Raw genomic sequence first — 114,201 nt, 5'->3', positions numbered from 1 at the left:
GAAACCATCATCCGCTCGGCCCTGCGCCGCCTGCTTGAGCGCAACCAGTACCAGGTCAGCGAAGCGGGCTCGGTGCAGGAGGCTCAGGAACGCTTCAGTATCCCCTCGTTCGACCTCATCGTCAGCGACCTGCGCCTGCCCGGCGCACCCGGCACCGAGCTGATCCGCCTCGGTGAAGGCAAGCCGGTGCTGATCATGACCAGCTACGCCAGCCTGCGCTCGGCGGTCGATTCCATGAAGATGGGTGCGGTGGACTACATCGCCAAGCCCTTCGACCACGATGAAATGCTCCAGGCCGTGGCCCGCATCCTGCGCGACCGCCAGACCACCCATGGCCAGGCACAAGCGCCGGCCGGCGAACGCGCTGCCAACGGCAAGGCCGGCGGCGCGCCCGACAAGCCTGCCGCCGGCAACGCCAACGGCGAAATCGGCATCATCGGCTCCTGCCCGCCCATGCAGGACCTGTACGGCAAGATCCGCAAGGTCGCGCCCACCGACTCCAACGTCCTGGTACAGGGCGAGTCCGGCACCGGCAAGGAACTGGTCGCCCGTGCCCTGCACAACCTGTCGCGCCGGGCCAAGGCACCGATGATTTCGGTCAACTGCGCGGCCATCCCTGAAAGCCTGATCGAGTCGGAACTGTTCGGCCATGAAAAAGGCGCCTTCACCGGCGCCAGCGCCGGACGCGCCGGGCTGGTCGAGGCCGCTGACGGCGGCACGCTGTTTCTCGACGAGATCGGCGAACTGCCGCTCGAAGCCCAGGCACGGCTATTGCGCGTACTGCAAGAAGGCGAAATTCGCCGGGTGGGCTCGGTGCAGTCGCAAAAGGTCGATGTGCGCCTGATCGCCGCGACCCACCGTGACCTCAAGACCCTGGCCAAGAACGGCGAATTTCGCGAAGACCTGTACTACCGCCTGCACGTGATCGCCCTCAAGCTGCCGGCCTTGCGCGAGCGTGGCAACGATGTGCTTGAAATCGCCCGTGCGTTCCTGGCGCGCCAGAGCGTCAAGGCCGGCCGCCCCGATATGAAGTTCGGCGCCGACGCCGAACAGGCCATTCGTCAGTACAACTGGCCCGGCAACGTACGCGAACTGGAAAACGCCGTGGAGCGCTCGGTGATCCTGAGCGAAAGTGCCGAGATCTCTGTCGACTACCTGGGTATCGACATCGAGCTGGCCCTGCTGGACGACGAGGAATTCGTCGGCCTGTCGCCACTGACCAGCAGCGTCAATGGCACCAACCATGAGCCGACCGAAGACCTGTCGCTGGAAGATTACTTCCAGCACTTCGTCCTCGAACATCAGGACCACATGACCGAGACCGAGCTGGCCCGCAAGCTGGGCGTGAGCCGCAAATGCCTGTGGGAACGTCGCCAGCGCCTGGGCATTCCACGCCGCAAAGGGGTCGCGAACGAGACGTGACCGTTTTTTCGGTAACAGTTCCCTCAGGGGAGCAAAAAACGTTACCGATGCTTTGCCAGTCGTAACAAAAGCCGGGGTTTACGGTAACGCAGCCCCGGCTTTTTTTCGCCCATTGCAGGAGCCACGCGCAGCAAACCCCCTGTTTACGGGCATTTGCAAAAGTTGGCACAGGTCCTGCTATATGCTTAGTACAAGAAAAATAAAAACCCGATGCACCCACACAATAAAAACAAGACGAAACGACTCACGCATAACAAGAACAACACGGCGGAGGCGCAGCTAACTGATTCTTTTGGAGAGGTGTTGTATTTGGGGCTTGCCCCGCAACCAGGCCGAGAACAACAAAAACTACCCCAAGGTAGCGCCTGAACTGGTTGGATCGATTGATCATTGCACTACAGCGGCCAAAGCAATCCGTTTGCTCTTTACTCTCGGTTTGAGAGGTTTCACAGGAAAAACGCCTGTGAATGGGCACCCAACAAAAACAAGAGCCCGCACTCATAATAAAAATAAAGAGCACGCACTTTGGGGGAGCTTCGGCTCCCCTGGTAGCTTCTGGAGTCCGGAAGCCAGCCTTCCCTTCTCGAAAATCCCCCTCCAGATTGCCCCCGCGACGACGCTTCCTACACCATTGCACGATCAAATGCTAGAATCCCCGCCCATCATGCGGTCATTCCCTGTTTTGGCCGAATATTCCTTCAAACAGTGCATCCCATGCTGAAGAAGTTGTTCCAGTCATTCCGCTCCCCGCTGCGTACGCCGCAGCAACACATACGTTCCACGCCGATCGTGCTCAATAGCAACCAGCACTCGCTGCAACGTGCCCAGTTCAGCCGTCATGCGGTCAACATCGTCGAGCGCCTGCAAACCGCAGGCTACCAGGCCTACCTGGTCGGCGGTTGCGTACGCGACCTGCTGCTGCAGATCAATCCCAAGGATTTCGACGTCGCCACCAGCGCCACGCCCGAGCAGATCCGTGCCGAGTTTCGCAACGCACGCATCATCGGCCGGCGCTTCAAGCTGGTTCACATCCATTTCGGCCGTGAAATCATTGAAGTCGCGACCTTTCGTGCCAACCATCCGCACGAAGACGACGAAGAAGACACCAATCAGTCTTCACGCAACTCCAGCGGCCGGATCCTGCGCGACAACGTCTATGGCACGCTGGAAGACGACGCACAGCGCCGCGATTTCACCATCAACGCGCTGTATTACGATCCGGTCACCGAGCGCATTCTCGACTACGCCAACGGCGTACACGACATTCGCAACCGGCTGATCCGCCTGATCGGCGATCCGCAACAGCGCTACAAGGAAGACCCGGTGCGCATGCTGCGTGCGGTGCGTTTCGCAGCCAAGCTCAATTTCGGCATTGAAAAGCACAGCACCCTGCCGATTCGCCCGCTGGCGCCGATGCTGCGCGATATTCCGGCAGCCCGCCTGTTCGAAGAAACCCTCAAGCTGTTCCTGTCCGGGCACGGCGAGATGACCTTCGAGATGCTGGTTGACCTTGAACTGTTCGACTCGCTGTTCCCGGCCACCGCCAAGGCGCTGGAATACAACCCGACCTACACCCATACGCTGATCAGTCAGGCCCTGGCCAACACCGACCTGCGCGTGCGCCAGGAAAAGCCGGTGACCCCGGCCTTCATGTTCGCTGCCCTGCTCTGGCCGGCCTTGCCGGCCAAGGTCCTGCGCCTGCAGGAGCGCGGTGCGCCACCGCTGGCGGCCATGAACGAAGCCTCGCACGACCTGATCGTCGAGCAGTGCCGCAGCATCGCGATTCCCAAGCGCTTCACCCTGCCGATCCGCGAGATCTGGGACATGCAGGAACGCTTGCCACGCCGTGCCGGCAAACGCGCCGACCTGCTGCTGGACCACCCGCGCTTTCGCGCCGCCTATGACTTCCTGCTGCTGCGCGAAAGCGCCGGCGAGCAGACCGACGGCCTGGGCGACTGGTGGACCCGGTATCAGGATTGCAACGAGAGCCAGCGCCGCGACATGATCCGCGACCTGGGCAGCAAGGAAGAAGCCGGCACCGGCCCGCGCAAGCGTCGGCGCAGCAACTCCAAGCGCAAGACCGATGGCGACGGCGCAGGCGTGTTCGATGAGTGAACGCGCCTACATCGGCCTGGGCAGTAACCTCGCCGAGCCGGCCGCGCAATTGCGCCATGCCCTTGAAGCGCTGCAGCGGCTGCCCGGCAGCCATCTGGCCGGCGCCTCGTCGTTCTATGTCAGCGACTCGCTGCTGCCCGGCCAGCCGCGCTACACCAACGCGGTGGCCGCGCTGGACACCGAACTGGCGCCACTGGCACTGCTCGACGCCCTGCAAGCGATCGAGCAGGACCAGGGCCGCGAGCGCCTGGAACGCTGGGGCCCGCGCACCCTGGACCTGGATATCCTGCTGTTCGGCGATCACCTGATCGACGTGCCGCGCCTGCAAGTGCCGCACTACCACATGCACGCCCGCGCCTTTGTGCTGTACCCACTGGCCGAGCTGGCACCCGACCTGCATCTGCCCGACGGGCGCATTCTGAGCCAGCTGCTGGCCGAGTGCCCGTTTACCGGGCTGGAGCGGATGCCCGTTCCGTCTGGTCCGGATTCCTTGTAACCGTCGTGTGTCACCCGTTACCTTGCCAGCCGGTCGGGGTAACAACCGCAATTGACTTCATGCCCCTCCCTCACGAATATAGGCCTCCCGCCGCCAACCCCGTTGGCGCATGGGCGCGAAACAGGCCATTGCGAAACACCGCGCTACGACGGTGTGCCTGCTTTCAGGCGTGCTCGACTGTTCAAGCGCCTGGTGATGGAGGAAATTAAATGCCGGTTACAACCGTTACGTCGCTGCAGGCCCTCAAGCTCAAGGGTGAAAAGATCACCATGCTGACCTGCTATGACGCAACTTTCGCCCATACGGCCAGCACGGCGGGCGTCGAGGTGCTGCTGGTCGGCGACTCGCTGGGCATGGTCCTGCAAGGGCATGACAGCACCCTGCCGGTGAGCACCGCCGACATGGCCTACCATGTGGCCTGCGTCAAACGCGGTAACCAGGGCGCGCTGATCGTCGCCGACCTGCCCTTCATGGCCAACGCCACCGTCGAACACACCCTGCTCAACAGCGCGACGCTGATGCAGGCCGGCGCGCACATGGTCAAGGTCGAAGGCGCCGCCTGGCTGGCCGACTCCATTCGTCACCTCACCGACCGCGGCATCCCGGTGTGTGCCCACATGGGCCTGACCCCACAGACCGTCAACGTAATGGGCGGCTACAAGGTCCAGGGCCGGCTCGAAGCCCAGGCCCGGCAGATGCGCGCCGATGCCATCACCCTGGAGCAGGCCGGTGCCGCCATGATCCTGCTCGAGTGCGTGCCGGCCGAACTGGCCGAGGAAATCACCCATGCCGTGAAGATTCCGGTGATCGGTATCGGTGCCGGCAACGCCACCGACGGCCAGGTACTGGTATTGCACGACATGCTCGGCCTGTCGATCAGTGGCCGGGTGCCCAAGTTCGTCAGGAACTTCATGATCGGCCAGCCTGATATCCAGTCGGCCATCCAGGCGTATGTCAGTGCCGTCAAGGACACCAGCTTTCCCGCCCCTGAACACGGATTCTCGGCATGAACACAGTACACAGCGTCCAGGACCTGCGCGCCGCCGTGGCGCAGGCCCGCCAGGCCGGCAAGCGCATCGCTCTGGTGCCGACCATGGGCAACCTGCACAGTGGCCACACCACGCTGGTCAGCCGCGCCGGTGAACAGGCCGATTTCGTCGTCGCGAGCATCTTCGTCAACCCGCTGCAGTTCGGGCCCAACGAAGACCTGGCCACTTACCCGCGCACCCTGACCGCCGACCAGGAAAAGCTCCAGCAAGCCGGCTGCCACCTGCTGTTCACACCGGGCGTGGCCGACATGTACCCCAACGGCATGGACGACCAGACCCGGGTCAGCGTCCCGCACCTGTCCGAGGGCCTGTGCGGCGCCAGCCGGCCAGGGCACTTCGAGGGCGTGGCCACGGTGGTCAGCAAGCTGTTCAACATGGTCCAGCCCGACGTGGCAGTGTTCGGTGAAAAGGACTTCCAGCAACTGGCTGTGATCCGTGCGCTGGTGCGCGACCTGAACATGCCCATCCGCATCATCGGCGAGCCCACCGTGCGCGCCGCCGACGGGCTGGCCCTGTCGTCGCGCAACGGTTACCTGAGCGACGAACAGCGCGCCGTTGCGCCCGTGTTGTATCAGGTGATCACCCGGATCGGCGAGCAACTGCGCCAGGGCAGCACCGACATTGCGCGCCCGCTCGATGAAGGCAAACAGACACTTGAAAGCGCAGGCTTTCGCGTCGATTATCTAGAGGTCCGCGAGGCGTCCAGCCTGCGCCCGGCCAGCCCTGAAGACCACGACCTGGTGGTCATTGCCGCCGCATACCTGGGCAAGACCCGGCTGATCGACAACCTGCACCTGAATAGCGTTTCCTGACGCTCAAATTGCGGGCACGGCAGTGAACCAACGCCCTGCCCGCGCTGCCTTATCGAGACAAACCGTCGGCACACACCGGCGGACCATGGAGTGACAAGCCCGGACATCGATGTGTTACTGAATGTCGAGCCCAGAACCTGCCGCGCATCACGCGGCTTTGAAATGTCCACAGGCCGTTCAAGTTAAAGGAATCCCCCAGCGATGGCGTACTACCGCAATCCTTCCGATGTGACCGCTCTGCCCGCTTGGCAGGCGTTGAGCCAACACCGCCAGGCCATGCAGGACTTCAGCATGCGCGAGGCATTCGCCGCTGACCCGCAGCGCTTCAGCCAGTTCACCCTCAGCAGTTGCGGCCTGTTTCTCGACTACTCCAAGAACCTGATCACCCACGAAACCCGCGACCTGCTGGTCACGCTGGCCAACGACGTGGGCCTGAAAGAAGCCATCAAGGCGCAATTCGAAGGCGAGCTGGTCAACTCCTCCGAAGGCCGCCCGGCCCTGCACACGGCCCTGCGCCGTCCGGTGGGCGACAAGTTGCTGGTCAACGGCACCAACATCATGCCCGACGTGCACAAAGTGCTGAGCCAGATGACCGAGCTGGTCGGGCGCATCCACGATGGCCTCTGGCGCGGCTACACCGAAAAACCGATCACCGACGTGGTCAACATCGGCATCGGCGGCTCGTTCCTGGGCCCCGAGCTGGTCTCCGAAGCGCTGCTGGCCTACACCCACAAGGGCGTGCGCTGCCATTACCTGGCCAATATCGACGGCAGCGAATTCCACGAGCTGTCGCAGAGCATCCGTGCCGAAACCACACTGTTCATCGTGTCGTCGAAGTCCTTCAATACGCTGGAAACCCTGAAGAACGCCCAGGCCGCCCGCGCCTGGTACCTGGCCCAGGGTGGCTCGGAAGCCGAGCTGCATCGCCACTTCATCGCGGTGTCGAGCAACAACGCGGCGGCCGTGGCATTCGGTATCCGTGAAGAAAACATCTTCCCGATGTGGGACTGGGTCGGCGGGCGCTACTCGCTGTGGTCGGCCATCGGCCTGCCCATCGCCCTGGCCATCGGCATGTCCAACTTCAAGGAGCTGCTGTCGGGCGCCTACACCATGGACCAGCACTTCCTCAACGCACCGTTCGAGCAGAACATGCCGGTGCTGCTGGGCCTGCTGGGCGTGTGGTATGGCAATTTCTGGGGCGCGCAGAGCCACGCGATCCTGCCGTACGACCACTACCTGCGCAACATCACCAAGCACCTGCAACAGCTGGACATGGAATCCAACGGCAAGAGCGTGCGCCAGGACGGCACACCGGTCGCCACCGACACCGGTCCCGTGATCTGGGGCGGCGTCGGCTGCAACGGTCAGCATGCCTACCACCAGTTGCTGCACCAGGGCAGCCAGTTGATCCCGGCCGACTTCATCGTGCCGATCGTCAGCTTCAACCCGGTGGCCGACCATCACCAGTGGCTGTACGCCAACTGCCTGTCGCAGAGCCAGGCACTGATGCTGGGCAAGACCCGCAGCGAAGCCGAAGCCGAGTTGCGCGCCAATGGCGTGGCCGAAGAGCAGGTGCAGAAACTGGCGCCGCACAAGGTCATCCCGGGCAACCGTCCGAGCAACACCCTGGTGGTCGAACGCATCAGCCCGCGCCGCCTGGGCGCACTGGTCGCCATGTACGAGCACAAAGTCTTCGTGCAGAGCGTGATCTGGGGCATCAACGCCTTCGACCAGTGGGGCGTCGAGCTGGGCAAGGAACTGGGCAAGGGCGTCTACCAGCGCCTGACCGGCGGCGATGAAGCGCCGGCCGAAGATGCCTCCACCCAGGGCCTGATCAACTACTTCCGCGGCCGCCACCGCGGCTAAAGCGAACCGCTCCTACGCTGTAAACACCGTAGGAGCGCGCTTGCCCGCGACCGGCTGCGTTAGCAGTCGTAAATTTGTGGCCTTTCATAGATCCCTGATGGGTTTGCAGTCGTAAATTTGTGGCGTTTCGCAGATTTTGCGAGCGCTGCGTACTCGGTCGCGGGCAAGCGCGCTCCTACTGGGCTCCGGGTCGTTCGGCCGGGCGTCGTTGAACCCTCCTCCAGTGACATGACTCCTATTCTTGTAGGCCCCTCAAGAACAAGGAAAACGTCATGTTCGATATCAGCGAATTCCCCAAAGCCGATGCCGTGCGCCGTGCCGCGCGCCTGAGCCCTGAGGATTACCAGCGCCTGTACCGCCAGTCGGTCGAGCAGCCCGAGCGCTTCTGGGCCGAACAAGCCACCGCCTTGCTCGACTGGAGCGCGCCCTGGACCGACGTCTGCCAGAGCGACCTGCGCACCGGCCAGGCCCAGTGGTTCAAGGGTGGCCAGCTAAACGTCAGCCACAACTGCATCGACCGTCACCTGGCCACACGCGGCGATCAGGTCGCGATCATTTGGGAAGGCGACAACCCCACCGAATCGGCCGAAATCACCTACAAAAAGCTGCATCACCATGTGGCGCGCCTGGCCAATGTGCTCAAGCAGCGCGGGGTGAAGAAAGGCGACCGGGTGTGCATCTACATGCCGATGATTCCCGAGGCCGCCTACGCCATGCTCGCCTGCGCGCGCATCGGCGCCGTGCATTCAGTGGTGTTCGGCGGTTTCTCCCCCGAAGCCCTGCGCGACCGCATTCTGGATGCCGATTGCCGCACCGTGATCACCGCCGACGAAGGTGTGCGCGGCGGCAAGTACATTCCCTTGAAGGCCAATGTCGACAAGGCCCTGCAAAGCTGCCCCGACGTCAGCACCGTGCTGGTGGTCGAGCGCACCCAGGGCGAGATCGACTGGGTCAAGGACCGCGACCTCTGGTACCACGAAGCCCTGCGCGGCGTCAGCGATGACTGCCCGCCCGAACCGATGGACGCCGAAGATCCGCTGTTCATCCTCTACACCTCCGGCAGCACCGGCAAACCCAAGGGCGTGATGCACACCACCGGCGGCTACCTGCTGCAAGCGGCCCTGACCCACCGGCATGTCTTCGATTACCAGGACGGCGAAGTCTACTGGTGCACCGCCGACGTCGGCTGGATCACCGGGCACAGCTACATCGTCTACGGCCCGCTGGCCAACGGCGCGACCACGCTGATGTTCGAAGGCGTGCCCAACTACCCGGACAGCTCACGCTTCTGGCAGGTGATCGACAAACACCAGGTCGCCATCTTCTACACCGCGCCCACCGCCCTGCGCGCCCTGATGCGTGAAGGCCCAGGCCCCTTGCAAAGCACCTCGCGCGCCAGCCTGCGCGTGCTGGGCAGCGTCGGCGAGCCGATCAACCCGGAAGCCTGGGAATGGTATTTCCATCAGGTCGGCCAACAGCGCTGCCCGATCGTCGACACCTGGTGGCAGACCGAAACCGGCGGCATCATGCTCAGCCCGCGGGTGGGCGACAGCCGCATCAAGCCCGGCTGCGCCACCCGGCCGCTGTTTGGCGTGCAACCGGTGCTGCTCGACGAGCACGGCAAGGAAATCGAAGGCGCCGGCAGCGGCCTGCTGGCGATCAAGGCCAGTTGGCCGGGGCAGATCCGCAGCGTGTACGGCGACCCGCAACGGATGATCGACACCTACTTCAAGCCGTATGCCGGCTACTACTTCACCGGTGACGGCGCCCGCCGCGATGCAGACGGCGACTACTGGATCACCGGCCGGGTCGACGACGTGATCAACGTTTCCGGGCATCGCATCGGCACCGCCGAAGTCGAAAGCGCGCTGGTGCTGCACGACAACATCGCCGAGGCCGCCGTGGTCGGTTACCCGCATGACGTCAAAGGCATGGGCATCTATGCCTTTGTCACGCCCATCAACGGCGTCGAACCCAGCGATGACTTGAAAAAGGAACTGCTGGCGCACGTCAGCGCCGAGATTGGCAGCTTCGCCAAGCCCGAGCTGATCCAGTGGGCCCCGGCGCTGCCCAAGACCCGCTCGGGCAAGATCATGCGCCGCATCCTGCGCAAGATCGCCTGCAACGAACTGGACAGCCTGGGCGACACCTCGACCCTGGCGGACCCGGCCGTGGTGGACGACCTGATCGACAACCGCCTCAACCGCTGACACCCCCCGGCTTACACCCCCCCGTAGGAGCCCGCTTGCCGGCGACCGGCTGCGCAGCAGTCGTAAATTTGTGGCGTTTCACAAATCTCTACGAGCGCTCCGCACTCGATCACGGTGGTCCGGCATTCCGGCAAGCGCGCTCCTACCCGGGCCGATGTGTGCTGCGCGACAGCGTGCCGCCTTGGCGGCGGGTGATCGCCTAAGGAAAAGACCAATGGCCGCCCCCGCGCCCCTGCAACGGTATACTCCAGGCCTGTATCGATTCTGATAAGAGCCCATGGAATTCATTCGTCGTCGTATCGAAACGCAGGTCCTGAGCCTCACCGGCCTGGCCCTGGGGCAACTGGACCTGGAAAACCCCAAGGGCGACCCCGGCCTGTTCGGCCCGCAATCGGTGTGCTGGCGGGTCAACAGCGACTTCACCAGCATGCTGATCGGCGGCATAGGTGCCTTGATGCTGCAAACCCTGCACCCGCTGGCCCTTGCCGGGGTCTGGGACCACTCCAGCTTTCGCCAGGACATGCTTGGCCGCCTGCGGCGCACCGGGCAGTTCATCTCGGGCACCACCTTCGGCTCGACGCACGACGCGCAATGGCTGATCGACAAGGTGCGCACCATTCACCTGCGCGTCACCGGCACCGCCCCTGACGGGCGTCCTTACGCCGCCAGCGACCCGGCCCTGCTGACCTGGGTGCATGTCGCCGAAGTCAGCAGCTTCATGGCCGCGCACCTGCGCTACGTCAACCCGCACCTGTCGATTGCCGAGCAGGACGCCTACTTCACCGAAACCGCCCATGTGGCCGAACAACTGGGCGCGCGTGACGTGCCGCATTCGGCGCAGGCCATTGCCGACTATTTGCAGGCCATCCGCAGCGAACTGGTGTGCACCGAGCGCAGCCATGAAGTGATCCGCCTGCTGCTCGAAGAGCCAGCGCCCAACCGCCTGGTCAAGCCGTTCGGCGCGCTGATGATGCAGGCCGGCATCGACCTGCTGCCCGACTGGGCCAGCCAGATGCTGGCCATCGAACAAGGCCCGACCAAACGCACGCTGGTCCGTGCCGGCGTACGCCGGGTCGCCCCGGTGCTGCGCTGGGCGGTGCGCAACGGCTCGGCCAACCGGGCGCGGCGGCGCATGGGGGTCGAATGAGCCAGGCTGCACAAATCTTCTAGATTCGCTCCTGAGTACGCAGGCCATACTGCACAACGGGCGGATAGCGCGCCCGCGCAATGTTCATCGACAGGCAAGCCCGCATGGCCACAGACCACTGGATCACCCTGAAACTGGACGCCGAGACCGGTATCGAGACGATCCGTGCGCACTTCACCGGACACGCCTACGACCCGCACTGGCACGACAGCTACCTGATCGGCATCACCGAACAGGGCGTGCAGCAGTTCAACTGCCGCCGACAATTGCACAACAGCCTTCCGGGCCAGGCCTTCATGCTGGAACCTGGCGAAGTGCACGACGGTAACGCCCCGGCGCCGGACGGTTTTACCTATTCGATGCTGTACCTGCAACCGCACTGGCTCGACGCTCAGATGCGCGCCCTGTTCGAAGACGCCCCGGCTCATTGCCTGCCCGGCTTCAGCCATACGCTGGCCTGCGAGCCGGCCCTGGTGCAGCACATCGCCCGCGCCTTTGCCGCGCTGCATCACCAGGACCTGCGCATTGTGCGCCACGCCGCGCTGGACGACCTGCTCGAAACCCTGAGCCGCACCCTGCACTGGCGGGCGCCCGGCCCCGAGCCGCTGCGCCTGCCCAGCGTGGCGATCAAGGCCCGTGAATACCTGCATGCGCATGTCGAGCAAGACATCGGCCTGGACGACCTGGCTGGCGCCACCGGCGTCGACCGCTTTCGTTTGTCGCGTGCCTTCAAGGCGGCCTACGGCCTGGCGCCGCATGCGTACCTGGTGCAACTGCGCCTGAGCCTGGCGCGCAAGCTGCTGCGCCAGGGCCTGACCCCGGCCGATGTCGCCGCCGCCCTGGGCTTTGCCGACCAGAGCCACCTGGGCCGCTGGTTCCGCCGCGCCTATGGCCTGAGCCCGGCCCGCTACCGCAGCCACTGCACAAACCTTCCAGACCGCTGAGCCTGGGGCCGCGACAATCGCCGCCTGCCTTAGTGGAGCCTGCCGATGACCCAATACCTGCCCTTCATTGCCTTTGCCTTCGTCGCCTCGATCACCCCGGGCCCGACCAATATCCTGGTGCTCAGCCACAGCGCCCTGCACGGCCTGCTGGCCGCCTTGCGCATCACCCTCGGCGCCTGCGCGGGTGCCGCGCTGATCGTGCTGCTGGTCGGCCTGGGCCTGGGGGAAATCCTGCAAAGCCTGCCTGGGCTGCAGACCGCCATGACCTGGGCCGGCGTGGCCTGGATCAGCCGCCTGGCCTGGCAACTGTGGCGCAGCGCACCCGCGTCCCTGACGCCAGACACCGCCAGCCAGCCCCTCGGCGCCTGGAGCGGCGCCAGCCTGCAAGCGATCAACCCCAAGACCTGGCTCATGGCCCTGGCGGTGATCAGCGTATTCGCCGGCACCGACGCCCGCGCCCACGAATACGGCCTGCATGCCGCCATCTTCTTCCTGGTGGCCCTGCCGTGCCTGACAGCCTGGGCGCTGGTGGGCCAGGGCGCGGCCCGCCTGCTGACCCACCCCCGCGCCCAGCAACGCTTCAACCGCGCCATGGCTCTGCTGTTACTGGTGTCGGCCTGGGCCAGCGTCATCCCGGTTTCACAGGTGATTGCGCTCTATCACTGACACACACCGTTGCTCAGCAGAACAAGACTTGAGGCAGAGACCGACCGGTGCTCCGGTTGCCGGCGATGACGGCGAAACAGACACAGCAGATTCGTCGACCGCCACACACCCTTACGGCAAACCAGGACCCCAGTAGGAGCGCGCTTGCCCGCGACCGGCTGCGTTAGCAGTCGTAAAATTGTGGCGTTTCATGGATCCCTGATGGGTTTGCAGTCGTAAATTTGTGGCGTTTCGCAGATTTTGCGAGCGCTCCGCACTCGGTCGCGGGCAAGCGCGCTCCTACAAGGCTGGATCAAAATCCAGCAAGATGAGTACGACCCATCAAGCCCCTTCCGCCACCCCTCCCGGCTCATCCCGCCGCCCATGCCGGCGTGCCATGACAATCCCGAGCAGCGAGATCACCAGCGCCAGGCCGATGGTCGAGGTGATCTCGGCGCGGTGTTCCGGGGTGATCATCATCACGATCAACGCCGCACTGATGAAAATGATCACCGCATAGGTCAGCCACGGAAACAGCCACATCGGCAGGGCAATCTCGGCGTTCTGCCGGACCAGCATGCGCCGCATGCGCAGCTGCGAAACCGCGATCACCAGGTACACCAGCAAGGCAATGGCACCGGAGCTGGCCAGCAGGAAATCAAACAGCCCCGAAGGCGCGAAGTAACTGACCACCGTGATCACCGCACCCAGAATCGTGCTGGCAAACACCGCCGTGCGCGGCACACCCACTTTCGAGGTCACGCGCACGGCCGCCGGCGCTTCACCGCGCTTGCCCAGCGAATACAGCATGCGTGAAGAAATGTAGATCGAGGAATTCATGCAGCTGCCGACCGCAACCAGCACCACCACGTCGACCAGGAACTTGGCGAACGGAATGTCCATGAGTTCCAGCGCCCGCTGATAAGACCCCACCACCGCCAGTTGCGGGTCGTTCCACGGCACCACGGAAATGATCACGAACACCGACAGGATATAAAACACGCCGATCCGCCAGATCACCGAGCGCGTGGCGCGGGCAATATTCCTGGCCGGATGGCTGGACTCGGCCGCGGCAATGGTCACGGCCTCAGTGCCGATAAAACTGAACATCACCGTGATGAACGCGCCCACCACAGCGGAATAACCATTGGGCGCAAAGCCGCCATGGTTCTCCATCAATGTGCTCAGGCCACTGACTTCGCGCCCTGGCAACCAGCCCATCAGCACGGCAAAGCCCAGGCTGATAAAGCCGATAATGGCCGCGACCTTGAACAACGCGAACCAGAACTCGAATTCGCCGTACTTGGCGACACTGAACAGGTTGGTCGCCGCCAGCAGAATGATCGACAGCAAGGCAAACAGCCAGGCATCGACCTGCGGAAACCACTGGTTGAGCACATGCCCCGCCGCCAGTGCCTCGATGGGAATCACCAGGACCCAGAACCACCAGTACAACCAACCAATGGTAAACCCCGCCCACGGGCCGATGGCCTGGTCGGCGTAGGTCGAAAACGAACCGGTATCGGGATTGGCCACCGCCATCTCACCGAGCATGCGCATCACCAGCACCACCAGCAAACCGGCACAGGCGTAAGAAAGGATGGTGGCCGGGCCGGCGGCGGCAATGGCATGGCCGGAGCCGACAAACAGACCGGCGCCGATAATGCCGGCAATGGATAACATTGTGACGTGACGCGGCTTGAAACCTTGCGCCAGTTGACCGCTGGAGTCGGGGCTGATCATGGGTCTTGTTCTTCTCTTTCTGACGGTGAGTGCTGTCGAAGCGGCGCACCTTACACGCTGTCGCACGGCTAACACACGCCAGCGAACGCCAATGAAAACGCCCCGCCACCTTACCCCCGGGCCACACCGGACAAATTATCCGAGTGCGGCACAGACAGAAACCAATCACGACACCCACCCGCCCACGAAATGCCACACCCACGTCACTGACACAACGCTACCGCACAACCACACGGACCGCTGTAGGAGCGCGCTCTGCCGGAATGCCGGACCACCGCGACCGGCTGCGCAGCAGTCGTAAATTTTCAGCGTTTCATAAAACTCTATGAACGCTGAGCGCTCAATCGCAGGCAGCAGTCGTAAATTTTCAGCCTCTAATCAATATCCCCAAGCCAACCCCGCCCCCCTCAACAAAAACCAACCCCAAAAAAAATGGCCACAGCTTGCGCCGCGACCAAAAAGGTGAGGAGAAAAGAACAGCTGAAATCAAAACCTGTCAGGCAAACACGAAATACTTGCGCACCGTCTCGACCACTTCCCAAGTGCCTTTCATACCCACTTCAACGATGAACTTGTCACCGGCCTTCAAGTGAATCGGCTCCTGGCCATCCGGGGTGATGATGCAATAGCCTTCCTGGAAATCGCAGTACTCCCACTTCACGTACTCCACGCGCCATTTGCCAGGCGTGCAGATCCACGTGCCCATGATCTTCGAGCCGTCTTCGGAGGTGTAGGCATTGAGGTTGACCGTATGCGGCTCGCCTTCGATGCGCTCCCATTTGCAGGCGTCGACGACGGGTAATGGGGTGGTGTCGCGCAGGACGGTGATGGGTTTTTGAGACATGGGAAGAGTGCCTGGATGAGTGGGGAATGTCATCGCAGGGTATGGGGTTGCGGGATGCGGGGGATGTCTGGGGTCGACGTCGGGTTGCCTGTTAGCGCACGATATGCGGTTACTAAAAAGCCTGCACGTATGCAGGCTTAATAAACGAGAGCAGTAACATATGGAAAGGGAGCAATAACGATCTATCCATGCCCCCAAACATGCAGCTAACTTAGAATGCCGCAGTACAAAGTATCGGTGCAGGAGCATGGGCAGCCAAGCAACCACTGTTTGTCCGGGCCCATGTCAATGCTCCACCGGCAGATGTAGGAGTCAAAATGAGAGTAGATGAAGCACTCGTTGTATCAGTAGGGGTTACTGTGATAACTCCATCTGTAACACCTACACTGGCAACGTTAGTAGTCGCGATTGTATCAGGAATACCATTCGCGTTAAGATCACAGGCAGTGAGAACGCCACCGAAGGTTTGAGCACAAAGGGCCACTGCCGTTTGGTAAGTACTCGCAACAGATATAACTTCAGAGAAGCGAGCCTTCATTGTATAGTTTTGATATTGCGGAATTGCCACCGCCGCCAAAATGCCGACAATCGCCACAACGATCATCAGTTCGATCAAGGTGAAGCCTTTTTGTACGTTCATATATCCATCTCCAAGGCGTCAAATTCAGGGGCCTTAGTAAAGTGTTAGCACAGGTCATGCCAATTCAAAAAGCTTGTCTTTAAGGGGCATAAAATTTTTCTGCTCGCCTCTGAACGTACTGTCTTTCACCAAAACTGCCCTTTTTTGTCACATCCTAAATCCTCATTTGGCAGCACCGCCCGACTACGCTATAACCGACCCACTGTCTGTGTCTGGTGGTTCTATGTCTGATGTCGTCCTTAGCGGCCTTGCCAAGCAATTGGTCGAAGCCGAGCTGTTAACCGAAAAAGCGGCCCAGCAGGCCTATCAACAGGCACGCCGCGACAAGGTCTCGCTGGTCAGCTACCTGGTTCAGAGTCGCCAGGTCAAAAGCCTGACGCTGGCCGAGGTGGCCTCTGATCAGTTCGGTGTCCCTTTTTTCGACCTGAGCAGCCTCGACAAGGAAAGTCAGCCCAAAGGGCTGGTCAGCGAAAAGCTGGTGCGCCAGCACCATGCCCTGCCTTTATGGCGACGTGGCAACAAACTGTTTATCGGTGTTTCGGACCCCACCAATCATCAAGCGGTCACCGACATCCAGTTCAGTACCGGCCTGAATACCGAAGCCATTCTGGTTGAAGATGACAAGCTGAGCGACGCCATCGATAAGTTCTTCGATACCGGCAGCGGAATGGGGGATCTTGCCGATGTCGATCTGGGCCTGGATATCGAGCCGGTCGACAGTGCCAAGGAAACCAGCCTTAGTTCAAAAGGCGATGCCGATGACGCCCCAGTCGTACGTTTCGTCAACAAAATGCTACTTGACGCCATTCGCATGGGCTCTTCGGACTTGCACTTTGAACCCTACGAAAAAGTCTTTCGGGTGCGCTTTCGTACCGATGGCATCCTGCACGAGGCCGCCAAACCGCCGATTCATCTGGCCGGACGCATCGCCGCCCGCCTGAAGGTCATGGCCAGCCTGGATATCTCCGAACGACGCAAGCCACAGGACGGTCGCGTCAAACTGAGAGTCTCGACCAATAAAGCCATCGATTTTCGTATGAATACCTTGCCCACGCTGTGGGGCGAGAAAATCGTGATGCGGATTCTCGACCCGAGCAGTGCGCAGATGGGCATTGATGCCTTGGGTTATGAGCCGGAGCAGAAAGCGCTGTACCTGGAAGCCTTGAAGCAGCCGCAAGGCATGATTCTGGTCACCGGCCCTACCGGCTCAGGCAAGACCGTGTCGCTGTACACCGGCCTGAATATTCTCAATACGGTAGACATCAATATCTCCACCGCCGAAGACCCGGTGGAGATCAACCTGGAAGGCATCAATCAGGTCAACGTCAATCCACGTCAGGGCATGGACTTCACCCAGGCCCTGCGCGCGTTTCTGCGTCAGGACCCTGATGTCATCATGGTCGGTGAGATTCGTGACCTGGAAACAGCCGAGATTGCAATCAAGGCCTCGCAGACCGGCCACTTGGTGTTGTCGACTTTGCACACCAATAGCGCGGCAGAAACCCTGACTCGACTGCACCATATGGGCGTGGCGGCGTTCAATATCGCGACAGCCATCAACCTAATCATTGCCCAGCGCCTGGCACGCAAGCTGTGTCCACATTGCAAGAAGGAAGTCGAAATCCCCAACGAGACCTTGCTCAAGGAAGGCTTTCCCGAAGCGCGTCTTGGCACCTTCAAGCTCTATGCCCCGGTTGGCTGCGATAATTGTAACGGCGGCTACAGAGGCCGCGTCGGTATTTATGAAGTCGTGAAGAAAACACCGCAACTGGAGCGAATCATCATGGAAGAAGGTAACTCCCTGGATATTTCCGAGCAGATGCGCAAGGACGGTTTCAATGACCTGCGCACCTCTGGCTTGATCAAGGCCATGCAAGGCATTACCAGCCTGGAAGAAATCAACCGGGTGACCAAGGATTAAGCATGGCCAACAAGGCAGTCAAAGTCAGTACGTTTACCTGGGAAGGTATTGATCGCAAAGGCACCAAGGTCAGCGGCGAGCTGAATGGCCACAATCCGGCCCTGATCAAGGCACAGCTGCGCAAGCAAGGCATCAACCCGACCAAAGTACGCAAGAAAGCCGTGTCGATTTTCAGCCGGGGCCAGAAAATCAAGCCGCTGGACATTGCCTTCTTTTCCCGGCAAATGGCAACCATGATGAAAGCCGGCGTGCCGTTGCTGCAGTCCTTCGACATCATCAGCGAAGGCGCGGAAAAACCGGCCATGCGCAGCCTGGTCAATGGCCTGAAGCAGGAGGTCGCCGCCGGCAACAGTTTTGCCACCGCCCTGCGCGGCAAGCCTGAATATTTTGATGACCTGTTCTGCAACCTTGTCGACGCCGGCGAACAGGCGGGTGCGCTGGAAAGCTTGCTGGACCGCGTGGCGACTTATAAGGAAAAGACCGAAGCCCTCAAGGCCAAGATCAAGAAGGCCATGACTTATCCCATTGCCGTCATGATCGTGGCGCTTATCGTTTCGTTGATTCTGCTAATCAAGGTGGTGCCGCAGTTCCAGTCTGTATTCGCCGGTTTTGGTGCAGAGCTGCCTGCATTTACGTTGATGGTCATCGGCTTGTCCGAGATCGTTCAGCAATGGTGGCTCGCCATTCTGGGAGCGGGTTTTGCCGGTGCGTTTCTATTCAAACGCTCCTACAGGCAATCGCAGAAATTCCGCGACACGGTTGATCGCTTTCTTTTAAAGGTGCCACTCGTTGGGCCGTTGATTTTCAAATCTTCAGTGGCTCGCTACGCCCGAACGCTGGCCACAACGTTCGCTGCCGGTGTGCCGTTGGTCGAAGCCTTGGACTCAGTCGCCGGAGCGACCGGCAACGTGGTGTTCAAAAACGCAGTCCACAAGGTTAAACAGGACGTCGCTACCGGCATGCAACTGAACTTCTCCATGCGCTCGACGGGCGTCTTTCCGACGCTGGCCATACAGATGACAGCCATTGGCGAGGAATCGGGTGCACTGGACACCATGCTCGATAAAGTTGCGACTTATTACGAGGATGAAGTCGACAATATGGTCAGCAGCCTGACAACCCTGATGGAGCCCATGATCATGGCTGTATTGGGGGTAATTGTCGGCGGCCTGGTCATTGCCATGTACCTGCCGATCTTCAAACTCGGCGGTGCTGTCTGATATGCAATTTCTGGATTTTCTCGCAGCTTCGCCAATCGCCCTGATCACCACTACCCTGATCCTAGGCCTCTTGATAGGCAGCTTCCTCAACGTCGTCATCCACCGCCTGCCCAAGATGATGCTCCTGGACTGGCAAGCGCAGTCCCGCGAAGTCCTCGAACTCCCGGCTATCCCCAAGCCCGAGCGCTATAACCTGCTGCTCCCCCACTCCCACTGCCCGCAGTGCAACCACACGATCCGCGCCTGGGAAAACCTCCCGGTGGTCAGTTGGCTCCTCCTCAAAGGCCGCTGCTCCGCCTGCCAGACGCCAATCAGCAAACGCTACCCGCTGATCGAACTCACCTGCGGCCTGTTGTCAGCCTTCATCGCCTGGCATTTCGGCTTCGGCTGGCAAACCGCGACGATGCTGGTCCTGACCTGGGGCCTGTTGGCGATGAGCATGATCGATGTCGATCACCAGTTGCTACCGGACTCTCTGGTCCTGCCGCTGTTATGGCTGGGGCTGATCGTCAACAGTTTCGGCCTGTTCGCCTCCTTGAGCGATGCGCTGTGGGGCGCGGTGGCGGGTTATCTGTCGTTGTGGTCGGTGTTCTGGCTGTTCAAGCTGGTGACCGGCAAGGAGGGCATGGGTTATGGCGATTTCAAGTTGCTGGCCATGCTCGGGGCCTGGGGCGGCTGGCAGGTGTTACCGCTGACCATTCTGCTGTCATCGGTGGTCGGGGCGGTGCTGGGGGTGATTTTGTTGCGGTTGCGCCGGCTTGAAGGCGGTGCGCCGATGCCTTTTGGTCCGTATCTGGCGATTGCGGGGTGGATCGCTTTGCTGTGGGGTGGTCAAATAACCGACTCTTATTTGCAGTTTGCCGGTTTCAAATGACTCATCCTGTTGAAAAACCCTGGATCCTTGGCCTGACCGGCGGCATTGGCAGCGGCAAGAGCGCCGCTGCGCAGTGCTTCATGGACCTTGGCGTGCATGCCGTGGATGCCGATCATGCCGCGCGCTGGGTGGTCGAGCCGGGCCGTCCGGCGCTGGCGCAGATTGCCGGGCATTTTGGGCCGGGCGTGCTGCAGGCCGATGGCACGCTGGACCGCGCCGCCCTGCGCGCCTCGATCTTTGCCGACCCTGATCAGCGACGCTGGCTGGAAGCCTTGTTGCATCCGCTGATCCGCGGAGAAATTGCCACCCACCTGGCGCAGGCGACCTCGCCCTACGCGATCCTGGTGTCGCCGCTGTTGATCGAGTCGGGGCAGTACAAGCTCGCCCGACGCGTGCTGGTGATCGATGTGCCGCCGGAGGTGCAACTGGCCCGTACGGTTGCACGCGACGGGGTCAGCCAGGCGCAGGTCGAGGCCATTCTCAAGGTGCAGGCGCCGCGTGAAGAACGCCTGCGCCATGCCGACGATGTGCTGGTCAACGACCGCGATCCGGCCTGGCTGCAACAGGAAGTCGAGCGGCTGCACCACTTTTATCTGTCTTTACCTGGAGGCCCGTCATGAGCCAACCTTTGATCGTTCAATGCCCGACCTGCGACGCCCCGGTGGAATGGAGCGCTGCCAGCCCGAACCGGCCCTTCTGCTCGGACCGCTGCAAGCTGATCGACCTGGGCGCCTGGGCGTCGGAAGAACATGCCATTCCGGTGAGCCCGGATGCCGAAGACGACCTGTTTACCGAAGACCTCGAAAGGCCGTACCGCGAGCATTGATGGCCTGACACCGGAGCGAAGGCTGCTGCAGGTGGGAGGGGCCGGTCGGCGCCCCGGTCTGCTTGCGATAAGAGTCAGTCGTCTCGAACATGCTCAGCGTCTGTGATACCGCCATCGCCAGCAGAGCTGCCTCCCACCGTCTGATGCCAGGCACAAAATCCGGGGTGCTCATCAAACCTGTGGGAAGCTGCTCTGCTGCGGGCGGCGATCCGGCGATGAGGCCGGCAAGGCCCATGCACCTGCTGCGCCTGTTCCATCGCCATCGCCGGCAAGGCCGATCTATCTGATGCGTCTGTTCCATCGCCATCGCCGGCAAGCCGCCTCCCACAGTCTGGTGCCAGGCACGAGATTCAGGGTCACATCAACCTGTGGTGGGCTGCTTTGCTGCGAGACCTTGGGCGACATCAATCTGTGGGAGGCGGCTTGCCGGCGATGAGGCCGGCAAGGCCCATACACCTGCTGCGCCTGTCACACAGCCATCGCCAGCAGTTGCCTCCATAGATCAACGCAATGCTTGACTGGCCGGCTTGCCGCAGGACCGGCTTTAGCCGGGAAACAGGCGCTGCTGTCCTTTCGCGGCTGAAGCCGCTCCTACCTGGCGGTTCGCCGCCCGGCCGGTCCTACCTCTGCGGCTTTTCCAGCGCGCTGCGCAGCGCCTGGGCGTCGCCGAACTGCTGTTGGTCGACCACCTTGCCGTCACGCAATTGCAGCCACAGGACCTTATCCTCGTCGCCGGGATACTGCGGCACCACGCGTGATTCGCGGTCCAGGAGCACGCGGTAGCTGTAGTCGCGCATTTTCGGGATGGCGAACATCGTGGCGATGATCGACGGCATCTTCTGAATGTCGGCGACAAACACGGTGTGGCGGGCCTCCAGAAAGCCCTTGGGCTTGTCTTCCAGCGCGCTCTTGAGCAGTTTGGCGGCGTCCATGCTGCGGGCCACCAGCAGGGTCTGCGCCTGCTCGTTCAAAGTGTAGGGCTGGTCGTACTGGTCCAGCAGGGTCCAGGGGGTCAGGCGATCACCGCGCTCTAACGCCTGGGCGCTCAGGGGCAGCAGTGCCAGCAACAGGATAGGCAGCAATTTCAAGGCGTTGTCCTCGCGTTGAGTCATTGGGGTCGCGCAGACGGCGATTGTGCGCCTCTGTGCCGCGTGGCAGGCTACAGCCCTGACACACCGCCTGAACAGGGCATTTTCATTTTCAGTCACTGCGATGCGACGGCCCATGGATGATCCAGATTACCTGCGCCTGCTGACCAATCAGGCCGAACAAGCCAATGCCTTTCTTTCCAATGCGCGAAAGTGGGAGCGTGAACGCTGGGTGTGCGAGCGCCTGTTGCAAGGCTTGAACATCCCGCACCGTCACGAGGACTTTCTGCCGGCCAATAAAGAGCCGCCGGACGTGCTGTTTCATGACGCGCGCTTCGAGGTGTTTTTCGTGATCGACGAAGGCCGGCGCCTGAACGATGAATGGCGCGAAGAGCTGGCCCGCCGGCGCAGTGCCTATTCGCTCAGCCAACTGGTGCGCCGCGAGGCCAAGCCCAAGCGGGTGCCGGCCCCGGCGCTGCTGCGGCGCCTGGCGCCGACCTTGAGCAAGAAGGCCAGCAACTACCGCGAGCGCGGCCTGGACCTGGGCGAACTGGACATCATCGCCTTTGCCAGCCTCAAGCGTGAAGCGCTGGACCTCAACAGCCATTTTCCGCCGCCCACCGAATACCTGCGCCAGGGCTGGCGCTCGTTGTCGCTGGTGGGCTCCAACTTTGCCCGGGTGCTGTTTGCGCACCCGGGTGCGCCGGATTTCCTGCGCACCAACCTGGGCCGTACCGTGGTGTTCGATGTGGGAATAAGCCTGTGATGAGTCCGCTGCAGCAACTGATTGCCGATGTACCGCAACAGGGCCAGGTGCGCTGGATTGGCGTGCGCCCGCAATCGCGGGCGGCGATGATCGAACTGGAGGCGGTCGAGGCGCGCCGCGAAGCTGGCCTGACCGGCGACCATGCCCGCCCCGGCCCACGCAATGCCCGGCAGGTGACGCTGATCCAGTGGGAACATCTGGCGGTCATCAGCTCATTGCTGGGGCGTCCGGCCGAGCAACCGGTGCTGGCGCAGGACCTGCGGCGCAATCTGGTGATCAGCGGCATCAACCTGTTCAGCCTCAAGAACCGGCGCTTTCGCATCGGCCAGGCGATTCTGGAAACCACCGGCTGGTGCCAGCCTTGCGCGCGCCTGGAACAGAATCTGGGCCTGGGCACCTTTCAGGCGGTACGCGGGCATGGCGGAATCACCGCCCGAGTGATACAAAGCGGAATCATTCGCTTGTGCGACACGCTGCAGGTCGAACCACTCGACCTGCAAACCTTGTAGCGTATTGGCGGTCTATTGCGTCTATACCCTATCGAACATGAGCCCTGCGTTGTGCCCAGTCCTTTTCTGAGCGTCCTGCATCCGGTCGAGCGCCTGCCCTGTATGGCCAGGATCGCTCCCGTGCACGGCGCATCGATGGCGCAACCCTCCCCTTTTTCAGCCCGATCTGCCGCTATGAGCTGCCTTGCGCTCGCGCAGACCGTGCCTGCCGGTTTCCTTAACCTTACGAGTAATCCTTATGACTCATCGCATTGTCATCGTTGGCGGCGGCGCCGGCGGTCTCGAGCTGGCCACCCGCCTGGGCAAGACCCTGGGCAAGAAAGGCACCGCCAGTGTCACGCTGGTCGACGCCAACCTGACCCACATCTGGAAACCACTGCTGCATGAAGTGGCCGCCGGCTCGCTCAACTCCTATGAGGACGAGCTGAACTATGTGGCCCAGGCCAAGTGGAATCACTTTCAGTTCCAGCTCGGGCGCATGACCGGTCTGGACCGTGCCAGCCGCAAGATTCACCTGGCCGCCACCCAGGACGAGAATGGCAACGAACTGGTGCCCGCCCGCAGCCTGGACTACGACAGCCTGGTGATCGCGGTGGGCAGCACCACCAATGATTTCGGCACGCTGGGCGCGGCCGAGCACTGCCTGTTTCTCGACACCCGCAAGCAGGCCGAGCGTTTTCACCAGCAGTTGCTCAACCACTACCTGCGGGCGCACGCCGGGCAAGACAACAGCACCCAGGAGATCAGCGTGGCCATCGTTGGCGCCGGTGCCACCGGCGTCGAGCTGGCCGCCGAGCTGCACAACGCCGCACACGAACTGGCCGCCTACGGGCTGGGGCGCATCAAGCCGGAAAACCTGCGCATCACGGTGATCGAGGCCGGCCCGCGTGTGCTGCCGGCCCTGCCCGAGCGCATCGGCGGCCCGGTGCACAAGACCCTGGAAAAACTGGGGGTCACGGTGCTGACCAATGCGGCGGTCAGTGAAGTGACGGCCGATAACCTGGTGACCAGCAGCGGCCAGGTGATTCCGGCGCAGCTCAAGGTCTGGGCGGCGGGCATTCGTGCACCGGGCTTCCTGCAGGACCTGGACGGGCTGGAGAGCAACCGCATCAACCAGTTGCAGGTGCTGCCGACCCTGCAGACCACCCGCGACGAAAACATCTTTGCCTTTGGCGATTGCGCGGCTTGCCCGCAAAAAGGTACGGACCGCAATGTGCCACCGCGCGCCCAGGCCGCCCACCAGCAGGCTTCGCTCTTGGCCAAGTCGCTGCGCTTGCGCATCGAGGGCAAGGCGCTGCCGGAATACAGCTACAAGGACTATGGTTCGCTGATTTCGCTGTCGCGCTTCTCGGCGGTCGGCAACCTGATGGGCAACCTCACCGGCAGCGTCATGCTGGAAGGCTGGCTGGCGCGGATGTTCTATGTCTCGCTGTACCGCATGCACCAGACAGCGTTGTACGGGGCGTTTCGCACGCTGATGCTGATGCTGGGCAGCCGGATCGGCAAGGGCACCGAGCCGCGCATGAAGCTGCATTGACGGGTTTGGTGGCTGAAGCGGGTTACCGCTTCGGCCACGAGGGCTTGCCAGCCGGTATGACGAGCCACGGATAAAAATCACGCACAACAAAAAAGGCGTCCCGAAGGACGCCTTTTCTGTTCGATTCACAGCGGTTGGCTGCGAATCCGTATTTTCGCCCTGGCAAAGCCAAGTGAAAATGGTCGGGGTAAGGGGATTCGAACTCCTGACATCCTGCTCCCAAAGCAGGCGCGCTACCGGACTGCGCTATACCCCGTTACTGCTTAAACACACCCCGTGAGGGGTGTTTTAACAAGAATGATGCAAGTGGCATCATTTCCCTAAGATTCGGCCCAATGTTGCAAGACCAAAAATGGTGGGTCGTGTGGGATTCGAACCTACGACCAATTGGTTAAAAGCCAACTGCTCTACCAACTGAGCTAACGACCCAAAGAATGGTCGGGGTAAGGGGATTCGAACTCCTGACATCCTGCTCCCAAAGCAGGCGCGCTACCGGACTGCGCTATACCCCGACACGTACAACCTTTTACAACCAGAACCTGAATCTGGCTCCACGACCTGGACTCGAACCAGGGACCCAGTGATTAACAGTCACTTGCTCTACCAACTGAGCTATCGCGGAACGTCTTCAGATCCAATCTCATCGACCTTTGCGCTTCGCATTTCGCGTTACGTTCACGTCTCTGAGGCGCGCCATTCTACAAGATTCAAAACACCTGTCAACACCCTAAATTGCTTTTACTACAATGATTTGCGATTTTTTTTCAGAAGGCCTTTTTCATAGGGTCAAAGGCCTTGTTACGGTCCGCCGTGCAGGGAAGGTGCCCTCTCTATAGAAGGTGGCACCCTTCCCGGCTGAGCGGATCGTCGCCCGGCCGGTCCTGCAGCCTGTTTTCAGGCAAAGGCGATCTCGTCGTCGACCAGGGTGCCGGTAATGGTCGAGCCGGGCACGAAGCGTCCCGACAGGATCAACTGTGCCAGCGGGTTTTCGATCCAGCGCTGGATGGCACGCTTGAGTGGCCGTGCGCCATACACCGGGTCGTAGCCGACCGCGATCAGCTTGTCGAGCGCCTCGGGGCTCAGCACCAGGTTCAGCTCGCGCTCGGCCAGGCGACTCAGCAGGCGGCTCAGCTGGATCTGGGTAATGCCGGCAATCTGCTCGCGACCCAGCGGCTCGAAGATCACCACCTCGTCGATGCGGTTGATGAACTCCGGCCGGAAGTGCGTGCCCACCGCGTCCATGACCGCCGCCCGCTGGGCCTCACGATCACCGACCAGCTCCTGGATCTGCGCCGACCCCAGGTTGGAGGTCATGACGATCACCGTATTGCGGAAATCCACCGTGCGTCCGTGGCTGTCGGTCAGGCGGCCGTCTTCGAGCACTTGCAGCAGGATGTTGAACACATCGCTGTGCGCCTTCTCGACCTCGTCCAGCAGGATCACCGCATACGGCTTGCGCCGCACGGCCTCGGTCAGGTAACCGCCCTCTTCATAACCGACATAGCCCGGCGGAGCACCGATCAGCCGCGCCACGGAGTGTTTCTCCATGAACTCGGACATGTCGATGCGCACCATCGCCTCTTCGGTGTCGAACAGGAACTCCGCCAGCGCCTTGCACAGCTCGGTCTTGCCCACGCCGGTAGGGCCCAGGAACATGAACGAGCCGCTGGGGCGATTCGGGTCCGACAACCCCGCACGCGAGCGCCGCACGGCATTGGCCACCGCGATCACCGCTTCGTCCTGGCCGATCACCCGCTGGTGCAGCAGCCCTTCCATCTTCAACAGCTTCTCGCGCTCGCCTTCAAGCATCTTCGCCACCGGGATACCAGTCCACTTGGACACCACCTCGGCGATTTCTTCCTCGGTCACGCGGCTGCGCAGCAACTGGTTTTCCGGCTTGCCGTGCTGGTCGACCATCTGCAGGCTGCGCTCCAGGTCGGGGATGATCCCGTACTGCAATTCAGCCATGCGGTTCAGGTCGCCACGCCGACGTGCGGCCTCCAGTTCCTGACGCGATTGCTCGATCTTCTGCTGGATCTGCGCGGAGCCGGTGACTTCGGCTTTTTCCGAGGTCCAGATTTCTTCAAGGTCGGCGTATTCGCGCTCCAGGCGCTCGATCTCGACCTGCAGTTTTTCCAGGCGCTTGATCGCGGCTTCGTCGTCTTCCTTCTTGAGCGCTTGCGATTCAACCTTCAACTGGATCAGGCGGCGCTCCAGACGGTCCAGCACTTCGGGCTTGGAGTCGATTTCCATGCGAATGCGGCTGGCTGCTTCGTCGATCAGGTCGATGGCCTTGTCAGGCAACTGCCGGTCAGTGATGTAGCGGTGGCTGAGCTTGGCGGCGGCAATGATCGCGCCGTCGGTAATTGCCACCTTGTGGTGCACCTCATAGCGCTCTTTAAGGCCGCGCAGGATCGCGATGGTGTCTTCTTCGCTGGGTTCTTCGACCAGCACCTTCTGGAAGCGTCGCTCAAGCGCCGCGTCCTTCTCTATATATTGGCGGTACTCATTGAGCGTGGTCGCGCCGACGCAGTGCAGCTCGCCGCGCGCCAGGGCCGGCTTGAGCATGTTGCCGGCGTCCATCGAGCCCTCGCCCTTGCCGGCACCAACCATGGTGTGCAGCTCGTCGATGAACAGGATGATCTGGCCTTCCTGCTTGCCCAGTTCGTTGAGCAGCGACTTGAGGCGCTCTTCGAACTCGCCGCGGAACTTGGCGCCGGCAATCAGCGCGCCCATGTCCAGTGACAGCAGGCGCTTGCCGCGCAGGCCGTCGGGCACTTCGCCATTGATGATGCGCTGCGCCAGGCCCTCGGCAATGGCGGTCTTGCCCACGCCAGGCTCGCCGATCAACACCGGGTTGTTCTTGGTGCGGCGCTGCAACACCTGGATGGTGCGGCGGATTTCATCGTCGCGGCCGATCACCGGGTCAAGCTTGCCCTCCTCGGCACGCTTGGTCAGGTCGATGGTGTACTTGTCCAGCGCCTGGCGCGATTCCTCGACATTGGGGTCGTTGACCGCATTGCCGCCGCGCAGGTTATTGATGGCGTTTTCCAGGGCTTTCTTGCTGACGCCCTGGCCGAGCAGCAGTTTGCCGATCTTGCTGTTTTCATCCATGGCCGCCAGCAGCACCAGCTCGCTGGAAATGAACTGGTCGCCCTTCTGCTGCGCCAGGCGGTCGGCCTGGTTGAGCAGGCGCGCCATGTCCTGCGACATATTTACATCGCCGGTCGGGTTCTGGATTTTCGGCAAGGCGTCAAGCTCCTTGCCCAGTTCCTTGCGCAGGCTATTGATGTCAAAGCCAACCTGCATGAGCAGCGGCTTGATCGAACCGCCCTGCTGTTCAAGCAGTGCGTGCAATAAATGAGGGGGCTCAATGGCCGGATGATCGAAACCGACCGCCAACGACTGGGCATCGGATAACGCTAATTGAAGCTTGCTGGTCAATCTGTCGATACGCATTAGTCACCTTCCTTTTGAGCAGGCCGGAGCAATGAACACACCTATAAAGAAAACCTGCTGGATTACCCGTTAGATGCGGACAATTCTGGCGGTTTCAAGTGACAGACCGTTGATACAGATCAGGCCGGGCTGATCCAGATCAAGGAAGCGAAGCGGCCGGTGCGCGCGGCACGGCGGTAGGAAAAGAACCGTTCGTCGGTAAAGGTATCGAAACCGCCGCCGTAGACGGCCTGGATGCCGTGCGCGGCCAGGCGCAGGCGCGCCAGGGCGTAGAGATCGGCCATGCAGCGCCCGGCATTGATGCTGGGTACGAAAGCAGCGGCTGTTTCAGGATGGGTCGACAGGAAGGCTTCACGCACTTCGTCACCCACTTCGAAGGACGGCTGGCCGATGGCCGGCCCCAGCCACACCAGGACATCGTCCGGCGCACTCTGCAGGCTGTCGGCCGTGGCTTCCAGGACACCGGCGGCCAGGCCGCGCCAGCCGGCATGCGCAGCGGCCACGCGGGTGCCGGCACGGTTGCAGAACAGGGCCGGCAGGCAATCGGCAGTCATGATGGTACAGGCGACCCCCGGGGTGTCGCTCCAGCTGGCATCGGCCTCGTCGACCCGGGCCGGATCAGCGTGTGCCACGACCACACCATGCACCTGCCGCAGCCAGGCCGGCTGCACGTTCAGGTGCGAGGTCAGGTGCAGGCGATTGCCGGCCACGGCCACAGGGTCGTCCTGGACATGGTCGCCCAGGTTGAAGCGGTCGAACGGGGCCAGGCTGGCACCGCCGGCCCGCGTGGTGACGCAGGCCCGCACGCAGGCCGGTGCCGGCCACTCGGGCGTCAGCCAGTCGCTTGTCACCCGACGAATGCCTCGCGGTCCTGCTTGAGCAGCGACAGCAGCCAGACGAAGTCTTCAGGCAACGGCGATTCCCAGCGCATGCGCTGGCCGGTCACCGGATGATCCAGCTCCAGGAAGCGGGCGTGCAGCGCCTGACGCGGGAAAGTCTTGAGCGACTCGACCAGGGTCTGGCTGGCGGCCGGCGGGATGCGGAAGCGTCCACCGTAGGCCGGATCGCCGATCAACGGGAAGTTGATATGCGCCATGTGCACGCGAATCTGGTGGGTACGGCCGGTTTCCAGCTTGACCCGCACATGGGTGTGGGAGCGGAAACGGTCGAGCACCCGGTAGTGACTGACCGCCGGCTTGCCGTTGTCCATCACCGCCATGCGCTGGCGCTGCTGGCCGTGACGGCCGATCGGGGCATCGATCTTGCCACCGGCGGTGACCACGCCGATCACGATGCACTCGTAGATGCGGCTGACGGTACGGCCCTGCAACTGGTTGACCAGTTGGGTCTGGGCCTGCAGCGTCTTGGCCACCACCATCAGACCGGTGGTGTCCTTGTCGAGGCGGTGCACGATGCCGGCGCGCGGCACGTTGACGATGTCGGGCACGTGGTGCAGCAAGGCATTGAGCAGCGTGCCGTCGGCATGACCGGCGGCCGGATGGACCACCAGACCGGCGGGCTTGTTGATGACCAGGATCTGATCGTCTTCATAGACGATGTCCAGAGCGATGTCCTGGGCGATCCACTCGCCCTGGGCTTCCTGCTCGGCAGTCAATTGCAGAATGGAGCCGCCGTAGACGAGGTCGCGCGGACGCAAGACGTTGCCGTCGACCGTCAGACGGCCGTCCTTGATCCAGGTGACAAGGCGCGAACGCGAGTATTCGGCAAACAATTGGGCGGCGACTTGATCGAGGCGTTGACCACCCGATTCGGACGGTACCTCTGCGCTTAGTTCTATATTTTCGGACATGGCCAGACTGGAAGGCGGCTAGCCTTTGGTTTCGGCAGCGCGCTTGTGGTTAAATACGGCGTCTTTTGCCCCGACAGTTTTCGCGGGGCGCTCATCATAACAGGACGGCCCCGCCCAAGACAGCAGGCCGTTATAGGACGCAAGCCGCCATGCAAGTGAAACACCTGCTGCTGATCGCCATCCTCGCAACCACTGCGGCCTGCTCGTCGAAGGAAGTCATTGACGAGAACCTCAGCGAAGTCGAGCTGTACCAGCAGGCGCAGAACGACCTGGGGAACAACAGCTATAACAGCGCCACCGAGAAGCTCAAGGCACTGGAATCGCGTTACCCGTTCGGCCGCTACGCCGACCAGGCCCAGCTCGAGCTGATCTATGCGAACTACAAGAACGGTGAACCGGAAGCGGCCAAGTCGGCTGCCGAGCGTTTCATTCGCCTGCACCCTGAGCACCCCAACGTCGACTACGCCTACTACATGCGCGGCCTGACCTCCTTCGACCAGGACGTGGGCCTGCTGGCGCGCTTCCTGCCGCTGGACCAGACCAAGCGCGACCCGGGCGCGGCGCGTGACTCGTTCAACGAGTTCGCCCAGTTGACCAGCCGTTACCCCAACAGCCGTTACTCGCCTGATGCCAAGCAGCGCATGATCTACCTGCGCAACCTGCTGGCGTCCTACGAAATCCACGTGGCCGACTACTACCTGACCCGTCAGGCCTATGTCGCGGCGGCCAACCGTGGCCGTTATGTAGTGGAAAACTTCCAGGAAACCCCTTCGGTCGGTGACGGCCTGGCGGTGATGGTCGAGTCTTACCAGCGCCTGCACCTGGACGACCTGGCGGCCACCAGCCTGGAAGTGCTCAAGGCCAACTACCCCAACCACCCGCAACTCGAAGATGGCGAGTTCACCCCGCGTGAGCCCGAGGCCGACAACCGTTCGTTTCTGTCCAAGGCAACGCTGGGCATGATCGGCAGCAGCGCTCCGCTGCCACCGGGTGAAACCCGCGCCAACCAGGACATCGTGCGTCAGTACCAGGACGCCAAGTCGGCCATCCCGAAAGAGCTGCTGCCGGAAAACCAGGACGAGCTTGACGAGCAGGCCGAAGAAGCCCAGAAAGCGGCCGGCAAGAAAAGCCGCTCGTGGTTCAGCTACGCCACGTTCGGCCTGTTCGACTAAGGCTGTACGTTGTTGAAAAAGAGGCCTGCGGGCCTCTTTTTTTATCTGCATCATTGCCGCGATGTTACGTCTGTACCGCCGCCGTCGCCGACAAGCCGCCTATCTTCAAAAAAACCTACTGATTTATTGAATATCAAATTCACCGTTGTAGGAGCGCGCTCTGCCCGCGACCGAGTGCGCAGCGCTCGCAAAATTGATGAAACGCCACAAACTCATAGTGAACGCATTCAGAAATCTGCGAAACGCCACAAATTTACGACTGCTAGCGCAGCCGGTCGCGGGCAGAGCGCGCTCCTACAGCGCTGCGCCTTGGCATGCCACCCTGGAGCGGCGCCAAAGCGCAGCGCTGCCCGGCCTTTCCTACTACAATGCCCGCATCTTCCATTTTCAAGCGGTAAACCATGATTCGCCTCCTCCTGTGGGTCGTCCTGATTGCGGCGGCCGTCTGGTTCATCAAGCGCCTGCTCAACCCGCCGCGCCGCAAGCCCGAGCCCCCGGCAGAACCGGTGCCGGCGCCCATGGTGCGTTGCGCCCACTGTGGCGTTCACCTTCCTCGCGACCGTGCCTTGAGCCAGGAACAGCAATGGTTTTGCAGCGAGGCACACCGGCTCCAGGGCCCCGCCTCGCGTGAACACTGAGCCACTTTCGCTCGCCAGCCCGCTTGCGCAACGGATCCTGCGGCTCTACCACCTGTACCGCCTGACCATCGGCATCATGCTGGTGCTGCTGGTGTCCACCGACCTGGACACCGAGCTGCTGCAAATGGCCAACCCGGACCTGTTCCGGGCCGGATGCTGGATCTACCTGGTGTTCAACATCCTGGTGATCGTGCTGCTGGAACGTCCGCGGCACAAGGCGCAGATGTTCAGCCTGGCGGTGAGCGACGTGGTGCTGCTCTCGGGGCTGTTCTATGCCGGTGGCGGGCCGGCCAGCAGCATCGGCAACCTGCTGATCGCCTCGGTCGCGATCAGCAATATCCTGCTGCGCGGGCGCATCGGCCTGCTGATTGCCGCCATGTCGGCGATCGGCATCATCTACCTGACCTTCTACCTGAGCCTCACCAACAGCAAGACCTCCAACGATTATGTCCAGGCCGGCAGCCTGGGTGCGCTGTGCTTTGCCGCCGCCCTGCTGATGCAGGCCCTGACCGCACGCCTGCAGGTCAGCGAGGGGCTGGCCGAACAACGCGCCGCCGATGTGGATAACCTCGAAGAACTCAACGGCCTGATCCTGCAACGCATGCGCACCGGCATCGTGGTGCTCGACGCCAACCGCCGGGTGTTACTGGTCAACCAGAGCGCCTTGACCCTGCTGGGCCATGAACACTTGCTCGGCCAGATGATCGACGACTATTGCCCGCCGCTGGTCGAACGCTTGCGCCACTGGCGCATGAACCCGGTCCGTACCCCGGACAGTTTCCAGACCTCACCGGCCGGTCCCGTGCTGCAAGCCAGTTTCGCCACCCTCAACCGCAGCGACCAGCGCCAGACCCTGGTGTTTCTCGAAGACCTCTCGCAGATCGCGCACCAGGCCCAGCAGCTCAAGCTCGCTGCCCTGGGACGCCTGACCGCCGGCATCGCCCACGAGATCCGCAACCCGCTGGGCGCGGTCAGCCATGCGGTGCAACTGCTCAACGAGTCCGAAGAACTGAGCAACGCCGACCGCCGCCTGGGGCAGATCATTCATGACCAGTCGCGACGCATCAATGGCGTGATTGAAAACGTGCTGCAACTGTCACGCCGACGCGAGTCGGAAACCCAATTGCTGGACCTGGCCAACTGGCTGACGGACTTCATTGCCGAATGGCATGACCGCGCCGCCCCTCATCAGTCTCTGCACAGCGACATCGGCAGCGGCCTTTTGACCACGCGCATGGACGCCGGCCAACTGCAGCAGATCGTCAGCAACCTGGTGGACAACGGTCTGCGCCACAGCGGCCAGGTGCACGCGCAATCACAGGTCTGGCTGCGCCTGTATCACCACCCCGTCAGCGACCTGCCGACCCTGGAAGTGCTGGACGACGGCAACGGTGTGGCCGAGCAGCACCTGGGCAAGGTTTTCGAGCCCTTTTTCACCACGCAAAGCAAAGGCACCGGGCTTGGCCTGTACCTGTCGCGCGAGCTGTGCGAAAGCAACCAGGCACACCTGGACTATTCCGTGCGCCAGGGTGGCGGCAGTTGCCTGCGCATTACCTTCGCCCACCCGTTCAAGTTGAGTTGAGCATGACCCCACGGCAAAAGATCCTGATCGTTGACGATGAGCCGGCCATTGGCGAGCTGCTGGAAATCACCCTGGGCCGAATGAAACTCGACACCCGCAGCGCCCGCTGCGTCAACGAGGCCCGGGACTGGCTCAAGCGCGAACCGTTCGACCTGTGCCTGACCGACATGCGCCTGCCCGACGGCAATGGCCTGGAGCTGGTGCAGCATATCCAGCAGTATTACCCGCAGGTGCCGGTGGCGATGATCACCGCCCACGGCAACCTCGACCTGGCCATTGGCGCGCTCAAGGCCGGGGCCTTCGACTTCCTGACCAAGCCGGTGGACCTGACCCGCCTGCGCGAGCTGGTCAGTGCCGCGCTGCGCCTGCCGGGCAGCGCGCCGCCGGAGCGCAGTATCGACAGCCGCCTGCTGGGCGACTCGCCGCCCATGCGCGCCTTGCGCAAGCAGATCGACAAGCTGGCGCGCAGCCAGGCGCCGATCTACATCAGCGGCGAATCGGGCAGCGGCAAGGAACTGGTGGCTCGCCTGATCCACGAGCAGGGCCCGCGCATCGACAAGCCGTTCGTGCCGGTCAACTGTGGCGCGATTCCGTCGGAATTGATGGAGAGCGAATTCTTCGGCCATCGCAAGGGCAGCTTTACCGGCGCCCATGAAGACAAGCCCGGCCTGTTCCAGGCGGCCAATGGCGGTACGCTGTTTCTCGATGAAGTGGCCGACCTGCCGCTGGGCATGCAGGTCAAGCTGCTGCGTGCCATCCAGGAAAAGTCCGTGCGCAGCATCGGCGGCCAGCAGGAGCAGGTGGTGGACGTGCGCATCCTGTGTGCGACCCACAAGGACCTGAACCTTGAAGTCGGTGCCGGGCGCTTTCGCCAGGATTTGTACTACCGGCTCAATGTCATCGAACTGCGCGTCCCGCCGCTGCGCGAGCGCCGCGAAGACATCGAGACCCTGGCCACCAGCGTCTTGCAGCGCCTGGCCAGCCACTACAGCCAGCCACTGGCCAGGCTGCACCCGCAGGCCCAGGAAACCCTGAAAAACTACCGCTTTCCGGGCAATGTGCGCGAGCTGGAGAACATGCTCGAACGGGCCTATACCCTGTGCGAAAACGACCAGATCCTGGCCTCCGACCTGCGCCTGGCCGACAGCGCCACCGCCCAGGAAGGTGACGCGCACAGCCTGGCAAGCATCGACAACCTGGAAGACTACCTGGAGAGCATCGAGCGCAAGCTGATCCTCCAGGCCCTGGAAGAAACCCGCTGGAACCGCACCGCCGCCGCCCAGCGCCTGAGCCTGTCATTCCGTTCGATGCGTTACCGCCTCAAGAAGCTGGGGCTGGATTGATGCCAATCGGCTCGCTCAAGGGCACTGCGCCCTCATCAAAAAATAACTTACTGATATTAAATTCACCGCTGTAGGAGCGCGCTCTGCCCGCGACCGAGTGCGAAGCGCTCGCAAAATCGGCGAAACGCCACAAATTTACGACTGTTAACCCATCAGGAATCTACGAAACGCCACAAATTTACGACTGCTAACGCAGCCGGTCGCGGGCAAGCGCGCTCCTACAGGTGTGAATTTTATAGTCAATAAAATCAATAAGTTATTTTATGTTTGATGAGAGCGGTGCCAGGCGCCTATACGCGGCCGGCCGGCGCGTACGGTGCCGGGTCGATGATCGGCGTACGCCCCAGCAGCAGGTCACTCAGCAACTGGCACGACGCCGGCGCCAGCACCAGGCCGTTGCGGAAATGCCCGCAGTTGAGCCACAGCCCGGCGAAGCCCGGCAGCTCGCCGATAAACGGAATGCCCTCTGGCGAACCCGGCCGCAGTCCGGCCCAGTGGCCGACGATGTCCGCGTCGGCCAGCGCCGGCAGCAGGTCGATGGCCGAGGCTCTGAGGCTGGCCTGTGCCACCTCGGTCGGGGTCTTGTCGAAGCCTTCGTATTCCAGCGTGCTGCCCACCAGAATATGCCCGTCACGGCGCGGGATCGCGTAACGCCCCTTGGCCAGCACCATGCTCGGCAAAAAGTCCGCCGCGCACTTGAACAGGATCATCTGGCCCTTGACCGGCGCCACCGGCAGCTCGACCCCCAAGGGCTTGAGCAACTCGCCGCTCCAGGCCCCGGCGGCCAGCACCACCCGCTCGCTGTGGATAACCCCTTGGGCCGTGGCCACGCCCAGGACCTTGCCGTGTGCGTGCACCAGCCCGGTGACCTGGCACTGCTCGCGAATCTCCACGCCCGGCATGGCCTGCAAGGCAGCCTTGAGGGATTTGACCAGCCGCGGATTACGCACGTTGGCCACATCGTTCATGTAGATGGCCCGCGTGTAGCCAGGGCCCAACGCCGGCACTGCGTCGTGCACCGCCGACACATCGACCCGGCTCAGCGGCCGCTGCTCACGCACCGCCCAGGCCAGCGCCTGCTCTTCATCGTCCAGGTCGAGCCAGTACAGGCCGGTGGTGTGCACTTCCGGGTCCAGCCCGGTCTGCGCATGCAGGCGCTCGCCCAGCTGTGGATAAAAATCCTGCGACCAGTGCGCCAGCGCGGTAACCGCCGCGCTGTAGCGCCACGGGTACAGCGGCGAAACGATACCGCCCCCGGCCCAGGACGACTCGCGCCCCAGCTCGGTACGCTCCAGCAGCATGACAGATTGCCCTTCGCGGGCCAGGTTCCAGGCAGTCAGCAGGCCGATCACGCCGCCGCCGATGATCACTATGGGTTGCTCGGGCATCTTGGTCTCAGGTCGAATCGAAAAATCAGCGGCTCCAGCATTCCTTGGGCGTCATGCCGGTGGCCCCAGGGTTGGTGCGGGCGCCGGTGTTGGTCAGGGTAAACACACCGCACTTGTCGTTCAGCATTACACCCTTGCCGGTGGCGGCCAGGCTGAAATCCTGGGCATTGAGCACCGCGACAATGCCGTACTGATCATTCCCCCCTGAAATGGACGGCCCCGGCGCCGGGGTGTTGTAGGCCCCGTTTCTCGAATACCAGCGCTCCAGCACCTGCGCCTGCTCACTCAGCAGGCTGGCAATTGCCGCCCGGTGCGTGCGCTTCACGTATTCGGTGTAGCTCGGGTAGGCGATGGCGGCCAGAATACCGACAATCGCCACCACAATCATGAGTTCGATCAAGGTAAAACCACGGTTTTTGATAGGCATGCGTGCTCCTGGCTATTGGATCTGTCGCCACATGATGCGTTGATAGGTATTGGCAGGCCCTGGCGGCTCGATCAGCCTCTCGGTATTCGTACCGACAATCACGTAGCGGTTGTCATTGACGCCACCACTGCCGGCAATGTAAGCCGCCAGTACCGGAATACCGCCACCAAACCCCTTGCCGGCCACCAGTCCGTCCAGGCCGTTCAAGCGTTCATCGCCATTGGTGTCGAGCACCGGATAACTGAGCATCGCCCCATTGGCCGCATCCAGCTCGAACAGGCGGCCGGTGCCGGTGCTCTCACAAGGGTCGGTCGAGTTGACCGCCGCGGTGGTGAAAATGATCCGGCCCCGCGTATTCTGCGCCGGGTAAATGATCCGTTCGCCCAGATAAGGCGCGGCGGTGGCCAGTGGCATGTACCAGCCCTTGCGCGACGTCCAGTCCACCGTATTGGTGGTGGAGGTGAAGTAGGTTGCATTGCTGCCGGTGACCGAACCGCTGATGTTCTGCACCTGCAGATTGCCCTCGACAATGTTGCCCGTGCCCGCGCTGGCATCCCAGATGGCATAGAACGCTTGCTGGGCGGTGGTTTGCTTGTCGGCAGTCTCGCTGAACTTGCCGGTGCCGAAATAGATAATCTTGCCGTTCTGCGGGTGGTCGAGCATCAACGGCTGAACCGTGATCGGCTGGGCATCGCCGCGCGGCGCGGTGAACAGCGGCAGCCCATTGAAGGCCAGGCGCCAGCTGCTGGCGGCGGCCGAGCTGAGGTCGAATTTCCACATCCGTCCCTTGAGGTCGCCGGCGTAGGCGGCTTGCACCACATTCTGCGCATTGACCAACAGCCTGACCGACGACAGGCCGTTATCGGTTTCGCCACTGACCACGACCGGTGTCTGGATTTCAGTGATAAAGGCCCCGGTGTTGGCGTTGATCACGTACAGCGAAGCGCGACCGGTGAAGCTGCCATAGCCATTGCCCACGACCATGATGCCGGTGCCATCGGCCATGCGCGCCACTTCGGGCCTGGAATAGGTGTAGCCCAGGTTATTGAAGCGGTTGCTGGTGTCGGCGGCGTCGGGTGCCTTGACTTCCCACAAGGCACTGATGGTGTTGCTGCTGCCCTCGAACAGTTTGATGGCGAAAAAACCCTTGCCGCCTGCACCGGTACCGCCAAAGGCGACTGTTCGCCAGGCAGTACCGGAACCGGCCTGGGTATCGAACACGGCAATCTGGCCGTCGACGGTGAACTTGTGCACGCCCAGGCCATAGTTGGTCGACGCGATCGTCGACAAGGAGGACAAGGCGGTGGACGGCATATACGCGTAACGACGTGTGCCGTCGCCGAGGGCAAGCACATTGAAGAAGCCATCGTTGGCGTTGACCAGCAGGCTGCTGGTCATGCTGCTGGCCTTGGTATTCAGGTAACTGTTGTAGGTCGCATCACCCACCAGGTCGGTGGCGGTCTTGTCGCTGCCCATGGCCGCAATCAATGGTGAGTTGATAATGTCACCCAGCAGGCGGGTCCGGGTGCGCAGGCTGGCATTGGCCGTGCCCTTGGTCCAGTTGATCAGGTTCGCGCCGGTCACTCCGGTGGGCAGGCTGGTGTTGAGGACCGCCTGCTGGGCCGGGGCAAAGTTGTTGTAGTCCAGGCTGATACGGGCCGGTGTCGCGCCGGTGCTCCAGGACTCGAAGGTCGGCGCCGCGGTGGTGCTGGTAATGGTCGTGTCCGTCGTCCAGGCGACGCTGCCGACGGCACCGGTGCTGGGATTGAGGTTGAAGGCGCGGACAGTGCCGCGCCAGTCAACCGGGTCATACAGCGTCTGGTAAAAGCGGCTGTCGCCTTGCAGGGTCGAGGTGTTGGCGGCACCACCGCCACCGGAGCTGGCCTTGGCATAGATATCACTCAGTGCCAGGTTCAGCGCCGTATTCAGCCCGGCACTGTCATTGGCCTGAAAGTACAGGCCACGGCCATGATCGCTGTCGGCCGCATCGATCAGCATCTGGTTATCCAGGGTAAAGCCGATGGCATAGGTGTTCATGTTCTGCGTCGGAAAACCCGCGGTGTCCCAGCTCTTGCCGGTCAGGTCGCCGGCAGGGGTGCGCGAGTTCTTGCGCATGTCGATGTCGTAGGCGAACTTGGCGATGTCATCGAGGTACAGGGTGTCACCCTCCCCGTCCCCCCCAAGATTGGGACCATCGTTAAGCCTCCCGTCCCAATTGGGCAGCAAGCGGCTTGGGTCGTCCGGGTCATTGGTGGGAAAGGTGCGGTCATAGGTGGGCAGGCCGTCGGTGATCACCACGCCGTAGTTTTTCTGGCAGCGGTACTGGATCGGGCTGGTGAAGGTCGTTGGCGAGCCGGTGTAGGCCGGCGATGGCGCCAGGCCGCGCATGTAGCGGGTCACCTGGTAGTAGGTCTCGGCCAGTGGTGTGTTGGCCTCGGCCTTGATGCCGGAGATGGCCGTGCGCAGGCTGGTGTAGTTGGCATCGGCCGTCTGCTGGCTGATGGCGCTCTGGTAGGTCGTGGCGGCCATTGGCGACAGGTCGGCAATCGGCTGGATGATCTTGCCGCCCGGGCCTGGATCACCGCTGATGGGTGGATTGTAGCCGGCCAGCCCGATGCGCAGGGCGCGGTTGTTCTGCACCAGGTTCAGCGCCACGGAGATGGCCGTGGTCAGGCGGCTCTGGGTCGGGATGCCCGAGACACTGCGTCCGGCATTGAGCTCGGCCATCAGGTAAGCCAGGTAGTTGATCGGGTAGCGGGTGTCGCCGGAACCGGCCGGGTCGGCCAGCGCCACGCAGACGACAGTCGAATTCAGCAATGAGGCGTTGCGATAGAAGGCATACGAGCCGTTGTTGCAGTTGCCCCGGCTCAGGCTGGCGAGAAATACATAGTCGGCCGTGCCATTGCTGATCGGCTCGGCCGAATAACTGCACAGGAACAGAAAGCAGTTGTAATTGGCCTTGGAGACCGGCCCCCAGTTGGTCGCAGGGTTATACCCCGGCGCGGTCAGGATAGTGTCCATACTGCCGGAGTTATCCACTTGCAGCATGACGTTGGGCGTGACGGCAGACGAGCTGAGCAGCGGCACCTGCGAGGGGTTGAATGCGTAGGCCGGCGCCGCCAGGTACAAGGCCAGCAGTGCACCGCAACCGAGTTTCAAGCCATGGCGCAGCGCCCTAGCAATTGGCATAGATGCTCTCCAGGACCGTGCGCGAGTTTCCATTGATGGCCACCGCCGTCACCCGGTACATCGTGACCACCCCCGAGCCAGGACACGTGGCCGGCCGTTTGATCGGCGTGTTCGTGGTGCCCAGCTTCTGAATGCCGTACAGCCCCTCATCGACTCTGATCCAGTTCACTCCCGACGTGGCATTGACGCCTGGCCCTGTCACGCTGGTCGATTCGGCAGGCGGTGCACACGCAACGGTCCCGGTGCATTGGGCCAGGTTGAAGCCACTGACAATGGTCGACTCGCCCCGGCGCAAGACCGCTTCGGCGGCCTGAAAAGATTTATTACGCTGGCCGACACTGCCGGCCATTTTTTCCTGCAACGTGGCGTTCTGCATCGAGGAGATGCCCAGCATCGTCAACAGCAGCAGAAACACCAGGCTGACCAGCAGCACCATGCCGCGCTGGCAGGCGGCAAAGGTGGGCGCGGTACGCAACGGCAAATTCTTCATTGCATCCGGCCTCTTCAAAAACGATTGCGCAGGTACGCGACTACGGAATAGGGCTGATCCTCGGCGCGGCCCTCGGGGTCCCTCAGCACAAGGCTGAGGCGCACACTGCGGATCTTCGAGGCGTTAGCTGCGGTGATGACATTGGTATAGCTCATCGGATTGCCGGTAACGCCGAAAAATACGTCGAATGCCTCGACGTTCTGCAGCAAGGGCTGCCCATTGAGGGACAAAGTGCGGTTGCTGTAGCTGTACACCAGTTGACGCAACGGGAAGGCCGTCTGCCCGGCTGCAGGTGCGCGTGCGCCTGAGTAGAGCTGGGCACCGGTCTGGCAATCCGACAGGATCGTCCAAGTGGGCGCGGTGCCGGCAGTACCAATATCGGCGGTGATCAGCGTCAGGGTCTTGGTGGTGTTATTCCACAGTATTGATTCATTCAGTTCTGCCGGACGGGCAAAATACAGGCAGCCATACATCTCGGTCATGCGCAATTCCTGAATCATCTTGCTCAGCACGAAGCGGGCATCTTCCTGCATGCGCGCGGCGGCGTTCTGGCTCAGGAAGGTGGCCCGCGACGAGGTGAATATCTGGATGACGCCCAGGCTGACCACCAGCCCCAGTACCAGCGCGACCATGATTTCGACCAGGCCGAAGCCCTGGCTGGTCCGCCTCATGGGTTGACCCCGACCCGTGAACTGAGCACAAAGGAGCCCTGATTAGTGGTGGCCGGTGCCTGCCCGGCGGCAAGCGCGGCGGCACTGTCAGCGCGGGTTTCGTCCCAGACAATGGTAATGGTCACCACCGGTCTGTCGATCAAGATCCTGCTGTTGGCCCCGGCGGTGGTGCCGGCAAAGGCCTCGATATTTCTCTTGAAATCCATCAGGTCCTGGTCGCGCACACTGGTGCCGGACGTGGGGGCAGCGCTCAGGCTGGCCAGGGCATAGGTCGCCAGCACATTGGCCGACCCATTTTCAGTGGCATTGCCATCCACATTGGCACGTATGCGGTCGAGCATGTCATAGGCGATGAAGCTGGCCTGGCTGGCCATGGTCGAGCTGTCGGTGTATTTCAGGGCATTGATCTGGATGGCCGCCGCCCCCAGCAGGCCGATGGCCAGGACCAGCAGCGAGACCAGCACCTCGATCAGCGTCATGCCGGCCTGGGTACATCGGGGGGTGCGATTCATGGGCAGCTTCCATTCAAGATTCGTCCAGTCAGGCAAATCCCCAGCGTCTTGGTGATCGTGCCGCGCGTGTAGGTCATGGTCACGTTGGCGCCAGGCGTCGACAGGCCACCCAGATTATTGAATTCGAGGGCCGCCACATTGCCGGTGCCCAGCGTGGCACCGCCAGACATGGCCTCTACCTTGCGCAAGACCGTGGGGCTGGTGACTGACGCATCGCTAGCGCGAATGACCAGCAACCCTGAAGTCCAGTCGCCTGCCGTGACAGGTGCAATACGCATGGTCACCCCGCGGTTGATCGCTTCCAACCGCGCATAGTTAAGCGCATGTTGCAGGTCACCCACCTCGGTATCAGCCCGGTTGCCCTGCATTGTCTGGGTAAAACTGGGCATGGCAACGGCGGCCAGTATGCCCACGATCGACACAGTGATTAACAGTTCGACGAGGCTGAACCCCTTGGTTGCATCGCGCATTGGGTGTCTCCTTGACGTAACGACTATAAAGCCGCTGCAACATGGGACCACTCTAGAGGGATATACGGTCCTTTGGCCATGACGAGTGTAGGAAATGTACTTCCAGGGAGGGAGAACTGATGAAAGAGCGCGGTTTTACGCTGGTAGAGCTGATGGTCGGCATGGCCATGGTGGCGATCCTGACCCAGGCGGCTGTACCGCAGCTGAGCCAGATGCTACAGGCCCAGCAGCGCCTGGCGGCGGCGCGGGAGCTGGCCAGCGGCATCCGCTCGGCCAGGGTCGCGGCCATTACCCGCCACCAGGCGGTCAGTATCCAGGCAATCGATGAGGACTGGAGCCAGGGCTGGCGCATCGTCGTCGAACAAAAGGGCATCGCCCCGAACGACGCGTTGCTGGTCGAGCGCATGCTCGACGGCAAGGTGCGCATCGTCGGCAACAGCAAGGTTGCGCAAAAGCTCAGTTTCGGTGGGTTGGGCGGCCTGCTCGGGGCGGGCAACGGCACCTTGTTCGTGTGCCTGAACGACCGCCCGGCCAGCCACTACCAGGTGGTGGTGGCCGTGACCGGGCAGGTGCGGGTCATCGAGCAGCAGGCCAGTCAGGCCTACTGCGTTTGACGCCTCAGGCGCACCTCAGGTCAGCGACTTGACGCGCAGTTCCTTGGGCATCGAGAAGGTGACGTTTTCCGGGCGACCAATCAGCTCTTCGGCGCCGGTCGCGCCCCAGGCATGCAACTGCTCGATCACGCCACGCACCAGCACTTCGGGAGCCGAGGCGCCGGCGGTGATGCCGATGCGGGTCACGCCGTCGAACCAGCTGCGTTGCAGGTCCTGGGCGCCGTCGATGAGGTAGGCCGGCGTGGCCATGCGCTCGGCCAGTTCACGCAGGCGATTGGAGTTGGAGCTGTTGGGGCTGCCCACCACCAGCACCACTTCGCAGTCGTCGGCCAGTTGCTTGACCGCATCCTGGCGGTTTTGCGTGGCGTAGCAGATGTCGTCCTTGCGCGGTCCGCCAATGGCCGGAAAGCGCGTGCGCAGCGCGTCGATGACGCGGCTGGTGTCGTCCATCGACAGCGTGGTCTGGGTCACGAAGGCCAGGCGCTCGGGGTCGCGCACCTGCAGGTTGGCAACGTCCTCTTCGTCCTCGACCAGGTAGATCGAGCCGCCATTGCTGGCGTCGTACTGGCCCATGGTGCCTTCGACTTCCGGGTGGCCTTCGTGGCCGATCAGGATGCATTCGCGCCCGTCGCGGCTGTACTTGGCCACCTCGATGTGCACCTTGGTCACCAGCGGACAGGTGGCGTCGAAGACTTTCAGGCCGCGCCCGGCCGCCTCGTTGCGCACCGCCTGGGAGACGCCGTGGGCACTGAAGATGACGATGACGTCGTCCGGCACCTGATCAAGCTCCTCGACGAAGATCGCGCCACGCGAGCGCAGGTCTTCGACGACGAATTTGTTGTGGACCACTTCATGACGCACGTAAATCGGCGGGCCGAACACTTCCAGGGCACGATTGACGATTTCGATCGCACGGTCCACACCGGCGCAGAAGCCGCGGGGGTTGGCGAGTTTGATGTGCATGCTGTGCCTCGTATTGTGGGGCTGATCACCGGTGTAGGAGCGCGCTTGCCGGAATGCCGGACCACCGCGACCGAGTGCGCAGCGCTCGCAAAATTGATGAAACGCCGCAAATTTACGGCCTGGAATCTGCGAAACGCCGCAAATTTACGGCTTGGAATCTGCGAAACGCCGCAAATTTACGGCCTGGCATCTGCGAAACGCCGCAAATTTACGGCCTGAAATCTGCGAAACGCCGCAAATTTACGACTGCTAACGCAGCCGGTCGCGGGCAGAGCGCGCTCCTACGTCAGGCCAGCGGCGGGTCAGGCGTTCAATGCCGTCACGTCGAAGATTTGCACTTCGAATTCCAGCGTCTTGCCGGCCAGCGGGTGGTTGAAGTCGATGGTCACCTGTTGATCGTCGAACGCTTTGACCACACCGGGCAATTCGGTGTTCGCGGCATCGTTGAAGATCACCAACAGGCCCTCGGACAGCTCCATGCCCTCGAACTGCGAGCGTGGCATGATCTGCACGTTTTGCGGGTTGGGCTGACCAAAGGCGTTTTCCGGCAGGATCTGCACGCTGCGGTGATCGCCGGCCTTGAAGCCGAAGATCGCCATCTCAAAGCCCGGCAACAGGTTGCCGTCGCCGACCTTGAAGGTCGCCGGCGACTTGTCGAAGGTGCTGTCTACGGTGTCGCCGTTTTCCAGGCGCAGGGCAAAGTGCAGGGTGACCTGAGTGTTCTGGCCAATGCGCTGTTCGCTTGCCGAATATTCAGTCATGAACGGCCTCTCCGGTTTTCTTGCTCTTGAACATGTCCAGCGCCAGCATCACCGCGCCGACGCTGATGGCGCTGTCGGCCACGTTGAACGCCGGGAAGTACCAGCGGTTCTGCCAGTGCACCAGGATGAAATCGATCACATGGCCCAGCACGACGCGGTCGTACAGGTTGCCAAGTGCCCCGCCCAGCACCAGGGCCAGCGCAATCGCCAGCCAGGTGTCGTCACGCCCCAGGCGCTTGAGCCAGACCACCAGCACGCCACTGACCACGATGGCGATCAGGGCGAACAGCCAGCGCTGCCAGCCGGCGCCGTCCGCCAGGAAGCTGAAGGCGGCGCCGGTGTTGTAGGCCAGGGTCCAGCTGAAGTAGTCCGGAATGACGATGATCTGCTGGTACAGGTTCAGCGAGTGCTCGAAGTAGTACTTGCTGGCCTGGTCAATGACCAGGACCAGCAGCGTCAACCACAACCAGCCCAGGCGGCCGAAACGGCCACCGGGTGCCGACAGGCTGTCATCACGCATAGTGACGCACCTCGCCGGCGCCGCTGATGTTGTCCGCACAGCGGTTGCAGATCAGCGGATGGTCGGCATGGCTGCCCACGTCTTCGCGATGATGCCAGCAACGGGCGCACTTGGCGTGGGCCGACTTGACCACCTTGAGCTTCAGGCCCGCCACCTCGGTGACCACCGCATCGGCCGGGGCCGACAGCAGCGGCGCCACAGTGGCCGTGGAGGTGATCAGCACGAAACGCAGCTCGTTGCCCAGCTTGTTCAGGTCGGCGACCAGCGCGTCTTCGGCATACAGGGTCACTTCGGCCTGCAGGTTGCCGCCAATGGCCTTGGCCGCGCGCAGGTTTTCCATTTCCTTGTTCACGGCCGTCTTCACCGCCATGACCCGCTCCCAGTAGGCACGGTCCAGCTCGAAGCCTTCCGGCAGTTCGCTCAGGCCCTGGTACCAGGTGTTGAGCATCACCGATTCGTTGCGCTCACCCGGCAGGAACTGCCACAGCTCGTCGGCGGTGAACGCCAGGATCGGCGCGATCCAGCGCACCAGCGCCTCGCTGATGTGGAACAGCGCGGTCTGGCAGGAACGCCGTGCGGTGCTGTTGGCACCGGTGGTGTACTGGCGGTCCTTGATGATGTCCAGGTAGAAGCCGCCCAGCTCCTGCACGCAGAAGTTGTGGATCTTCGAGTAGACGTTCCAGAAACGGTATTCGCTGTAGTGCTCTTCCAGCTCGCGCTGCAGCAGCAGGGTGCGGTCCACGGCCCAGCGGTCCAGCGCCAGCATTTCTTCGGCCGGCAGCAGGTCGGTGGCCGGGTTGAAACCGGTCAGGTTCGACAGCAGGAAGCGGGCGGTATTGCGGATCCGCCGGTAGGCGTCGGCGCTGCGCTGCAGGATCTGGTCGGAGACCGCCATTTCGCCGGAGTAGTCGGTGGCCGAGACCCACAGGCGCATGATGTCGGCGCCCAGCGTGTCGTTGACCTTCTGTGGCTCGATGGTGTTACCCAGCGACTTCGACATCTTGTGACCCTTTTCATCGACGGTGAAGCCGTGGGTCAGCAGTTCGCGGTAAGGGGCATGGTTGTCGATGGCGCAACCGGTCAGCAACGAGGAGTGGAACCAGCCGCGGTGCTGGTCGGAGCCTTCCAGGTACAGGTCGGCACGCGGGCCGCTGTCGTGGCCGATGTCGTGCGAGCCGCGCAAGACGTGCCAGTGCGTGGTGCCGGAGTCGAACCAGACGTCCAGGGTGTCGCTGATCTTGTCGTACTGGGCCGCTTCGTCACCGAGCAGTTCGGCCGCATCCAGCTTGAACCAGGCCTCGATGCCTGCTTTTTCAATGCGCTGGGCGACTTCTTCCATCAGCTCGACGGTGCGTGGGTGCAGCTCGCCGCTTTCCTTGTGCAGGAAGAACGGGATCGGCACGCCCCAGTTGCGCTGGCGCGAGATGCACCAGTCCGGGCGGTTGGCGATCATCGAATGCAGGCGTGCCTGGCCCCAGGCCGGCACGAATCTGGTCTCTTCGATTGCCTTGAGGGCACGGTTGCGCAGGGTGTCGCCGGCGGCCGGCGGCTTGTCCATGCCGACGAACCACTGCGCGGTGGCGCGGTAGATCAAGGGCGACTTGTGGCGCCAGCAGTGCATGTAGCTGTGACTGATGGTTTCGGTGTGCAGCAGGCTGCCCACTTCGGCCAGCTTGTCGATGATGTTCTGGTTGGCCTTGAAGATGAACTGGCCGCCAAAGAACTCCAGCGACTCGACGTACACGCCGTTGCTCTGCACGGGGCTGAGGATGTCATCGTTGCTCATGCCGTACTGCTTGCAGATGTTGAAGTCGTCCAGGCCATAGGCCGGGGCGCTGTGGACAACACCGGTGCCGGCCCCCAGCTCGACGTAGTCGGCCACGTACAGCGGCGACAGGCGGTCGTAGAACGGGTGACGGAAGTTGATCAGCTCCAGCGCCTTGCCGGTGGCGGTGGCAATCACCGAACCTTCGAGCGTGTAGCGCGCCAGGCACGAGGCGACCAGCTCTTCGGCCAGGATCAGCAAGCGGTCACCGACATCGACCAGTGCGTAGGTGAACTCGGGGTGCACGTTCAGTGCCTGGTTGGCCGGGATGGTCCACGGGGTGGTGGTCCAGATCACGATGGCGGCCGGCTTGGGCAGCGCGGCCAGGCCAAAGGCGGCGGCCAGCTTCGCGTCATCGGCAACCGGGAAGGCCACGTCGATGGTCGAGGATTTCTTGTCCTGGTATTCGACTTCTGCTTCGGCCAGGGCCGAACCGCAATCGAAGCACCAGTTGACCGGCTTGAGACCCTTGAACACGAAACCGCCCTTGACCATCTCGGCCAGGGCACGGACTTCACCGGCCTCGTTGGCAAAGTTCATGGTCAGGTACGGGTTGTCCCAGTCGCCCAGCACGCCCAGGCGGATGAACTCGGCCTTCTGGCCCTCGATCTGCTCGGCAGCGTAGGCACGGCACAGCTCGCGGGTCTTGTCGGCGGACAGGTTCTTGCCGTGGGTGACTTCGACCTTGTGCTCGATCGGCAGGCCGTGGCAATCCCAGCCCGGCACGTACGGGGCGTCGAAGCCGGCCAGGGTCTTGGAGCGCACGATCATGTCCTTGAGGATCTTGTTCAGTGCGTGACCGATGTGAATCTTGCCATTGGCATAGGGCGGGCCGTCGTGCAGGACGAACTTGGGACGGTCCTTGCCAATTTCACGCAGCTTCTGGTACAGGCCAATGCTGTCCCAGCGCTGCAGGGTCTGCGGCTCGCGCTGGGGCAGGCCGGCCTTCATCGGGAAGGCGGTGTCCGGAAGATTAAGCGTGGCTTTGTAGTCGGTCATTTCAGGCTCTTGGTTAGCGGTTGGCCATGCCAGTGGGCACGGGCGGCGGCGACGTCCGCATTGATCGCCGTCTTGAGCGCCTCGAGCGAGGCGAAACGCTGCTCATCGCGCAGCTTGTGGTGGAAGACCACCGTCAAACGCCGGCCATAGAGATCACCGGCAAAATCCAGAAGGTGCACCTCGAGGTGGGCGCTACCATCACCGGCCACGGTCGGGCGCACGCCGATATTGGCTACCCCCGCCCATGTCTGGCCATCAATGTGTGTGCTGACCAGATAGACCCCGCTCAAGGGCACGCGGCGGCGCTTGAGCTGCACATTGGCGGTGGGGGTCCCCAGTTGGCGGGCCAGCTTCTGGCCATGCAAAACCCGCCCGGCAATCGCGAACGGGCGACCGAGCAAGCGCTCGGCCAGGACGAAGTCCGAGGCCGCCAGGGCCTTGCGCACCTTGGTACTGCTGACGCGCACGCCGTCTATCTCGACGGTCTGCGCCGCCTCGACGGTAAAACCGTGGGCAGCACCGACCTGTTGCAGAAAGTCGAAATCGCCCTTGCGGTCGTAGCCGAAGCGGAAATCGTCGCCGACCTCAAGGTGCTTTACGCCCAGGCCGTCGATCAGGATGGTGTCGACGAAGGCGGCGGCATCAAGCCGGCTCAGGCGCTGGTTGAACGACAGGCACAGTACCCGGTCGACGCCCTCGGCGCGCAGCAGCTCGATCTTGTCGCGCAGGCGTGCCAGACGCGCAGGCGCTGTCTCGGGGGCGAAGAATTCACGCGGCTGCGGCTCGAAGATCACCACGCAGCTGGGCACGCCCAGTTCGACCGCCCGCTCACGCAGACGCGCCAGGATGGCCTGGTGGCCGCGGTGAACCCCGTCGAAGTTGCCAATCGTGGCGACGCAGCCCCGGTGCTGGGGGCGCAGATTGTGGAGGCCTCTAACCAGCTGCATAACGCGCTTCTTGCTCATAAAGTGGCCGATTATACCCAGACAAACGCACGGACGACAGGTAATGACGATCAGTAGGAGCGCGCTTGCCCGCGACCGGCTGCGTTAGCAGTCGTAAATTTTCAGCGTCTATACAATTTTTGCGAGCGCTAACGCACTCGGTCGCGGTGGTCCGGCATTCCGGCAAGCGCGCTCCTACAGGCCGATCGCCTTGCGGGCGAAATCCTTGAGGCGAAAGCCCAGCAACAGCAGCATGGCAAAGTAAATCACCACCCCGGCCACCACCAGCCCGCCCAGGCGTACAAAGCGCTCCAGCATACCGCCCTGATCCCAGGCCGGCATGAAATGCATCAGGCCCAGCAGCCCGGCCGACATCACTCCGGCGGCCAGGCACAGCTTGAACAGGAACTTCGCCCAGCCCGGCTGCGGCTGGAACAGGTCCTGGCGGCGCAACTGCCAGAACAGCAGGCCGGCGTTGATGATCGCCCCGACACTGATCGCCAGGGCTAGGCCCGCATGCTGCAACGGCCCGATAAAAGCCAGGTTGAGCAATTGCGTGACGACCAGGGTGAAGACTGCGATCTTCACCGGCGTGCGGATGTTCTGCTGGGCATAGAAGCCCGGCGCCAGCACCTTGATCAGGATCAGGCCCAGCAAGCCGACCGAATAGGCCACCAGCGCCTGCTGGGTCATGGCCGCATCATGGGCGTCGAACCGGCCGTACTGGAACAGCGACACGGTCAACGGCTCGGCCAGCAGGCCCAGCGCCAGGGTGCACGGCAGGACCAGCACAAAACACAGGCGCAGGCCCCAGTCGAGGATGCGCGAGTACTCGTGGCGGTCCTTGTCGGCGTAGGTCCTGGCCAGGGTTGGCAGCAGGATGGTGCCCAGTGCCACGCCCAGCACGCCGGACGGCAGCTCCATCAGGCGGTCGGCGTAGTACATCCACGACACCGAGCCGGCTACCAGAAACGAGGCGAAGATGGTGTTGATGATCAGCGAAATCTGGCTGACCGACACACCGAGAATGGCCGGCAGCATCTGCCGCATCACCCGCCATACGCCCGAATCGCGCAGGTTCAGGCGCGGCAGCACCAGCATGCCGATCTTTTTCAGGTGCGGCAGCTGGTAAAGCAGTTGCAGCAGCCCGCCGACCAGCACCGCCCAGCCCAGCGCCATGATGGGCGGGTCGAAGTACGGAATCAGGAACAGCGAGAAGCCGATCATGCTGACGTTGAGCAACGTCGGCACAAAGGCTGGCACGGCAAAGCGGTTCCAGGTATTGAGGATCGCACCGGCCAGCGACGACAGGGAAATCAGCAATATATAAGGAAAGGTCACCCGCAGCAGGTCGCTGGTCAGCGCGAATTTTTCCGGGGTATCGGCAAAGCCCGGCGCCGTGGCCCAGATGATCCAGGGCGCAAAGACCACGCCCAGCAGGGTGATCAGCGCCAGGGCCAGGGTCAGCAAGCCCGAGACATAGGCCACGAAGGTACGGGTCGCTTCCTCGCCCTGCTGTTGCTTGTACTCGGCCAGGATCGGCACGAATGCCTGGGAGAACGCCCCCTCGGCAAAGATGCGCCGCAGCAGGTTGGGCAGCTTGAAGGCGATGAAGAAGGCGTCGGTCGCCATGCCGGCGCCAAAGGCCCGGGCGATGATGGTATCGCGCACGAAGCCCAGGATTCGGGACACCATGGTGATGGAGCTGACAGCAGCCAGTGACTTGAGCAGGTTCATTGAAAAAGTTACGCGCCTCGACCTAACGACTCATGCATGCAATACTCCGCGCCCCAAACGGGCCCGAAGCCAAAGTGCGCGAGTTTACAGGTCGCACCGGGGAAGTGAAGCACCGGCGTTATGCCACGACCGCTCAGCGGAACCTGGCATCTCCCCTTGACAACACTTCCACTCATCGGCATGATTCGCGGCCTTGTTTGTAAGCTAATTCATAAAGTCTTTCGAGGAGCTTGACGGTGGCCAACTCACCTTCCGCCAAAAAACGTGCAAAACAGGCTGAGAAGCGTCGCAGCCACAACGCCAGCCTGCGTTCCATGGTTCGTACCTACATCAAGAATGTGGTCAAAGCCATTGACGCAAAAGACGCAGAAAAAGCGCAAGCCGCTTATACTCTGGCTGTTCCTGTCATCGACCGTCTGGCCGACAAAGGGATCATCCACAAGAACAAGGCTGCTCGCCACAAGAGCCGCCTGAATGGTCACATCAAGGCGCTGAAAGAAGCTGCTTGATTGATCCGTTCTTGAAAAACCGACCTTAGGGTCGGTTTTTTATTGCCTGGAAAAAGCCCTCCTACTCCACCTGCGTATCCGCCACGCTCAGCGACGCATCGAAAAAGCGGTATTGCCCACGCCCTGCCCGCTTGGCTGAATACATCGCCGCATCGGCACCCCGGATCAACTCATCGACCTCCCGGCCGTCCCGCGGGCACAGGCTGACACCGACGCTCGGGCTGCTATGGACCCGGTGATCGTCCAGCGCATAGACCTCCGTCAACCGCTGCACCAGCGCCCTGACCCAGAGCTCGACCTGAGCCTCCGTGCGCTCACCCGCCAATAGCACGACAAACTCATCACCACCGAAGCGCGCCGCCTGGTCGTGCGGCTCCAGCAAGCCCTGGATACGCCCGGCCACCGCCTGCAGCAACAGATCGCCGACCTTGTGCCCGAGCGAATCGTTGATCGACTTGAAACGGTCCATGTCGATAAACAGAATGGCCAGCAGACCACCCTGCCCGCACTGATCGCTCAGGGCCTGCGGGGCAATCTCCAGAAACTTGCGGCGGTTATGCAAACCGCTGAGGTGGTCGGTGGCCGCTGCATGACTGCTGCGCCGATGCTCCTCCTCAAGACGAACGATCAGGTCCTGATTGACCTGCTGCGCCTGTTCCAGCGCGGCAAAGGCCTGCTGGCGTCTGTACAGCCCCAGCAGGATCCACAGCACCGCCCCCAGAATGAGTACACTCATGCACAGATTCAACACGAACTGACGCTGGTAAATCTGCCGCGACGACGACAGGATTTCATCGTAGCCCTGGCTGACCACCACGCTGAAACCGCGCTGCGGCACACGCACGTACAGGCTCTGGTAACGCTCACGGGCGTCGGACTGGAGCATCTCCCCCGTCAAGCCCCCGGCCTGGGGCAACGCCGGTGCCAGCGGCTTGCCGGCCATCACCAGCCCGCCACTGGAAACCCGCAACAACTCGCCCCCACCACCATCAAGCAGGCGCATCATGCCGCTACGCCCCAGATCGATATGCTCGAAGAGCGTGGCCAGGTAACCGGCATCCAGCTGCACGACCAGAATACTTTCCATTCGTCCGGTAGCGGCACCGACCAGCGGCAGCAAGAAAGGCAGGCGTCGACCGGCTTCCGTGCTTTCAGGCGATTGCAGCAGCGCGGTAAAGCCGTGGTGCTCGATATGCTCATCCAGTTGCACCCGCCAGCGTGACGACATTTGCGCAGGCGCACCCGGATGGCTGGCAGACAACAGATGGCCATCGAGGCCGTAGAGATCCATGCGCTTGAAGACCGTATCTTCGGCCAGCATCCGCACCAGAGAGCGGTAATTGCCCACCGGGCTGTCCATATCGCTACGCGCAACCTTACCAACGGCCTGGGCACGGTCCACCAGCTGGCGCAGGTTCTGCGCGGCGATGGTCGCCAGATTGAGATGCTCCGCAGAGGCCGCCTCCAGCGCCTCATCGCGTGAGCGTGCCTGTTGCTGGAAGTACAACACCCAGAGAAAGGTCAAGGTCAGGACGCACAGCACTGCCAGCAGCGACTGCACAAAATGGGGCGAGGAAAAAAAGCGGCGCGACACGGGCTAACAGCCAGACTGAGCGAGCATGGCAATCACCATCATGCAGTTAAGGAGTGATGACATATTACTATCATCACCCCAACCACAATCAAGGCGTGGCCGCACTCGACCAGGGCAGGATCGGGATGGCGGTCACCGCATTCTGCGGACTGCCCTCGATCAGCCGGTCGCTGTACACCAGGTACACCAGGGTATTGCGCTTCTTGTCGAGAAAGCGCACCACCTGCATGGTCTTGAACACCAGCGAGGTGCGCTCCTTGAACACCTCCTCCCCGTCCTTGAGCGCGCCCTTGAAGCGAATCGGCCCGACCTGCCGGCAGGCAATGGACGCCTCGGCACGGTCTTCGGCCAGCCCCAGGCCACCCTTGACGCCGCCGGTCTTGGCCCGCGACAGGTAACACGTCACCCCTTCGACGCCGGGATCATCGAAAGCCTCGACCATGATCCGGTCATTGGGGCCGACCAGCTTGAACACGGTCGACACCTGGCCGATCTCTTCGGCCATCACTGGCAAGGTACCGCCCAGCACCGACCCGAACAGCGCCAGTGCCGCCACTTTCCTGAGCCCACGCTGCATGTTCATACCCACCTTGTTCAGACCAGAATCAGGTTATCGCGATGCACCAGTTCGGGCTCGGCCATGTAGCCCAGCACCCGGACGATGGCCTCGGAGGACTGGCCAATGATCTTCTGCGCCTCGATGGCGCTGTAGTTGCTCAGGCCGCGCGCGACTTCACGCCCATCAGGCGCAACGCACACGACCATTTCGCCGCGGCGGAAACTGCCCTGCACCAGCTTGACGCCCACCGGCAGCAGGCTCTTGTTGTCCGACACCAGCGCCGCCACCGCGCCCTGGTCGAGCACCAGCGTGCCGCGGGTCTGCAGGTGCCCGGCCAGCCATTGCTTGCGCGCCGCGAGCATTTCGCGCTCTGGCGACAACAACGTGCCCAGGAGCTCGCCCGCCTTGAGGCGCGACAGCACCTGCTCGATACGCCCACCGACGATCACCGTGTGCGCCCCCGAGCGTGCTGCCAGCCGCGCCGCACGCAGCTTGGTCTGCATGCCGCCACGCCCCAGCGCCCCGCCGGTGCCGCCGGCCACGGCATCAAGCGCCGGGTCATCGGCGCGCGCCTCGGAAATCAGTTGGGCATCGGGGTTGTTGCGCGGGTCGGCATCGAACATGCCGTCGCGGTCGGTCAGAATCACCAGCAGGTCGGCCTCGACCAGGTTGGCCACCAGCGCCGCCAGGGTGTCGTTGTCGCCAAAGCGGATCTCGTCGGTGACCACGGTGTCGTTTTCATTGATCACCGGCACCACACCCAGCTCGACCAGGGCACGCAAGGTGCTGCGCGCATTCAGGTAGCGCTTGCGGTCGGACAGGTCGTCATGGGTCAGCAGGATCTGCGCCGTGTGTCGGCCATGCTCGGCAAAACTCGACTCCCAGGCCTGCACCAGACCCATCTGGCCGATGGCCGCAGCCGCCTGCAACTCGTGCATCGCGCTCGGTCGCGTGGTCCAGCCCAGACGGCTCATGCCCGCCGCCACCGCCCCGGAGGACACCAGCACCAGCTCGACGCCCGCTTCATGCAGCGCCACCATCTGTTCGACCCACACGCCCATTGCCGAGCGATCCAGCCCCTTGCCATCCGCAGTCAGCAAGGCACTGCCGATCTTCACGACCCAGCGCTGGGCACCTGTCACTTTGCTGCGCATCATCTTCCAACCTTAGCCAGAGAGTTGTTGAATACGAATTGTTCATACAAACAGAGCAGACACAAAAACGCCGCTCGAAAGCGGCGTCAGTTTACTGCATGCGATCAGTCGCGGACGTAAATGATTTCCGGACCGTCTTCATCGTCCAGATCATCATCCCAATCGTCGTCACTGACATCCTCGACACTCTTCACGCCACTGCGACGCAGGGCGCGCTGGTCGTCCAGAGCCTGCAACTGGGCACGCGCCTCGTCTTCGATACGCTGGTCCAGCTCGGCCAGCTCTTCGGCGTAGGCCGGATCACGCGCCAGACGATCGGCACGGTCTTCCAGGTAACGCATGATGTCACGCGACAGGCGCTCGGTGCCTTCGTGGGCAATGGCCGAGATCACGTACACCGGGCCCGTCCAGCCCAGTTGCTCGACGATTTCGCGCTTGCGCTCTTCCTGCTCTTCTTCCAGCAACTGATCGCACTTGTTCAGCACCAGCCAGCGGTCACGCTCGGCCAGGGCCGGGCTGAAGCGCACCAGCTCGTTGATGATCACCTCGGCGGCATCGGCAGCACTGGACTCATCCATCGGTGCCATGTCGACCAGGTGCAGCAGCAGGCGGGTACGCGCCAGGTGCTTGAGGAAGCGAATGCCCAGGCCGGCGCCTTCGGAGGCGCCTTCGATCAGGCCCGGAATGTCGGCAACCACGAAGCTCTTCCAGCGGTCGACACTGACCACGCCCAGGTTCGGCACCAGCGTGGTGAACGGGTAGTCGGCCACTTTCGGCTTGGCGGCCGACACCGAGCGAATGAACGTGCTCTTGCCGGCGTTCGGCAGGCCCAGCAGGCCGACGTCGGCCAGCACTTTAAGCTCCAGTTTCAGGTCACGCTGGTCGCCTGGCTTGCCTGGCGTGGTCTGGCGTGGCGCCCGGTTGGTACTGGACTTGAAGCGGGTGTTGCCCAGGCCGTGCCAGCCGCCCTGGGCGACCATCAGGCGCTGACCGGCCTTGGTCAGGTCGCCGATGATTTCCTGGGTGCCGGCGTCGATCACCGTGGTGCCGACCGGCACGCGCAGGATCATGTCTTCGCCCTTGGCGCCGGTGCAGTCGGTGCTGCCGCCATTGGAGCCGCGCTGTGCGTCAAAGTGGCGGGTGTAACGGTAGTCGACCAGGGTGTTGAGGTTTTCGTCGGCGACCATGTACACCGAACCGCCATCGCCACCGTCGCCGCCGTTGGGGCCGCCGTTTTCAATGAATTTTTCCCGACGGAAGCTCATGCAACCGTTGCCGCCGTCACCGGCCTTTACGCGAATCGATACTTCATCAACAAATTTCATAACACTTGCTCCCGTCACGAAGACGAGCAAAACCACATGAATTCATAAGCCTCTTGCAAAGATGAGCGCTGCGACACCGATCAAAAAACCAGAGGGCCCCGGGCCCGTATCACAACAGCTCGCACAGACAGCTTTGCAAGAGACTCACCACCACCGAAAACGAAAAAGCCCCGTCGCAAGACAGGGCTTTTCATGCAACACGTAATTACACTGCCGCGGCTTCAGCCTTCGGAATGATGCTTACGTAACGGCGATTGAAAGCGCCCTTCACTTCGAACTTCACCACGCCTTCCACTTTCGCGAACAGGGTGTGGTCTTTGCCCATGCCAACACCGTAGCCGGCGTGGAACTCGGTGCCACGCTGACGGATGATGATGTTGCCTGGGATGATGGCCTGGCCGCCGTAGATTTTAACGCCAAGACGTTTACTTTCTGAGTCGCGACCGTTGCGAGTACTACCGCCGGCTTTTTTGTGTGCCATGAGTCAATTCTCCAAATGAGGATTAGGCTGGATTACGCCTGAATACCGGTGATTTTGATCTCGGTGTACCACTGACGGTGGCCCTGGCGCTTCATGTGGTGCTTACGACGACGGAACTTGATGATGCGAACCTTGTCGTGGCGACCTTGTGCAATCACTTCAGCGACAACGGTAGCGCCAGCAACGACAGGAGCGCCGATGGTGACTTCGTCGCCGTTGCCGATCAGCAGCACACGGTCAAAAGTGATGGATTCGCCGGTGGCGACTTCCAGTTTTTCAACTTTCAGGTATTCACCCGGGGCGACTTTGTACTGCTTGCCACCCGTAACGATTACTGCGTAAGACATGGTATCTCTCCGAAAATCCTGCTCACCCAGCTCTTTATAGGTAGAGTGTCGGCTGGCATGGCTGCATCAGGCTGGAGACCTTAATGCAATTGCGTAAGGCAGGTGCTGCCCAAGAAAGTAAGGGTGCGCGATTGTACGCAAGCCTTCGAAGCCTTGCAAGTGCCCGGCCAACACGCCTTGACACACCCTGACCCGCGACCTAGCATGCGGCGCAACCTATCTGGAGCACCTGTCGCTGATGCAACCCCAAGCTTTCTACCGCGCGGTGGCGGACGACTTTAGTGCCGTTGACCTGATCATCAAGCAGCAACTCACGTCACGCGTACCGTTGGTCTCCAAGATCGGCGATTACATCACCTCGGCCGGCGGCAAGCGCCTGCGTCCGCTGCTGGTGCTGTTGTGCGGCAAGGCCCTGGGGCATCAGGGCGACGACCTGCGCCTGCTGGCTGCCACCATCGAGTTCCTGCACACCGCCACCCTGCTGCATGACGACGTGGTCGACATGTCCGGCATGCGCCGTGGCCGCTCGACGGCCAACGCCCTGTGGGGCAACGCGCCCAGCGTGCTGGTCGGCGACTTCCTTTATTCGCGCTCGTTCGAAATGATGGTCGAACTGGGCTCGATGGAAGTCATGAAGATTCTTTCCAAGGCCACCCGTGTGATTGCCGAGGGCGAGGTGCTGCAGCTGTCGAAGGTTCGCGACGCCAGCACCACCGAAGAAATCTACATGGAAGTGATCCGGGGCAAGACCGCCATGCTGTTCGAGGCCTCCACCCATAGCGCCGCTGCGCTGTGTGGCGCCAGTGTCGAGCAGAGTGAAGCCTTGCGCACCTTCGGTGACCACCTCGGCGTGGCCTTCCAGTTGGTCGACGATCTGCTCGACTACCGTGGCGACGCTGAAACGCTGGGCAAGAACGTCGGCGACGACCTCGCCGAAGGCAAGCCCACCCTGCCGCTGATCTACACCATGCGCGAAGGCACCGCCGAACAGGCCGCCCTGGTGCGTCAGGCGATCCAGAAAGGCGGCCTGGACGATCTGGAGAGCATTCGCGCAGCGGTCGAAAGCGCCGGCGCCCTGGACTACACGGCCCGCATGGCCCGCGACTATGTGGCGCGCGCCATCACCTGCCTCGAAGCCCTGCCGCCGAGTGAGTACCGCGATGCGCTGGTGGAACTGAGCGAGTTTGCGGTTGCCCGCACGCACTGATTCACGGCCTACCACGAAAGAGCCCGTCCTTGCGACGGGCTTTTTATTGGGCGCTGACACCGCACTATCACGCAGCAAACACTGGAGCGGTGTAGGAGCGCGCTTGGCCTGGGCCGCACTCGGACGACCGAGTGCGTAGCGCTCGCAAAATTGATGAAACGCCACAAACTCATAGTGAACGCATTCAGAAATCTGCGAAACGCCACAAATTTACGACTGCTAACGCAGCCGGTCGCGGGCAGAGCGCGCTCCTACAGCAGCAAACCCAATATCCAATAAAGTCAGTAAATCGCATTGTGCTTGATGGACGCAGCCCAAGCCTCCAATCCCCTTCATCCACACCAGACGTAAACGACCGCTCGCCAGAAAATGCGAATTGATCTCAATAGAGACTTGCTATTATCGTAATAAGAATTATTCTCATCGAATCGAAACAGGAGATGGAACATGACTTATTTGATCGATGCATGGCTGGATCGTCCACAACCCTACCTGCGCATTCTGCATCGCGAGACCGGTGAGGTGTGTGCCGTGCTTGGGGAAGAGGCGCTGGAGGAATTGCGCGATCAGGGCGACCTGGATGTCCACGGCCTCAATTCGAGCGAACCGGTGGTGCTCAAGGAGCTGGTGCGCAACCTGTTTCTGTTTTGCTATGCGCGAGCGCTGCGCCCGATGGGCGAGCTGAGCCTGTGAAGGCTGGACAGCGCAGCGGCTGAACGCCCTTGCGGGATCGTTCAGCCGGCGCGCTTGCGGCTTACAGAACGTCGAGCAGCTCGACGTCGAAGACCAGCACGCTGTGCGGCGGGATGCTGCCAACGCCTTGAGCGCCGTAGGCCAGCTCGCTTGGCACGTACAGGCGCCATTTGCTGCCGGCATTCATCAGTTGCAGGGCTTCGGTCCAGCCGGCGATCACGCCGCCCACTGGAAATTCGGCAGGCTCGCCACGATCGTAGGAGCTGTCGAACACGGTGCCATCGATCAGGGTGCCGTGGTAGTGGGTACGCACCTGGTCTTCACGGCTTGGCTTGGCGCCATCACCGGATTTCAGCACTTCAAATTGCAGACCCGAGGCCAGGGTGGTGATGCCTTCGCGCTTGGCATTTTCAGCCAGGTAAGCGACACCGGCAGCCGCCGCCTGCTCGGCCTTGGCCGCCGCCTGCGATTGCATGACTTCACGAATGACCTTGAAGCTGGCCGACAGGTCTTCCTGGCTGACGCGGCTCGGCTGGCTGTTGAATGCATCGGTCAGGCCGGTGAGGATGGCCTGCAGGTCGACGCCCGGCGGCGGGTTGTCACGCAGTTGGTCGCCCAGTTGGCGGCCGATGCCATAGCTGACGCGGGTTTCGTCGGTGGACAGATTGACTTCGGACATAACGCTGCTCCGCAAGGGAGTGTCTGGTACTCAATGCCCGCAAAGCGTTTGACCTGCGCCATTGCCGACCCGACACCCCGGATAAAAGGGCGGCCAGCCTAGCATAATCAGGCCGGCTGGCCCTACCGCAACACCGTCAGCGGCAAGGCCTTGATGATCAATGCTTGGTCAACCGGTCCAGGTACCCCATCACGAAGGCCGAGATCACGAACGTCATGTGGATGATCACGTACCACATCAGGTATTCGGTCTCGATGTTGCGTGCGTCCATGAACACCCGCAGCAGGTGGATCGAGGAAATCGCCACGATGGAGGCCGCCACTTTCATCTTCAGCGACGAAGAATCCATGGTGCCGAGCCAGTTGAGCTTTTCCTTGTCTTCGTCGATGTCCAGTTGCGACACGAAGTTTTCGTAGCCGGAGATCATCACCATGACCAGCAGGCCACCCACCAGCGCCATGTCGATCAGCGACAGCAACACCAGGATCAGGTCAGCTTCGGCCAGCGAGAAGATGTTGGGCAGGACGTGGAAAACTTCCTGGAAGAATTTCAGCCCCAGTGCCAGCAACCCAAGGGACAGGCCGAAGTAAATCGGGGCCAGCAGCCAACGCGATGCATACATGGCATTTTCAAAGAAACGTTCCATCGGGACTCGCCTGTGACTGGAAATGGGCGCGCGAGTATATCAGGACGCCATGACGGCTCTTGAGCCGCGACAAAATGCCGCGCAGCAGGGCAACGCAAAACCCTGTGGGAGGCGGCTTGCCGACGATGGCGGCGGTACAGACACAGCAGATGTACCGGTCTTGCTGGCCCCATCGCGGGCAAAGCCCCCTCCCACAGTCTGATGCCAGACACGAGACCTTGGGCGACATCAATCCTGTGGGAGGCGGCTTGCCGGCGATGGCGGCGGTACAGTTCTGCAGAGAGGGTTCAGTTTCACCGGTCTCATCGCGGGCAAGTCCTCTCCCACAAACTGAGTGCAGTCAGTTTTTACAGCGAGGACCGCTGGCTCTGGGTCATCTGGCTGTTGAGCCGGCGCAATTCGCCTTGCAGGTGCAGGCTCCAGATGGGCAGGTCGTCGCAGAACTGGTAGCCGTTCAGGCTCAGGCTATCGGCAATGGCCTGCAGCACCGATTCGGCGGCGCGGGCGCCGGGGAAAGGCCCTTGGGCCTTGATCGCCGAAGGCTGCTCGCCCGACATGCCGGCGGCGAACAGCAATGTCCACAGCCCGCTTTCACCCAGGGGCCGGATGATGCATTCGATCCGCGTCACCAGCCCCAGGCAGTGGCGGGTCAGGCAAAGGCTTCGCGACATGACGACTTCCTCCTCATGGACACAGGGGCCACCAGAACACCCATTCGCAGGCAACCGATTGATCCCTGAGCATAGAGGAAAAACCCCGGCTCAGACGCGGGCAGGACGAACGGATGCCGCAGAGTGTGAACCCTGCGGCATTCAGACCGCTTCAACTCAGGGTTTGAGCTCGGGTGCCAGTTGCGCCGGCTCCTTTTCCAGCTCTTCCTTGAGGTCTTCATCGCTGAGCATTTGCGCAATGTCGCGCAGCCGCTCGACCACACGGGCGTTGACGCTGCCCTCAGGGAATTCGCCCTCCTCGTTCGGCTCACCAGCCGGCTCGCCCACCAGCAGGCTCAGGGCCTCGTCGGCCTGGCTCACCGCATAGATATGGAACTGCCCGTCCCGCACGGCCTGCAGCACTCGCTCGTCGAGCATCAGGGTGGCGACGTTGGAACGCGGAATGATCGCGCCCTGCTCGCCGGTCAGGCCACGCGCCTCGCACAGCCGGAAGAAGCCCTCGATCTTCTCGTTGACCCCGCCCACCGCCTGCACTTCACCGAACTGGTTGATCGAGCCGGTAATGGCAAAGCACTGTTTGAGCGGGGTGCGCGACAAGGCCGAGATCAGGGTGCAGACCTCGCCCAGCGAGGCACTGTCGCCATCAACGTAGCCATAGGACTGCTCCAGGGCGATGCTTGCCGAGATCGCCAGCGGAAACTCCTGTGCATAGCGGCTGCCCAGGTAACCGGTCAGGATCATCACGCCCTTGGAGTGGATCGGCTGGCCAAGGTTGACCTCGCGCTCGATGTCGACGATGCCGCTGCCACCCGGATAGACGGTCGCCGAGATCCGCGCCGGCACACCAAAGGCCGAGTCGCCCACTTCCAGCACGGTCAGGCCGTTGCACTTGCCCACCGCCGCACCGTCGGTGTCGATCAGGATGATGCCGGCCAGCATGTCGTCGAGAATCCGCGCCGAGACCCGCCCGGTGCGTGTGGCCTTGGCCTTGAGCGCCCGCTCGATGTGCCCGGCATCAGTGAGTTCTTCATTGGCCAGCTGGCGGATGAAGTCGGCCTCGCTGACCAACTGGAACAGGTCGCCGATACGCGCCGACAAACGCCCCTGGTGCTCGGCCAGGCGCGCACTGTAGGTAGCCAGGCGTGCCACGGCGTCGGCGGTGAGCGGCGCCATGCCTTCTTCGAAGGTGCGGGTCTTGAGCAACTGGGCGAACTGCTCCAGGGTTTCGTCGACCATCGGGATTTCTTCGTCGAAGTCGACCAGCACCCGGAACATCTCCTGAAAGTCCGGATCGACGTCCTGCAAGGTGTAGTACAGCGAGCGCGAGCCGATGATGATCACCTTCACGCTCCAGGGGATCACTTGCGGTGTCAGGGTCACGGTGGCGACCCGGCCCAGTTCGCCCAGCGGCGATTCCATCTTCAGCTTGCGCGATTGCAGGGTGCGCTTGAGGGCGTCCCAGACAAACGGTTCGCCGAACAGCTTTTCGGCCTCCAGCACCAGAAAGCCGCCATTGGCCCGGTGCAGTGCGCCGGGGCGCAACTGCCGGTAGCTGGTGTACAGCGCACCCTGGTCGGTGCTGTATTCGATACGGCCGAACAGGTTGTCGTAGGTGGGGTGCGACTCGAACACCACCGGCGCGCCGCCGCCGTGGGTATGGCCGACCACCAGGCTGGGGCTGTACTGGTCTTCAAGCAGCTTGCGCGCCTGGGCATCGGTCTTGCTGTCGTCGACCAGTTGCTCGACCACGGTCTTGAGCAGGTTGACCTGCATGGCCTGCAGGTAGGCGCACACCGCGGCGTTCTCGGCGTACTGCTCCGACAACGGCGCGAGCAATGGCTGCAGGGCCAGGATGATGGTTTCTTCGTTGAGCTGGCGCAGCTGGTTGTTGGACTCGCGCTTCCATTGCGGCAGGCTCGACAGTTCTTCGTTCAGACGTTCTTCCAGGCCCGAAATGTCCTCGTGGAAGCGCTCGCGCTCGGCCTCGGGCAACTGCGCGAACTCCGCCTCGTCCAGCGCCTTGCCATCGACCATCGGCGTAAAGGCGATATTGGAGCTGTCGCGGTACAGGGCAATGTCCTTCTCCAGCGACAGGCGCTCGATCACGTCCAGGGCGCGGTCGTAGCGCTGGTTGAAGGCACGGTCGATCGCGCTTTTCTTTTGCTGGTAAGACGGGTGCTCGAACACCGCCGGAAAGGTCGCCAGCAGGTTGTCGATCAAGCCGCCGATGTCGGCGATGAACGCCGTTGCCGTGCCCGAAGGCAGCTCCAGGGCCCGGGGCTCGCGCGATTCTTCGAAATTGTCGACATAGACCCAGTCCGACGGGGTCTGCAGGCGCTTGGCCTCGGCCTTGAGGTAGCGTTTGACGAACGAAAAGCGGCCCGTGCCGGGCTCGCCCATGACATACACGTTGTAACCGGGACGTGGCATCGCCACCCCGAACTGCAAGGCCTCAACGGCACGCTCCTGGCCGAGGACTCCGCGAAAAGGTTCCAGATCGTTGGTGGTCTGGAACGCGAACTGTTCAGCAGTAAATGGACGGGTCAGCGCTTGTGGCGCCAGACGCAGACTGGCAGCTACAGAATCGGGCATCAGTGTTCCTTACATCACGCGGGCAGATAGCGGCATTCTGGCGCTCGCCGGACATCACTTGCAAGGCGCAGGCAAAGGCGGCTCTTTGCAAGTGGCGACAACGTCTCGTCTGTTCGCGACAAAGCGCAATAATCGGCAACAAATCGCGGAACCCTCAGGCATGGGCCACACTCAAAATTGCGCACGTTGCCGATCATGGCCATCTGCACTGACGCAATGACGCACAATCCCGACCCACTCAGGTCGCACACAAAGAGAATAAAGCTATGAAACGGATTCTTCTTGGAACGCTCTTTGCCGCTGTTTCCGTCAACGCCATGGCTCAAGCGCCAGGCGGTCCGGATTGCGGCTGGGGCAACATGCTGTTCGAAGGCCAGCGTGGCACTCCGGCGCACTTCCTGGCTTCTACCACCAACGGCACCTCTGGCAACGCCACCTTCGGCATGACCAGCGGCACCAACGGTTGCTCGACCAACAGTGCACTGACCTACGGTGGCAAATCCTGGCTGGCCATGAATGGCATGATGGATGAGCTGTCCAAGGACATGGCGATGGGCCAGGGCGAAGCGCTGACCACCTACGCCGTGATCCTGGGCGTTGCGCCGCAAGACCGCGAGCGTTTCGCGGCCGTCACCCATGACAACTTCTCGAAAATCTTCACCAAGGCCGACGCCACCGCTGAAGACGTTCATAGCAAGACCCTCGACGTCCTGAAAAACGACCCAACCCTGGCCAAGTACGCTACCCAGGCTTGACGCGTGTCCCCGCCTCTGTAACAAGGGGCGGGTCTTCTCTTTTCGAACAGTTGCCCTCCCATGCTCAAACGTCTCGCCTGTCTGACGCTGTTGGTCTGTGCCCCGCTGTGCGCGGCCCCTCAAGCTGCTCAAGCGGGCACACTCTCCGTAGAGCACGGGCGACTGCAGCAACTGGCCAGTGATCCCTTCTGGATCTCACTGGGCCACTACCAGCAGACCCGCCTGGGTGGCTGGCGCAGTTATGTCGATGACCCACGGTTTTTCCTGGCCGACAACGGCGCCCATGATCCACAGGCCGAACTGAGCGCGACCCTGGCCGCCATCAAGGCGCCGGTCGGTGACGCACAACAGCATGCCCAGTGCGTCTACCCGGCCCGCACCCGCTGGCTGCGCGATCAACTGCACCTGCGTGACCTGCCGACAGTGGATTGCAGCGAGTTCAAGGCCTGGTTCAAGGACGTGGCCCCCGACAGCACCGTGCTGATCTTTCCGGCGGCCTACCTCAACAGCCCCTCGTCGATGTTCGGCCATACGCTGCTGCGCATCGACCCGGCCAGCGCCCGGGCCAACAACACCACGCTGCTGAGCTACGCGATCAACTTCGGCGCCTACATCGAGGGCATGGACAACAGCATCCTGTATGCCTGGAAAGGCCTGGCAGGCGGCTATCCCGGCCTGTTCTCCATGGTCCCGTACCAGGAAAAACTCTCTGAATACCGCAGCCTGGAAAACCGCGACCTGTGGGAGTACCGGCTGAACCTGAGCACCGTTGAAACCGAGCGCATGGTCGAGCATGTCTGGGAATTGAAGCAGATCCGCTTCAGCTACTTCTTCTTCGACGAAAATTGCTCCTATCGCCTGCTGGAACTGCTGGAAATCGCCCGCCCGGGCCTGAAGCTGACCGATCAGTTCGACCTCACCGCCATTCCGACCGACACGGTAAAAGCCATCAAGGCCGCCGGCCTGGTGGAAAAGACCGAATACCGTCCTTCCCGCGAGCGCGAACTGCTCAGCCGCGCCGAGCCTCTTGATCCTGACGAGCAGCAATGGGTACTGGCCATCAGCGCCGACACGGCCCGGCTGCAGGACGCCGCCTACCAGTCGCTGCCGGCTGCACGCCGCGCCCTGATCCAGGACGCGGCGTATCGCCTGGAGCGCTACCGCGCCAACGGCCAGGCCCGTGACAGCCAGGCCGCGCAGCGCAGCTTTGCCTTGCTGCAATCGATCAACCGCAACCCGCCCCCGGCCTTGCAGATCGAGCAGCCCGGGCTGCCCGAAGAAGGCCACGAGTCGCGCACCTGGCAACTGGGCGTCGGCAGCCGGGACGACAAGGCCTTTGCCGAGTACGGCCTGCGCATGGCCTACCACGACCTGAACGACAACGCCTATGGCTTCCCGCTGGGGGCGCAGATCGAGATCCTGCAACTGAAACTGCGCCAGTACGAAGGCAACGAGTGGCACCTGCAACGCCTGGACCTGGCGACTATCCGCTCGATGACCCCACGCACCGAACTGCTCAAGCCCTGGTCCTGGCAAGTGGCCGGCGGCCTGGAACGGGTACCGGGCAAGCACGGCGACCAGACGCTGGTCAGCCATGTCAACGGTGGCGCCGGTGGCACCTGGCAACTGGACGACAACCTGCTGGGCTTTGCCCTGGGCACGGTGCGCGTCGAGCACAACAATGACTTTGCCGCCTTCGTCGCCCCGGCGGCCGGCTTCGACACCGGCCTGCTATGGCGCAACCCGCTGGGCAACCTGAGCCTGGAGGCCAAGGGCGATTACTTCACCAACGGTGAAGTGCGCCGCAGCATCAGCCTCAACCAGCAGTGGGAAGTGTCGCGCAACCTGGGCCTGCGCCTGACGGCACAGCGCGACTTCAGCCATCTGGGCGGGCCACAGAATGAGGTCATGTTGCAGGCCCGCTGGTACCACTACTGAACAGCTTTTCGACAAGCCGTTGACAGCGGGTGGACACAGCCTGAACTAGACTTCCCTCATTCATCGAGGAAACCGGTCATGAACAGGCGTATCGCGTTGTTGGGCTTGATCGTCGTGCTCGCGGGGTGCCAGTCGACCCACGAGCAACTGGTCGCAGAAGGCTACCCACCGGCCTTTGCCGATGGTTTCCAGGACGGCTGCGGCAGTGGCCGACAGGCGGCAGGCGCCATCGGCGGGCAATACCGCAAGGACGTCCCCCGCGACCTGAAAGAGCCGCTGTACGCCAAGGGCTGGACCGACGGCTTTCGCCAGTGCCAGGCGATGCAGCTCAACCATGACCGCGAAACCAACAGCTGGGGCAACGATCGCGATCGGGAATGGGAGCGGCAGAAAACCCGCGACAAGGCCCGCGCCTATCGTCCTGACTAGGAACGTCCTTGCCCTGCAGTTGCCTAACCTTCACACGCAGGGAGGACATCATGAGTCGCGCTTTCGTAAACGAAGACAATGCCGCATCCCAGGCCAGCCAGCCAGTCGAACGGCAGGTCAGCGAGCAACCCAATTACGTCACCGCCCACGGGCTGGTGCTGTTGCAGAATCAGGTCAGCGAACTGCAGGCCTTGCACCGGCAACAACTGGAGCTGGGCGACAGCGCCGATAAACAGCGCCTGGTTGATCTGGAACGTGACCTGCGCTACTTCACCCAGCGCCTGCAAAGTGCCATGGTCGTCACGGCCGCACTGTCCACCGACAAGGTGCAGATCGGCAGCAAGGTGACTTATGCCGATGAACACGACCAGCGTCAGCAAGTGCAACTGGTCGGCGAGGATCAGGCCGACGCCAGCCACGGTCTGATCAACTGGGGCTCCCCCCTGGGTCGTGCCCTGCTGGGCGCACATGCGGGCGACGAGGTGCTGTGGAAACGCCCGGCCGGGGACCAGATGATCGAAATACTGGAAATCGAAGCCGACCCCGGCAGCCCTTGATACCCCCTATTGCGCCCGGCACTGGCTACCGTACGCCTGATAACGCTGTAGGAGCGCGCTTGCCCGCGACCGAGTGCGTAGCGCTCGCAAGATTGATGAAACGCCACAAATTTCTGGATGTGAACGCATTCAAAATCTGCGAAACGCTGAAATTTTACGACTGCTAACGCAGCCGGTCGCGGTGGTCCGGCATTCCGGCAAGCGCGCTCCTACCGGGGCAGTGCGAATCAGACCACGCCTTGCGCCAGCATGGCGTCGGCGACTTTGACGAAGCCGGCGATGTTGGCGCCCTTGACGTAATTGACGCTGCCGTCCGCTTCGGTGCCGTAGTGCACGCAGGCATGATGGATCGACTGCATGATGCCGTGCAGCTTGCTGTCCACCTCCCCTGCCGTCCACAACAGGCGCATGGCGTTCTGCGACATTTCCAGGCCGCTGACGGCCACGCCGCCGGCGTTCGACGCCTTGCCCGGTGCGAACAGGGTGCCGGCCTCGATAAACAGGTCCACCGCCTCCAGCGTGGTCGGCATGTTGGCGCCTTCGGCCACGCAGATACAGCCGTTGCGCAGCAGGGTACGGGCGTCTTCAGTGTCGAGTTCGTTCTGCGTGGCACATGGCAGGGCGATGTCACAGGCCAGGCTCCACGGCGTCTGGCCCTGGCGGAATTCCAGGCCCAGGGGCCCGGCCAGCTCGCTGAGACGGCCGCGCTTGATGTTCTTCAGGTGCAGCACCGCGTCCCACTGCGCATCGTTGAGGCCCGCCTCGATGTACAGCGTGCCTTCGGAGTCGGACAGCGAAATCACCTTGCCACCCAGGTCCATGACCTTGCGGGCGGCATACTGGGCCACGTTGCCGGAACCGGAAATCGCCACGCGACGGCCATCGATGGCCTTGCCCTGGCGCTTGAGCATCTCTTCGGCGAAGTACACGCAGCCGTAACCGGTGGCTTCCGGGCGGATCAGGCTGCCGCCGTAGGTGATGCCCTTGCCGGTCAGCACCGACGTGAACTGGTTGGCCAGGCGCTTGTACTGGCCGAACATGAAGCCGATCTCGCGACCGCCCACGCCGATATCACCGGCCGGCACATCCAGGTCAGCGCCAATGTGGCGGTACAGCTCGCTCATGAAGGCCTGGCAGAAGCGCATGACTTCCGCATCGCTCTTGCCCTTGGGATCGAAGTCCGAGCCGCCTTTGCCGCCGCCCATGGGCAGCGAGGTCAACGAGTTCTTGAGCACCTGTTCGAAGGCCAGGAACTTGAGCACGCTCAGGTTCACCGATGGGTGGAAACGCAGACCGCCCTTGTACGGGCCGATGGCGCTGCTCATCTGGATACGGTAACCGCGGTTGACCTGCACCTTGCCCTGATCGTCGACCCACGACACACGAAACAGCACGGCCCGCTCCGGCTCGACCATGCGCTCCAGAATGCCGGCCTGCAAGTAATGCGGGTTGGCTTCCAGGAACGGCCAGAGGCTGCGCAATACTTCTTCCACGGCCTGGTGAAACTCAGGCTGCGCCGGGTCACGAAGCTTGAGGCGGGCGAGGAAATGGTCGACAGATTCGGTCATGGGGAACGTCTCGGAGAAGGATGACTTGTAGGAATTTTTCCGGGACTCTACCAAGGCATAACGCACTTAAAAAGAGCGAAATGTCGTTTTAATGAAATTTTATGGTGCAAATATATAAATTAATGAGCGCTATTCGCGGCTGAAGCCGTTCCTGCGGTCATTCTCAAGGCACAAAAATGGGGCCCTTTAGGCCCCATTCTTGTGCAACGAAAACCGGCGGGTTATGCCAGCTTCTTGTGCCTTACGCGGTGCGGCTGGGCGGCAGCGTCGCCCAGGCGTTTCTTGCGGTCGGCTTCATACTCGGTGTAGTTGCCCTCGAAGAACACCGCCTGCGAATCGTCTTCGTAGGCCAGGATGTGGGTGGCCACACGGTCCAGGAACCACCGATCGTGGGAAATCACGATCGCGGCGCCCGGGAAGTCCAGCAGGGCCTCTTCCAGCGAACGCAGGGTCTCGACGTCAAGGTCGTTGGACGGTTCGTCGAGCAGCAGGACGTTGCCACCCTCCTTGAGGGTCAGCGCCAGGTGCAGGCGACCACGCTCACCGCCAGACAGGTCCTTGACGAACTTCTGCTGGTCACCGCCCTTGAAGTTGAAACGGCCGACGTAGGTACGCGACGGAATCTCGTAGTTGCCGATACGGATCTGGTCGGAACCATCGGAGATCTGCTGGAACACGGTCTTGCTGCCGTCCAGGTCGTCACGGGCCTGGTCAACGCACGCCAGCTGCACGGTTTCACCGATTTCGATGCTGCCCGAATCAGGCTGCTCCTTGCCCATCAGCATGCGGAACAGGGTCGACTTACCGGCACCGTTACCGCCGATCACGCCGACAATGGCGCCCTTGGGCATGGCGAACGACAGGTTGTCGATCAGCACGCGATCGCCATAGCCTTTGCTGACGTTCTTGAACTCGATGACCTTGTCGCCCAGGCGCGGACCGGCCGGGATGTAGATCTCGTTGGTCTCGCTGCGCTTCTGGAATTCCTGCGACTGCATTTCTTCAAAGCGTTGCAGACGGGCCTTGGACTTGGACTGGCGGGCCTTGGCGCCTTTGCGCACCCATTCCAGCTCTTCCTTCATGGCCTTTTCATGGGCCGACTGTTGCTTGGATTCCTGGGCCAGACGATCGGACTTGGCTTCCAGCCAGCCTGAATAGTTGCCTTCGTACGGAATGCCGGCGCCGCGGTCGAGCTCCAGGATCCAGCCGGCAACGTTGTCGAGGAAGTAACGGTCGTGCGTGATCGCGACCACGGTGCCAGGGAAGCCGTGCAGGAACTGCTCCAGCCAGGCGACCGAATCGGCGTCCAGGTGGTTGGTCGGTTCGTCGAGCAGCAGCATGTCGGGGGCCGACAGCAGCAGGCGGCACAGGGCCACGCGGCGCTTCTCACCACCGGACAGCACCGCGACCTTGGCGTCCCAGGCCGGCAGGCGCAGGGCGTCGGCAGCCACTTCCAGCTGGCGCTCCAGGTTGTGGCCATCGCTGGCCTGCAGAATGGCTTCGAGCTTGGCCTGTTCGGCGGCCAGCTTGTCGAAGTCGGCGTCCGGATCGGCGTAGGCGGCATAGACCTCGTCCAGGCGCGCCTGGGCGTCCTTGATGACGCTGACGGCTTCCTCGACCACTTCGCGAACGGTCTTTTCCGGGTCCAGTTGCGGCTCTTGCGGCAGGTAGCCGACGTTCAGCTCAGGCATCGGACGGGCTTCACCGTCGAACTCCTTGTCGACACCGGCCATGATCTTGAGCAGCGTGGACTTGCCCGAACCGTTCAGGCCCAGCACGCCGATCTTGGCGCCCGGGAAGAACGACAGGGAGATGTTCTTGAGAATTTCGCGCTTGGGCGGCACTACTTTGCTCAGCCGATGCATGGTGTAGACATATTGAGCCAAAACGTTGACCTCGCTTGAAGACACAAATGAAAAACCCTGCCACGCAGGCAAGGCTACAAGAATGGCCACTCGTCGGACGTTGAGCGCCGCGAGTGGGTGCAGGCCGTGCCCGGCAGGGGCCGGCCGCAGTGGAAGCGACAGCGGCGCGGGCCAGTATGGGGTAGAAACGGCCGCGCTCAGGGTCGGCAAGCTTAACCTAACTCGGCGGTGGCTGGCAGGGGGACAAACGGTCGCCGGCCATGAGGACCGGCGTAACGGGCGGCTAGAGGTTGCCCGGACGACGACTGGCAAGGTGCTGCCTGAACAGGTCATGCCCACTGACCACGACGATGCCCGCCATGACCAGCAGCGCCCCGGTCACGAAGGCCGGCTCCAGGGTTTCATCCAGTAGCCAGACGCCGAAAATCACACCGAACAGCGGGGTCAGGAACGACAGCACGCCCAGGCGCGAAGCCAGGTAATGGCGCAACAGCCAAAACCACGCCAGGTAACTCATGAAGGCAATCAGCAGGGTCTGGAAAGCCAGGCTCAGCACCGTGGTGCGCGACAGCTGGAAGTCTGTCTGGCCACTGGCCCAGGCGACGACCAGCAACAGGCCGAACGCACCCAGCAGTTGATACAGCAGGGTCTGGCTGGCCGGGGCCGCTGCCAGCCGGGTGGCGCGCACGGTCACGGTGGTCGCCGCCCAGGCAATGGCGCCCAACAGGCCGAACGCATCGCCCAGGCGTTGATCGGCGCTGGCCGGCGCATTGCCGGCCGGGCCGTAGAACGCCACCACCACACCGACGAAGGCGGTCAGGATTCCGCCCCATTGCAACAGGCTCAAACGCTCACCCGGTACGCACAGGTGCAGGCCGATGGCGGTGAAGATTGGCGCACAATAAAGAAAGATCACCATCCGTGAAGCACTGGTGTAGCGCAGCCCCTCGCCCACGAACAGAAACTCCACGGCAAACAGCAAGCCGACCACGATGCCCGGCCCCAGCGTGGCACGATCAAAACCGCGTGCTTCGCCGCGCCAGAGGATCAAGCCCCAGACCAGGATCGCCGCCAGCCCAGAGCGGATCGACAACTGCAACAGCGGTGCCATGTCGGGCGCTGCCACCTTGATCGCCACCTGCTGCAGGCCCCACAAGGCGCACAGACCGCACATCAGCGCGGCGGCGCGGGCATCGACGGGTTGGCGTGTGTTCATGATCAGTACTCGGACGAAAAGTCCCCAGAGTGTGGACGCGACCGATCAGCCACATATAGCGCCAAACCGACAACCCATAGCGCATAATCGCCACTCGCCGACACCCTGCGGGAAACCTGCCCATGACCCAAAGCGCCCGACACCTGCACTTGCCCCCCTTTACCGACGCCATTCCTGCGCCGATCTACTTTCGCAGTGCCTGGGTCCCGGCCTCGAGCACCTATCCGGTGCACAGCCATCCGTGGGGCGAGTTCGTCTATTCATACAGTGGTGTGATGGACATCAAGATGCGCGACCAGCACTTTCTGGCGCCGCCGCACTATGGCGTGTGGCTGCCGCCCGAAGCCGAACATGTCGGGCGCAATCGCTACGAAGCGTGCCACTGCTCGCTGTATATCGCCCGCTCATTGTGCACCGACCTGCCGCAACAGGCCTGCGCGTTGACCATCACCCCGTTGATCCGCGCCCTGCTCGACGACCTGCACGCAGCGCCCCCCGGCCTGCCGCAAAGCCCCGAGGAACAACGGCTGCTGCAGGTGCTGCTCGACAAGCTCAGGCAAACCTCACGGGCCGGCAGCTACCTGCCGGGCTCCGATGACCCGATTCTGGCGCCCGTCTTGCAGTGGCTTGAGCGCAACCCTGGCGAAACCCCCTCGTTGCAGGCGCTGGCGACAATGGCCAACACCACCGAACGCACCTTGCTGCGTCGTTGCCAGCGCGACCTGGGCATGTCGCTGGCGCAATGGAAGCAGCGGCTGACCGTGGTGCGCGCCCTGGAACGCCTGGAAACGCCGATGACTGTCGAAGCCATCGCCCTGGATCTGGGCTATAGCAGCTCATCGGCGTTCATCGGCATGTTTCGCAAGCTGATGGGGGTGACCCCGGATGAATTTCGCAAGGCCAGGCCCCATGCCGGTGCGCAGGACGGACAGGCATGATCGGTTCTTTTAACGCCCGGTAATGCGCATTAGCCAGCTACGCTCATGACTGGAGTGGCCGGCAGCCCCAACAAACGCTAGCACTTGGCCATATCTCAAGGCATGCTAGCCGCCCTTTGGGCGTCCGGCTTATAGTGCACCGCGCATTCGCTGCTTCAGTCCAGTAGTCAGGAACAACGACTTGCCTTTACCGACCTTTTCTCCAGCGCCGCACAGGAGCGCCAAAAGCACCGGGCATGTGCCTTTGCGCAGCTCGTTGAAAGGTGTGTTGGCGGCATTGGTGCTGCTGATGCTCGCCTTGCTGTTGTGGCAGTCGTTCGAGCAATTCCGGCAGAACCAGGATCGCCAGCGCCAGCGCAGCCTCGACTACAGCACTCAGCTTGCCGACCGCCTGAGCCTGAACATGGCCCTCAGCGCACAGGTCAGCACCAGCCTGCTGGACGAAGCCAAGTCCACAGGCCTGTCCCTTGACCAACCCTCGACACTTGCGCCACTGCGCCAGGCACTGCCGGCCCTGCACAGCGTGGTCTGGCTCAATCCGGTCGGTGCGGTGATCAAGGACAGCGCCGGCAGCACCTTTGACGCCGCCTTTCTCAAGCAACAGCTGGCCCTGGCACAAGGCCGGCCTTTTTATTACACCCACGCCGAAGACGGCACCCGGATTTATCTGCTGCTGCGCCAGGCCGGTGCTTTCAGCGGCGACTACTGGGTACTGCGGCTGGGCACCGAGGTCCTGAACAACCTGACCCAGCAGTACAACCATGACTTCATCCACCTGTGGCGCCTGGAAAGCCGCGAAGGCCAGCGGACCCTGGCCCGCGACAACCACAGGCACACCGGCAGCGCCGAGACGGTGCTGTTGCAACCGATCAGCAACAGCGACTGGCAACTGCGCGGCCTGTTCGATGCCTACCGCGAGCGCCAGGCCTTGCTGGCACCGCTGATCGTCAAGTGCGCCTTTGCCTTGCTGTTCTCGATCCTGCCGTTGATTGCGCTGATCAGCCTGAGACGCCGTCAGGGGCAACTGCTGGAAAGCCGGCGCCGCTACCAGGGCATTTTCGAGGGCACCGGTGTGGCCCTTTGCGTGCTGGACATGTCCGGCCTGCCGGCGCTGCTCGAGGCCCTGCAGGTCACAACCCGGGATGACCTGCACAAGCTGCTCGACAACCAGCCCGGCCAGCGCAGGCGCCTGCTGCAGCAATTGCACGTCACCGAAGTCAATCAGGTCGCCCTTGACCTGCTGGCCATCGAGAGCAACGAGCAGGCCTGGCAGCAATTGGTTGCCGGCTCGCCGCACGCCCGTATCGGGATCGGCCTGCAGATCATCGAGGCGGTGCTCGACGGCCAGCAGCGCCTGGAGCTGGAAATCCGCCTGACCCAGGAGGGCGGTCAGGACCAGCACCTGTGGCTGGTGATGCGTCTGCCACAGGCACAGGCCGACTTTGACGCCGTGATCCTCAGTATTGGCGATATCACCAGCCGCAAGCAGATCGAACTGTCGCTGCAGGATCGCGAGAGCTTCTGGTCGGATGTGGTGCGCACCGTGCCCGATCATCTCTATGTGCAGGACGTGCTCAGCCAGCGCATGATCTACAGCAACCATCACCTGGGCCAGACGCTGGGCTATAGCAAGGCCGAGCTGCATGCGATGGGCGAGTTTTTCTGGGAAATCCTCCTGCACCCGGACGATGCCCGTGCCTACCGCGACATGCGCCTGCGCCAGCGTCACCACGCGCACAACGAGTTGCTGCAATGCGTGCTGCGCTTTCGCGACCACCGGCAGAACTGGCGCTGCTTTGACATCCGCGAACAGGCCATGGCCTGGGACAAGGATGACCAGGTCACGCGCATCATCGGCATTGCCAAGGACATCACCGAGCAAATGGCAGCCAGCCAGTCGCTGCGCGACAGCGAACAGCGCTACCGCATGCTCGCCGAAAGCATCAGCGATGTGATTTTCTCCACCGACAACCGCCTGGCACTCAACTATGTCAGCCCCTCGGTGCAGAACATACTGGGCTACAGCGCCGACTGGATTCTGCACAACGGCTGGAGCGCGGCCCTCGCCAACCCGCAGCAACTGGTGCCCATTCATGCCTTGATCGCGCGTATCCGCAAAGTGCTGAACAAGCCCGCCGAACTGGACACGCTGCGCAATGAACTGCCCACCCACCTGTTCCTGTTCGACAGCCTGCGCGCCGACGGGCGCAAGATCCCCATCGAGTTGCGGCTGGTGCTGGTCTGGGACGAGCACGGCAGCTTCGAGGGCATTCTGGGCGTAGCCCGTGATGTCAGCCAGCAGCGCCGCGCCGAGAAAGACCTGCGCATGGCGGCCACAGTCTTCGAGCACTCGACCTCGGCCATCCTGATCACCGACCCCGCCGGCTACATCGTCCAGGCCAACGAGGCGTTTACCCGGGTCAGCGGTTACGAAGTGGCCCAGGTGCTCGACCAGTTGCCAAACATGCTCACCGTCGAGCACGAGCAGGAAAAGCACCTGCACCCTATTCTCAGGCAGCTCAACCAACGCGGCAGCTGGGAAGGCGAAGTGCTGCTCAAGCGTCGCAATGGCGAGCAGTATCCGGCGTGGGCAGGCATCACGGCAGTGCTCGACGATGAGGGCGACCTGGCCAGCTATGTGTGCTTCTTCAGCGACATCAGCGAGCGCAAGGCCAGCGAACAGCATATTCATCGCCTGGCCTATTACGACGCCCTCACCCACTTGCCCAACCGCACGCTGTTCCAGGACCGCCTGCACTCGGCCTTGCAGCACGCCGAACGCCAGAGCGCCTGGGTGGTGCTGATGTTTCTCGACCTGGACCGCTTCAAGCCGATCAACGACTCGCTGGGCCACGCGGCCGGCGATCGCATGCTCAAGGAAATGGCCAGCCGCCTGCTGGCCTGCGTCACTGACGACGACACCGTGGCACGCATGGGGGGCGATGAGTTCACCTTGCTGCTGGAGCCGGGCGCCACCCGGGACATCGCGCTGAACCGCGCCATTCATGTGGCCGAGCAGATCCTGACCAGCCTGGTGACGCCGTTTGTGCTCGAAGGCCGTGAGTTCTTCGTGACGGCCAGTATCGGCATTGCGCTCAGCCCGCAGGACGGCAGCGAGTTGAGCCAGTTGATGAAGAATGCCGACACGGCGATGTACCACGCCAAGGAGCGCGGCAAGAACAACTTCCAGTTCTACCAGGCCGACATGAACGCCACCGCGCTGGAACGCCTGGAGCTGGAAAGCGACCTGCGCCATGCGCTGGAGCAACAGGAGTTCGTGCTGTATTACCAGCCACAGTTCAGCGGCGACGGCAAGCGCCTGACCGGCGCCGAAGCCCTGCTGCGCTGGCGTCATCCACGCCGCGGCCTGGTGCCGCCGAACGACTTCATTCCGGTGCTGGAAGAGCTCGGCCTGGTGGTGGAAGTCGGCGACTGGGTACTGGCCGAAGCCTGTCGCCAGCTCAAGGCCTGGCATCAGGCCAAGGTGCGGGTGCCCAAGATCTCGGTGAATATCTCGGCGCGGCAGTTTTCCGATGGCCAACTGGGCAAGCGGATTGCCGAGATCCTGCGTGAAAGCGGCGTGCCGCCGGCCTGCCTGGAGCTGGAACTGACCGAAAGCATCCTGATGCGCGAAGTCAGCGAAGCCATGCAGATCCTCGACAGCCTGAAGAACCTGGGCCTGAGCATTGCCGTCGACGACTTCGGCACGGGCTACTCCTCACTGAACTACCTCAAGCAGTTCCCGATCGACGTATTGAAGATCGACCGCACCTTCGTCGACGGTCTGCCCTCGGGCGAACAGGACGCGCAAATCGCCCGGGCAATCATTGCCATGGCCCACAGCCTGAACCTGGCGGTGATCGCCGAAGGCGTGGAAACCCATGAGCAACTGGAGTTTCTGCGCGAGCACGGTTGCGACGAAGTCCAGGGCTACCTGTTCGGTCGCCCGATGTCGGCCGGACACTTCGAAGCGCAGTTCAGCAATGACGCCCTCTTCATGCTCGATTAAACGGCCCTGTAGGAGCGCGCTCTGCCCGCGACCGGCTGCGTTAGCAGTCGTAAATTTTCAGTGTTTCGCAGATTTTGAATGTGTTCACATCTGTAAATCTTCAGCGTTTCGCAGATTTTGAATGTGTTCACATCTGTAAATCTTCAGCGTTTCATCAATTTTGCGAGCGCTACGCACTCGGTCGCGGGCAAGCGCGCTCCTACTACTGTCCTGTGGCCCATTCATCCAGCACATGACTGCCTTTCATATGCCAGATAAAAGCCGATGGGGTAGAATGCCTCCCTTTTCCGCTCCGACCTCCCGAGGACAGCCATGTTCAGCCGTGATTTGACTATCGCCAAGTTCGACCCCGATCTCTTCAACGCCATGGAGCAGGAAGCTGTGCGCCAGGAAGAGCACATCGAGTTGATCGCTTCGGAAAACTACACCAGCCCCGCCGTCATGGAAGCTCAGGGTTCGGCCCTGACCAACAAGTACGCCGAAGGCTATCCGGGCAAGCGCTACTACGGTGGCTGTGAATTCGTCGATGTGGTCGAGCAACTGGCGATTGATCGTGCCAAGGAACTGTTCGGTGCCGACTACGCCAACGTCCAGCCGCACGCCGGTTCGCAAGCCAACGCAGCGGTCTACCTGGCCCTGCTGCAGGCCGGCGACACCATTCTGGGCATGAGCCTGGCCCATGGCGGTCACCTGACCCACGGTGCCAGCGTGTCGTCCTCGGGCAAGCTGTACAACGCCATCCAGTACGGCATCGACGGCAACGGCCTGATCGACTACGACGAAGTCGAGCGCCTGGCGGTCGAGCACAAGCCGAAAATGATCGTGGCCGGTTTCTCGGCCTACTCGCAGGTGCTGGACTTCCCGCGCTTCCGCGAAATCGCCGACAAGGTCGGTGCCTACCTGTTCGTCGACATGGCCCACGTGGCCGGTCTGGTCGCCGCAGGCGTCTACCCGAACCCGGTGCCATTCGCCGACGTGGTCACCACCACCACGCACAAGACCCTGCGCGGCCCTCGTGGCGGCCTGATCCTGGCACGCGCCAACGCCGACATCGAGAAAAAGCTCAACTCCGCCGTGTTCCCGGGCGCCCAGGGCGGCCCGCTGGAACACGTCATCGCCGCCAAGGCCGTGTGCTTCAAGGAAGCGCTGCAGCCTGAGTTCAAGGCCTACCAGCAGCAAGTGGTCAAGAACGCCAAGGCCATGGCCGGCGTGTTCATCGAGCGCGGTTTCGACGTGGTCTCCGGGGGCACCGAGAACCACCTGTTCCTGCTCTCGCTGATCAAGCAGGACATCTCCGGCAAGGACGCAGACGCAGCCCTGGGCCGCGCCTACATCACCGTCAACAAGAACTCGGTGCCTAACGACCCGCGTTCGCCGTTCGTGACTTCGGGCCTGCGTTTCGGCACCCCGGCTGTCACCACCCGCGGTTTCAACGAGACCGACTGCAAGGAACTGGCCGGCTGGATCTGCGACATCCTCGCCGACCTGAACAACGAAGCCGTGATCGACGCCGTACGTGAAAAGGTCAAGGCCATCTGCGCCCGCCTGCCGGTCTACGGCGCCTGATAGCGCTGTTTGCCGCACCCTGACAAAGCCCGGCCTCTGCGCCGGGCTTTTTCTTGCACGCGAGCCTGAACATCACACGCAGCCATCTCCTGCACAATCCGCAGAAACGCCCTACATCAAGCACTCGGCAACCCGCGTCAGGATGCACACCCCGTCCCCACGAGGTTGCCCCCATGATTCCCGTGTCGCGCCTGACCGACCTGCACGCCTGCCCGATCCCGCTGCATGGCATCACCCCATTGGTGTCTGCCTCCCCTACCGTTTGTGTCAACGACCTGCCCGTGGCCCGCATTGGCGACCGGGCCGCCTGCGGTGCGGTGATCGTCAGTGGTTTCGTCAATATCCTGGTCGATGGCCGACCCATGGCACACATGGGCAGCCTGACCAGCCACGGTGGCGGCCTCATCACCGGCAGCCAGGACACACGGGGCGGTGCGGTCAACTTCGTCACGCCCCGGCTGGCGGTGGATTTCGCCAGGCTCGGCGCCATTGATGAGTCGGGCAATGTCGACGATCAGAAATTGCAGGCGCTGCTGGCTGATCCGCAGCTGGAACAACGAGCCCTGGCGGCTGGTGCATTTGTGGAGTCCCATGATGCACCTGCGGTTGCCAGCAGCGTCTTTACCCGGTCGTTCCAGGTCACCGACAGCGAAACCGGCAAGCCGCTGGCTGATCGCCCCTTCATTGCCGTGGTGGATGGCGAGGAAATCACCGGCCTTACCGACGCCACCGGGCTGGCGCATGTCGAAGCGCCCTCGGCCGATTCGCTGATCTCGATGCACGTGATGTTCAAGGCCCCGGCACGGGTGCTGGACGAGCTGTCGAAAACCGACCCGCGCTTTACGATCACAGCCAATGCCCAGGCACTGAACAAGGGTCAACCGCTGGTGCCCCTGCCGATCACCATCAATGACCGTGCAGCAACGCGTGAGGCGCTGATTCGCAAGGTCCGGGCGCTGGGGCATGAATTTGTGGAGCGGTCACAATGGCATGCCAAACCGCCGAAGAACCTACTGGAGCCGGACTGGGACTACAGCATGATTGCACTGCATCATGCCGGCCGGAGTTATTCGTGTGGGAGGGGGGCGGAGCAGATGCTTGAGACTCAAAAGACTCACCAGTCCAAAGACTTCGATGACATCAGCTACCACTATGGCATTGATTGCTCAGGGGTCCTCTATGAAGGCCGGGATATTCGATTCAAAGCATCCAGTGTTTCCAGCTACAATACGGGCGTGATCGGCATTATATTACTGAATAACCTGACGACGCCTGAGGAAGGAAAAGACTGGGTTACTTTTGCACGAAAAAACCTACATTCACTAGGCGTTGGCACCACACACTCCATCCCTGCGACTCAAGCAGATGCCACAATCACTCTAATTAACGCCTTAAAAGATATATTCTTCATTACTCGCTTTGGTGGCCACAAAGAATACCCAAACCAGACCCTTGAAGGAAAAATCTGCCCCGGCAATATCGGCATGGAACTGGTTCAGCTCATCCGAACAAAAACCCAACTGCTGACACCACCCACCTCATGAAAAAGACGATCGCTTTTTTGATAGCCCCACTCTTGGCTGCCCTGTGTGTTGGCTACTACAACTCAATTGAAGATGCTGAAATCCACACTCACTTTTTCCATTAAAAATAAACCTACACTGCAACTAAAATTTTTTAATATGTTCGCCCATGATGCCGACAGCAAAAAGCTTCATCAACTGACAAATCAAGAGCGCAATCGAGTCATTGATTACTGCGCTTATCGGCTGGGCATTGAAACAGCGCTAAACACTCAGCTTGAGCTAGAAGCTTGCGAAAAAAGATAACGTCCAAAAAACTGGATCTCACCGTGAAAAAAATCATTACACTGATGGCGGCTATCTTTATAATCATATCCTTTGTTGGTTACTATGAGCACTTCGGAGAAAACAGCGTACACCCCGTGATTTTTATCAAAAAAAAACCAACCTTACAAATTATATTCCACCGCGTATTCCACCCCAATTTTGAAACCGGTCTGCACGAGCTGACCGACACACAAAGGCAGCAAATGATCGATTACTGCATCTATCGACTGGGCCTAGAAACCCAGCTAAAGACAGAGAAAGAATTTCGCGCCTGCAAAGAGCAGTAGCACTTACCCACCTTTCAAAAAGCAGTCCTTTTAGCCTGCAAGCAGGACACCTCTATAAACCATGAAAAAAATACTGTCCATCATCGCACTCATTACAGCCGCCCACCTTTACATCGGTTATTACGTATCATTGGACATTGAAGACCCGCGATACATGGTGTTTATAAAAAAACACCCCACCCTGAAGCTCAGATTTGAAAACATCTATACCAGCGACAGGGACAGTAGGTCTCTGGACGAGCTCAGTGAGGTTGAATTGAAGACCGTCCAGGACTACTGCAAATACCGGCTGGGCATTGTCACCCGCCTGGAGTCCCAGGCAGAACTGGAGGCGTGCAAGGAACGCTGATTTTGCCGTCAAGGCACTGCGTGTGGTCGCAAATACAGCGCCGTCGCGCAGCAAACACTGTGCCTTGGTAGGAGCGCGCTCTGCCGGAGTGCCGGACCACCGCGACCGGCTGCGTAGCAGTCGTAAAATTGCAGCGTTTCACAGATTTCTGCGAGCGCTTCGCACTCGGTCGCGGGCTTCGATCCGTTTCACCCCGCCATCGCCGCAAAGCCTGCGCGGATTTTCTCTTCCGGCAGTTCATCGGCAATGAACACGATCACGCTTTCACGCGGTTCGTCTTCGGCCCATTCGGTGTCCCAGTCGAAGCCGTACAATTTGAGCACGCCCTGGAATACCAGGCGGCGTGGCTCGCCCTTGATGTTGAGCACGCCCTTGTAGCGCAGCAGTTGTTTGCCGTGGTCTTCGAGCAGTTCATTCATGAACGTACTCAGATTGTCGATATCCAGCGGCTGGTCGGTGCGCAGCACCAGGCTGGTAATGCGGTCGCCACTGTTGCCCACCGGTGCCAGCGGGCGCAGGGTCATGCCGCCGCCCAGGTCGGCATTGAGGTTGAAGCCGCGCACGTCGAGCAGTTCGGCCAGGTCGATGCGGCCGTGGTCGACGATGCGGATCGGTGCACGGCGGTTGATGCGGGTCAGGCGCGCACTGAGGGCCTCGAAGGCGGCGGCGTCGACCAGGTCGCGCTTGCTCACCAGCAGGCGGTCGGCAAAGCCGATCTGCGCCTGGGCGATGGTCTGCGTCAGGTGCACCTCGGCATGGGCCGCATCGACCAGGGTAATGATGCCGTCGAGGATATAGCGCTCGCGCAGGTCTTCGTCGATGAAGAAGGTCTGTGCCACCGGCGCAGGATCCGCCAGGCCCGTGCACTCGATCACCAGCCGGTCAAAGGCGATTTCGCCGCTGTCACGGCGTTCGAGCAGCAGGTACAGCGCCTTGGTCAGGTCGGTGTGGATGGTGCAGCACACGCAACCGTTGGACAGGGTCATGACCTGCACCGGCTCGTCGCCGAGCAACTGGCTGTCGATGCCGGCGTCGCTGAATTCGTTTTCGATCACCGCGATCTTCAGGCCATGCTCGGCCTTGAGCAGGTGACGCAGCAAGGTGGTCTTGCCGGCGCCCAGAAAACCGGTCAGTACGGTGACGGGAATGGGTTGCAACTCGCTCATTGGGGCTCCTTGGCAGGATGCTTGTGGCAAAAATCAAAACGCGCCGCAGGCAGGGCCTGTGGCGCGTCGGTCAAACAGTCACGCAGATCAGCGGTTCAGCAACACTTCGGCCCACCCTTGCCGCCGTAACGGGCTTCCTGGCGTTCCCGAAAGAACTCCTCGTAGCTCATCATCGGCTTGTCCGGGTGCTTGCCCTGCATGTGCTCGACATAGTTGTCGTAGTCAGGCATGCCCACCATCAGGCGGGCCGCCTGGCCCAGGTATTTGCCGAGACGGCCAAGGTCATTGAACACGGGCTGATCCTCTGTGAATGGTCATCAGACTTGCGAACCTTCGGGCATGGCCTGGTAAGGCGCTTCCTTGTCGGTACGTTCGGTCTTGCTCCAGGCGGCACGCCCGACTTTCACGGCGTAGAACAGGATGCTGAAGACCACGAACAGGAACAGGATCGTCAGGCCGGCGTTGGTGTAGGCGTTGAAGATCACGTGCTGCATCTGGTCGACGTTCTTGGCCGGGGCCAGGATCTGACCGGCATCGGCCGCCGTGCTGTACTTCTTGGCCAGGGCCAGGAAACCGACAGCCGGGTTAGGGTCGAACAGCTTGATGAAGCCTGCGGTCACGGTGCAGATCAGCAGCCAGGTGGCCGGCAGCATGGTCACCCACACATAGCGCTGGCGCTTCATCTTGATCAGCACGACGGTGGCGAGCATCAGGGCGATACCGGCCAGCATCTGGTTGGAGATGCCGAACAGCGGCCAGAGGGTATTGATGCCACCCAATGGGTCGATCACGCCCTGGTACAGCAGGTAACCCCAGAGCGCCACGCAGCCACCGGTGCCGATGATGTTGGCGGTCCACGACTCGGTGCGCTTGAGGGCCGGCACGAAACTGCCCAGCAGGTCCTGGAGCATGAAGCGACCGGCACGGGTGCCGGCATCGACCGCGGTCAGGATGAACAGCGCCTCGAACAGGATCGCGAAGTGGTACCAGAAGGCCATGGTGTTTTCACCCGGCAAGGCCTGGTGCAGGATCTGCGCGATACCGACCGCCAGCGTCGGTGCACCGCCGGCACGGGCCAGGATGGTGTTTTCGCCAATGTCCTTGGCCACGGCGGTCAGTTGCTCCGGCGTGATCAGAAAGCCCCATTCGCTGACCTTGGCGGCCACCGAGACCACGTCGCTGCCGACCACGGCAGCCGGACTGTTCATGGCGAAGTACACGCCCGGCTCGATCACCGAGGCGGCGACCATGGCCATGATGGCCACGAACGACTCCATCAGCATGCCGCCGTAACCGATGTAGCGGGCGTTGACTTCGTTGTCCAGCAGCTTGGGCGTGGTACCCGAGGAGATCAGGGCATGGAAGCCCGAGACCGCGCCGCAGGCAATGGTGATGAACAGGAACGGGAACAGCGCGCCTTTCCAGACGGGACCTGTGCCGTCGGTGAACTGGGTCAGGGCCGGCATTTTCAGCTCTGGCGCCAGGATCAGGATACCGATGGCCAGGGCCAGGATGGTGCCGATCTTGAGGAAGGTCGACAGGTAGTCACGCGGTGCCAGCAGCAGCCAGACCGGCAGCATGGCGGCAACAAAACCGTAGCCCACCAGCATCCAGGTGATCTGCACGCCGGTGAAGGTGAAGCGCGGGCCCCAGACCGGATCGGCCGCCACCAGGCCACCAAGCCAGATCGAGCCGAGCAACAGCACCACGCCGATGATCGAGATTTCGCCGATGCGCCCCGGACGGATGTAGCGCATGTAGATGCCCATGAACATCGCCGTCGGAATGGTCGCCATGACGGTGAACATGCCCCACGGACTCTCGGCCAGAGCCTTGACCACGATCAGCGCCAGCACCGCCAGGATGATGATCATGATCAGGAAGCAGCCGAACAGGGCAATGGTGCCGGGAATACGGCCCATTTCCTCACGGACCATGTCGCCCAGCGACCGGCCGTTACGACGTGTGGAGAGGAACAGGATCATGAAGTCCTGCACCGCGCCGGCCAGCACCACGCCGGCGATCAGCCAGAGCGTGCCGGGCAGGTAGCCCATTTGCGCGGCGAGCACAGGGCCGACCAGGGGGCCGGCACCGGCGATGGCGGCAAAGTGGTGACCGAACAGGATGTGCTTGTTGGTCGGGACATAGTCCAGGCCATCGTTGTTGACCACCGCCGGCGTTGCGCGGCGCGGGTCCAGTTGCATGACGTTGTTGGCAATGAACAGGCTGTAGTAACGAAAAGCCACCAGATAGATGGCGACGGCTGCCACCACGATCCACAAGGCGTTGATTGCTTCGCCGCGACGCAGCGCGACGACCCCCAGGGCACAAGCCCCAATGATGGCCAACAGTACCCAGGGCACATGGCGCATCAGACTGTTATTATTTTTCATTTTCTTATTCCAGCAGAAATGACTAGAAGTTCTGGATCATGCAGTTGTGTGGTCGCTTGTGGCGACGCGGCAGCATAACCCGACGATGCGAGTGTAGTCTTGTCAGAGCGAAAGGCCACCCCCCTACGATGGTCTGGGTGAAAATTAATCGGGTCGCGCTACAACCCTTGTCCCAGAGCCTGCGCAAGCAGGCTGCCAGGCAAGACAGAAACTACTCGAACAACGCATCCAGCGCCTGCTCCAGGCGCGTCACGGCAATCACTTGCAACCCTTCATAGGCGTCCTTGGGCGCGTTGCCCTTGGGCACGATGGCGCGCTTGAAGCCGTGCTTGGCGGCTTCCTTGAGACGTTCCTGGCCACTGGGCACCGGACGCACCTCGCCCGACAGCCCGACCTCGCCGAACACCAGCAGGTCATGGGGCAAGGGCCGGTTACGCAGGCTGGACATCACGGCGGCCATCAAGGCCAGGTCGGAGGCGGTTTCGAGTACCTTGACCCCGCCCACCACGTTGAGGAACACGTCCTGGTCGTGGGTCGGGATGCCGCCGTGGCGATGCAGCACCGCCAGCAGCATGGCCAGCCGGTTCTGGTCCAGGCCCAGGGTGACCCGGCGCGGATTGGACATGTGGCTGTCATCGACCAGGGCCTGCACCTCGACCAGCATCGGCCGGGTGCCTTCCCAGGTGGCCATGACCACGCTGCCCGACACCTCTTCCTGGGCCCGGCTCAGGAAGATCGCCGAGGGGTTGGACACTTCCTTGAGGCCACGGTCGGTCATGCCGAACACGCCCAGCTCATTCACTGCGCCAAAGCGATTCTTCACCGCGCGCAGCAGGCGCAGGCGGCCGTCGGCCTCGCCTTCGAAATACAGCACGGTGTCGACCATGTGCTCCAGCACACGCGGGCCGGCCAGGGCGCCCTCCTTGGTCACGTGTCCGACCAGAAAGATCGCCGTGCCGCTCTGCTTGGCATAGCGCACCAGCAACGCCGCACTTTCGCGCACCTGGGCCACGCCGCCCGGTGCCGACTGCAGTTGCTCGGTAAAGATGGTCTGGATCGAGTCGATGACCATGACCTTGGGCTGCTCGCTGCGCGCCGTGGCGATGATCGACTCGATGCAGGTCTCGGTCATGACCCGCAGCTTGTCCTGCGGCAGGCCCAGGCGCCTTGCGCGCATGGCCACTTGTTGCTGGGACTCTTCACCGGTGACGTACAGCGCCGGCATGCTCTCGGCCAGGTGGCACAGGGTCTGCAGCAGGATGGTGGATTTGCCGATGCCGGGGTCGCCGCCGATCAGGATCACCGACCCGTCCACCATGCCGCCGCCCAGCACACGGTCCAGTTCGGTGGATCGGGTCGAAAAGCGCGGGATTTCCTCGACGCTGACCTCGGCCAGGGTCTTGATCTGCGCCTGCGCCCCGGTCCAGCCGGCCCGCCCGCTGGGGGGCGCGGCGGCGCCGCTTTCAAGCATGGTTTCGACCAGGGTGTTCCAGGCGCCGCATTCGCCGCACTGCCCGGCCCATTTGGGAAAGGTTGCACCGCATTCGGTGCAACCGTACAAGCGCTTGGCCTTGGCCATGAATAAATCCGCCCGCAAAAGCCGCCATGATAACGCAGGTGGCCGGCCCCTTACGTCCCCCGACCCTTGGCGTTATTGCACAATCGAATAAAACTTACCGTTTCACGTCCGGTCGATTGAACCGGTACCAAACAGCGGCATCCTGCACGCCGCTCGATTACACTGCAGCGGATCCACTCATCTGTAACAAGGAATGACCATGAGCATTATCAACGAATTCAAGGCATTCGCCGTCAAGGGCAATGTGGTCGACATGGCCGTGGGTATCATCATCGGCGCCGCCTTCGGCAAGATCGTTTCGTCGTTCGTGGGCGATGTGATCATGCCGCCTCTGGGCCTGTTGATCGGCGGTGTTGATTTCAGCGACCTGGCCATTACCCTGCGTCCCGCCGAAGGCGCAGCCCCTGCGGTGGTCATGGCCTATGGCAAGTTCATCCAGACGGTAGTCGACTTTATCATCGTGGCGTTTGCCATCTTCATGGGCGTCAAGGCCATCAACCGCCTCAAGCGCGAAGAAGCCAAGGCCCCGAGCCTGCCGGCGGCGCCTTCCAAGCAGGAAGTGCTGCTGGGTGAAATCCGTGACCTGCTCAAGGAACAGCACACACCGGCCGAGCCGGTCGTGATCGACCCGAAAAAGCCGTTGCTGTAATCGCCGGCACCGGCCGGGCCGTTACCAGTAGGTCTCGACCGCCACCTGCCCCGGCCGGCGGCTCAGGCTCAGTTGCAGGTTGCGCTGCTTGAGCAACTGACGCGTCTCGTCGACCATTTCCGGGTTGCCACACAGCATGACCCGTGAATGTTCAGGACTCAGCTCCAGGCTGGCCGCCGCCTCCAGGTCACCGTCCTCGATCAGTCGCGTGATGCGGCTGTTCAGAGCGCCGGGATAAGCTTCGCGGGTGACCACCGGCAGGTACAGGAACTTGTGCGCGTATTCGGCCAGGTAGTCGCGCTGCGTGAGCGCTTCGATCAGCGGCTGGTACGCCAGCTCCGCCGCTTCGCGCACGCTGTACACCAGGATGATGCGCTCGAATTTTTCCCACACCTCGAAATCCTGTAGCAGCGACAGGAACGGCGCAACGCCAGTACCGGTCGCCAGCAACCACAGGTCGCGGCCATCGACGAAGCGGTCCAGGGTCAGGTAGCCAAACGCCTGTTTCTCGACCAGCAGTTCATCGCCTTCACGCAGGCGGCTCAACTCGCTGGTGAACTCGCCGTCCGGCACCACGATGGAAAAGAATTCGAGAAACTCGTCATAAGGCGAAGACACCATCGAGTAGGCACGCCACACGGTGCTGCCGTCGGCCTTGGTCACGCCCAGGCGGGCGAACTGTCCGGCGCGGAAACGAAAGCCGGCATCGCGGGTGGCACGCAGGGTGAACAGATTGGGGGTCAAGGGGGTCACGCGCTGCAGCGTTTGCCGGGTGAACTTGTCGTCGCTGACGGTCATGGTGTGCTTGCAACTCCTGAACATGAATGGCAGGCCTGCAGTGTCCCGCAAAAGGCCATCGAGAAACACCGTCTGTTTGTATTGACATCCCGTTGCCGCGTCATCGATGGGTCTTATTTAGACTATTTGGTTCTTTTCTACCTGTTTCAAAGAAGCCCCGAGACAGGGTCAAAAAGCGTTACCCCATGACAAACAATGGTTTCAGGGCGATGACACTTCTTTGAATCCAAAAATGCCATCACCCCACCCGTCTGGATAGTTTTTGCCGGCAAAAGATCCGCTGCGCTTTTTCCTAAACTGACAGAACCCTCATCGAAGGGTCTCGCCAGACCGGCATGGAGGCGATCATGGAATCAGCCAGACTCGTGTCACCCCAACCGTCACAAAGCAGCGCCTTGACGAAAAGAGAAATCGAAATACTCAAGTGGTCCGCCAAAGGCAAGACAGCCAGCGACATCGCAATCATCTTGCGCCTCAAGGAGCGAACCATTCATTTTCATATTGCCAGCGCCATCCAGAAGCTGGGGGTTTGCAACAAGACCGCAGCGGCCGTGCAAGCCGCCTTGAGCGGCGTATTCGGACCCCTTTGATACATGGACCACAATGGCAGGTCCCAAAGGGCAAAAAGCACGTAGAATCACGCACCTTATGCCCGCCCGGTACGTGCCGGACGTGCGTGATGCCCGTCGTTTGCCCAGAGTTTCCTGCCATGCCCCTGCTTTCCAGCGCCTTTGCCCAACTCGACCTGATTCGTCAGCCGGAACAACCGAACGAACCCTTGCAGGCGTTCGATGCCGCTGACGAGTACCTGCTCAATCACGTTGCCGAACAGGGCTTGAACCTGCGCACCCGCGTACTGGTGCTCAACGACAGTTTCGGCGGCCTGGCCGCGAGCCTGGCGGCGCACGCGACGGTGTCCAGCAGCGGTGATTCCTTTCTGGCCAGCAGCGCCCTTGAAATCAACCTGGCCCGCAATGGCATGGCCACCGATGCCGTGACGGTGATGCCTGCCAGTGAGCCGTTGAGCGGGCCGTTCGACTGGGTGCTGATCCGCATCCCCAAGACCCTGGCGCTGCTGGAAGAGCAATTGATCCGTCTGCAAGGCCAACTGGCGCCAGGCGCCCAAGTGGTGGCGGCGGCGATGATCAAGCACCTGCCGCGCTCGGCCGGTGAGCTGCTGGAAGAATACGTAGGCCCGGTGCAGGCGTCTCTGGCGGTGAAAAAAGCCCGCCTGCTGTTTGCCACACCGGTGCCCAAGGAAGTGCAGCCCTCGCCGTTCCCGACCCGCTATCGCCTTGAGCAACCGGCGCTGGAGCTGGTCAACCACGCCAATGTGTTCTGCCGCGACGGGCTGGACATCGGCACCCGGGCCTTTCTGCCCTGGCTACCCAAGGGCCTGGGCAAGGCGCGTGTCGCGGATCTGGGCTGCGGTAACGGCGTGCTGGCCATTGCCAGCGCCCTGGACAACCCCGAGGCCGAGTACACGCTGGTCGACGAGTCGTACATGGCCGTGCAGTCGGCGGCGCAGAACTGGCACGCCGCACTGGGCGAGCGCCCGGTGACGATCCGGGCAGCCGACGGGCTGGCCACTCAGCCTGACGATTCGCTGGATGTGGTGCTGTGTAACCCGCCGTTTCACCAGCAGCAGGTGGTCGGTGATTTTCTGGCCTGGCGCATGTTCCTCCAGGCCCGGGCCGCGCTGGTGCAAGGCGGCGCGCTATACATCGTCGGCAATCGCCACCTGGGCTACCACGCCAAGCTGGCACGGCTGTTCCGCGACGTCGAGCAGGTGGCCGCCACGCCCAAGTTCGTGATTCTCAAGGCGCGCAAGTAACCAGAAAAAACCCTCCTTCACAGCCCGTTCAGGAGGGTACAAAAAGCCGTGTCCACGAAACACGGGATGGGATATTGGCGCGAGCCTCAATGAGTGGTCAGGCCCGCCGCACTCATGAACATACGCATCAGGCTGGCGACGATGAACAGGGCCAGCACGCTGCCGGCCCAGATGCCGCCCAGCCAGGCCAGGCGCTGCCACAACGGCTTGTTCATCGCCGGGTCGTCGTCATGCCGGGGATTGTTGCTACTCATCACGCGTTCCTCCAGTCATCAAGCACTCAGTGATAGCCGTCTTCGGTGGTGACCTTGCCGCGGAATACGTAGTAGCTCCAGAAGGTGTACCCCAGGATGAACGGGATGATGAACAGCGTGCCCACCAGCATGAAACCCTGGCTCTGCGGCGGCGAAGCGGCCTCCCAGATACTGATCGACGGCGGCACGATATTCGGCCACAGACTGATGCCCAGCCCGCTGTAGCCCAGGAAGATCAGCAGCAGGGTCAGCAAAAACGGCGTGTAGTGCGCGTTGCGGGCCACGGCCTTGAACAGCCCGTACAGGGTCACCAGCACCAGGATCGGCACCGGCATGAACCACAACAGGTTGGGCATGCTGAACCAGCGCTCGGCAATGGCCGGGTGCGACAGGGGCGTCCACAGGCTGACGATGCCCATCACCACCAGTACCGCGATGGCCAGGGGGCGCGCCAGGTCATGCATGGCCTTCTGCAGCGAGCCTTCGGTCTTCATGATCAGCCAGGTGCAGCCCAGCAGCGCATACGCCACGATCAGGGCCAGGCCGCAGAACAGTGGAAACGGTGACAGCCAGTCCAGCGAGCCGCCGGCGTACTGGCGGTCGACCACCGGCATGCCTTCGATAAAGGCCCCCAGCGCCACGCCCTGGAAAAAGGTCGCCGTCAGCGAGCCACCAATGAACGCCTTGTCCCACCAGTGCTGGCTGGCCTCGGACGACTTGAAGCGGAACTCGAACGCCACACCGCGAAAGATCAGCCCCACCAGCATGAAAATCAGCGGCAGGTACAGTGCCGACAACACCACCGAGTAGGCCAGCGGAAAGGCACCGAACAAGCCGGCCCCGCCCAGCACCAGCCAGGTCTCGTTGCCGTCCCAGACCGGCGCGACGGTGTTCATCATCACGTCGCGGTCGTGGCTCTGCTTCATGAACGGAAACAGGATGCCGATGCCCAGGTCGAAGCCGTCCATGACCACGTACATCATGATCCCGAAGATGATGATCACGGCCCATATCAGCGAAAGATCAATGCCCATGGCTCAGTTCCCCTTGCCCAGTCGATCGAGATTGTCGCCGTCCTGCGTGCCTTCGACGGCGGCGGAAAGAGGACGGGCCGGCGTGCGGGTCTGGCCCGGGCCGCCACGCGGCGTATGTTCGACATGCGGCTGCGGCCCCTTGCGCACCAGGCGCATCATGTAGACGAAGCCGGCACCGAACAGCACGAAGTACACCACCACGAACATCACCAGGGTAATGCTCATCTGCACCACGCTGTGGTTGGACACACCGTCGGCGGTGCGCATCAGGCCGTAGACCACCCACGGCTGTCGCCCGATCTCGGTGGTGAACCAGCCGGCCAGGATCGCGATCAGGCCCGAGGGTCCCATCAACAGCACCAGGCGCAGGAACGGCCGCGACTGGTAGATACGGTCACGCTTGCGCAGCCACAGGCTCCAGAGCCCGGTCAGGATCATCAGCATGCCAAGGCCGACCATGATGCGGAACGACCAGAACACCACGGTCGAGTTGGGCCGGTCCTCAGGCTTGAACTCCTTGAGCGCCGGCACCTGCTTGTCCAGGCTGTGGGTCAGGATCAGGCTGCCCATGTAGGGAATCTCGACGGCGTACAGGGTTTTCTCCTGCTTCATGTCCGGCCAGCCGAACAGGATCAGCGGGGTCGGTTCGTCGCCGACGTTCTCCCAGTGCCCCTCGATCGCGGCGATCTTGGCCGGCTGGTGCTTGAGGGTGTTCAGGCCGTGGAAGTCGCCGACCACCGCCTGGATCGGCGCCACCAGCAGGGCCATCCACATGGCCATCGACAGCATCTTGCGCACCGCCGGCGTGTTGCGACCGCGCAGCAGATGCCAGGCCGCCGATGAGCCGACAAAGAACGCCGTGGCCACGAAGGCGGCAATCGCCATGTGGGTCAGGCGGTACGGGAACGAAGGGTTGAAGACCACGGCGAACCAGTCGGTGGGAATGACCCGGCCGTCGATGATCTCGAAGCCTTGCGGGGTCTGCATCCAGCTGTTGGACGACAGGATCCAGAATGTGGAGATCAGCGTGCCGACCGCCACCATGATCGTGGCGAAAAAGTGCAGGCCGCGGCCCACGCGGTTCCAGCCGAACAGCATCACCCCCAGGAAACCGGCCTCGAGGAAAAACGCGGTGAGCACTTCATAGGTCAGCAAGGGACCGGTGACGGCGCCGGCAAAGTCGGAGAACCGGCTCCAGTTGGTGCCGAACTGGTAGGCCATCACCAGGCCCGAGACCACGCCCATGCCAAAGTTGACAGCAAAAATCTTCAGCCAGTAGTGATACAGGTCGCGGTACACATCGTTGCGGGTTTTCAGCCACAAGCCTTCGAGCACAGCCAGGTAGCTGGCCAGACCGATGGTGATGGCCGGGAACAGGATGTGGAACGAAATCGTGAACGCGAACTGGATGCGGGCGAGATCGAGCGACTCCAAACCGAACATAAGGCGATTCCTCAGATGCTGCGGCTGCAGGCTTGCGCCGGCAGCGGTGGCCCACGGTCAGGGCGGTTACAGAGTGCCTGGGGGCTTCTGACGAGTCCTCGGCACACCATTGCGATGCAATGGGCATCAGCTGTATGACGGCTGACGCATAGTTGCGTTCGATCGTTTTGATCCAGGTCAACCGACGCTGAAAGATTAGCTGCATTTGCCTGCCACGCCTGCGTGGTACGTTGTCGCGTGACCAGATGCCTCACCCTGCTGCATAGTGAATGTCGATCGTCAGGGAAGGCGCCCGGCAGCGCCAACGGCCCTTCCCCGGATAGTGGCCTTGTGCTATTGAATACCCCTGACGTGATCAGCCGTCACGGTGCCGCCACCTCATCAAGAGTCACAGGACGTGCATGCCCCTAACCCATAGCCTTTCCGACCTCTTCGTGCAGTTCATCGAGCAGGCCAGCAACAGCGTGGTGGTCAGCGACGCCAGCAATAGTGTCGTGCTGTTCAATCGCGCCGCCGAACAGCTCTGGGGCCTGAATCGCCGGGACGTGATCGGCCAGGACGCCAGGCGCCTGATGCCATTGCCGGCCCAGGCCTATTACCAGCAACTGCAAGACCGTGACGGCGAGTTGCCGGACATTCGTATCCAGCACCGTGACGGCAGCCAGCACTGGTGCACCGCCTCGATTGCACGGGTGGTCAGTGGCGACCAGGTGTTCTATTCCACCAGCCTCAAGATCGTCACCCGCCAGCATGAAGAAAGCGAACGCCTGCGCCTGTTGTCGCTGGTCACAGACCACACCGACAATGCCATCGTCATCATTAACGAGCAGTGGCGTATCGTTTACGTCAATGCCGGCTTCCAGCGCATGTTCGGCTACCGCCTCGACCAGGTCTGCGGTCAATACCCCACGGCCCTGCTGGCCCCGCACATGGCAGAACTGGCGGTGCTGGAAAGCCGCCAGATGCTGACGCGCGGCGAGTCGATCAAGACCGAATCGCTGGCGTATATCCAGAACGGCGAGCGCCTGTGGTGCAGCGTGGTGGTCAACCCGGTGCTCGACGCCCAAGGCCAGTTGATCAATGCGGTGGGCATCCTGACCGATATCACCAGCACCAAGATGCACGAGGTGCTGCAACACAGCATGCTCAACGCCATGGTCCGGGAAGACCCGCTCGAAGACCTGATGCTGCTGGCCTGCCGGGAGATCGAACGCATCGCTCCGGAAGTGACCACCTCAATGCTGCTGGTGGATGAACACAACGTGCTGCATCCGCTGGCCACCGCCAGCCTGCCTGCCAGCTATTGCCAGCTCATGGAGGGCATGAAGATCGGTGAAGGCGTTGGCACCTGCGGCACGGCCGCCTTTCGTCGCCAGCCGGTGATTTCCCGTGACATTGCCAACGACCCGCTGTGGGATGCCTACCGCGACCTTGGGCTGCCGCCGGAGCTCAAGAGTTGCTGGTCGACCCCGATCATGGGGGCCGACCAGCGCGTCATCGCCACGCTGGCCTTTTACTTCAAGGATGTGCGCGGACCCTCGACGTTTCACCAGCGCCTGGTGGACGTCATCGTGCCGCTCTGCGCGCTGGCGATCGAGCGCGAAAAAAGCCGGGCGCACATCAGCCAGCTGGCGTTCTACGACAGCCTGACCGAACTGCCCAATCGCAGCCTGTTGCTGGCCAACGCCGAACAGGCCATTCATGCGGCGCTGCGCAACAAGACTCACCTGGCGGTGCTGTTTATCGACGTCGACCGCTTCAAGCAGGTCAATGACGCGTTCGGCCACCCGGCCGGCGACGACCTGCTGCAAGTGATCGCCCGCCGCCTGCTCGATAACCGCAACCCCAAAGACATTGTCGGGCGCCTGTCGGGTGACGAGTTCGTGGTGGTGCTGCCCGAGTGCGACACCGCCCACGTCACCGAACTGGTCGAGCACATGAAGCTGACCATTGGCCAGCCGTGCCAGATCGGCGGCAGCCGGGTGTGCCCGTCGGTGAGCATCGGGGTCAGCATGTTTCCCGAAGACGGCCACGACATGGGCACCCTGATCCACCGCGCCGACATGGCCATGTACCAGGCCAAGCATGCCGGGCGCGGACGCTTCAGCTTCTTCTGCCATGAGCTGAACCAGCGCGCCCAGGAACGCCAGGCCATGGAAACCGCCTTGCAGCAGGCCCTGCAGGACAATGCCCTGGAGCTGCATTACCAGCCACAGATCAACATGGCCGATGGCAGCGTTTATGGGGTCGAGGCCCTGGCGCGCTGGAACCATCCGCATTGGGGGCAAGTGTCGCCGGTGCGTTTCATTCCGCTGGCCGAAGAGTGCGGGCTGATTGTCGAACTGGGCGTGTGGGGCCTGCGCGAGGCCTGTCGACAACTGGCCCAGTGGCGGCGCAACGGCGCGCAGCTGCCGTCGGTTTCAGTCAACCTGTCACCGACCAACTTCCACGACCTGGAACTGCCCGGCATGCTCATGGCCCTGCTGGACGAGCATCAATTGAGCCCCGGCGACCTGACTCTGGAGCTGACCGAAAGCATCCTCATGGACACCAACCCCAGCACCCTCAAGGTGCTCAACGACGTGCATGCCTTGGGCATCCGCCTGGCAATGGATGACTTCGGCACCGGCTATTCGAGCCTGAGCTACCTGCGCCGCCTGCCGATCCAGGAACTCAAGCTCGACCGCAGCTTCGTCATGGACCTGGAGAACGACGCCACCAGCCGCACCCTGAGCGATGCGGTGATCCACATTGGCAACAGCCTGAACCTGACCGTGGTCGCCGAAGGCATCGAGACCGAAGGCCAGTACGAGATCCTCAAGCAACAGGGCTATCACGTGGCCCAGGGGTATCTGTTCGCCAGGCCGATGAACGCCACGGATCTCGAACACTGGTTGCTGCCCCGGTAGGAGCGCGCTTGCCCGCGACCGAGTGCGTAGCGCTCGCAGAAATCTCGGAAACGCTGAAATTTTATGACTGCTGCGCAGCCGGTCGCAGAAATCTCGGAAACGCCGCTATTTTTACGACTGCTGCGCAGCCGGTCGCGGGCAGAGCGCGCTCCTACGGGGGAATTTAATATCCAGTAAAGTCAGTACGTTATTTTTTGATGAGAGCCCTCCCGCTGCCTTGGCGCAGCAAACACTGGACCCGGCACCGATCAAGCGTGCAGCCATCTGCGCGGCCTGCTGCTATCATGCGCGGCTTTTCCGAGCCACCGCAGCGGAGTTCGACATGCTGGAAAGGCTGTTCCACCTCAAGGCCCACAACACCAACGTACGCACCGAGATCCTCGCGGGCGTGACCACCTTCCTGGCCATGGCCTACATCCTGTTCGTCAACCCGAGCATTCTCGGCGAGACCGGCATGGACAAGGGCGCCCTGTTCGTCGCCACCTGCCTGGCTGCGGCCATCGGTTCGGCGGTGATGGGCCTGATCGCCAACTACCCGATCGCCCTGGCGCCGGGCATGGGCCTGAATGCGTTCTTCACCTACACCGTGGTCCTGCACATGGGCCATACCTGGCAAGTGGCGCTGGGGGCAGTATTCCTGTCGGCAGTGATGTTTTTCATCCTGTCGATCTTTCGCATCCGCGAATGGATCATCAACAGCATCCCCCTGGCGTTGCGCTCGGCGATTGCCGCCGGCATCGGCCTGTTCCTGGCCTTGATCGCCCTGCAGAACGCCAGGATCGTGATCGGCAACCCCAGCACCCTGCTGAGCCTGGGCGACCTCAGGCAGCCGGCGCCAATCCTGGCCACGCTGGGCTTTTTCCTGATCATCGCCTTGGAAACCCTCAAGGTCCGTGGCGCCGTGCTGATCGGCATTCTGGCCGTGACGCTGGTGTCGATCGTGCTCGGCTTCAGTGCCTTCGCCGGGGTGATGTCAATGCCGCCGTCGCTGGCGCCGACCTTCCTGCAACTGGACATCATGGGCGCCCTGGACGTGGGCCTGGTGAGCATCATCTTCGCCTTTCTGTTCGTCGACATCTTCGACAACTCCGGCACCCTGATCGGCGTCGCCAAGCGCGCCGGCCTGATGGGCAAGGACGGCCACATGCCGAACATGGGCCGGGCGCTGCTCGCCGACAGCACCGCCGCCATGGCCGGCTCGCTGCTGGGCACCTCGACCACCACCAGCTACATCGAGTCGGCCGCCGGCGTCAGTGCCGGCGGGCGCACAGGCCTGACAGCCATCGTGGTCGCCGTGCTGTTTCTGCTGGCGTTGTTCTTCGCACCGCTGGCAGCCAGCGTACCGATCTACGCCACGGCACCGGCGCTGCTGTTCGTCGCGGTGCTGATGGCCTCGGGCCTGGCCGAAATCGAATGGGACGACATCACTGTCGCCGCGCCCGTGGTCATTACCGCGCTGGCCATGCCGTTCACCTACTCCATCGCCAACGGCATTGCCTTTGGCTTCATTTCCTGGACGGCGATCAAGCTGTTGTCGGGACGCTGGCGCGAGCTCAACCCTGCGCTGGTGATCCTCTCGATCCTGTTCGTCATCAAGCTGGGCTGGTTCAACGCATGAGTGTTTCCTTCGACCCCGCGAGCTACGACCGTCTGCTCGCCGAAAAAGCCACCCGCCTGCACGACCTGCTGGCGCCGTTCGATGCACCGGCCGCACAGGTGTTCGACTCGCCGCTGGAGCACTTTCGCCTGCGCGCCGAATTTCGCCTGTGGCGTGAAGACCAGCAGCGTCACTATGCGATGTTCGCCCCCGGCGACAAGCACACCCCGATCCTGCTCGACGGCCTGCCCATCGCCAGCCGGCGCATCAATGAACTGATGCCGCTGCTGCGCGCGCGCTGGCAGGCCAGCCAGGCCCTCAGCCACAAGCTGTTCCAGGTGGATTTCCTGACCACCCTGGCGGGCGATGCGATGATCACCCTGTGCTACCACCGCCCGCTGGATGACGCCTGGCAAGCCGAGGCCGAGGGGCTGGCCGCCGACCTGCAGGTCAGTGTGATCGGTCGCTCGCGTGGCCAGCGCCTGGTAATCGGCCGCGACTATGTCACTGAAGAACTGGACGTGGCGGGCCGCACCTGGCGCTACCGCCAGCCCGAAGGCGCCTTTACCCAGCCCAACGGCACGGTCAACCAGAAAATGCTCAACTGGGCCTTCGAGGCCATGGGCGAGCGCCAGGATGATTTGCTGGAGCTGTACTGCGGCAACGGCAACTTCACCCTGCCGCTGGCGACCCGTGCACGCAAGGTGCTGGCCACCGAGATCAGCAAGACTTCGGTCAACGCCGCCCTGGCCAACCTGGAAGACAACGCGGTGGACAACGTCACGCTGGTGCGCCTGTCGGCCGAAGAGCTGACCCTGGCGCTCAACGACGTGCGGCCGTTCCGCCGCCTGCAGGGCGTGGACCTGAAAAGCTACGATTTCGGCACCGTGTTCGTCGACCCGCCACGCGCCGGCATGGACGCGGACACCTGCGAGCTGACCCGCCGCTTCGAGCGCATCCTGTACATCTCGTGCAACCCGGAAACCCTGGCCGCCAACATCGCCCAGTTGCACGACACCCACCGGGTCGAGCGCTGCGCCCTGTTCGACCAGTTCCCGTATACCCACCATATGGAGTCGGGGGTGTTGCTGGTACGCCGCTGACCTGGGGGCTGTAGGAGCGCGCTCTGCCCGCGACCGGCTGCGTTAGCAGTCGTAAATTTGCAGCGTTTCGCAGATTTTGAATGTATTTACAGCCATGAATTTGCAGCGTTTCCGAGATTTCTGCGAGCGCTACGCACTCGGTCGCGGGCAGAGCGCGCTCCTACAGGCGTGTTCATGGCGCCTTGGTGGCGCCGGGACATTGCCATGCATGGCATTCAATAGGCAGCTACCTATCATTTGCGGTATAACGCGCACTCGCTCATCTGTGTGTCACGGGTACCTGCCTTGAGTTCTGAACCTTCCGCTTCGGCTTCCACTTCGTCGGGCCTGATGCGCCAGCCCGGTTTCGTTGCGTTTCTGGCTGCGCGTCTGCTGGCGATGTTTGCCATGCAGATCCAGGCGGTAGTCGTTGCCTGGCAGGTCTACGACATGACTCGCGATCCCATGGCCCTGGCCTATGCAGGCCTGGCGCAGTTCATCCCCATGCTGTTGCTGCTGATGCCCGCTGGCGATCTGATCGACCGTTACGACCGCAAGCTGATCCTGACCCTGAGCTGGCTGGTGCAGGCGCTGTGCGGGGTGATCCTGTTGCTGTTCTCGTTCTACGACCTGCACGATGTGCGGCTGGTGTATGCCGCCCTGCTGCTGTACGGCGCTGCCCGTGCCTTTACCGGTCCCGGGCTGCAAAGCCTGCTGCCGCAGATCGTGCCGCGCGAGCGCCTGGCCTCGGCGATTGCCACCAACAGCGTGATCATGCGCAGCTCCACCGTGGCCGGCCCGCTGGTCGGGGGCGGGCTGTATGCATTGGGCGGTGCGGAACTCACCTACGCCACCTGCGTGGCGGCGTTCATCCTCGGCACGTTGCTATTGGCCCAGGTACCCGTGAGGTACGCCATGCCCAGGCTCAACCTCGAAGACGGCGCCTGGCAGCGCTTTACAGCCGGTATCGCGTTCATTCGCTCGCGACCGATCATTCTGGGCACCATTTCGCTGGACCTGTTTGCCGTGTTGCTGGGCGGCGTCATTGCGCTGCTGCCGATCTACGCCCATGAAGTCCTGAATCTGGGTCCGCAAGGGCTGGGCGTGTTGCGCAGCGCCATGAGCCTGGGCGAACTGGTTACCGGTATCTACCTGAGCGTGCGCCCGCTGGATCGCCATGTCGGCCTGACCATGTTCGTCGCCGTGGGCATCTTCGGCCTGGCCAACCTGGTGTTTGCCTTGTCGACGCTGTTCTGGGTGTCGTGCATTGCGCTGCTGATTGCTGGTGCCGCCGACATGGTCAGCGTGTACATCCGCTCGGCGCTGGTGCAATTCTCGACGCCTGACAACATGCGTGGGCGTGTCAATGCAGTGAACATGTTGTTCATCGGGTCGTCCAACGAGCTGGGCGAGTTTCGCGCCGGCACCAGCGCCTCGCTGATCGGTGCCATTCCGGCGGCGATTGTCGGCAGCCTGTGCACGCTCGGCGTGGTCGGGGCCTGGATGGTCGGCTTCAAGAGCCTGCGCCAGGTCAACCGTTTCGCCGATGCAGCACCGGCCGCAAAAAGCGTCAATTAAATGACCGGCGGACTGGCGCCTCCCGGTTACACCAGCAACACTCTTTTATTGTGTGTGTCGAGGGCAGTCCAATGCTGTGGAAAAAAGGCCGACGTAGCGACAACGTAGTCGATGAGCGCGGACAAGGCGGTGGCGGTGGCCGGCGCATGGGCGGCAAGGGCCTGACGCTGGGCGGTGTGGCGCTGATCGTGGTGTTCGGCCTGATCACCGGACAAGACCCGATGCAGATCCTCGGCCAGTTGACCGGGCAGATGCAGGCTCCGCAGACCCAGCCGGCCAGTCCGACGCAGCGCCCGGCCGGCAACGACCCACAGGCCGAGTTCGTGCGGTCGGTGCTGGGTGACACCGAAGATCACTGGAAAGCCGCCTTGCCTGGCTACCAGGACCCGCAACTGATCCTGTTCAACGGTCAGGTCAGTTCAGCCTGCGGCTATGCCACCTCGGCCACCGGCCCGTTCTACTGCCCGGCCGACCGCAAGATCTACCTCGACCTGGACTTCTTCCGGGAAATGTCGCAGCGCTTTTCGGCCGCTGGCGACTTCGCCCAGGCCTACGTGATTGCCCATGAAGTGGGCCACCATGTACAGACCCTGCAAGGCATCTCGGCCAAGGTCCAGCAGGCACGCCAGCGCGGCGAGAAAATGGAAGGTGCCAACGGCCTGCTGGTACGCCAGGAGCTCCAGGCCGACTGCTACGCCGGAGTCTGGGCCAACAGTGCACAAAAGCGTTTGAACTGGCTGGAGCCGGGTGATATTGAAGAGGCATTGAATGCGGCCAACGCCATTGGCGATGATCGCCTGCAACGCCAGGGACGCGGCCATGTGGTGCCCGACTCCTTTACCCACGGGACATCCGCACAACGGGTGCGCTGGTTCAAGACCGGCTTTGCCCAGGGCAATATCAACCAGTGCGACACGTTCGCCGCCAAGAGCCTGTAATCGATGACCAAACCGTTGTGGCTGGCCGTGATGTTGAGCACCGCCCTCGCCAGCCTGAATGCCCATGCCGAAGGCTCGCCCGTCAACTCCATCAGCCCTGACCGCCTGGGCATCCACGGCAGCCAGGCGACGCTGGGGCTGAGCCAGGAATGGGTGCGGCCCAAGCCACAGATCCAGCGTGTGGTGATTGTGCTGCATGGTCGCCAGCGCAATGCCCAGACGTATCTGCGCACCATGGAGCGCGCCGCCAACCAGTCGCATGAACGCAGCCGGACGCTGCTGATCGCACCGCAGTTCCTGGATGAGCGCGACATCGCCGCCCACCACCTGGCCGACTCGATCCTGCGCTGGCATGAAGATGCCTGGATCAATGGCAGCCCCTCCGTCGGCCCGCAGGCGGTCAGTTCGTTCACCGTGCTGGACCACATTCTCAAGCGCCTGGGCGATGACAAGCTGTTCCCCAATCTCAAGGAGATTGTCATCGCCGGCCACTCCGGCGGCGCGCAGATGGCCCAGCGCTATGCCGTGCTGGGCGGCAAGCAGGAAGCCCTTTTGCACAAGCAGGGCATTCGCCTGCGCTATGTGATCGCTACACCATCGTCGTATGCCTGGTTCGACGCGCAACGCCCACAAACTGTCTCGGAGAAATCCTGCCCGGGCTTCAATGACTGGAAATACGGCCTGAACAAATTGCCGGCCTATGCCGCCAGGGCCGAGCATGGCGAGCTGGAAAAGGATTACGTGCAGCGCGATGTCACCTACCTGCTGGGCCTGCTCGACAACGACCCCAACCAGTCATCGCTGGACAAGACCTGCGCCGCCGAAGCGCAGGGCGCCAACCGCCTGGTGCGCGGTCACAACTACTATGACTACCTGCTCAAGCGCCACCCTACCGGCCTGAACCAGCGCGTGGTCGACGTGCCGGGCGTTGGCCATAACGGCGACGGTATCTTCACCGCCCCGCTGAGCGAGGCGGTGCTGTTCAAGCCGCTGTAGGAGCGGCTTCAACCGCGAAGAGGGCGGTAGGTTCGCTACAGGTGCAGCGACTTTACTGCCATTTCGCGGCTAAAGTCGCTCCAGAAGCAATAGGCACCTAAATGAACAGTATTGGCTTTAGCTGCGCAAAGGACGCGAACGTTCAGGATTTTCGTAACTCTGGCGGCTCACGGCCCGGTCAGGCCTACAGGTTCATACCAGCAGCTCACGCAACGCATTGCAGTCGCGCACGTGCCAGTCGGTCGAGTCCGGCCAGGGGTTTTCCGGCAGGTTGACCAGCACCGTGCGGGCACCGGCGGCGCGGCCGCAGCTGAGGTCGTGCAGGTGGTCGCCGATCATCACTATTTTGGCCGGTGTTACCTCCCAGGCCCCGGCCAGTTGCAGCAGGCCGGCCGGATCAGGCTTGGGCGTGGCATTCTCGCGGCCCAGCACATGCTCGGCGGCAAAGCAGTCGGCCAGGCCGATGGCTTGCAGCGTGATATGCGCCAGTTCCTGTGCATTGCGGGTCAGGATACCAAGGCGATAGCCGCGCCCGGCCAACTCGCGTACCAGCTCCACAGCACCGGTTGCCGCCACCGACCCCAGCGCCAGCTCACGTTCGTGCTCCAGCAGCCAGGCATGCTTGGCGGCTGACTCGTCCGCCGGCAGGCTGGCCAGGTGTCCGAGGATGTCCGCCTGTTGCGGAATGTCCAGCGCGCGCTTGATGGCCGCAAAGTCGTGCACCGGCACCGTCAGGGTGCCGTCCATGTCGAACACCCAGTGGCGGATCCGCTCGAGGCTCATCATGCCCAATCCTTGCGATGGCGAATCAGGCCTTCCTGGCTGACCGAGGCCACCAGCTGGCCGGCACGGTTGTACACACTGCCACGCGAGAAACCTCGCGAATTGCCGGCCCAGGGACTGTCCATCGCGTACAGCAACCATTCATCGGCGCGCAGGTTGCTGTGGAACCACAGCGAATGGTCCAGGCTGGCGACCTGCATGTCGCGCTGCCAGACGGTCTTGGCATGCGGCAGCAACGAGGTGGTCAGCAGGTTGAAATCCGAGGCATAGGCCAGCAGGTACTTGTGCAGTGCCGGAATGTCCTTGAGCGCGCCGTCGGCCCGGAACCAGACGTACTTGACCGGCTCGCCGGGCTTGGGGTTGTAAGGGTCTTCGGCGGTGACCGGGCGAAACTCGATGGGCTTGGGGCACAGGAATTTCTCGCGCATGGCCTCGGGAATCAGGTGGGCATTGCGCGTCAGCAGCTCAAGCTCGCACGGCAGGTCGTCGGGGCCGACCACATCGGGCATCGCGGCCTGGTGCGCAAAGCCTTCTTCGTCGTACTGGAACGAGGCGCTGCAGGTAAAGATCGGCTTGCCCTTCTGGATCGCGGTCACGCGCCGGGTGCTGAAACTGCCGCCATCGCGCACCCGGTCGACGTGATAGACCACCGGCAACTGGGCATCGCCCGGGCGCAGAAAGTAGCCGTGCATCGAGTGCACGTGGCGGTCATCCTCGACCGTCTGGCTGGCCGCCGAGATCGACTGGCCCAGCACCTGGCCACCGAACAGCTGGCGGAAGCCCAGGTCCTGGCTACGACCGCGAAACAGGTTTTCTTCAATGGATTCCAGGGTCAACAGGTCAACCAGGTCTTCAAGCACGCGGCTCATTCATGACTCCTTGCAGCTAAACGGATCCGCGCGCCGAGGGCGGCGGGTAACAAACAGGGATGATACAGAATCGCTCAGCCTTGCAGGGTCGAGAGCCATTGCTTGCGATTGATGCGGTATAGCACATGGGGCTTGAGTGGATGCCCGTCCGGCAGCGCGGGGTGGTCGAAATCCCCCAGCGGGTCGGGCTGCATGCCGATGGCCTGCATGACTTTTTGCGAAGGCAGGTTGCTGTGGGCGGTGAACGACACGATTTCATCCAGCCCCAGCCGGTCAAAGCCACACCCCAGCGCCGTCCATGCCGCTTCGCTGGCAAAGCCCAGGCCCCAGTGCTCGCGCGCCAGGCGCCAGCCAATCTCCACGGCCGGCGCGAACGGCGCCTCGAAGCCCACCACCGTAAGGCCGGTGAAACCGATAAACGCCCCGGTGTCTTTGCGCTCCAGCGCCCACAGGCCAAAGCCCAGCTCGGCAAAATGCCCCCGTATGCGACCGATCATCGCGGCAGCCTGCAGGCGGCTCAGCGGCTCGGGGAAGTAACGCATCACCTGCGGGTCGGCGCACAGGGCGGCAAAGGCCGGCAGGTCGTCATCGTGCCATTGGCGCATCGATAATCGCGCACTGTCGAGCGTAAGTATGGGTTCCATCCATCATTCCTCGGAGCGATTCTGATTCTGGCGGTGATCATGCGACACGGCTGTGCGCCTGATGGCATTACTGGCACTATCGCGCTTGGACCCTCAAGCGCACGAAAAATGTCCCTGCCGCTCATCTACCACGACGATTACAGCCCGCCCTTTCCGGACGATCACCGCTTTCCGATGGACAAGTTCCGCCTGTTGCGCGATCACCTGGTCGACAGTGGCATCACCGACGATGCGCAACTGCTGCGCCCGCCGCTGTGCCCACCGGATATTCTGGCCCTGGCCCATGATCGCGCCTATATCGAGCGCTTCATGAGTGGCACGCTGTCACGCGAAGACCAGCGTCGCCTGGGCCTGCCCTGGAGTGAAGCGCTGGCCCGGCGCACCGTGCGTGCCGTGGGCGGCTCGTTGCTGACGGCCCAGCACGCCCTGCAGCATGGCCTGGCCTGTCATCTGGCCGGCGGCACCCACCATGCCCACTACGACTACCCGGCCGGTTTCTGCATTTTCAACGACCTGGCGATCATCAGCCAGTACCTGCTGGGCAGCGGCCGGGTCGGCAAGGTGCTGATCTTCGACTGCGACGTGCACCAGGGCGACGGCACCGCCCGCCTGCTGGCCGACACCGAGGACGCCATTACCGTGTCGCTGCACTGCGAAAAGAACTTCCCGGCGCGCAAGGCACAGAGCGACTGGGACATCCCGCTGCCCATGGGCATGGGCGATGCCGAGTACCTGCAGGTGGTGGACGAGACCCTCAACTACCTGTTGCCGTTCTACAAACCGGACATCGTGCTGTACGACGCCGGCGTCGACGTGCACAAAGATGATGCGCTGGGCTACCTGAACCTCACCGACCAGGGCCTGGCCGCCCGCGACGAAGCGGTGCTGAACCATTGCCTGGGGCGAGATATCCCGGTGATGGGCGTGATCGGCGGCGGCTACAGCAAGGACCGCCAGGCCTTGGCACGCAGGCACGGGATCCTGCACCACAGTGCGCAGAAGGTGTGGGTCAAGAGGGGGCTGAGCACGATGTGAGGGTGCTTTTACCAATCGGAAGGTGGCGACCTTCGCGTATGGAAAAGACGCAAGATCTGTAGGCGACCTTAGTGGACGCGATAGGGCATCAGATAGGGATAATCAGGGATGGTCCATTCGCGAGTGCCCGCCACTCGCCCCTGGCGACCCATTTCGGGAAACAGTGCAAGCTGCCCCGTGCTTTGCTGTACAGCCTTCACAAAATTCATGGCGGCCTGGCGATTGTGACGGGCGATCCAGGCAGCCTCATCGTCAAGATTTTCGAGGGCGGTCTTCAGCCATTCAACGCGCATCGCCCGCCCACTTGGCCATTACGGCCCCCACCTCTTCATCGCTGGCAAAATCACCGGCATCGGCCTCTTGCACGGCCCGCTGTATCTCGGCTGATTGCCAGATTTCACGGTCCAGGTAGTGTTTGAGTGCTTCTGTCGCCAGCCAAGACGTGGTTCGACCCGTCGCCTTGGCCAGATTCGAAAGCGTGGCAGCCATTTCATCGGAAATTTGTATCGTCATGCCGGGCATTATGGCCTCCGAAAAAAGTGCACAGGACATAAACATATAGTGCCACGCAGACCGTATCCACATGCCCAACACCTGATCTCAGGTAGAATGCCCACCCCTTTCGTACCACGGCCCTCGGTTTGCCCATGACTTCATCGACCTCCCCTGCCCCTGCATCTGTCGCCATCATCGGGGGTGGGCCGGCCGGATTGATGGCGGCCGAGGTGCTGAGCCAGGCGGGTGTGCGGGTCGATCTGTATGACGCCATGCCGTCGGTGGGCCGCAAGTTCCTGCTGGCCGGGGTCGGCGGCATGAACATCACCCATTCCGAGCCCTATCCGGCGTTCGTTGCGCGCTATGCCGAGCGAGCGCAGGCCATCGAGCCGTTGCTGCAGGGCTTTGATGCCCCGGCGCTGCGGCAGTGGATTCACGAGTTGGGTATCGACACCTTTGTCGGCAGTTCCGGGCGGGTGTTTCCCACCGACATGAAGGCGGCGCCCTTGCTGCGCGCCTGGCTCAAGCGTCTGCGCGAGGGCGGCGTGGTGCTGCACAACCGCCATCGCTGGCTGGGCTGGAACCGCGACGGCAGCCTGCGCGTGACCAACCCCGAAGGCGAACTGGCCCTGCGCCCGGCGGCAGTGCTGCTGGCGCTGGGCGGGGGCAGTTGGGCGCGGCTGGGCTCTGATGGCGCCTGGCTGCCGTGGCTGCAGGCCAAGGGCGTCCAGACCGCGCCCTTGCAGGCCAGCAACTGCGGCTTTGAGGTCAGCGCCTGGAGCGAGGTGCTGCGCAGCAAATTTGCCGGCGCGCCGCTGAAGAACATTGCCATGACAGTGGATAACCTGCCGCCACGCCCGGGCGAATGCGTGCTCACCGAGTGTGGCGTCGAAGGCAGCCTGGTGTATGCGTTGTCGGCGCCGATTCGCGAGCAGATCAACCGCCACGGCCAGGCCACGGTGCTGGTCGACCTGCTGCCGAACAAGCCGCTGGAGGCGGTGCACAAGGCGCTGGGCAAACCGCGCGGGTCGCGCTCGATGAGCAAGCACTTGAGTGGTCAGTTGGGACTGGAAGGCGTCAAGGCCGCACTTTTGCGCGAGCTGGCGCCCGGCGGGCATTTCAACGATATGGCGTTGCTGGCCCAGGCGATCAAGGCCCTGCCGCTGACGCTGGTCAAGGCCCGGCCGCTGGACGAGGCGATCAGCACCGCCGGTGGCGTGTGCTTCGAGGCACTGGATGAGCAACTGATGCTCAAGGCCGTGCCGGGGGTGTTCTGCGCCGGCGAGATGCTCGACTGGGAAGCCCCGACCGGCGGCTACCTGCTGACCGCCTGCTTTGCCAGCGGGCGAACCGCCGCGCAGGGCGTGCTGCGCTGGCTATCGCGCTGACCGCCCCGTTACACCCCCGCCCCTGCAACCGTCTTCAAGGCTTGCGCTTGCGCGGGCCGGTGTTGAAGACCGGGACCTTGCGCACCGGTTTGGCCGTCGGGGCGGTGGGTTCGATATCGCCGCTGTCGACCCACTTGCCCAGGTTGCCCTTGCCGCTGGCCTTGGGTTTCTTGGGCTTTTTCGGCTTCTTGAGGATCTGCCCGCTGGCGTCGGTGACCGGCACCCGGTGATCAGGGATGAAGTCCGGTTCGTCGTTGCGCACCAGGGTCTGGCGGATCAGCACTTCGATGGCCGCCAGCTGCTCGACTTCATCGGCGCACACCAGCGAGATCGCCTCGCCGGTCTGCCCGGCGCGACCGGTGCGGCCGATGCGGTGCACGTAGTCCTCGGCCACGATCGGCAGGTCGAGGTTGACCACGGTCGGCAGATCGTCGATGTCCAGGCCACGGGCGGCGACATCGGTGGCCACCAGAATCTGGATTTCACGCGTCTTGAAGCTGTCCAGCGCGCGCTGGCGGGTAGCCTGCGGGCGGTCGCCGTGAATGCCGTCGGCCTTGATGCCCAGCCCTTGCAGGCGCTCGGTCAATTGGTCGACACCGACCTTGGTCCTGGCAAACACCAGCACCTGGCCCCAGCGCTGTTGCTTGAGCAGGTGGATGAACAGCTCGGTCTTGCGCTTCTTGTCGACCGTCACCACCCACTGCTTGACCGTGTTGGCGGCCGCATTGCGCGGGCTGACTTCGATGCTCAGCGGGTTGTCGAGCATCTGCCCGGCCATCAGGCGGATCGGGTCGGAAAAGGTGGCGGAGAACAGCAGGGTCTGGCGCTTTTTCGGCAGCACGTTGTAGATGCCGCGCAGCTCTTCGGAGAAGCCCAGGTCGAGCATGCGGTCGGCTTCGTCCAGCACCAGGACCTGTACCTGATTGAACTTGACCGCGTTCTGCCGGTGCAGGTCCAGCAGGCGGCCTGGCGTCGCCACCAGTACGTCCACGCCACGGCGCAGGCGCATCATCTGCGGGTTGATACTGACGCCGCCGTACACCGCATAGGTGCTCAACGGTACGTGCTCGGCGTACTGACTGAAGCTGGCGTGCACCTGCTCGGCCAGTTCACGGGTGGGCGCCAGCACCAGCGCCCGCACCGAGTTGGCCGCCACCTTGGGGCCTTCCAGGGTCAGGCGTTGCAGCAGCGGCAGGGCAAAGCCTGCGGTCTTGCCGGTGCCGGTCTGGGCGGCGGCCATCAGGTCGCGGCCTTCGAGCACGGCGGGAATCGCCTTGGCCTGGACAGGCGTCGGGGTCTGGTAGCCCAGCGCCTCAAGCGCACGCAGCAAGGGTTCGATCAGGCCAAGAGAAGCGAATGTCATGGAAATACCGTAGGGAAAATTCAGCGCAAGGCGCGCAGTTTACCCTGTCGCCGGTCTGTCCGTCAGGTCGACGCCTGAGTGAGCACCGGCCGGCGCCACTGCGGCAGGCCGATCAGGATCACCGCGCTGATGATCACCAGCATCGCCAGCGCCTCCTCGGGGCCGACGTGCTCGCCAGCGAACAACATGCCCAGCACCACCGCGACCACCGGGTTGACGTAGGCATAGCTGGTGGCGGCGGCCGGGCGTACGTTCTTGAGCAGGTACATGTAGGCGCTGAAGGCCACGATCGAGCCGAACACCACCAGGTACGCCAGCGCACCCCAGCCGGCGGCCGTGGGCATCTGTTCCAGGCGCTCGCCGCACAACTGGCTGGCAACCATCAGCATGGCGCCGGCCGTCAGCATCTCGGCAGCGCTGGCCATCGGCCCGTTGGGCAACGGCAGGTGCTTGCTCAGCACCGAGCCCAGCGCCCAGGCGGCGGCAGCAAAGATCAACAAGGCGGCGCCATACGGGCTGGCCTGCAGGTTGGAGCCCAGGTTGAGCAGGCCGATGCCGATCAGGCCCAGCGCAATGCCGGCCCATTCCAGGCGCGTGGTGCGGTTGCCCCAGAACAGCCCGAACAGCAGGGTGAACAGCGGCATGGTCGCCACCGCCAGCGCCGCCACGCCCGAAGACACGTCGGCATGCTCGGCCAGGGTCACTCCGCCGTTGCCGCAGCCCAGCAACAGCAAGCCGATAATCGCGGCCGCCTTCCACTGCGCGCCGGTCGGTGCCGGCACCCCACGCCAGCGCAGGTAGCCGTACATCAAGGCGCCGGCAATCAGAAAGCGTATTCCAGCCATCATCAACGGCGGCCAGGAGGCCACGCCAATGCGGATCATCAGGTAAGTGGAGCCCCATATCAGGTACAGGGCCAGGAAGGCGCCAATGAGCAACAGGGGAAAGCGGCGGGCAGTCGGCATGGCAGGCTCGAAATCCATTCTTATGGTGAGCCTATTTTAAGAAGGCACAAGAGGAATCTTAAGCAGATAAACCTGTTTAAACTGCGTGAATAATTTCGAATCAACGGTACTACGAGGCTTTGGCCTTTGATTCGATACCCGGCACTTTTGTTTGCAGGAGACGCCTTGTGGAACTGGATAAATACGATCGCATGCTGATCGATGCGCTGCTGGAAAACGGCCGGGCGTCATTCGCGCAACTCGCACGACGAGTCAATCTGTCGGCGCCGGCGGTGGCCGAGCGCATTGCCAAGCTGGAAAGCCAGGGGGTGATCACCGGTTACCAGGCCACGATCAACCTGGCCAAGGTCGGCCTGCCGATCCAGTGCATGATCGAGCTGCGCCTGGGCAGCCATGGCAACCAGCAGGCGTATCAGGAGCTGTACAAGTTTCCCGAGCTGATCCAGTGCCATCGGGTTACGGGTGATCCGTGCGTGATCATGCGCGCCGCCGTTGACTCGATGGAGCACCTGGAGCAGTTACTGGATCGCGTGGCGCGTTTTGGTTTCAGCAAGACCTCGATCGTGCTGTCGACGCCGGTCGAGCGGCCATTGCCGGCCGGCCATCTGGGCAGTGGCGCAGCGCCTGCGCTTAAAGCCCGCGCTGACGCCTGAGGGTTTCCAGGATCCTTGCCGCCGGAACCTTTTGCAGGCTGCACAGCATCTGGTGAGAAATGTGGGTCAGGCCGTGCTGGTTGCGCAACTGGCCGGTCATGTAGCCCATCAGGTTGGCAGCCATCTCGGCATCGGCCATGGCCCGGTGCGCCTGGCCGGTGTTGGGCAGGCGCGCGTAACGGGTCAGGGTGCCGAGCTTGTGGTTGGGCGCCCCCGGAATCAGTCGCCTGGCCAACAGCATCGAACAGGCAAAGCTCTGTTCGCGCTTGCGCTGGATGCGCGCCAGCTCGAAGTCCCAGAATTTCTGGTCGAACGAGGCATTGTGCGCCACCAGCGGCGTACCGCCGACAAAGTCGGCGACCTCGCCCATGACCTGATCGGCCGCCGGCGCGGTACGGATCATGGCGTTGCTGATGCCGGTCAGGGCCTCGATGAATTCGGGAATGCGCACCCCGGCGTTCATCAGGCTCTGATAGCGGTCGACGATGCGCCCCTCTTCCATGATCACCACCGCCACTTCAGTGGCACGGCAGCCTGGGCCGGGCGAGATGCCCGTGGTTTCAAAGTCGATGACGGCAATACGTTCCACGATCGGTACCCTTTTTCCTTGCAGTATCAGGTGTTCAATTCTTGAGCAGCAGTGCGCCTTCGACAGGCACATAGCGGGTGGCGGCGCGGATCAGCGAGTTGGCGGTCAGCCCCGGCACGCCATAGGCCACGGCCTCGACCTTGTAGCGGTCGATGATGCGTTCGAGCAACAGGTCGAAGTCGCCATCGCCGGAAGCCAGCACCACTTCGTCGACCTCGGCGGCATGCTCCATCACATCCAGGGTGATGCCCACGTCCCAGTCCCCCTTGGCCGAGCCGTCGCTGCGCTGGATGTAGGGCTTGAGCCTGACGGTGAAACCCAGGTTGCGCAGGATCTGCTGAAACTGCTGCTGTTTGCTGTCGCCGCGGTCGATGGCGTAGGCATATGCCTTGACGATCTGCCCATGCTGGCTGACGTCGGCCCAGAACGCGGCGTAGTTGAAGTGGCAGCCGTGCGCCTGGCGCACCGTGTAGTAGAGGTTCTGCACATCGGCAAACACCGCGATCTTTTTCACTGTCACTTCCCTGAATGCAAACAGCACGCAGTATGCCAGTTATGCGCGGTCGATGTGCGCATGTGCAGAAACCCGAAGCAATGCTCAATCAGACAAAGCTGTCATCGTCATCGAATGCAGCGCTGTCATCGCCGGCCAGATAATCCTGATCACGGTTCGACCAATCATCCTGTGCATAACCCGGTGACGGTGAATTCTGGATCACTTCGACGATCTCCTGCGGCGCACTGTGGTGACCGAACAGGCTGCTGATACCCTGCGCCAGCATCACGCCCCCCGCGACCCCGGCCGCCGTTTGCAGGGCGCTGCCAAGAAAACCGCTGCCCTTGGCCGGCACCGCTGCCGGGGCGGCAGGCGGTGCGCTGCCAGGCTCGTTCCAACCGCCGGGCGCCGGGCGCGGTGCGGGCTCGCGTGCCGCCTGGCCACCACCGAACAGCCCGGACAGAAAGCCCCCGCCGACACTGGCCGGCGCACTGCGCGCCTGCTGCACCTGGGCTTGTAGCTGGCGGATCTGCTCGTCACGCTCGCGCACCTGCTGGTTGAGCTGATTGACCGCCGCTTCCTGTACCACGATGGCCTGGGCCATGTAATAAGGCGCGGCCGGCTGGCGGCGCAGGTGCTCATTGATGTGCGCCTCGACGCTCGCATCACGGGCGCCGGCGCTGGCCTCGGCATTTTTCAGCTTCGAGAACAGCTCATCGATCAGGGTTTGCTCTTGGTTGTTCATACGCACCTCGCAAGGATCGTAAAAGGCCACAGGCAGCCTGGTACAAGTAATGGGGCTGCCCTGAGGCGCTTCAAGCACATGACAAAAAAGTTAAGAAGCCCGCTGCAGACGGGCGTGCTTGGATCGCCGTCGACCAATGGGCTACAGTGTTCGCCGCCCTTTTCCCATGACCGACCTCCATGAATCCGCTGAACATCCTCCAGGACTCGCTGTACTTCTTTCGCCACAACCTGATCAGCATCATGGTGCTGTGCCTGCCGCTGGTGGTGCTTGAGTCGCTGGCCAAGCAAGCCGTCGGCAATGCCGTGACCAACAATGCCTCGCACGCCTACGAACTGCTGGTGGGGCTGTTCTTCTACCCGCTGTACAGCGGCGCACTGATCCTGCTGCTCGACGCCCGCACCCGCGGCGAACAGCCACGCACGGTCGACATCTGGGCCATGACCCTGCGCCTGTGGCCCAGCTTTGCGGTGTTGTCGGCAGTCAGCACCCTGCTGATCATGTTCGGCCTGTCGCTGTTCGTGCTGCCGGGCCTGTGGGTGATGATCAAGCTGGCGTTCAGTGAATACCTGCTGGTGCTGCGCCAGCGCACGCCGATGATGGCCATGCGCGAGAGCATGCACATGACCACCGGGCATTTCCTGCGCATCCTGGTGTGCCTGTTGTGCATCTATATTCCGCTGTCGATGATCGAAGGCGTCGGCCTGTACCTGCTGCCCGAGCCACAAGGGCCTGGCGTGTCGCTGCTGCTCGACAGCCTGACCAGCTTTCTGCAACTGTTCATGGGCGTGGTGATGTTCCGTCTGTTCATGCTGGTTGAAGGCGACGCACCCAAGGCCTGAGCCGTCGTTGTCGACTATGCTCACCCCCAGTCCATCAGGAGGCCCATCCGCGCGATGACCCGAATCCTTTTGCGTCTGAGTGTGTTGACCCTGCTACTGATCGCCGGGTTGTGGCTGGCGATCAGTCACCTGACCTGGCGCCCGTTGCCCCGTGAGCCGGTCCAGGCAACCTGCAGCACGCCCCGGGCACCGCTGCTGGTGCCTGGCCAGGCCTTGAAAGTCATGACCTGGAACATTCAGTACCTGGCCGGCAAGCGCTATGTGTTCTGGTACGAACCGGCCGCCGGCAGTGACCCGGACGAACGCCCCACCGCTGAAGACCTGGCGTTCAACCTCGATGAAGTGGTACGGGTGATCCGTGACGAACAGCCCGACCTGGTGCTGCTGCAGGAAGTCAGCGACGGCGCCAAGAATACCGATTACCAGAACCAGGCAGCCCTGCTCCAGGAACGACTGGTCGACCTCTACCCCTGCAGTACCCAAGCGTGGCAATGGCAGGCCGGGTTCGTGCCCCATCCGCATATATGGGGCAGCGTCGGCCTGAAAATGGCCACCTTCAGCCGCTACCGCATCGACAGCGCCGAGCGCCTGCAACTACCGGTGCAGGCGGCCAATTTCGTATCACGTCAGTTCCAGCCCAAGCCTGCGCTGCTGATCAGTTACCTGCCACTGAGCGATGGCAGCCGGCTGGCGGCGATCAACACCCAGTTGTATGCACCCCGGCCGGGCGACGACACCTTGCACCAGCAGGTCGAAGCCACCGCCCGGTTGCTCGATCAACTGACCGGCAATGGCACCCCGTGGTTGATCGGCGGCGACTTCAACCTGCTGCCCCTGGGCCAATATGCGCGTCTGAGCGCTGGACACCGCCAGCCCTACCCGCCCGACAGCCCGCTGCACCGGTTGTGGGACACCTACCCGATGATCCCCGACAACAGCGAAGCCAGCGGCATCGAACGTCGCCGCTGGCTGACCCACTGGCCCAACGACCCGCGCCTCGACGGCCCGGACCGCACGCTGGACTACCTGTTTTACAACCCCGCCCTCAAGCGCCTCGACGCCCAGGTACGCCAGGCCGATACGCTGGACATCTCCGATCACCTGCCCGTCCTGGCACGCCTGCTGCTACCCAAACTCCCGTAGGAGCGCGCTTGCCCGCGACCGAGTGCGCAGCGCTCGCAAAATCTGCGAAACGCTGCAAATTTACGACTGCTCCGCAGCCGGTCGCGGTGGTCCGGCAAGCGCGCCCCCATCAAAAATAAAATAACTTATTGATTTTATTGAGTTTTAAGTTCACTCCTTGTGGGAGGGGGCTCTGCCCGCGATTAAGCGCAAAGCGCTCACAGAAATCTGCGAAACGCCACAATTTTACGACTGCTAACGCAGCCGGTCGCGGGCAAGCGCGCTCCTACCCCCCCTGCCCACCAGCCTTGCAACGCGCCCGCAGTTTCATCTGGACGAAATATTGTTATGTTGTAACATAACAATTCAAATCCTCAGGATCACTCCGATGCTCGTCCGATTCGCCTTTCCCCTTTCCGCGCTGGCCGGCGCGCTGCTCGCCACCCAGCCTGCCAGTGCCGCGCAAACCGTGACGCTCGATCCGCAGGTCATCACCGCCAACCCATTGCGCAGCGACACCCTGGCATCGCCGACCAGCGTGGTGGAAGGCGATCAGTTGACCCTGCGCCAGTCGGCACAGTTGGGCGAGACCCTGAACACCCTGCCCGGAGTGTCGTCGACCTACTTCGGCCCGGCAGCCAGCCGGCCAGTGATTCGCGGCTTCGATGGCGACCGCATTCGTATCCTGCGCAATGGCGTCGGCGCGCTGGACGCCTCGTCGCTGTCCTATGACCATGCCGTGCCCTACGACGCCGCCAATGCCGAGCGCATCGAAGTCGTGCGCGGGCCGGCGGCCTTGCTGTACGGCGGCAGCGCCGTCGGCGGGGTGGTCAACACCTTCGACAATCGCATCCCCACCGCGCCGATCGACGGGGTGCACGGCGGCGGCGAGCTGCGCTATGGCGGCGCGGACACCACGCGCAGCAGCGCCGGCAAGCTGGAAGCGGGCGACGGCAACTTTGCCTTGCACCTGGACGCCAACTCGCGCCAGTTCAACGACCTGCGCATCCCCGGTTACGCCCATTCGCGTGATCAACGCGCCCTCGACGGTGACGACAGCAAGCACCGCGTGGCCAATAGCGACGGGCGTCAGGACGGCGGTGCCATCGGTGGTGCCTACCATTGGGATCATGGCTTTGTGGGTCTGTCCTACGACGAATACGACAGCAATTACGGCTCGCCGGCCGAAGACGCGGTGCGCATCGACATGGAACAGCGCCATTACGCACTGGCCTCGGAAATCCGCGACCTTGAAGGCCCGTTCAGTTCGGTGAAGCTGGACGTTGGCCACACCACCTACGAGCACCGCGAGATCGAAGACGGTGCAACCGGCACGGTGTTCAAGAACGATGGCTACGAGGCTCGTATCGAGGCCCGGCATAAACCCATCGGCCCGCTGGAAGGTGTGATCGGCGCACAGGTCGCCAGCAGCCAGTTCCAGGCCCTGGGCGCCGAAGCCTTCGTGCCGCGCACCGACACCGACAGTGCAGCGCTGTTTGTGCTGGAGAACTGGCAAGCCAGCGAGCGCCTCGATATGACCCTGGGCGGCCGCCTGGAACACACCCGCCTGCGCCCGGAGGCCGACGGCAACGAACGCTTCGAAGGCAGCGACGCCAGCCACAGCTTCAGCGCCGGCAGCCTGTCGTTCGGCGCGGTCTATAAACTGACCGATATCTGGTCGCTGGCCAGTACCCTGAGCTACACCGAGCGCGCCCCGACCTTCTACGAGCTGTACGCCAACGGCCCGCACGAAGCGACCGGCACCTATGAAGTGGGCGATGCCAATGCCGAAAAGGAAAAGTCCTGGTCCACCGACCTGGCCCTGCGCTTTGATAACGGCACCCACAAAGGCAGTGTCGGGGTCTTCTACAGCCGCTTTTCCAACTACATCGGCCTGCTGGGCAGCGGTCGCTTCCTGAACGACGACGGTGAAGAAGTCGCCGCCAGCGACGATGACGCCCTGCCCGAATACCTGTACAGCGGCGTCAAG

101 protein-coding genes, 4 tRNA genes and 1 pseudogene (2 of these 106 running past the window's edge) are annotated in these 114,201 nt (G+C 62.5%); 51 read left to right on the top strand and 55 right to left on the bottom strand.

The window, feature by feature from the left end; all coding sequences use genetic code 11:
• From ASF84_RS27145 to ASF84_RS27100, 10 genes are all read left to right on the top strand, one after another.
• Positions 1-1,422, top strand: the 3' portion of a protein-coding gene (locus ASF84_RS27145; RefSeq protein WP_056841987.1) for a sigma-54-dependent transcriptional regulator. 27 nt of this gene lie to the left of the window's left edge; the window shows 1,422 of its 1,449 coding nt (coding positions 28-1,449); the start codon falls outside the window, past its left edge; its stop codon occupies positions 1,420-1,422.
• A 714-nt stretch (positions 1,423-2,136) separates the two neighbouring features.
• The gene (locus ASF84_RS27140; protein WP_056841986.1) at positions 2,137-3,537 is read left to right on the top strand and encodes a polynucleotide adenylyltransferase PcnB; all 1,401 of its coding nucleotides are present in this window, start codon (positions 2,137-2,139) and stop codon (positions 3,535-3,537) included.
• Positions 3,530-4,033 carry a 2-amino-4-hydroxy-6-hydroxymethyldihydropteridine diphosphokinase gene (gene folK, locus ASF84_RS27135; RefSeq protein WP_056841985.1) on the top strand — a complete coding sequence of 168 codons (504 nt, stop codon included), beginning with the start codon at positions 3,530-3,532 and terminating at the stop codon, positions 4,031-4,033. Before ASF84_RS27140 ends, folK begins: the two co-directional genes overlap by 8 nt.
• Before the next feature lie 209 nt (positions 4,034-4,242).
• On the top strand, positions 4,243-5,043 hold the full coding sequence (panB, locus tag ASF84_RS27130) for a 3-methyl-2-oxobutanoate hydroxymethyltransferase (RefSeq protein WP_056841984.1): 801 nt from the start codon (positions 4,243-4,245) through the stop codon (positions 5,041-5,043).
• Positions 5,040-5,894: a pantoate--beta-alanine ligase gene (panC, locus tag ASF84_RS27125; RefSeq protein ID WP_056841983.1), complete on the top strand. Its 855-nt coding sequence runs from the start codon at positions 5,040-5,042 to the stop codon at positions 5,892-5,894. The genes panB and panC overlap by 4 nt, the downstream gene beginning before the upstream one ends.
• Positions 5,895-6,095: 201 nt before the next feature.
• On the top strand, positions 6,096-7,760 hold the full coding sequence (gene pgi, locus ASF84_RS27120) for a glucose-6-phosphate isomerase (RefSeq protein WP_056841982.1): 1,665 nt from the start codon (positions 6,096-6,098) through the stop codon (positions 7,758-7,760).
• 272 nt (positions 7,761-8,032) lie between these two features.
• The gene (acs, locus tag ASF84_RS27115; RefSeq protein ID WP_056841981.1) at positions 8,033-9,970 is read left to right on the top strand and encodes an acetate--CoA ligase; all 1,938 of its coding nucleotides are present in this window, start codon (positions 8,033-8,035) and stop codon (positions 9,968-9,970) included.
• 277 nt (positions 9,971-10,247) lie between these two features.
• Positions 10,248-11,117 carry an oxygenase MpaB family protein gene (locus tag ASF84_RS27110; RefSeq protein ID WP_056841980.1) on the top strand — a complete coding sequence of 290 codons (870 nt, stop codon included), beginning with the start codon at positions 10,248-10,250 and terminating at the stop codon, positions 11,115-11,117.
• A gap of 104 nt (positions 11,118-11,221) precedes the next feature.
• On the top strand, positions 11,222-12,061 hold the full coding sequence (locus tag ASF84_RS27105; RefSeq protein ID WP_056842022.1) for a helix-turn-helix transcriptional regulator: 840 nt from the start codon (positions 11,222-11,224) through the stop codon (positions 12,059-12,061).
• A gap of 45 nt (positions 12,062-12,106) precedes the next feature.
• On the top strand, positions 12,107-12,727 hold the full coding sequence (locus ASF84_RS27100; RefSeq protein WP_056841979.1) for a LysE family translocator: 621 nt from the start codon (positions 12,107-12,109) through the stop codon (positions 12,725-12,727).
• A gap of 321 nt (positions 12,728-13,048) precedes the next feature.
• Here ASF84_RS27100 and ASF84_RS27095 read toward each other — a convergent pair whose 3' ends face one another.
• The 3 genes from ASF84_RS27095 to ASF84_RS28860 form a co-directional block, all read right to left on the bottom strand.
• On the bottom strand, positions 13,049-14,449 hold the full coding sequence (locus ASF84_RS27095) for an amino acid permease (protein ID WP_056841978.1): 1,401 nt from the start codon (positions 14,447-14,449) through the stop codon (positions 13,049-13,051).
• A 496-nt stretch (positions 14,450-14,945) separates the two neighbouring features.
• Positions 14,946-15,293: a cupin domain-containing protein gene (locus tag ASF84_RS27090; RefSeq protein WP_045483578.1), complete on the bottom strand. Its 348-nt coding sequence runs from the start codon at positions 15,291-15,293 to the stop codon at positions 14,946-14,948.
• Between the two features lie 211 nt (positions 15,294-15,504).
• The gene (locus ASF84_RS28860; protein WP_082481879.1) at positions 15,505-15,933 is read right to left on the bottom strand and encodes a pilin; all 429 of its coding nucleotides are present in this window, start codon (positions 15,931-15,933) and stop codon (positions 15,505-15,507) included.
• Positions 15,934-16,156: 223 nt separating this feature from the next.
• On the opposite strand from ASF84_RS28860, the gene pilB reads away from it, so the two are divergent.
• From pilB to yacG, 5 genes are read left to right on the top strand one after another with little or no spacing between them, the layout of a single operon-like run.
• Positions 16,157-17,854, top strand: a complete 1,698-nt coding sequence (gene pilB / locus ASF84_RS27085) for a type IV-A pilus assembly ATPase PilB (protein ID WP_056841977.1) — start codon at positions 16,157-16,159, stop codon at positions 17,852-17,854.
• Between the two features lie 2 nt (positions 17,855-17,856).
• Positions 17,857-19,074: a type II secretion system F family protein gene (locus tag ASF84_RS27080; RefSeq protein ID WP_056841976.1), complete on the top strand. Its 1,218-nt coding sequence runs from the start codon at positions 17,857-17,859 to the stop codon at positions 19,072-19,074.
• Between the two features lies 1 nt (position 19,075).
• The gene (locus ASF84_RS27075; RefSeq protein ID WP_056841975.1) at positions 19,076-19,948 is read left to right on the top strand and encodes a prepilin peptidase; all 873 of its coding nucleotides are present in this window, start codon (positions 19,076-19,078) and stop codon (positions 19,946-19,948) included.
• Positions 19,945-20,568, top strand: a complete 624-nt coding sequence (gene coaE, locus ASF84_RS27070) for a dephospho-CoA kinase (protein ID WP_056841974.1) — start codon at positions 19,945-19,947, stop codon at positions 20,566-20,568. The genes ASF84_RS27075 and coaE overlap by 4 nt, the downstream gene beginning before the upstream one ends.
• Positions 20,565-20,774, top strand: coding sequence for a DNA gyrase inhibitor YacG (gene yacG, locus ASF84_RS27065; protein ID WP_056841973.1), 210 nt, complete (start codon positions 20,565-20,567; stop codon positions 20,772-20,774). The genes coaE and yacG overlap by 4 nt, the downstream gene beginning before the upstream one ends.
• A 620-nt stretch (positions 20,775-21,394) precedes the next feature.
• Here yacG and ASF84_RS27060 read toward each other — a convergent pair.
• Entirely contained in the window at positions 21,395-21,862 is a 468-nt protein-coding gene (locus ASF84_RS27060; protein ID WP_056842021.1) for a hypothetical protein, read from the bottom strand.
• Positions 21,863-21,998: 136 nt separating this feature from the next.
• On the opposite strand from ASF84_RS27060, the gene ASF84_RS27055 reads away from it, so the two are divergent.
• The 3 genes from ASF84_RS27055 to ASF84_RS27045 all read left to right on the top strand — a co-directional run bounded on the left by ASF84_RS27055 (position 21,999) and on the right by ASF84_RS27045 (position 24,674).
• Complete coding sequence (locus tag ASF84_RS27055; protein WP_056841972.1) at positions 21,999-22,628, top strand: DUF1780 domain-containing protein; 630 nt, start codon at positions 21,999-22,001, stop codon at positions 22,626-22,628.
• Positions 22,628-23,137 (top strand): MOSC domain-containing protein, encoded by a 510-nt coding sequence (locus ASF84_RS27050; RefSeq protein WP_056841971.1) that lies wholly within the window; start codon positions 22,628-22,630, stop codon positions 23,135-23,137. Before ASF84_RS27055 ends, ASF84_RS27050 begins: the two co-directional genes overlap by 1 nt.
• A gap of 238 nt (positions 23,138-23,375) precedes the next feature.
• Positions 23,376-24,674 (top strand): NAD(P)/FAD-dependent oxidoreductase, encoded by a 1,299-nt coding sequence (locus ASF84_RS27045; RefSeq protein WP_056841970.1) that lies wholly within the window; start codon positions 23,376-23,378, stop codon positions 24,672-24,674.
• A 179-nt stretch (positions 24,675-24,853) separates the two neighbouring features.
• Here the strand turns inward: ASF84_RS27045 and ASF84_RS27040 are convergent.
• From ASF84_RS27040 to rluD, 7 genes are all read right to left on the bottom strand, one after another.
• Positions 24,854-24,930: transfer RNA gene (locus tag ASF84_RS27040), tRNA-Pro, on the bottom strand.
• A gap of 97 nt (positions 24,931-25,027) precedes the next feature.
• Positions 25,028-25,103: transfer RNA gene (locus ASF84_RS27035), tRNA-Lys, on the bottom strand.
• Between the two features lie 6 nt (positions 25,104-25,109).
• Positions 25,110-25,186, bottom strand: a tRNA-Pro gene (locus ASF84_RS27030).
• 34 nt (positions 25,187-25,220) lie between these two features.
• Positions 25,221-25,296 (bottom strand) — tRNA-Asn (locus tag ASF84_RS27025).
• Between the two features lie 272 nt (positions 25,297-25,568).
• Positions 25,569-28,133 carry an ATP-dependent chaperone ClpB gene (clpB, locus tag ASF84_RS27020; RefSeq protein ID WP_056841969.1) on the bottom strand — a complete coding sequence of 855 codons (2,565 nt, stop codon included), beginning with the start codon at positions 28,131-28,133 and terminating at the stop codon, positions 25,569-25,571.
• 119 nt (positions 28,134-28,252) lie between these two features.
• Positions 28,253-28,984, bottom strand: a complete 732-nt coding sequence (gene pgeF / locus ASF84_RS27015; RefSeq protein WP_056841968.1) for a peptidoglycan editing factor PgeF — start codon at positions 28,982-28,984, stop codon at positions 28,253-28,255.
• Positions 28,981-29,943 (bottom strand): 23S rRNA pseudouridine(1911/1915/1917) synthase RluD, encoded by a 963-nt coding sequence (gene rluD / locus ASF84_RS27010; protein ID WP_056841967.1) that lies wholly within the window; start codon positions 29,941-29,943, stop codon positions 28,981-28,983. Before rluD ends, pgeF begins: the two co-directional genes overlap by 4 nt.
• A gap of 149 nt (positions 29,944-30,092) precedes the next feature.
• Here rluD and ASF84_RS27005 point away from each other — a divergent pair, with 149 nt between their 5' ends.
• From ASF84_RS27005 to ASF84_RS26990, 4 genes are all read left to right on the top strand, one after another.
• Positions 30,093-31,115 carry an outer membrane protein assembly factor BamD gene (locus tag ASF84_RS27005; protein ID WP_056841966.1) on the top strand — a complete coding sequence of 341 codons (1,023 nt, stop codon included), beginning with the start codon at positions 30,093-30,095 and terminating at the stop codon, positions 31,113-31,115.
• 401 nt (positions 31,116-31,516) lie between these two features.
• Positions 31,517-31,753: a PP0621 family protein gene (locus ASF84_RS27000; protein ID WP_056841965.1), complete on the top strand. Its 237-nt coding sequence runs from the start codon at positions 31,517-31,519 to the stop codon at positions 31,751-31,753.
• On the top strand, positions 31,743-33,335 hold the full coding sequence (locus ASF84_RS26995) for a two-component system sensor histidine kinase NtrB (protein ID WP_056841964.1): 1,593 nt from the start codon (positions 31,743-31,745) through the stop codon (positions 33,333-33,335). The genes ASF84_RS27000 and ASF84_RS26995 overlap by 11 nt, the downstream gene beginning before the upstream one ends.
• Before the next feature lie 2 nt (positions 33,336-33,337).
• On the top strand, positions 33,338-34,678 hold the full coding sequence (locus ASF84_RS26990) for a sigma-54-dependent transcriptional regulator (protein ID WP_056841963.1): 1,341 nt from the start codon (positions 33,338-33,340) through the stop codon (positions 34,676-34,678).
• A gap of 290 nt (positions 34,679-34,968) precedes the next feature.
• On the opposite strand, the gene thiO is transcribed toward ASF84_RS26990, so the two are convergent.
• The 7 genes from thiO to ASF84_RS26955 are packed head-to-tail and all read right to left on the bottom strand — an operon-like array spanning position 34,969 to position 41,825.
• Positions 34,969-36,066 carry a glycine oxidase ThiO gene (gene thiO, locus ASF84_RS26985; protein ID WP_056841962.1) on the bottom strand — a complete coding sequence of 366 codons (1,098 nt, stop codon included), beginning with the start codon at positions 36,064-36,066 and terminating at the stop codon, positions 34,969-34,971.
• Positions 36,067-36,091: 25 nt separating this feature from the next.
• On the bottom strand, positions 36,092-36,493 hold the full coding sequence (locus tag ASF84_RS26980; protein ID WP_056841961.1) for a type IV pilin protein: 402 nt from the start codon (positions 36,491-36,493) through the stop codon (positions 36,092-36,094).
• Positions 36,494-36,505: 12 nt separating this feature from the next.
• On the bottom strand, positions 36,506-39,682 hold the full coding sequence (locus ASF84_RS26975) for a pilus assembly protein (protein ID WP_056841960.1): 3,177 nt from the start codon (positions 39,680-39,682) through the stop codon (positions 36,506-36,508).
• Positions 39,669-40,172 (bottom strand): pilus assembly PilX family protein, encoded by a 504-nt coding sequence (locus tag ASF84_RS26970; protein WP_056841959.1) that lies wholly within the window; start codon positions 40,170-40,172, stop codon positions 39,669-39,671. The genes ASF84_RS26975 and ASF84_RS26970 overlap by 14 nt, the downstream gene beginning before the upstream one ends.
• A 14-nt stretch (positions 40,173-40,186) precedes the next feature.
• The gene (locus tag ASF84_RS26965) at positions 40,187-40,843 is read right to left on the bottom strand and encodes a PilW family protein (protein WP_056841958.1); all 657 of its coding nucleotides are present in this window, start codon (positions 40,841-40,843) and stop codon (positions 40,187-40,189) included.
• The gene (gene pilV / locus ASF84_RS26960; protein WP_056841957.1) at positions 40,840-41,355 is read right to left on the bottom strand and encodes a type IV pilus modification protein PilV; all 516 of its coding nucleotides are present in this window, start codon (positions 41,353-41,355) and stop codon (positions 40,840-40,842) included. Before pilV ends, ASF84_RS26965 begins: the two co-directional genes overlap by 4 nt.
• Positions 41,352-41,825, bottom strand: coding sequence for a GspH/FimT family pseudopilin (locus tag ASF84_RS26955; protein WP_056841956.1), 474 nt, complete (start codon positions 41,823-41,825; stop codon positions 41,352-41,354). Before ASF84_RS26955 ends, pilV begins: the two co-directional genes overlap by 4 nt.
• Before the next feature lie 119 nt (positions 41,826-41,944).
• Between ASF84_RS26955 and ASF84_RS26950 the strand changes: the two genes are divergently transcribed.
• Positions 41,945-42,439, top strand: coding sequence for a GspH/FimT family pseudopilin (locus ASF84_RS26950; RefSeq protein WP_056841955.1), 495 nt, complete (start codon positions 41,945-41,947; stop codon positions 42,437-42,439).
• Positions 42,440-42,454: 15 nt separating this feature from the next.
• Here the strand turns inward: ASF84_RS26950 and ispH are convergent, their stop codons facing one another.
• From ispH to murJ, 6 genes are all read right to left on the bottom strand, one after another.
• Complete coding sequence (gene ispH / locus ASF84_RS26945; RefSeq protein WP_056841954.1) at positions 42,455-43,402, bottom strand: 4-hydroxy-3-methylbut-2-enyl diphosphate reductase; 948 nt, start codon at positions 43,400-43,402, stop codon at positions 42,455-42,457.
• A gap of 302 nt (positions 43,403-43,704) precedes the next feature.
• A complete protein-coding gene (locus ASF84_RS26940) occupies positions 43,705-44,163 on the bottom strand; it encodes an FKBP-type peptidyl-prolyl cis-trans isomerase (RefSeq protein WP_056841953.1) in 459 nt (152 codons plus the stop codon).
• Positions 44,156-44,683: a signal peptidase II gene (gene lspA, locus ASF84_RS26935; protein ID WP_056841952.1), complete on the bottom strand. Its 528-nt coding sequence runs from the start codon at positions 44,681-44,683 to the stop codon at positions 44,156-44,158. The genes ASF84_RS26940 and lspA overlap by 8 nt, the downstream gene beginning before the upstream one ends.
• Positions 44,676-47,507 carry an isoleucine--tRNA ligase gene (ileS, locus tag ASF84_RS26930; protein WP_056841951.1) on the bottom strand — a complete coding sequence of 944 codons (2,832 nt, stop codon included), beginning with the start codon at positions 47,505-47,507 and terminating at the stop codon, positions 44,676-44,678. Before ileS ends, lspA begins: the two co-directional genes overlap by 8 nt.
• Positions 47,504-48,454, bottom strand: a complete 951-nt coding sequence (gene ribF / locus ASF84_RS26925; protein ID WP_056841950.1) for a bifunctional riboflavin kinase/FAD synthetase — start codon at positions 48,452-48,454, stop codon at positions 47,504-47,506. The genes ileS and ribF overlap by 4 nt, the downstream gene beginning before the upstream one ends.
• 192 nt (positions 48,455-48,646) lie before the next feature.
• Positions 48,647-50,188, bottom strand: a complete 1,542-nt coding sequence (gene murJ / locus ASF84_RS26920) for a murein biosynthesis integral membrane protein MurJ (protein ID WP_056841949.1) — start codon at positions 50,186-50,188, stop codon at positions 48,647-48,649.
• Positions 50,189-50,424: 236 nt separating this feature from the next.
• On the opposite strand from murJ, the gene rpsT reads away from it, so the two are divergent.
• On the top strand, positions 50,425-50,697 hold the full coding sequence (gene rpsT / locus ASF84_RS26915; protein WP_056841948.1) for a 30S ribosomal protein S20: 273 nt from the start codon (positions 50,425-50,427) through the stop codon (positions 50,695-50,697).
• 70 nt (positions 50,698-50,767) lie between these two features.
• Here the strand turns inward: rpsT and ASF84_RS26910 are convergent.
• The 6 genes and pseudogenes from ASF84_RS26910 to rplU all read right to left on the bottom strand — a co-directional run.
• A pseudogene (locus ASF84_RS26910) lies at positions 50,768-52,291 on the bottom strand (diguanylate cyclase domain-containing protein); the annotation flags it as partial.
• A gap of 88 nt (positions 52,292-52,379) precedes the next feature.
• Complete coding sequence (locus ASF84_RS26905; protein WP_236709486.1) at positions 52,380-52,868, bottom strand: CreA family protein; 489 nt, start codon at positions 52,866-52,868, stop codon at positions 52,380-52,382.
• Positions 52,869-52,885: 17 nt separating this feature from the next.
• Entirely contained in the window at positions 52,886-54,004 is a 1,119-nt protein-coding gene (gene proB / locus ASF84_RS26900) for a glutamate 5-kinase (protein WP_056842019.1), read from the bottom strand.
• A 104-nt stretch (positions 54,005-54,108) separates the two neighbouring features.
• Complete coding sequence (gene cgtA / locus ASF84_RS26895; protein WP_056841946.1) at positions 54,109-55,329, bottom strand: Obg family GTPase CgtA; 1,221 nt, start codon at positions 55,327-55,329, stop codon at positions 54,109-54,111.
• A gap of 205 nt (positions 55,330-55,534) precedes the next feature.
• Complete coding sequence (rpmA, locus tag ASF84_RS26890; RefSeq protein ID WP_056841945.1) at positions 55,535-55,810, bottom strand: 50S ribosomal protein L27; 276 nt, start codon at positions 55,808-55,810, stop codon at positions 55,535-55,537.
• A 32-nt stretch (positions 55,811-55,842) separates the two neighbouring features.
• On the bottom strand, positions 55,843-56,157 hold the full coding sequence (gene rplU / locus ASF84_RS26885; protein WP_056841944.1) for a 50S ribosomal protein L21: 315 nt from the start codon (positions 56,155-56,157) through the stop codon (positions 55,843-55,845).
• A gap of 238 nt (positions 56,158-56,395) precedes the next feature.
• Here rplU and ASF84_RS26880 point away from each other — a divergent pair, with 238 nt between their 5' ends.
• Together ASF84_RS26880 and ASF84_RS26875 are read left to right on the top strand one after the other, a co-directional pair.
• A complete protein-coding gene (locus ASF84_RS26880; RefSeq protein ID WP_056841943.1) occupies positions 56,396-57,364 on the top strand; it encodes a polyprenyl synthetase family protein in 969 nt (322 codons plus the stop codon).
• 447 nt (positions 57,365-57,811) lie between these two features.
• Positions 57,812-58,057 (top strand): PA4570 family protein, encoded by a 246-nt coding sequence (locus ASF84_RS26875; protein ID WP_056841942.1) that lies wholly within the window; start codon positions 57,812-57,814, stop codon positions 58,055-58,057.
• A 61-nt stretch (positions 58,058-58,118) separates the two neighbouring features.
• Here the strand turns inward: ASF84_RS26875 and ASF84_RS26870 are convergent, their stop codons facing one another.
• The 4 genes from ASF84_RS26870 to ASF84_RS26855 all read right to left on the bottom strand — a co-directional run bounded on the left by ASF84_RS26870 (position 58,119) and on the right by ASF84_RS26855 (position 62,645).
• A complete protein-coding gene (locus ASF84_RS26870) occupies positions 58,119-58,736 on the bottom strand; it encodes an FKBP-type peptidyl-prolyl cis-trans isomerase (RefSeq protein ID WP_056841941.1) in 618 nt (205 codons plus the stop codon).
• 157 nt (positions 58,737-58,893) lie between these two features.
• Positions 58,894-59,382, bottom strand: a complete 489-nt coding sequence (locus ASF84_RS26865; RefSeq protein ID WP_056841940.1) for a TIGR00645 family protein — start codon at positions 59,380-59,382, stop codon at positions 58,894-58,896.
• A gap of 347 nt (positions 59,383-59,729) precedes the next feature.
• Positions 59,730-60,053, bottom strand: a complete 324-nt coding sequence (locus ASF84_RS26860; protein WP_056841939.1) for a PA4575 family protein — start codon at positions 60,051-60,053, stop codon at positions 59,730-59,732.
• A 156-nt stretch (positions 60,054-60,209) separates the two neighbouring features.
• The gene (locus ASF84_RS26855) at positions 60,210-62,645 is read right to left on the bottom strand and encodes a Lon protease family protein (RefSeq protein WP_056841938.1); all 2,436 of its coding nucleotides are present in this window, start codon (positions 62,643-62,645) and stop codon (positions 60,210-60,212) included.
• Between the two features lie 266 nt (positions 62,646-62,911).
• On the opposite strand from ASF84_RS26855, the gene ASF84_RS26850 reads away from it, so the two are divergent.
• From ASF84_RS26850 to ASF84_RS26835, 4 genes are all read left to right on the top strand, one after another.
• A complete protein-coding gene (locus tag ASF84_RS26850; RefSeq protein WP_056841937.1) occupies positions 62,912-63,400 on the top strand; it encodes a DUF3015 domain-containing protein in 489 nt (162 codons plus the stop codon).
• Between the two features lie 60 nt (positions 63,401-63,460).
• Positions 63,461-65,338, top strand: coding sequence for an Lnb N-terminal periplasmic domain-containing protein (locus ASF84_RS26845; RefSeq protein WP_056841936.1), 1,878 nt, complete (start codon positions 63,461-63,463; stop codon positions 65,336-65,338).
• Positions 65,339-65,416: 78 nt separating this feature from the next.
• A complete protein-coding gene (locus ASF84_RS26840; RefSeq protein WP_056841935.1) occupies positions 65,417-65,767 on the top strand; it encodes a hypothetical protein in 351 nt (116 codons plus the stop codon).
• Between the two features lie 50 nt (positions 65,768-65,817).
• Entirely contained in the window at positions 65,818-66,324 is a 507-nt protein-coding gene (locus ASF84_RS26835; RefSeq protein WP_056841934.1) for a GreA/GreB family elongation factor, read from the top strand.
• Positions 66,325-66,551: 227 nt separating this feature from the next.
• On the opposite strand, the gene gdhA is transcribed toward ASF84_RS26835, so the two are convergent.
• From gdhA to ASF84_RS26820, 3 genes are all read right to left on the bottom strand, one after another.
• Positions 66,552-67,892, bottom strand: a complete 1,341-nt coding sequence (gdhA, locus tag ASF84_RS26830; RefSeq protein WP_056841933.1) for an NADP-specific glutamate dehydrogenase — start codon at positions 67,890-67,892, stop codon at positions 66,552-66,554.
• Between the two features lie 221 nt (positions 67,893-68,113).
• Positions 68,114-69,778: an energy-dependent translational throttle protein EttA gene (gene ettA / locus ASF84_RS26825; protein ID WP_056841932.1), complete on the bottom strand. Its 1,665-nt coding sequence runs from the start codon at positions 69,776-69,778 to the stop codon at positions 68,114-68,116.
• 262 nt (positions 69,779-70,040) lie between these two features.
• Entirely contained in the window at positions 70,041-70,973 is a 933-nt protein-coding gene (locus tag ASF84_RS26820) for a DMT family transporter (protein WP_056841931.1), read from the bottom strand.
• Between the two features lie 122 nt (positions 70,974-71,095).
• Here ASF84_RS26820 and ASF84_RS26815 point away from each other — a divergent pair, with 122 nt between their 5' ends.
• The 6 genes from ASF84_RS26815 to ASF84_RS26790 all read left to right on the top strand — a co-directional run bounded on the left by ASF84_RS26815 (position 71,096) and on the right by ASF84_RS26790 (position 79,972).
• Positions 71,096-71,911, top strand: a complete 816-nt coding sequence (locus ASF84_RS26815; protein ID WP_056841930.1) for an AraC family transcriptional regulator — start codon at positions 71,096-71,098, stop codon at positions 71,909-71,911.
• A 289-nt stretch (positions 71,912-72,200) separates the two neighbouring features.
• On the top strand, positions 72,201-75,920 hold the full coding sequence (locus ASF84_RS26810) for a sensor domain-containing protein (RefSeq protein ID WP_056842018.1): 3,720 nt from the start codon (positions 72,201-72,203) through the stop codon (positions 75,918-75,920).
• Between the two features lie 312 nt (positions 75,921-76,232).
• Positions 76,233-77,486, top strand: coding sequence for a serine hydroxymethyltransferase (gene glyA / locus ASF84_RS26805; protein ID WP_056841929.1), 1,254 nt, complete (start codon positions 76,233-76,235; stop codon positions 77,484-77,486).
• Between the two features lie 173 nt (positions 77,487-77,659).
• A complete protein-coding gene (locus tag ASF84_RS28855; protein ID WP_082481877.1) occupies positions 77,660-79,030 on the top strand; it encodes a PAAR domain-containing protein in 1,371 nt (456 codons plus the stop codon).
• 308 nt (positions 79,031-79,338) lie between these two features.
• Positions 79,339-79,623 (top strand): hypothetical protein, encoded by a 285-nt coding sequence (locus tag ASF84_RS26795; RefSeq protein WP_082481875.1) that lies wholly within the window; start codon positions 79,339-79,341, stop codon positions 79,621-79,623.
• Positions 79,624-79,684: 61 nt separating this feature from the next.
• A complete protein-coding gene (locus tag ASF84_RS26790) occupies positions 79,685-79,972 on the top strand; it encodes a hypothetical protein (RefSeq protein ID WP_056841927.1) in 288 nt (95 codons plus the stop codon).
• A gap of 188 nt (positions 79,973-80,160) precedes the next feature.
• On the opposite strand, the gene yjiA is transcribed toward ASF84_RS26790, so the two are convergent.
• The 4 genes from yjiA to radA all read right to left on the bottom strand — a co-directional run bounded on the left by yjiA (position 80,161) and on the right by radA (position 85,110).
• Positions 80,161-81,138: a GTPase gene (gene yjiA / locus ASF84_RS26785; protein WP_056841926.1), complete on the bottom strand. Its 978-nt coding sequence runs from the start codon at positions 81,136-81,138 to the stop codon at positions 80,161-80,163.
• 95 nt (positions 81,139-81,233) lie between these two features.
• A complete protein-coding gene (locus ASF84_RS26780) occupies positions 81,234-81,431 on the bottom strand; it encodes a YbdD/YjiX family protein (protein WP_056841925.1) in 198 nt (65 codons plus the stop codon).
• 24 nt (positions 81,432-81,455) lie between these two features.
• Positions 81,456-83,531, bottom strand: a complete 2,076-nt coding sequence (locus ASF84_RS26775) for a carbon starvation CstA family protein (protein WP_056841924.1) — start codon at positions 83,529-83,531, stop codon at positions 81,456-81,458.
• Between the two features lie 211 nt (positions 83,532-83,742).
• Positions 83,743-85,110 (bottom strand): DNA repair protein RadA, encoded by a 1,368-nt coding sequence (gene radA / locus ASF84_RS26770; RefSeq protein ID WP_056841923.1) that lies wholly within the window; start codon positions 85,108-85,110, stop codon positions 83,743-83,745.
• 199 nt (positions 85,111-85,309) lie between these two features.
• On the opposite strand from radA, the gene mscL reads away from it, so the two are divergent.
• Positions 85,310-85,759: a large-conductance mechanosensitive channel protein MscL gene (gene mscL / locus ASF84_RS26765; RefSeq protein WP_056841922.1), complete on the top strand. Its 450-nt coding sequence runs from the start codon at positions 85,310-85,312 to the stop codon at positions 85,757-85,759.
• Positions 85,760-85,780: 21 nt separating this feature from the next.
• Here the strand turns inward: mscL and ASF84_RS26760 are convergent, their stop codons facing one another.
• Entirely contained in the window at positions 85,781-86,557 is a 777-nt protein-coding gene (locus ASF84_RS26760; RefSeq protein ID WP_056841921.1) for a ferredoxin--NADP reductase, read from the bottom strand.
• Positions 86,558-86,904: 347 nt separating this feature from the next.
• Here ASF84_RS26760 and ASF84_RS28845 point away from each other — a divergent pair, with 347 nt between their 5' ends.
• Both ASF84_RS28845 and ASF84_RS26750 read left to right on the top strand, forming a co-directional pair.
• The gene (locus ASF84_RS28845) at positions 86,905-87,147 is read left to right on the top strand and encodes a helix-turn-helix domain-containing protein (protein WP_082481873.1); all 243 of its coding nucleotides are present in this window, start codon (positions 86,905-86,907) and stop codon (positions 87,145-87,147) included.
• Between the two features lie 119 nt (positions 87,148-87,266).
• Positions 87,267-88,391, top strand: coding sequence for a methyltransferase (locus ASF84_RS26750; protein ID WP_056841920.1), 1,125 nt, complete (start codon positions 87,267-87,269; stop codon positions 88,389-88,391).
• A gap of 86 nt (positions 88,392-88,477) precedes the next feature.
• On the opposite strand, the gene ASF84_RS28840 is transcribed toward ASF84_RS26750, so the two are convergent.
• From ASF84_RS28840 to ASF84_RS26740, 3 genes are read right to left on the bottom strand one after another with little or no spacing between them, the layout of a single operon-like run.
• Entirely contained in the window at positions 88,478-88,645 is a 168-nt protein-coding gene (locus ASF84_RS28840; RefSeq protein WP_082481871.1) for a DUF2474 domain-containing protein, read from the bottom strand.
• A gap of 26 nt (positions 88,646-88,671) precedes the next feature.
• Entirely contained in the window at positions 88,672-89,679 is a 1,008-nt protein-coding gene (gene cydB, locus ASF84_RS26745) for a cytochrome d ubiquinol oxidase subunit II (protein ID WP_056841919.1), read from the bottom strand.
• Positions 89,680-89,682: 3 nt separating this feature from the next.
• Positions 89,683-91,122 carry a cytochrome ubiquinol oxidase subunit I gene (locus tag ASF84_RS26740; RefSeq protein WP_056841918.1) on the bottom strand — a complete coding sequence of 480 codons (1,440 nt, stop codon included), beginning with the start codon at positions 91,120-91,122 and terminating at the stop codon, positions 89,683-89,685.
• A 401-nt stretch (positions 91,123-91,523) separates the two neighbouring features.
• Here ASF84_RS26740 and ASF84_RS26735 point away from each other — a divergent pair, with 401 nt between their 5' ends.
• From ASF84_RS26735 to ASF84_RS26710, 6 genes are all read left to right on the top strand, one after another.
• Complete coding sequence (locus ASF84_RS26735; RefSeq protein WP_056841917.1) at positions 91,524-94,031, top strand: EAL domain-containing protein; 2,508 nt, start codon at positions 91,524-91,526, stop codon at positions 94,029-94,031.
• A 322-nt stretch (positions 94,032-94,353) separates the two neighbouring features.
• A complete protein-coding gene (locus ASF84_RS26730) occupies positions 94,354-95,649 on the top strand; it encodes an NCS2 family permease (RefSeq protein WP_056842015.1) in 1,296 nt (431 codons plus the stop codon).
• The gene (trmA, locus tag ASF84_RS26725) at positions 95,646-96,731 is read left to right on the top strand and encodes a tRNA (uridine(54)-C5)-methyltransferase TrmA (RefSeq protein WP_056841916.1); all 1,086 of its coding nucleotides are present in this window, start codon (positions 95,646-95,648) and stop codon (positions 96,729-96,731) included. The genes ASF84_RS26730 and trmA overlap by 4 nt, the downstream gene beginning before the upstream one ends.
• Positions 96,732-97,016: 285 nt before the next feature.
• Positions 97,017-98,288, top strand: a complete 1,272-nt coding sequence (locus ASF84_RS26720; protein WP_056841915.1) for an MFS transporter — start codon at positions 97,017-97,019, stop codon at positions 98,286-98,288.
• 71 nt (positions 98,289-98,359) lie between these two features.
• Complete coding sequence (ypfJ, locus tag ASF84_RS26715; protein ID WP_056841914.1) at positions 98,360-99,226, top strand: KPN_02809 family neutral zinc metallopeptidase; 867 nt, start codon at positions 98,360-98,362, stop codon at positions 99,224-99,226.
• A gap of 3 nt (positions 99,227-99,229) precedes the next feature.
• On the top strand, positions 99,230-100,222 hold the full coding sequence (locus ASF84_RS26710; RefSeq protein ID WP_056841913.1) for a hypothetical protein: 993 nt from the start codon (positions 99,230-99,232) through the stop codon (positions 100,220-100,222).
• A gap of 192 nt (positions 100,223-100,414) precedes the next feature.
• Here ASF84_RS26710 and ASF84_RS26705 read toward each other — a convergent pair whose 3' ends face one another.
• The 3 genes from ASF84_RS26705 to ASF84_RS26695 form a co-directional block, all read right to left on the bottom strand.
• Positions 100,415-101,005, bottom strand: coding sequence for an HAD family hydrolase (locus ASF84_RS26705; protein WP_056841912.1), 591 nt, complete (start codon positions 101,003-101,005; stop codon positions 100,415-100,417).
• Positions 101,005-101,874, bottom strand: coding sequence for an acyl-CoA thioesterase II (tesB, locus tag ASF84_RS26700; protein ID WP_056841911.1), 870 nt, complete (start codon positions 101,872-101,874; stop codon positions 101,005-101,007). Before tesB ends, ASF84_RS26705 begins: the two co-directional genes overlap by 1 nt.
• A gap of 74 nt (positions 101,875-101,948) precedes the next feature.
• Complete coding sequence (locus ASF84_RS26695; protein ID WP_056841910.1) at positions 101,949-102,518, bottom strand: GNAT family N-acetyltransferase; 570 nt, start codon at positions 102,516-102,518, stop codon at positions 101,949-101,951.
• A 108-nt stretch (positions 102,519-102,626) separates the two neighbouring features.
• On the opposite strand from ASF84_RS26695, the gene ASF84_RS26690 reads away from it, so the two are divergent.
• The gene (locus tag ASF84_RS26690) at positions 102,627-103,553 is read left to right on the top strand and encodes a histone deacetylase family protein (protein ID WP_056841909.1); all 927 of its coding nucleotides are present in this window, start codon (positions 102,627-102,629) and stop codon (positions 103,551-103,553) included.
• Positions 103,554-103,621: 68 nt separating this feature from the next.
• Here ASF84_RS26690 and ASF84_RS26685 read toward each other — a convergent pair whose 3' ends face one another.
• Positions 103,622-103,846 carry a type II toxin-antitoxin system RelE/ParE family toxin gene (locus ASF84_RS26685; RefSeq protein ID WP_056841908.1) on the bottom strand — a complete coding sequence of 75 codons (225 nt, stop codon included), beginning with the start codon at positions 103,844-103,846 and terminating at the stop codon, positions 103,622-103,624.
• On the bottom strand, positions 103,836-104,075 hold the full coding sequence (locus tag ASF84_RS26680; RefSeq protein ID WP_056842014.1) for a CopG family ribbon-helix-helix protein: 240 nt from the start codon (positions 104,073-104,075) through the stop codon (positions 103,836-103,838). The genes ASF84_RS26685 and ASF84_RS26680 overlap by 11 nt, the downstream gene beginning before the upstream one ends.
• Positions 104,076-104,200: 125 nt before the next feature.
• Here ASF84_RS26680 and ASF84_RS26675 point away from each other — a divergent pair, with 125 nt between their 5' ends.
• A complete protein-coding gene (locus ASF84_RS26675; protein ID WP_056841907.1) occupies positions 104,201-105,436 on the top strand; it encodes a TIGR03862 family flavoprotein in 1,236 nt (411 codons plus the stop codon).
• Between the two features lie 34 nt (positions 105,437-105,470).
• On the opposite strand, the gene ASF84_RS26670 is transcribed toward ASF84_RS26675, so the two are convergent.
• Entirely contained in the window at positions 105,471-106,799 is a 1,329-nt protein-coding gene (locus ASF84_RS26670) for a DEAD/DEAH box helicase (protein ID WP_056841906.1), read from the bottom strand.
• A 62-nt stretch (positions 106,800-106,861) separates the two neighbouring features.
• Positions 106,862-107,764: a drug/metabolite exporter YedA gene (yedA, locus tag ASF84_RS26665; protein WP_056841905.1), complete on the bottom strand. Its 903-nt coding sequence runs from the start codon at positions 107,762-107,764 to the stop codon at positions 106,862-106,864.
• A gap of 167 nt (positions 107,765-107,931) precedes the next feature.
• Between yedA and ASF84_RS26660 the strand changes: the two genes are divergently transcribed.
• Positions 107,932-108,417, top strand: coding sequence for an Lrp/AsnC family transcriptional regulator (locus ASF84_RS26660; protein WP_056841904.1), 486 nt, complete (start codon positions 107,932-107,934; stop codon positions 108,415-108,417).
• Here the strand turns inward: ASF84_RS26660 and ASF84_RS26655 are convergent.
• The 3 genes from ASF84_RS26655 to ASF84_RS26645 form a co-directional block, all read right to left on the bottom strand.
• A complete protein-coding gene (locus tag ASF84_RS26655; RefSeq protein ID WP_056841903.1) occupies positions 108,395-109,006 on the bottom strand; it encodes a 3'-5' exonuclease in 612 nt (203 codons plus the stop codon). The genes ASF84_RS26660 and ASF84_RS26655 overlap by 23 nt on opposite strands.
• A 34-nt stretch (positions 109,007-109,040) precedes the next feature.
• Positions 109,041-109,520: a LabA-like NYN domain-containing protein gene (locus tag ASF84_RS26650; RefSeq protein WP_056842013.1), complete on the bottom strand. Its 480-nt coding sequence runs from the start codon at positions 109,518-109,520 to the stop codon at positions 109,041-109,043.
• Between the two features lie 88 nt (positions 109,521-109,608).
• Complete coding sequence (locus ASF84_RS26645; RefSeq protein WP_056841902.1) at positions 109,609-110,247, bottom strand: DUF2076 domain-containing protein; 639 nt, start codon at positions 110,245-110,247, stop codon at positions 109,609-109,611.
• A gap of 179 nt (positions 110,248-110,426) precedes the next feature.
• On the opposite strand from ASF84_RS26645, the gene ASF84_RS26640 reads away from it, so the two are divergent.
• The 3 genes from ASF84_RS26640 to ASF84_RS26630 form a co-directional block, all read left to right on the top strand.
• Entirely contained in the window at positions 110,427-111,089 is a 663-nt protein-coding gene (locus ASF84_RS26640) for a YciC family protein (RefSeq protein ID WP_056841901.1), read from the top strand.
• A gap of 54 nt (positions 111,090-111,143) precedes the next feature.
• A complete protein-coding gene (locus ASF84_RS26635) occupies positions 111,144-112,232 on the top strand; it encodes an endonuclease/exonuclease/phosphatase family protein (protein WP_056841900.1) in 1,089 nt (362 codons plus the stop codon).
• A 367-nt stretch (positions 112,233-112,599) separates the two neighbouring features.
• Positions 112,600-114,201: the 5' portion of a TonB-dependent receptor gene (locus ASF84_RS26630; RefSeq protein ID WP_056841899.1), read on the top strand. Its footprint extends 435 nt past the window's final position; the window shows 1,602 of its 2,037 coding nt (coding positions 1-1,602); its start codon is at positions 112,600-112,602; its stop codon lies beyond the right edge, outside the window.

Origin of the sequence: Pseudomonas sp. Leaf127 (assembly GCF_001423155.1) — a bacterium.
Classification (GTDB): domain Bacteria; phylum Pseudomonadota; class Gammaproteobacteria; order Pseudomonadales; family Pseudomonadaceae; genus Aquipseudomonas; species Aquipseudomonas ovata.
The sequence above is the reverse complement of the archived record's forward strand: the minus strand, read 5'-3'. Positions and strand labels throughout refer to the sequence as shown.

What these genes read in the sequence shown, in the direction of transcription:
- ASF84_RS27140 (WP_056841986.1), top strand. Translation starts at nt 2,137, where the DNA reads ATGCTGAAGAAGTTGTTCCAGTCATTCCGCTCCCCGCTGCGTACGCCG.
- folK (WP_056841985.1), top strand. Translation starts at nt 3,530, where the DNA reads ATGAGTGAACGCGCCTACATCGGCCTGGGCAGTAACCTCGCCGAGCCG.
- panB (WP_056841984.1), top strand. Translation starts at nt 4,243, where the DNA reads ATGCCGGTTACAACCGTTACGTCGCTGCAGGCCCTCAAGCTCAAGGGT.
- panC (WP_056841983.1), top strand. Translation starts at nt 5,040, where the DNA reads ATGAACACAGTACACAGCGTCCAGGACCTGCGCGCCGCCGTGGCGCAG.
- pgi (WP_056841982.1), top strand. Translation starts at nt 6,096, where the DNA reads ATGGCGTACTACCGCAATCCTTCCGATGTGACCGCTCTGCCCGCTTGG.
- acs (WP_056841981.1), top strand. Translation starts at nt 8,033, where the DNA reads ATGTTCGATATCAGCGAATTCCCCAAAGCCGATGCCGTGCGCCGTGCC.
- ASF84_RS27110 (WP_056841980.1), top strand. Translation starts at nt 10,248, where the DNA reads ATGGAATTCATTCGTCGTCGTATCGAAACGCAGGTCCTGAGCCTCACC.
- ASF84_RS27105 (WP_056842022.1), top strand. Translation starts at nt 11,222, where the DNA reads ATGGCCACAGACCACTGGATCACCCTGAAACTGGACGCCGAGACCGGT.
- ASF84_RS27100 (WP_056841979.1), top strand. Translation starts at nt 12,107, where the DNA reads ATGACCCAATACCTGCCCTTCATTGCCTTTGCCTTCGTCGCCTCGATC.
- ASF84_RS27095 (WP_056841978.1), bottom strand. Translation starts at nt 14,449, where the DNA reads ATGATCAGCCCCGACTCCAGCGGTCAACTGGCGCAAGGTTTCAAGCCG.
- ASF84_RS27090 (WP_045483578.1), bottom strand. Translation starts at nt 15,293, where the DNA reads ATGTCTCAAAAACCCATCACCGTCCTGCGCGACACCACCCCATTACCC.
- ASF84_RS28860 (WP_082481879.1), bottom strand. Translation starts at nt 15,933, where the DNA reads ATGAACGTACAAAAAGGCTTCACCTTGATCGAACTGATGATCGTTGTG.
- pilB (WP_056841977.1), top strand. Translation starts at nt 16,157, where the DNA reads ATGTCTGATGTCGTCCTTAGCGGCCTTGCCAAGCAATTGGTCGAAGCC.
- ASF84_RS27080 (WP_056841976.1), top strand. Translation starts at nt 17,857, where the DNA reads ATGGCCAACAAGGCAGTCAAAGTCAGTACGTTTACCTGGGAAGGTATT.
- ASF84_RS27075 (WP_056841975.1), top strand. Translation starts at nt 19,076, where the DNA reads ATGCAATTTCTGGATTTTCTCGCAGCTTCGCCAATCGCCCTGATCACC.
- coaE (WP_056841974.1), top strand. Translation starts at nt 19,945, where the DNA reads ATGACTCATCCTGTTGAAAAACCCTGGATCCTTGGCCTGACCGGCGGC.
- yacG (WP_056841973.1), top strand. Translation starts at nt 20,565, where the DNA reads ATGAGCCAACCTTTGATCGTTCAATGCCCGACCTGCGACGCCCCGGTG.
- ASF84_RS27055 (WP_056841972.1), top strand. Translation starts at nt 21,999, where the DNA reads ATGGATGATCCAGATTACCTGCGCCTGCTGACCAATCAGGCCGAACAA.
- ASF84_RS27050 (WP_056841971.1), top strand. Translation starts at nt 22,628, where the DNA reads ATGAGTCCGCTGCAGCAACTGATTGCCGATGTACCGCAACAGGGCCAG.
- ASF84_RS27045 (WP_056841970.1), top strand. Translation starts at nt 23,376, where the DNA reads ATGACTCATCGCATTGTCATCGTTGGCGGCGGCGCCGGCGGTCTCGAG.
- clpB (WP_056841969.1), bottom strand. Translation starts at nt 28,133, where the DNA reads ATGCGTATCGACAGATTGACCAGCAAGCTTCAATTAGCGTTATCCGAT.
- rluD (WP_056841967.1), bottom strand. Translation starts at nt 29,943, where the DNA reads ATGTCCGAAAATATAGAACTAAGCGCAGAGGTACCGTCCGAATCGGGT.
- ASF84_RS27005 (WP_056841966.1), top strand. Translation starts at nt 30,093, where the DNA reads ATGCAAGTGAAACACCTGCTGCTGATCGCCATCCTCGCAACCACTGCG.
- ASF84_RS27000 (WP_056841965.1), top strand. Translation starts at nt 31,517, where the DNA reads ATGATTCGCCTCCTCCTGTGGGTCGTCCTGATTGCGGCGGCCGTCTGG.
- ASF84_RS26990 (WP_056841963.1), top strand. Translation starts at nt 33,338, where the DNA reads ATGACCCCACGGCAAAAGATCCTGATCGTTGACGATGAGCCGGCCATT.
- thiO (WP_056841962.1), bottom strand. Translation starts at nt 36,066, where the DNA reads ATGCCCGAGCAACCCATAGTGATCATCGGCGGCGGCGTGATCGGCCTG.
- ASF84_RS26980 (WP_056841961.1), bottom strand. Translation starts at nt 36,493, where the DNA reads ATGCCTATCAAAAACCGTGGTTTTACCTTGATCGAACTCATGATTGTG.
- ASF84_RS26975 (WP_056841960.1), bottom strand. Translation starts at nt 39,682, where the DNA reads ATGCCAATTGCTAGGGCGCTGCGCCATGGCTTGAAACTCGGTTGCGGT.
- ASF84_RS26970 (WP_056841959.1), bottom strand. Translation starts at nt 40,172, where the DNA reads ATGAAGAATTTGCCGTTGCGTACCGCGCCCACCTTTGCCGCCTGCCAG.
- ASF84_RS26965 (WP_056841958.1), bottom strand. Translation starts at nt 40,843, where the DNA reads ATGAGGCGGACCAGCCAGGGCTTCGGCCTGGTCGAAATCATGGTCGCG.
- pilV (WP_056841957.1), bottom strand. Translation starts at nt 41,355, where the DNA reads ATGAATCGCACCCCCCGATGTACCCAGGCCGGCATGACGCTGATCGAG.
- ASF84_RS26955 (WP_056841956.1), bottom strand. Translation starts at nt 41,825, where the DNA reads ATGCGCGATGCAACCAAGGGGTTCAGCCTCGTCGAACTGTTAATCACT.
- ASF84_RS26950 (WP_056841955.1), top strand. Translation starts at nt 41,945, where the DNA reads ATGAAAGAGCGCGGTTTTACGCTGGTAGAGCTGATGGTCGGCATGGCC.
- ispH (WP_056841954.1), bottom strand. Translation starts at nt 43,402, where the DNA reads ATGCACATCAAACTCGCCAACCCCCGCGGCTTCTGCGCCGGTGTGGAC.
- ASF84_RS26940 (WP_056841953.1), bottom strand. Translation starts at nt 44,163, where the DNA reads ATGACTGAATATTCGGCAAGCGAACAGCGCATTGGCCAGAACACTCAG.
- lspA (WP_056841952.1), bottom strand. Translation starts at nt 44,683, where the DNA reads ATGCGTGATGACAGCCTGTCGGCACCCGGTGGCCGTTTCGGCCGCCTG.
- ileS (WP_056841951.1), bottom strand. Translation starts at nt 47,507, where the DNA reads ATGACCGACTACAAAGCCACGCTTAATCTTCCGGACACCGCCTTCCCG.
- ribF (WP_056841950.1), bottom strand. Translation starts at nt 48,454, where the DNA reads ATGCAGCTGGTTAGAGGCCTCCACAATCTGCGCCCCCAGCACCGGGGC.
- murJ (WP_056841949.1), bottom strand. Translation starts at nt 50,188, where the DNA reads ATGAACCTGCTCAAGTCACTGGCTGCTGTCAGCTCCATCACCATGGTG.
- ASF84_RS26905 (WP_236709486.1), bottom strand. Translation starts at nt 52,868, where the DNA reads ATGCAGCGTGGGCTCAGGAAAGTGGCGGCACTGGCGCTGTTCGGGTCG.
- proB (WP_056842019.1), bottom strand. Translation starts at nt 54,004, where the DNA reads ATGCGCAGCAAAGTGACAGGTGCCCAGCGCTGGGTCGTGAAGATCGGC.
- cgtA (WP_056841946.1), bottom strand. Translation starts at nt 55,329, where the DNA reads ATGAAATTTGTTGATGAAGTATCGATTCGCGTAAAGGCCGGTGACGGC.
- rpmA (WP_056841945.1), bottom strand. Translation starts at nt 55,810, where the DNA reads ATGGCACACAAAAAAGCCGGCGGTAGTACTCGCAACGGTCGCGACTCA.
- rplU (WP_056841944.1), bottom strand. Translation starts at nt 56,157, where the DNA reads ATGTCTTACGCAGTAATCGTTACGGGTGGCAAGCAGTACAAAGTCGCC.
- ASF84_RS26880 (WP_056841943.1), top strand. Translation starts at nt 56,396, where the DNA reads ATGCAACCCCAAGCTTTCTACCGCGCGGTGGCGGACGACTTTAGTGCC.
- ASF84_RS26875 (WP_056841942.1), top strand. Translation starts at nt 57,812, where the DNA reads ATGACTTATTTGATCGATGCATGGCTGGATCGTCCACAACCCTACCTG.
- ASF84_RS26870 (WP_056841941.1), bottom strand. Translation starts at nt 58,736, where the DNA reads ATGTCCGAAGTCAATCTGTCCACCGACGAAACCCGCGTCAGCTATGGC.
- ASF84_RS26865 (WP_056841940.1), bottom strand. Translation starts at nt 59,382, where the DNA reads ATGGAACGTTTCTTTGAAAATGCCATGTATGCATCGCGTTGGCTGCTG.
- ASF84_RS26860 (WP_056841939.1), bottom strand. Translation starts at nt 60,053, where the DNA reads ATGTCGCGAAGCCTTTGCCTGACCCGCCACTGCCTGGGGCTGGTGACG.
- ASF84_RS26855 (WP_056841938.1), bottom strand. Translation starts at nt 62,645, where the DNA reads ATGCCCGATTCTGTAGCTGCCAGTCTGCGTCTGGCGCCACAAGCGCTG.
- ASF84_RS26850 (WP_056841937.1), top strand. Translation starts at nt 62,912, where the DNA reads ATGAAACGGATTCTTCTTGGAACGCTCTTTGCCGCTGTTTCCGTCAAC.
- ASF84_RS26845 (WP_056841936.1), top strand. Translation starts at nt 63,461, where the DNA reads ATGCTCAAACGTCTCGCCTGTCTGACGCTGTTGGTCTGTGCCCCGCTG.
- ASF84_RS26840 (WP_056841935.1), top strand. Translation starts at nt 65,417, where the DNA reads ATGAACAGGCGTATCGCGTTGTTGGGCTTGATCGTCGTGCTCGCGGGG.
- ASF84_RS26835 (WP_056841934.1), top strand. Translation starts at nt 65,818, where the DNA reads ATGAGTCGCGCTTTCGTAAACGAAGACAATGCCGCATCCCAGGCCAGC.
- gdhA (WP_056841933.1), bottom strand. Translation starts at nt 67,892, where the DNA reads ATGACCGAATCTGTCGACCATTTCCTCGCCCGCCTCAAGCTTCGTGAC.
- ASF84_RS26820 (WP_056841931.1), bottom strand. Translation starts at nt 70,973, where the DNA reads ATGAACACACGCCAACCCGTCGATGCCCGCGCCGCCGCGCTGATGTGC.
- ASF84_RS26815 (WP_056841930.1), top strand. Translation starts at nt 71,096, where the DNA reads ATGACCCAAAGCGCCCGACACCTGCACTTGCCCCCCTTTACCGACGCC.
- ASF84_RS26810 (WP_056842018.1), top strand. Translation starts at nt 72,201, where the DNA reads ATGCTCGCCTTGCTGTTGTGGCAGTCGTTCGAGCAATTCCGGCAGAAC.
- glyA (WP_056841929.1), top strand. Translation starts at nt 76,233, where the DNA reads ATGTTCAGCCGTGATTTGACTATCGCCAAGTTCGACCCCGATCTCTTC.
- ASF84_RS28855 (WP_082481877.1), top strand. Translation starts at nt 77,660, where the DNA reads ATGATTCCCGTGTCGCGCCTGACCGACCTGCACGCCTGCCCGATCCCG.
- ASF84_RS26790 (WP_056841927.1), top strand. Translation starts at nt 79,685, where the DNA reads ATGAAAAAAATACTGTCCATCATCGCACTCATTACAGCCGCCCACCTT.
- yjiA (WP_056841926.1), bottom strand. Translation starts at nt 81,138, where the DNA reads ATGAGCGAGTTGCAACCCATTCCCGTCACCGTACTGACCGGTTTTCTG.
- ASF84_RS26775 (WP_056841924.1), bottom strand. Translation starts at nt 83,531, where the DNA reads ATGAAAAATAATAACAGTCTGATGCGCCATGTGCCCTGGGTACTGTTG.
- radA (WP_056841923.1), bottom strand. Translation starts at nt 85,110, where the DNA reads ATGGCCAAGGCCAAGCGCTTGTACGGTTGCACCGAATGCGGTGCAACC.
- mscL (WP_056841922.1), top strand. Translation starts at nt 85,310, where the DNA reads ATGAGCATTATCAACGAATTCAAGGCATTCGCCGTCAAGGGCAATGTG.
- ASF84_RS26760 (WP_056841921.1), bottom strand. Translation starts at nt 86,557, where the DNA reads ATGACCGTCAGCGACGACAAGTTCACCCGGCAAACGCTGCAGCGCGTG.
- ASF84_RS28845 (WP_082481873.1), top strand. Translation starts at nt 86,905, where the DNA reads ATGGAATCAGCCAGACTCGTGTCACCCCAACCGTCACAAAGCAGCGCC.
- ASF84_RS26750 (WP_056841920.1), top strand. Translation starts at nt 87,267, where the DNA reads ATGCCCCTGCTTTCCAGCGCCTTTGCCCAACTCGACCTGATTCGTCAG.
- ASF84_RS28840 (WP_082481871.1), bottom strand. Translation starts at nt 88,645, where the DNA reads ATGAGTAGCAACAATCCCCGGCATGACGACGACCCGGCGATGAACAAG.
- cydB (WP_056841919.1), bottom strand. Translation starts at nt 89,679, where the DNA reads ATGGGCATTGATCTTTCGCTGATATGGGCCGTGATCATCATCTTCGGG.
- ASF84_RS26740 (WP_056841918.1), bottom strand. Translation starts at nt 91,122, where the DNA reads ATGTTCGGTTTGGAGTCGCTCGATCTCGCCCGCATCCAGTTCGCGTTC.
- ASF84_RS26735 (WP_056841917.1), top strand. Translation starts at nt 91,524, where the DNA reads ATGCCCCTAACCCATAGCCTTTCCGACCTCTTCGTGCAGTTCATCGAG.
- ASF84_RS26730 (WP_056842015.1), top strand. Translation starts at nt 94,354, where the DNA reads ATGCTGGAAAGGCTGTTCCACCTCAAGGCCCACAACACCAACGTACGC.
- trmA (WP_056841916.1), top strand. Translation starts at nt 95,646, where the DNA reads ATGAGTGTTTCCTTCGACCCCGCGAGCTACGACCGTCTGCTCGCCGAA.
- ypfJ (WP_056841914.1), top strand. Translation starts at nt 98,360, where the DNA reads ATGCTGTGGAAAAAAGGCCGACGTAGCGACAACGTAGTCGATGAGCGC.
- ASF84_RS26710 (WP_056841913.1), top strand. Translation starts at nt 99,230, where the DNA reads ATGACCAAACCGTTGTGGCTGGCCGTGATGTTGAGCACCGCCCTCGCC.
- ASF84_RS26705 (WP_056841912.1), bottom strand. Translation starts at nt 101,005, where the DNA reads ATGAGCCTCGAGCGGATCCGCCACTGGGTGTTCGACATGGACGGCACC.
- tesB (WP_056841911.1), bottom strand. Translation starts at nt 101,874, where the DNA reads ATGAGCCGCGTGCTTGAAGACCTGGTTGACCTGTTGACCCTGGAATCC.
- ASF84_RS26695 (WP_056841910.1), bottom strand. Translation starts at nt 102,518, where the DNA reads ATGGAACCCATACTTACGCTCGACAGTGCGCGATTATCGATGCGCCAA.
- ASF84_RS26690 (WP_056841909.1), top strand. Translation starts at nt 102,627, where the DNA reads ATGTCCCTGCCGCTCATCTACCACGACGATTACAGCCCGCCCTTTCCG.
- ASF84_RS26685 (WP_056841908.1), bottom strand. Translation starts at nt 103,846, where the DNA reads ATGCGCGTTGAATGGCTGAAGACCGCCCTCGAAAATCTTGACGATGAG.
- ASF84_RS26680 (WP_056842014.1), bottom strand. Translation starts at nt 104,075, where the DNA reads ATGCCCGGCATGACGATACAAATTTCCGATGAAATGGCTGCCACGCTT.
- ASF84_RS26675 (WP_056841907.1), top strand. Translation starts at nt 104,201, where the DNA reads ATGACTTCATCGACCTCCCCTGCCCCTGCATCTGTCGCCATCATCGGG.
- ASF84_RS26670 (WP_056841906.1), bottom strand. Translation starts at nt 106,799, where the DNA reads ATGACATTCGCTTCTCTTGGCCTGATCGAACCCTTGCTGCGTGCGCTT.
- yedA (WP_056841905.1), bottom strand. Translation starts at nt 107,764, where the DNA reads ATGCCGACTGCCCGCCGCTTTCCCCTGTTGCTCATTGGCGCCTTCCTG.
- ASF84_RS26645 (WP_056841902.1), bottom strand. Translation starts at nt 110,247, where the DNA reads ATGAACAACCAAGAGCAAACCCTGATCGATGAGCTGTTCTCGAAGCTG.
- ASF84_RS26640 (WP_056841901.1), top strand. Translation starts at nt 110,427, where the DNA reads ATGAATCCGCTGAACATCCTCCAGGACTCGCTGTACTTCTTTCGCCAC.
- ASF84_RS26635 (WP_056841900.1), top strand. Translation starts at nt 111,144, where the DNA reads ATGACCCGAATCCTTTTGCGTCTGAGTGTGTTGACCCTGCTACTGATC.